This window comes from Streptosporangium sp. NPDC023825, assembly GCF_040639575.1.
Taxonomy (GTDB): Bacteria; Actinomycetota; Actinomycetes; order Streptosporangiales; family Streptosporangiaceae; genus Streptosporangium.
This window is the reverse complement of sequence record NZ_JBFAAE010000005.1, coordinates 56,775-170,246: the sequence shown is the minus strand read 5'-3', so window position 1 is coordinate 170,246 and position 113,472 is coordinate 56,775. Positions and strand designations below refer to the sequence as shown.

General features: G+C 71.3%; 99 protein-coding genes (2 of these 99 running past the window's edge). 40 read left to right on the top strand and 59 right to left on the bottom strand.

From position 1 onward, the window contains the following. Nucleotides 1-148, bottom strand: partial view of an NADPH-dependent F420 reductase gene (gene npdG, locus AB0G15_RS07050; protein WP_362676786.1) — the beginning only. 518 nt of this gene lie to the left of the window's left edge; 148 of the gene's 666 nt are visible here — the first part of the coding sequence; its start codon is at nt 146-148; its stop codon lies beyond the left edge, outside the window. Nucleotides 149-270: 122 nt separating this feature from the next. On the opposite strand from npdG, the gene AB0G15_RS07045 reads away from it, so the two are divergent. Further along, nucleotides 271-849, top strand: a complete 579-nt coding sequence (locus AB0G15_RS07045; RefSeq protein WP_362676788.1) for a hypothetical protein — start codon at nt 271-273, stop codon at nt 847-849. A 130-nt stretch (nt 850-979) separates the two neighbouring features. On the opposite strand, the gene AB0G15_RS07040 is transcribed toward AB0G15_RS07045, so the two are convergent. Further along, complete coding sequence (locus AB0G15_RS07040) at nt 980-1,930, bottom strand: LysR family transcriptional regulator (protein ID WP_362836201.1); 951 nt, start codon at nt 1,928-1,930, stop codon at nt 980-982. A gap of 102 nt (nt 1,931-2,032) precedes the next feature. Here AB0G15_RS07040 and AB0G15_RS07035 point away from each other — a divergent pair, with 102 nt between their 5' ends. Beyond that, complete coding sequence (locus tag AB0G15_RS07035; RefSeq protein WP_362836199.1) at nt 2,033-2,302, top strand: hypothetical protein; 270 nt, start codon at nt 2,033-2,035, stop codon at nt 2,300-2,302. Continuing rightward, nucleotides 2,299-2,958, top strand: a complete 660-nt coding sequence (locus tag AB0G15_RS07030; RefSeq protein WP_362836197.1) for a cyclase family protein — start codon at nt 2,299-2,301, stop codon at nt 2,956-2,958. The genes AB0G15_RS07035 and AB0G15_RS07030 overlap by 4 nt, the downstream gene beginning before the upstream one ends. 12 nt (nt 2,959-2,970) lie before the next feature. Here AB0G15_RS07030 and AB0G15_RS07025 read toward each other — a convergent pair whose 3' ends face one another. After that, the gene (locus tag AB0G15_RS07025; RefSeq protein ID WP_362836195.1) at nt 2,971-3,153 is read right to left on the bottom strand and encodes a hypothetical protein; all 183 of its coding nucleotides are present in this window, start codon (nt 3,151-3,153) and stop codon (nt 2,971-2,973) included. Nucleotides 3,154-3,197: 44 nt separating this feature from the next. On the opposite strand from AB0G15_RS07025, the gene map reads away from it, so the two are divergent. Further along, nucleotides 3,198-4,046, top strand: a complete 849-nt coding sequence (map, locus tag AB0G15_RS07020) for a type I methionyl aminopeptidase (RefSeq protein ID WP_362676798.1) — start codon at nt 3,198-3,200, stop codon at nt 4,044-4,046. Between the two features lie 68 nt (nt 4,047-4,114). On the opposite strand, the gene AB0G15_RS07015 is transcribed toward map, so the two are convergent. The 4 genes from AB0G15_RS07015 to AB0G15_RS07000 all read right to left on the bottom strand — a co-directional run bounded on the left by AB0G15_RS07015 (nt 4,115) and on the right by AB0G15_RS07000 (nt 8,757). Next, a complete protein-coding gene (locus AB0G15_RS07015; RefSeq protein ID WP_362836193.1) occupies nt 4,115-4,555 on the bottom strand; it encodes an ATP-binding protein in 441 nt (146 codons plus the stop codon). A gap of 178 nt (nt 4,556-4,733) precedes the next feature. Next, the gene (locus AB0G15_RS07010; RefSeq protein WP_362836191.1) at nt 4,734-6,776 is read right to left on the bottom strand and encodes a cytochrome c oxidase assembly protein; all 2,043 of its coding nucleotides are present in this window, start codon (nt 6,774-6,776) and stop codon (nt 4,734-4,736) included. Next, on the bottom strand, nt 6,773-7,393 hold the full coding sequence (locus AB0G15_RS07005; RefSeq protein ID WP_362836189.1) for a copper resistance CopC family protein: 621 nt from the start codon (nt 7,391-7,393) through the stop codon (nt 6,773-6,775). Before AB0G15_RS07005 ends, AB0G15_RS07010 begins: the two co-directional genes overlap by 4 nt. A gap of 89 nt (nt 7,394-7,482) precedes the next feature. Continuing rightward, entirely contained in the window at nt 7,483-8,757 is a 1,275-nt protein-coding gene (locus tag AB0G15_RS07000) for a helix-turn-helix transcriptional regulator (RefSeq protein WP_362836350.1), read from the bottom strand. 73 nt (nt 8,758-8,830) lie between these two features. Here AB0G15_RS07000 and AB0G15_RS06995 point away from each other — a divergent pair, with 73 nt between their 5' ends. The 4 genes from AB0G15_RS06995 (at nt 8,831) to AB0G15_RS06980 (ending at nt 16,316) form a co-directional block, all read left to right on the top strand. After that, complete coding sequence (locus AB0G15_RS06995; RefSeq protein WP_362836187.1) at nt 8,831-9,007, top strand: hypothetical protein; 177 nt, start codon at nt 8,831-8,833, stop codon at nt 9,005-9,007. Nucleotides 9,008-10,190: 1,183 nt separating this feature from the next. Continuing rightward, entirely contained in the window at nt 10,191-10,796 is a 606-nt protein-coding gene (locus AB0G15_RS06990; protein WP_362836185.1) for a helix-turn-helix transcriptional regulator, read from the top strand. Between the two features lie 90 nt (nt 10,797-10,886). Then, nucleotides 10,887-13,925 (top strand): BTAD domain-containing putative transcriptional regulator, encoded by a 3,039-nt coding sequence (locus tag AB0G15_RS06985; RefSeq protein WP_362836183.1) that lies wholly within the window; start codon nt 10,887-10,889, stop codon nt 13,923-13,925. Nucleotides 13,926-14,084: 159 nt separating this feature from the next. Further along, a complete protein-coding gene (locus AB0G15_RS06980) occupies nt 14,085-16,316 on the top strand; it encodes a molybdopterin cofactor-binding domain-containing protein (protein WP_362836181.1) in 2,232 nt (743 codons plus the stop codon). Between the two features lie 46 nt (nt 16,317-16,362). Here AB0G15_RS06980 and AB0G15_RS06975 read toward each other — a convergent pair whose 3' ends face one another. Beyond that, nucleotides 16,363-18,066 carry an excalibur calcium-binding domain-containing protein gene (locus AB0G15_RS06975; protein WP_362836179.1) on the bottom strand — a complete coding sequence of 568 codons (1,704 nt, stop codon included), beginning with the start codon at nt 18,064-18,066 and terminating at the stop codon, nt 16,363-16,365. Between the two features lie 218 nt (nt 18,067-18,284). On the opposite strand from AB0G15_RS06975, the gene ald reads away from it, so the two are divergent. Next, the gene (gene ald / locus AB0G15_RS06970; protein ID WP_362836177.1) at nt 18,285-19,403 is read left to right on the top strand and encodes an alanine dehydrogenase; all 1,119 of its coding nucleotides are present in this window, start codon (nt 18,285-18,287) and stop codon (nt 19,401-19,403) included. A gap of 80 nt (nt 19,404-19,483) precedes the next feature. Here the strand turns inward: ald and AB0G15_RS06965 are convergent, their stop codons facing one another. Continuing rightward, nucleotides 19,484-20,242 (bottom strand): DUF3105 domain-containing protein, encoded by a 759-nt coding sequence (locus AB0G15_RS06965; protein WP_362836174.1) that lies wholly within the window; start codon nt 20,240-20,242, stop codon nt 19,484-19,486. A 66-nt stretch (nt 20,243-20,308) separates the two neighbouring features. On the opposite strand from AB0G15_RS06965, the gene AB0G15_RS06960 reads away from it, so the two are divergent. Together AB0G15_RS06960 and AB0G15_RS06955 are read left to right on the top strand one after the other, a co-directional pair. After that, the gene (locus AB0G15_RS06960; RefSeq protein ID WP_362836172.1) at nt 20,309-21,016 is read left to right on the top strand and encodes a DUF305 domain-containing protein; all 708 of its coding nucleotides are present in this window, start codon (nt 20,309-20,311) and stop codon (nt 21,014-21,016) included. A gap of 74 nt (nt 21,017-21,090) precedes the next feature. Next, nucleotides 21,091-21,390, top strand: a complete 300-nt coding sequence (locus AB0G15_RS06955) for a DUF3467 domain-containing protein (protein ID WP_329092600.1) — start codon at nt 21,091-21,093, stop codon at nt 21,388-21,390. Between the two features lie 69 nt (nt 21,391-21,459). Here the strand turns inward: AB0G15_RS06955 and trpS are convergent, their stop codons facing one another. The 5 genes from trpS to AB0G15_RS06930 form a co-directional block, all read right to left on the bottom strand. Then, nucleotides 21,460-22,425: a tryptophan--tRNA ligase gene (gene trpS / locus AB0G15_RS06950; protein ID WP_362676822.1), complete on the bottom strand. Its 966-nt coding sequence runs from the start codon at nt 22,423-22,425 to the stop codon at nt 21,460-21,462. A 163-nt stretch (nt 22,426-22,588) separates the two neighbouring features. Next, a complete protein-coding gene (locus tag AB0G15_RS06945) occupies nt 22,589-23,653 on the bottom strand; it encodes a low specificity L-threonine aldolase (protein WP_362836170.1) in 1,065 nt (354 codons plus the stop codon). Beyond that, nucleotides 23,650-24,309 (bottom strand): SDR family oxidoreductase, encoded by a 660-nt coding sequence (locus tag AB0G15_RS06940; protein WP_362836168.1) that lies wholly within the window; start codon nt 24,307-24,309, stop codon nt 23,650-23,652. The genes AB0G15_RS06945 and AB0G15_RS06940 overlap by 4 nt, the downstream gene beginning before the upstream one ends. Continuing rightward, nucleotides 24,306-26,399, bottom strand: coding sequence for a DUF6421 family protein (locus AB0G15_RS06935; protein WP_362836166.1), 2,094 nt, complete (start codon nt 26,397-26,399; stop codon nt 24,306-24,308). Before AB0G15_RS06935 ends, AB0G15_RS06940 begins: the two co-directional genes overlap by 4 nt. Nucleotides 26,400-26,690: 291 nt before the next feature. Next, on the bottom strand, nt 26,691-26,909 hold the full coding sequence (locus tag AB0G15_RS06930) for a hypothetical protein (protein WP_362836164.1): 219 nt from the start codon (nt 26,907-26,909) through the stop codon (nt 26,691-26,693). Nucleotides 26,910-27,014: 105 nt separating this feature from the next. On the opposite strand from AB0G15_RS06930, the gene AB0G15_RS06925 reads away from it, so the two are divergent. Genes AB0G15_RS06925 through AB0G15_RS06915 form a run of 3 tightly spaced genes read left to right on the top strand, consistent with a single transcriptional unit; the run spans nt 27,015 to nt 31,727 of the window. Beyond that, nucleotides 27,015-27,593 (top strand): toll/interleukin-1 receptor domain-containing protein, encoded by a 579-nt coding sequence (locus AB0G15_RS06925; protein WP_362836161.1) that lies wholly within the window; start codon nt 27,015-27,017, stop codon nt 27,591-27,593. Beyond that, complete coding sequence (locus AB0G15_RS06920; protein ID WP_362836159.1) at nt 27,590-30,721, top strand: TIR domain-containing protein; 3,132 nt, start codon at nt 27,590-27,592, stop codon at nt 30,719-30,721. Before AB0G15_RS06925 ends, AB0G15_RS06920 begins: the two co-directional genes overlap by 4 nt. Nucleotides 30,722-30,740: 19 nt before the next feature. Further along, entirely contained in the window at nt 30,741-31,727 is a 987-nt protein-coding gene (locus AB0G15_RS06915) for a tetratricopeptide repeat protein (protein WP_362836157.1), read from the top strand. A gap of 142 nt (nt 31,728-31,869) precedes the next feature. Here the strand turns inward: AB0G15_RS06915 and AB0G15_RS06910 are convergent, their stop codons facing one another. Further along, nucleotides 31,870-32,619 carry a carbonic anhydrase family protein gene (locus AB0G15_RS06910; RefSeq protein ID WP_362836155.1) on the bottom strand — a complete coding sequence of 250 codons (750 nt, stop codon included), beginning with the start codon at nt 32,617-32,619 and terminating at the stop codon, nt 31,870-31,872. A 486-nt stretch (nt 32,620-33,105) separates the two neighbouring features. Between AB0G15_RS06910 and AB0G15_RS06905 the strand changes: the two genes are divergently transcribed. Next, complete coding sequence (locus tag AB0G15_RS06905; RefSeq protein ID WP_362836153.1) at nt 33,106-33,666, top strand: hypothetical protein; 561 nt, start codon at nt 33,106-33,108, stop codon at nt 33,664-33,666. An 81-nt stretch (nt 33,667-33,747) separates the two neighbouring features. Here the strand turns inward: AB0G15_RS06905 and AB0G15_RS06900 are convergent, their stop codons facing one another. Continuing rightward, a complete protein-coding gene (locus AB0G15_RS06900) occupies nt 33,748-34,551 on the bottom strand; it encodes an SDR family NAD(P)-dependent oxidoreductase (RefSeq protein ID WP_362836151.1) in 804 nt (267 codons plus the stop codon). 56 nt (nt 34,552-34,607) lie between these two features. Here AB0G15_RS06900 and AB0G15_RS06895 point away from each other — a divergent pair, with 56 nt between their 5' ends. Then, entirely contained in the window at nt 34,608-35,204 is a 597-nt protein-coding gene (locus AB0G15_RS06895; protein ID WP_362836149.1) for a helix-turn-helix domain-containing protein, read from the top strand. Between the two features lie 821 nt (nt 35,205-36,025). Further along, nucleotides 36,026-37,408, top strand: a complete 1,383-nt coding sequence (locus AB0G15_RS06890) for a hypothetical protein (RefSeq protein ID WP_362836147.1) — start codon at nt 36,026-36,028, stop codon at nt 37,406-37,408. Nucleotides 37,409-37,582: 174 nt separating this feature from the next. On the opposite strand, the gene gdhA is transcribed toward AB0G15_RS06890, so the two are convergent. Beyond that, complete coding sequence (gene gdhA, locus AB0G15_RS06885; protein ID WP_362836145.1) at nt 37,583-38,926, bottom strand: NADP-specific glutamate dehydrogenase; 1,344 nt, start codon at nt 38,924-38,926, stop codon at nt 37,583-37,585. A 205-nt stretch (nt 38,927-39,131) separates the two neighbouring features. Here gdhA and AB0G15_RS06880 point away from each other — a divergent pair, with 205 nt between their 5' ends. Beyond that, nucleotides 39,132-39,836: a hypothetical protein gene (locus tag AB0G15_RS06880; RefSeq protein WP_362836143.1), complete on the top strand. Its 705-nt coding sequence runs from the start codon at nt 39,132-39,134 to the stop codon at nt 39,834-39,836. On the opposite strand, the gene AB0G15_RS06875 is transcribed toward AB0G15_RS06880, so the two are convergent. The 9 genes from AB0G15_RS06875 to AB0G15_RS06835 all read right to left on the bottom strand — a co-directional run bounded on the left by AB0G15_RS06875 (nt 39,776) and on the right by AB0G15_RS06835 (nt 50,533). After that, the gene (locus AB0G15_RS06875; RefSeq protein WP_362836141.1) at nt 39,776-40,438 is read right to left on the bottom strand and encodes a response regulator transcription factor; all 663 of its coding nucleotides are present in this window, start codon (nt 40,436-40,438) and stop codon (nt 39,776-39,778) included. The genes AB0G15_RS06880 and AB0G15_RS06875 overlap by 61 nt on opposite strands. Before the next feature lie 186 nt (nt 40,439-40,624). Continuing rightward, nucleotides 40,625-42,208: a serine/threonine-protein kinase gene (locus tag AB0G15_RS06870; protein WP_362836139.1), complete on the bottom strand. Its 1,584-nt coding sequence runs from the start codon at nt 42,206-42,208 to the stop codon at nt 40,625-40,627. Then, a complete protein-coding gene (locus AB0G15_RS06865; RefSeq protein ID WP_362836137.1) occupies nt 42,208-43,821 on the bottom strand; it encodes a hypothetical protein in 1,614 nt (537 codons plus the stop codon). The genes AB0G15_RS06870 and AB0G15_RS06865 overlap by 1 nt, the downstream gene beginning before the upstream one ends. A gap of 282 nt (nt 43,822-44,103) precedes the next feature. Continuing rightward, the gene (locus AB0G15_RS06860) at nt 44,104-44,760 is read right to left on the bottom strand and encodes an adenosylcobinamide amidohydrolase (protein ID WP_362836348.1); all 657 of its coding nucleotides are present in this window, start codon (nt 44,758-44,760) and stop codon (nt 44,104-44,106) included. 91 nt (nt 44,761-44,851) lie between these two features. Then, entirely contained in the window at nt 44,852-45,625 is a 774-nt protein-coding gene (locus tag AB0G15_RS06855; protein WP_362836135.1) for an ABC transporter ATP-binding protein, read from the bottom strand. 133 nt (nt 45,626-45,758) lie between these two features. Continuing rightward, nucleotides 45,759-46,955: an iron ABC transporter permease gene (locus AB0G15_RS06850; protein WP_362836133.1), complete on the bottom strand. Its 1,197-nt coding sequence runs from the start codon at nt 46,953-46,955 to the stop codon at nt 45,759-45,761. 23 nt (nt 46,956-46,978) lie between these two features. Then, nucleotides 46,979-47,956: an ABC transporter substrate-binding protein gene (locus AB0G15_RS06845; RefSeq protein WP_362836131.1), complete on the bottom strand. Its 978-nt coding sequence runs from the start codon at nt 47,954-47,956 to the stop codon at nt 46,979-46,981. A gap of 334 nt (nt 47,957-48,290) precedes the next feature. Further along, nucleotides 48,291-49,145, bottom strand: a complete 855-nt coding sequence (locus tag AB0G15_RS06840) for a Gfo/Idh/MocA family oxidoreductase (RefSeq protein WP_362676871.1) — start codon at nt 49,143-49,145, stop codon at nt 48,291-48,293. 281 nt (nt 49,146-49,426) lie between these two features. After that, nucleotides 49,427-50,533 (bottom strand): RNA-guided endonuclease TnpB family protein, encoded by a 1,107-nt coding sequence (locus AB0G15_RS06835; protein WP_362836129.1) that lies wholly within the window; start codon nt 50,531-50,533, stop codon nt 49,427-49,429. A 140-nt stretch (nt 50,534-50,673) separates the two neighbouring features. On the opposite strand from AB0G15_RS06835, the gene AB0G15_RS06830 reads away from it, so the two are divergent. Continuing rightward, complete coding sequence (locus AB0G15_RS06830; RefSeq protein ID WP_362836127.1) at nt 50,674-51,255, top strand: histidine phosphatase family protein; 582 nt, start codon at nt 50,674-50,676, stop codon at nt 51,253-51,255. Between the two features lie 157 nt (nt 51,256-51,412). On the opposite strand, the gene AB0G15_RS06825 is transcribed toward AB0G15_RS06830, so the two are convergent. The 3 genes from AB0G15_RS06825 to AB0G15_RS06815 form a co-directional block, all read right to left on the bottom strand. Next, a complete protein-coding gene (locus AB0G15_RS06825; RefSeq protein WP_350970701.1) occupies nt 51,413-51,616 on the bottom strand; it encodes a hypothetical protein in 204 nt (67 codons plus the stop codon). A gap of 177 nt (nt 51,617-51,793) precedes the next feature. Then, nucleotides 51,794-52,030, bottom strand: coding sequence for a DUF397 domain-containing protein (locus AB0G15_RS06820; RefSeq protein WP_329092568.1), 237 nt, complete (start codon nt 52,028-52,030; stop codon nt 51,794-51,796). Next, nucleotides 52,031-52,891: a helix-turn-helix transcriptional regulator gene (locus AB0G15_RS06815; protein ID WP_362677934.1), complete on the bottom strand. Its 861-nt coding sequence runs from the start codon at nt 52,889-52,891 to the stop codon at nt 52,031-52,033. 316 nt (nt 52,892-53,207) lie between these two features. Here AB0G15_RS06815 and AB0G15_RS06810 point away from each other — a divergent pair, with 316 nt between their 5' ends. Continuing rightward, nucleotides 53,208-53,639, top strand: coding sequence for an ATP-binding protein (locus AB0G15_RS06810; protein WP_362836125.1), 432 nt, complete (start codon nt 53,208-53,210; stop codon nt 53,637-53,639). 408 nt (nt 53,640-54,047) lie between these two features. Beyond that, nucleotides 54,048-56,444 carry a helicase-associated domain-containing protein gene (locus AB0G15_RS06805; protein ID WP_362836123.1) on the top strand — a complete coding sequence of 799 codons (2,397 nt, stop codon included), beginning with the start codon at nt 54,048-54,050 and terminating at the stop codon, nt 56,442-56,444. A gap of 5 nt (nt 56,445-56,449) precedes the next feature. Here the strand turns inward: AB0G15_RS06805 and AB0G15_RS06800 are convergent, their stop codons facing one another. Continuing rightward, nucleotides 56,450-57,466 (bottom strand): ABC transporter substrate-binding protein, encoded by a 1,017-nt coding sequence (locus AB0G15_RS06800; RefSeq protein WP_362836121.1) that lies wholly within the window; start codon nt 57,464-57,466, stop codon nt 56,450-56,452. An 86-nt stretch (nt 57,467-57,552) separates the two neighbouring features. On the opposite strand from AB0G15_RS06800, the gene AB0G15_RS06795 reads away from it, so the two are divergent. The 3 genes from AB0G15_RS06795 to AB0G15_RS06785 are packed head-to-tail and all read left to right on the top strand — an operon-like array spanning nt 57,553 to nt 60,478. Continuing rightward, complete coding sequence (locus tag AB0G15_RS06795; RefSeq protein ID WP_362836119.1) at nt 57,553-58,638, top strand: iron chelate uptake ABC transporter family permease subunit; 1,086 nt, start codon at nt 57,553-57,555, stop codon at nt 58,636-58,638. Beyond that, nucleotides 58,635-59,687 (top strand): iron chelate uptake ABC transporter family permease subunit, encoded by a 1,053-nt coding sequence (locus AB0G15_RS06790; RefSeq protein ID WP_362836117.1) that lies wholly within the window; start codon nt 58,635-58,637, stop codon nt 59,685-59,687. The genes AB0G15_RS06795 and AB0G15_RS06790 overlap by 4 nt, the downstream gene beginning before the upstream one ends. After that, complete coding sequence (locus tag AB0G15_RS06785; protein ID WP_362836115.1) at nt 59,684-60,478, top strand: ABC transporter ATP-binding protein; 795 nt, start codon at nt 59,684-59,686, stop codon at nt 60,476-60,478. Before AB0G15_RS06790 ends, AB0G15_RS06785 begins: the two co-directional genes overlap by 4 nt. 13 nt (nt 60,479-60,491) lie before the next feature. Here the strand turns inward: AB0G15_RS06785 and AB0G15_RS06780 are convergent, their stop codons facing one another. Next, entirely contained in the window at nt 60,492-62,171 is a 1,680-nt protein-coding gene (locus AB0G15_RS06780; protein WP_362836113.1) for a DUF885 domain-containing protein, read from the bottom strand. A gap of 194 nt (nt 62,172-62,365) precedes the next feature. Here AB0G15_RS06780 and AB0G15_RS06775 point away from each other — a divergent pair, with 194 nt between their 5' ends. Then, nucleotides 62,366-62,686 carry a co-chaperone GroES gene (locus AB0G15_RS06775; RefSeq protein WP_329092552.1) on the top strand — a complete coding sequence of 107 codons (321 nt, stop codon included), beginning with the start codon at nt 62,366-62,368 and terminating at the stop codon, nt 62,684-62,686. 28 nt (nt 62,687-62,714) lie between these two features. Here the strand turns inward: AB0G15_RS06775 and AB0G15_RS06770 are convergent, their stop codons facing one another. Next, a complete protein-coding gene (locus AB0G15_RS06770; protein WP_362836111.1) occupies nt 62,715-63,692 on the bottom strand; it encodes a hypothetical protein in 978 nt (325 codons plus the stop codon). 280 nt (nt 63,693-63,972) lie between these two features. On the opposite strand from AB0G15_RS06770, the gene AB0G15_RS06765 reads away from it, so the two are divergent. Then, nucleotides 63,973-65,781 (top strand): phosphatidylglycerol lysyltransferase domain-containing protein, encoded by a 1,809-nt coding sequence (locus AB0G15_RS06765; protein WP_362836109.1) that lies wholly within the window; start codon nt 63,973-63,975, stop codon nt 65,779-65,781. Here AB0G15_RS06765 and AB0G15_RS06760 read toward each other — a convergent pair. The 3 genes from AB0G15_RS06760 to AB0G15_RS06750 all read right to left on the bottom strand — a co-directional run bounded on the left by AB0G15_RS06760 (nt 65,735) and on the right by AB0G15_RS06750 (nt 68,194). Next, nucleotides 65,735-66,007, bottom strand: a complete 273-nt coding sequence (locus AB0G15_RS06760; protein WP_362836107.1) for a hypothetical protein — start codon at nt 66,005-66,007, stop codon at nt 65,735-65,737. The genes AB0G15_RS06765 and AB0G15_RS06760 overlap by 47 nt on opposite strands. A gap of 152 nt (nt 66,008-66,159) precedes the next feature. Then, a complete protein-coding gene (locus tag AB0G15_RS06755) occupies nt 66,160-66,948 on the bottom strand; it encodes an ABC transporter permease (protein ID WP_362836346.1) in 789 nt (262 codons plus the stop codon). Between the two features lie 220 nt (nt 66,949-67,168). Continuing rightward, nucleotides 67,169-68,194 carry an ATP-binding cassette domain-containing protein gene (locus AB0G15_RS06750; protein WP_362836105.1) on the bottom strand — a complete coding sequence of 342 codons (1,026 nt, stop codon included), beginning with the start codon at nt 68,192-68,194 and terminating at the stop codon, nt 67,169-67,171. 148 nt (nt 68,195-68,342) lie between these two features. On the opposite strand from AB0G15_RS06750, the gene AB0G15_RS06745 reads away from it, so the two are divergent. After that, a complete protein-coding gene (locus AB0G15_RS06745) occupies nt 68,343-69,113 on the top strand; it encodes a TetR/AcrR family transcriptional regulator (RefSeq protein ID WP_362836103.1) in 771 nt (256 codons plus the stop codon). Nucleotides 69,114-69,336: 223 nt separating this feature from the next. Here AB0G15_RS06745 and AB0G15_RS06740 read toward each other — a convergent pair whose 3' ends face one another. The 4 genes from AB0G15_RS06740 to soxR all read right to left on the bottom strand — a co-directional run bounded on the left by AB0G15_RS06740 (nt 69,337) and on the right by soxR (nt 74,448). Further along, entirely contained in the window at nt 69,337-69,711 is a 375-nt protein-coding gene (locus AB0G15_RS06740; RefSeq protein ID WP_362836100.1) for a hypothetical protein, read from the bottom strand. A gap of 255 nt (nt 69,712-69,966) precedes the next feature. Next, nucleotides 69,967-70,530, bottom strand: a complete 564-nt coding sequence (locus AB0G15_RS06735) for a TIGR02611 family protein (RefSeq protein ID WP_362836098.1) — start codon at nt 70,528-70,530, stop codon at nt 69,967-69,969. Between the two features lie 194 nt (nt 70,531-70,724). Then, the gene (locus tag AB0G15_RS06730) at nt 70,725-73,706 is read right to left on the bottom strand and encodes a cellulose binding domain-containing protein (RefSeq protein WP_362836096.1); all 2,982 of its coding nucleotides are present in this window, start codon (nt 73,704-73,706) and stop codon (nt 70,725-70,727) included. Between the two features lie 226 nt (nt 73,707-73,932). Next, nucleotides 73,933-74,448: a redox-sensitive transcriptional activator SoxR gene (gene soxR, locus AB0G15_RS06725; protein WP_362836094.1), complete on the bottom strand. Its 516-nt coding sequence runs from the start codon at nt 74,446-74,448 to the stop codon at nt 73,933-73,935. Between the two features lie 82 nt (nt 74,449-74,530). On the opposite strand from soxR, the gene AB0G15_RS06720 reads away from it, so the two are divergent. The 3 genes from AB0G15_RS06720 to AB0G15_RS06710 are packed head-to-tail and all read left to right on the top strand — an operon-like array spanning nt 74,531 to nt 76,402. Next, a complete protein-coding gene (locus AB0G15_RS06720; RefSeq protein WP_362836092.1) occupies nt 74,531-74,929 on the top strand; it encodes a PPOX class F420-dependent oxidoreductase in 399 nt (132 codons plus the stop codon). Nucleotides 74,930-74,988: 59 nt separating this feature from the next. Then, nucleotides 74,989-75,807, top strand: coding sequence for a patatin-like phospholipase family protein (locus AB0G15_RS06715; protein ID WP_362836090.1), 819 nt, complete (start codon nt 74,989-74,991; stop codon nt 75,805-75,807). A gap of 16 nt (nt 75,808-75,823) precedes the next feature. Then, the gene (locus tag AB0G15_RS06710) at nt 75,824-76,402 is read left to right on the top strand and encodes an AAA family ATPase (RefSeq protein ID WP_362836344.1); all 579 of its coding nucleotides are present in this window, start codon (nt 75,824-75,826) and stop codon (nt 76,400-76,402) included. A gap of 145 nt (nt 76,403-76,547) precedes the next feature. Here AB0G15_RS06710 and AB0G15_RS06705 read toward each other — a convergent pair whose 3' ends face one another. Next, a complete protein-coding gene (locus tag AB0G15_RS06705) occupies nt 76,548-77,327 on the bottom strand; it encodes a putative hydro-lyase (protein WP_362676915.1) in 780 nt (259 codons plus the stop codon). Between the two features lie 525 nt (nt 77,328-77,852). Between AB0G15_RS06705 and AB0G15_RS06700 the strand changes: the two genes are divergently transcribed. From AB0G15_RS06700 to AB0G15_RS06690, 3 genes are all read left to right on the top strand, one after another. Further along, nucleotides 77,853-78,812 carry a LysR family transcriptional regulator gene (locus tag AB0G15_RS06700; RefSeq protein WP_362676917.1) on the top strand — a complete coding sequence of 320 codons (960 nt, stop codon included), beginning with the start codon at nt 77,853-77,855 and terminating at the stop codon, nt 78,810-78,812. Between the two features lie 85 nt (nt 78,813-78,897). Next, complete coding sequence (locus AB0G15_RS06695) at nt 78,898-80,403, top strand: S1 family peptidase (RefSeq protein ID WP_362836088.1); 1,506 nt, start codon at nt 78,898-78,900, stop codon at nt 80,401-80,403. Nucleotides 80,404-80,491: 88 nt separating this feature from the next. Next, complete coding sequence (locus AB0G15_RS06690) at nt 80,492-81,976, top strand: hypothetical protein (RefSeq protein ID WP_362836086.1); 1,485 nt, start codon at nt 80,492-80,494, stop codon at nt 81,974-81,976. A 28-nt stretch (nt 81,977-82,004) separates the two neighbouring features. On the opposite strand, the gene AB0G15_RS06685 is transcribed toward AB0G15_RS06690, so the two are convergent. From AB0G15_RS06685 to AB0G15_RS06665, 5 genes are all read right to left on the bottom strand, one after another. Then, nucleotides 82,005-82,844 carry a sugar phosphate isomerase/epimerase family protein gene (locus tag AB0G15_RS06685; RefSeq protein ID WP_362836083.1) on the bottom strand — a complete coding sequence of 280 codons (840 nt, stop codon included), beginning with the start codon at nt 82,842-82,844 and terminating at the stop codon, nt 82,005-82,007. 108 nt (nt 82,845-82,952) lie between these two features. Next, a complete protein-coding gene (locus tag AB0G15_RS06680) occupies nt 82,953-84,170 on the bottom strand; it encodes a substrate-binding domain-containing protein (RefSeq protein WP_362836081.1) in 1,218 nt (405 codons plus the stop codon). Between the two features lie 33 nt (nt 84,171-84,203). Then, nucleotides 84,204-85,142, bottom strand: a complete 939-nt coding sequence (locus AB0G15_RS06675) for an ABC transporter permease (RefSeq protein WP_362836079.1) — start codon at nt 85,140-85,142, stop codon at nt 84,204-84,206. Continuing rightward, complete coding sequence (locus AB0G15_RS06670; RefSeq protein ID WP_362836077.1) at nt 85,139-86,182, bottom strand: ABC transporter permease; 1,044 nt, start codon at nt 86,180-86,182, stop codon at nt 85,139-85,141. Before AB0G15_RS06670 ends, AB0G15_RS06675 begins: the two co-directional genes overlap by 4 nt. Further along, on the bottom strand, nt 86,179-87,651 hold the full coding sequence (locus tag AB0G15_RS06665) for a sugar ABC transporter ATP-binding protein (protein WP_362836075.1): 1,473 nt from the start codon (nt 87,649-87,651) through the stop codon (nt 86,179-86,181). The genes AB0G15_RS06670 and AB0G15_RS06665 overlap by 4 nt, the downstream gene beginning before the upstream one ends. 268 nt (nt 87,652-87,919) lie before the next feature. On the opposite strand from AB0G15_RS06665, the gene AB0G15_RS06660 reads away from it, so the two are divergent. From AB0G15_RS06660 to AB0G15_RS06650, 3 genes are all read left to right on the top strand, one after another. Continuing rightward, a complete protein-coding gene (locus AB0G15_RS06660) occupies nt 87,920-89,107 on the top strand; it encodes an ROK family protein (RefSeq protein ID WP_362836073.1) in 1,188 nt (395 codons plus the stop codon). A 280-nt stretch (nt 89,108-89,387) separates the two neighbouring features. Then, nucleotides 89,388-89,936 carry a GNAT family N-acetyltransferase gene (locus AB0G15_RS06655; RefSeq protein ID WP_362836071.1) on the top strand — a complete coding sequence of 183 codons (549 nt, stop codon included), beginning with the start codon at nt 89,388-89,390 and terminating at the stop codon, nt 89,934-89,936. Between the two features lie 313 nt (nt 89,937-90,249). Further along, nucleotides 90,250-90,990, top strand: coding sequence for a hypothetical protein (locus AB0G15_RS06650; protein WP_362836069.1), 741 nt, complete (start codon nt 90,250-90,252; stop codon nt 90,988-90,990). Nucleotides 90,991-91,048: 58 nt separating this feature from the next. Here AB0G15_RS06650 and AB0G15_RS06645 read toward each other — a convergent pair whose 3' ends face one another. The 5 genes from AB0G15_RS06645 to AB0G15_RS06625 form a co-directional block, all read right to left on the bottom strand. Then, the gene (locus AB0G15_RS06645; protein ID WP_362836067.1) at nt 91,049-92,014 is read right to left on the bottom strand and encodes a UDP-glucuronic acid decarboxylase family protein; all 966 of its coding nucleotides are present in this window, start codon (nt 92,012-92,014) and stop codon (nt 91,049-91,051) included. Then, entirely contained in the window at nt 92,011-93,045 is a 1,035-nt protein-coding gene (locus tag AB0G15_RS06640) for a glycosyltransferase family 9 protein (protein ID WP_362836065.1), read from the bottom strand. Before AB0G15_RS06640 ends, AB0G15_RS06645 begins: the two co-directional genes overlap by 4 nt. Nucleotides 93,046-93,079: 34 nt before the next feature. Continuing rightward, the gene (locus AB0G15_RS06635) at nt 93,080-94,318 is read right to left on the bottom strand and encodes a glycosyltransferase family 9 protein (RefSeq protein WP_362836063.1); all 1,239 of its coding nucleotides are present in this window, start codon (nt 94,316-94,318) and stop codon (nt 93,080-93,082) included. Nucleotides 94,319-94,853: 535 nt separating this feature from the next. After that, on the bottom strand, nt 94,854-95,300 hold the full coding sequence (locus AB0G15_RS06630; RefSeq protein ID WP_362836061.1) for a dCMP deaminase: 447 nt from the start codon (nt 95,298-95,300) through the stop codon (nt 94,854-94,856). A 25-nt stretch (nt 95,301-95,325) separates the two neighbouring features. Further along, a complete protein-coding gene (locus AB0G15_RS06625; RefSeq protein ID WP_362836059.1) occupies nt 95,326-96,027 on the bottom strand; it encodes a dihydrofolate reductase family protein in 702 nt (233 codons plus the stop codon). A gap of 457 nt (nt 96,028-96,484) precedes the next feature. Between AB0G15_RS06625 and AB0G15_RS06620 the strand changes: the two genes are divergently transcribed. From AB0G15_RS06620 to AB0G15_RS06610, 3 genes are all read left to right on the top strand, one after another. Beyond that, nucleotides 96,485-97,465: an inorganic phosphate transporter gene (locus AB0G15_RS06620; RefSeq protein WP_362836057.1), complete on the top strand. Its 981-nt coding sequence runs from the start codon at nt 96,485-96,487 to the stop codon at nt 97,463-97,465. Next, complete coding sequence (locus AB0G15_RS06615) at nt 97,462-98,121, top strand: DUF47 family protein (RefSeq protein ID WP_362836055.1); 660 nt, start codon at nt 97,462-97,464, stop codon at nt 98,119-98,121. The genes AB0G15_RS06620 and AB0G15_RS06615 overlap by 4 nt, the downstream gene beginning before the upstream one ends. A gap of 102 nt (nt 98,122-98,223) precedes the next feature. Beyond that, nucleotides 98,224-98,892: an AIM24 family protein gene (locus tag AB0G15_RS06610; RefSeq protein ID WP_362836053.1), complete on the top strand. Its 669-nt coding sequence runs from the start codon at nt 98,224-98,226 to the stop codon at nt 98,890-98,892. Between the two features lie 41 nt (nt 98,893-98,933). On the opposite strand, the gene AB0G15_RS06605 is transcribed toward AB0G15_RS06610, so the two are convergent. Then, nucleotides 98,934-100,253, bottom strand: coding sequence for a damage-control phosphatase ARMT1 family protein (locus tag AB0G15_RS06605; RefSeq protein ID WP_362836051.1), 1,320 nt, complete (start codon nt 100,251-100,253; stop codon nt 98,934-98,936). Nucleotides 100,254-100,349: 96 nt separating this feature from the next. On the opposite strand from AB0G15_RS06605, the gene AB0G15_RS06600 reads away from it, so the two are divergent. After that, nucleotides 100,350-100,976 (top strand): cupin domain-containing protein, encoded by a 627-nt coding sequence (locus AB0G15_RS06600; protein WP_362836049.1) that lies wholly within the window; start codon nt 100,350-100,352, stop codon nt 100,974-100,976. A 158-nt stretch (nt 100,977-101,134) separates the two neighbouring features. Here the strand turns inward: AB0G15_RS06600 and AB0G15_RS06595 are convergent, their stop codons facing one another. The 8 genes from AB0G15_RS06595 to AB0G15_RS06560 form a co-directional block, all read right to left on the bottom strand. Then, nucleotides 101,135-102,469, bottom strand: coding sequence for an NAD(P)/FAD-dependent oxidoreductase (locus AB0G15_RS06595; RefSeq protein ID WP_362836047.1), 1,335 nt, complete (start codon nt 102,467-102,469; stop codon nt 101,135-101,137). Continuing rightward, entirely contained in the window at nt 102,466-103,944 is a 1,479-nt protein-coding gene (gene kynU, locus AB0G15_RS06590) for a kynureninase (protein ID WP_362836045.1), read from the bottom strand. Before kynU ends, AB0G15_RS06595 begins: the two co-directional genes overlap by 4 nt. A gap of 274 nt (nt 103,945-104,218) precedes the next feature. Beyond that, nucleotides 104,219-105,565, bottom strand: a complete 1,347-nt coding sequence (locus AB0G15_RS06585; RefSeq protein ID WP_362836043.1) for an amidohydrolase family protein — start codon at nt 105,563-105,565, stop codon at nt 104,219-104,221. Between the two features lie 8 nt (nt 105,566-105,573). Beyond that, nucleotides 105,574-107,391, bottom strand: a complete 1,818-nt coding sequence (locus tag AB0G15_RS06580; RefSeq protein WP_362836041.1) for a hydantoinase B/oxoprolinase family protein — start codon at nt 107,389-107,391, stop codon at nt 105,574-105,576. Next, on the bottom strand, nt 107,388-109,445 hold the full coding sequence (locus AB0G15_RS06575) for a hydantoinase/oxoprolinase family protein (RefSeq protein WP_362836039.1): 2,058 nt from the start codon (nt 109,443-109,445) through the stop codon (nt 107,388-107,390). The genes AB0G15_RS06580 and AB0G15_RS06575 overlap by 4 nt, the downstream gene beginning before the upstream one ends. Nucleotides 109,446-109,453: 8 nt before the next feature. Next, on the bottom strand, nt 109,454-111,478 hold the full coding sequence (locus tag AB0G15_RS06570; protein WP_362836037.1) for an ABC transporter ATP-binding protein: 2,025 nt from the start codon (nt 111,476-111,478) through the stop codon (nt 109,454-109,456). Nucleotides 111,479-111,484: 6 nt separating this feature from the next. Next, nucleotides 111,485-112,540 (bottom strand): ABC transporter permease, encoded by a 1,056-nt coding sequence (locus tag AB0G15_RS06565; RefSeq protein ID WP_362836035.1) that lies wholly within the window; start codon nt 112,538-112,540, stop codon nt 111,485-111,487. Next, nucleotides 112,540-113,472, bottom strand: partial view of an ABC transporter permease gene (locus AB0G15_RS06560; protein ID WP_362836033.1) — the 3' portion only. It continues 78 nt past the right edge of the window; 933 of the gene's 1,011 nt are visible here — the last part of the coding sequence; its start codon lies beyond the right edge, outside the window; it ends in the stop codon at nt 112,540-112,542. The genes AB0G15_RS06565 and AB0G15_RS06560 overlap by 1 nt, the downstream gene beginning before the upstream one ends.

Below are 113,472 nucleotides of genomic sequence, written 5' to 3'. Positions count from 1 at the left end.
CCGCCTGAGCCCGTTCCGCGCTTCGTGAACCGATCAGCACGGTGTGCCCGGCGAGGGCGAACCGCCGGGCCAGGCCCTTGCCCTGGTCGCCGGTCCCGCCCAGGATCCCGATCGAGATCTTGCTCACGTCCGGAATGTCACTGCTCACTCGCCGCTCCTCATCGTCCCCGGTCGCTCAGGGCCGGACTCCGTCGACCATATCGCCTGTCCAGATCATCTCAGGGTCGCGTTTCCGGGATCGGCGCGGGGTGTCTGGGGCACGATGGTGCGATGGACGCTGGGTCGGTGACGCTGCTGCGTGAAATCCTGGCCTCGACCGGCTGGGTCGAGCGGACCCGCGAGCTGGGCCTCGCCCTGCGCGCGACGCGCTCCCCCGGCGGGCTGCTGGTGGTCGGCACGCCTCAGGAGGAACCCTGGCACCTGACCGCGCACCTGAGCGACGAGGCCAGGTTCTCCGGGATGCCCCAGCTCGCCCCGACGCTGGTCCGCTGGGCGCCCGCCCCCGGAGCGCCCGCGCACCTGCGGGTGGGGCTGGAGCGGATCGAGCGGGCCGGGCGGGGCGAGACGCTGTTCGTGGTGGCCGAGGAACGCGCCCCCGAGGCCCTGCTGGAACGGGTGAGCGACGCCCGCAGGACCGGTACGACGATCCTGGCCCTGGACGGTGGCGACCCGGATCTGACGGGTCTGGCCCACGACGCGCTGACGGTCCCCGAGCGGGCGCCGTTCTCCTTCGACGGGGCCCAGCATCTGGTGAGCATGGCCGCGGGCGAGGTCGACCGCCGTCCCGGCCTGCGCGACCGCCTGGCCAGGATGCTGGAGCGGATCAGCGGCCCGCGGGTCGCCGACTAGCCCCCCTTAGCCCCCCTCCCGAGCGCCCGGCCCGCGAGTCGCCGACCGGCCCCCTCCCGGAGCGCCCGGCCCGCGGGTCGCCGATTAGGCCACCGGAACCGCACGACCGGCCCCGCCGGCCGGGACGCGGCTAGGACGGGCTCCAGCGCGCTCCGAGCCGTCCCGACAGCTCCTCGGCCGCGTCCCTGAGCGCCGCGATGACCACGGCCTGCACCGGGTCGGGCTCACCCGAGCGGGTACGGCCGAGGCGGGTCACCGCGTCCAGCTTCCTGGCGCCCACGTTGGTGATGCCGGTGACGACGACCTCGCCGTCCGGGACGTCGAGCAGGGCCAGCGACGGCACGATCGCCACCCCGTGCCCCGCCGCGACCAGGGCGAGTGTGGGCGGGAACTCCTGGATCAGGTGCACCCGGTGCGGGGTGAACCCGTGCAGGGCGGCGAGCCGCTCCAGGGCGTGGCCGCAGGCCTGGTCGGGCGGCCCGGCGATCCACGGCACCCCCGCCAGGTCCGCGACCTCTCGCGGGACCTCCGCCCAGCCCGGCGGGGCCACGATCCGGTACTCGTCCACGTAGAGGGGGTGGGAGACGACGGACTGCCGCGCCGCGACGGTCTTGTCGGTCTTGTCGGCGTCCTCCTCGGTGAGGGCGAGGTCGACCCCGCCGAGGCGGAGCTCCTGCAGCGCGGGCGGCCCGTACAGTTCCCGGATGCGCGGCGCGATCTGGGGGTGGCGCTCGGCCAGCCTGCCCAGCGCGGGCACCAGCAGGTGCCGGATGACCGTGGGGAACGCGGCGATCGCCACCGGCCCGGCCAGCCGCTCGGTGAAGCGGATCAGCTCCCGCCTGGCCTCCCCCAGCTCCTCCTCGACGCGCTCGGCGTATCCGGCGAGGACCCTGCCCGCCGGAGTGAGGGCGACCCGGCGCTGCGACCTGTCGATGAGGGAGAGCCCGACCTCCCGCTCCAGGAGCGCGAGCTGCTGCGAGACCGCCGAGGCCGTCAGGTGGAGCGCCTCCGCCGCGCGCATGACGCCGCCGCGACGGGCGACCTCGTGGAGCACCCGCAGCCGCCGGGGATCGATATCCATACAGCTCAGCTTACGTGGATATTAAGAAAACTTTATTTGCCCTTTAATGAAGGAAGTGGAAATCATGGGGGCATGAGCTTCTCACCGTCGGGCGCGTGACCCGTGTCCCTCTTCGTCAACCTGCTCGGCTGGGCCGGCGCCGCCGTCATGCTGTACGGGTACGCCATGGTGTCGGCGTCCAGGATGGCCGGCGACGGCGTGCCCTACCAGGCGATCAACCTGACCGGGGCGGCCGCCCTGATGGTCAACACGGCCTACCACGCGGCCTGGCCCTCGGCGATCCTCAACATCGTGTGGGGCGTGATCGGCCTCGTCGCGGTCGCCAGGACGGCCGGGGCCCGCGCGCGGCGGAAGGAGATGAGCGCCTCGTGACCCGGCTGATCGAGCTGAGCCACCGCATCACCGAGGGGATGATCACCTACCCCGGCGTCCCCGGCCCCCGCCTGGGCGTGCACCTGAGCAGGGAGGCCTCACGGGAGCTCTACGCCCCGGGCACGGAGTTCCACATCGGCAGCGTCGAGCTGGTCGCCAACACCGGCACCTACCTCGACACCCCCTACCACCGCTACCCGCAGGGGCCCGACCTGTCACAGATGCCGCTGGAGTCGCTCGCCGACCTGCCGGGCCTGGTCGTACGGGCCGAGGGGGCGTCCTCCGTGGGGCTCGACCGGCTCGCGGGGCTGGACGTGCGCGGCAGGGCCGTACTCCTGCACACCGGCTGGGACCGGCACTTCGGCACCGAGACGTACTTCCACGGCCACCCCTACCTCGAGCCGGAGGCGGCCCGCTGGCTCGCGGAGCGGGGGCCCGCGCTCGTCGGCATCGACAGCCTCAACATCGACGACACCCCGCCCCGCGGTGAACGTCCAGCGCACACGCTGCTGCTCGGAGCGGGCATCCCGATCGTGGAGCACATGACGGGGCTGGCCGCGCTGCCCGGCAGCGGGTTCCGTCTCCACGCCGCGCCACCGCTGCTGGCCGGTCTGGGGACCTTCCCCGTCCGCGCGTACGCCGTCGTGGACGGCTGAGCAGCCGGCGGCTCAGTCGTCCCCGTCCCAGGCGCGGTCGTTCTTCCTCCACTCCTCGTTCCTGTCGACCGCGGTCTTCAGCGCGGCCGCCGCCGCATCGCGTGTCGGGTACGGTCCCATCCGGTCCTTGTTCGGGCATCCGTCGTCGGGCTCGACGGCCATGTGCGTCAGGCAGAACCACCATTGATCACTCATGCGGCAATACTGCCCAGTGAGAAGCACAACTAGACTGGGGGACCATGACGACACTGCTCCAGCCCGGGCGGATCTCTCCCATCCGCAAGGTGCCCTCCCACATCCAGCGGCCGGAGTACGTCGGGAAGAAGTCCCCGAAGACCGGGGAGTCCGACGTCAAGACCCCCGAGATCATCGAACGGATGCGGGTCGCGGGCAAACTGGCGGCCCAGGCGCTCGAAGAGGTCGGCAGGCACGTGGCACCCGGCGTCACCACCGACGAGCTCGACCGGATCGGCCACGAGTTCCTCTGCGACCGCGGCGCGTATCCCAGCACGCTCGGCTACCGCGGGTATCCCAAGTCGCTGTGCACCTCGATCAACGAGGTGATCTGTCACGGCATCCCGGACGACACCGTGCTGCGCGACGGCGACATCGTCAACATCGACATCACCGCCTTCATCGGCGGCGTGCACGGCGACACCGACGCCACCTTCCTGGTCGGCGACGTGGACGAGGAGTCGCGCCTGCTGGTCGAGCGCACCCGCGAGGCCACCGACCGGGCCATCAAGGCCATCGCCCCCGGCCGCCAGCTCAACGTGGCCGGCCGCGTGATCGAGGCCTACGCCAGGCGGTTCGGCTACGGGGTGGTCCGCGACTTCACCGGCCACGGCATCGGCACCACGTTCCACTCGGGCCTGATCGTGCCCCACTACGACGACCCGTCACTGGCGGTCACGCTGGAGCCGGGCATGACGTTCACGATCGAGCCCATGCTGACGCTCGGCACCATCGACTACGACATCTGGCCCGACGGCTGGACCGCCGTCACCAAGGACCGCATGCGGACCGCCCAGTTCGAGCACACCATCCTGGTGACCGAGACCGGCCACGAGATCCTGACACTCCCCTGAGTCCCCGGTCCGTCCCGTGGCCACACCACCGGCCGAAGATACCGCCTCCGAGCTGGGGAACGGCGGAGTCATCGGCCTTGGGGCCCCGATCCCGGCTGCTCCTGGCAGGACACCACGCCGGTGACGGTGGTTCCCTCGCCGGGAACGCCGTTGACACTGCACGAACCGCCGAGCTGTTCGAAGTGGGTGCGCATGGCGGCGACACCCCGGCCCTTCGCCTCCCCGAAGAAGCCGATGCCGTTGTCACTCACCGTCATGCGCAGGCCGCCGCGCCCGAAGGTGACGGCGACGGAGACGACACGGGCACCGCTGTGCCGCTCGACGTTGGACAGCGCCTCCCCGAGCGCGGCCAGCACGGCTCTGGCGACCCCGGGCGGGACGTCCTGGGCGGGCAGTGCCCAGATCTCGACGGCGACCCCGGTGCGCTCGGCCCACTCGGTGAGATGCTCTTCGAGGGCCTGGGCCAGGCTCCGGCTGCGGCCCTCACGTACGCGCACTTCGTCGGACACAGCTCAACCTTCCTGATGCACATTGCAGCCACCGGCCCCCCGACCGGATGTGTGACTGGGCGTGGCGCGCGGTGAAAAAAGCGCTGCACCCGCTGCGGTGAGCACGAGCCCCCTGGAATACAGGCTACCGGGAGGTGTCCAGGAGAGAGCTCGAAGATAGAAGGGCGTAGCCGTCCGGCTACTCCGCGCCGTCGCGCCTGTTGAGTTTGGCCAGGTATTCATTGTAGGCGTCGAGCTGGGCGTCGCCGCTGCCGCCGTCGCGTGCCGCGGCGGCGTCGGCGCGACGGTCGGCGCGGCGGGCCCCGCGGTCGTCGTGGCGCCACCACTGGAAGGCCAGCGCGAGGAGCACGATGAGGGTCGGGATCTCACCGAACCCCCAGGCGATGGCGCCGCCGGTCTGCTGGTCCTCGATCGCGGACGCGCCCCAGGTACGGCCGAGCTGGTCGTACCACTCGGAGGCCAGCACGGTGGTCATGCTCATCAGCGCGATGCCGAAGAACGCGTGGAACGGCATGGTCACGAACAGCAGGATGAGCCGGGCCACGTGCGGCAGCCGGTAGGGGGCGGGATCGACACCGATGATCACCCAGAAGAACAGGCACCCGCTGAGCAGGAAGTGCATCGTCATCACGATGTGGCCGAGGTGCTCCTCCATCGCGGCGGCGAACAGCGGCGTGAAGTACAGCGCATAGGTGGAGACGATGAAGATCGCGGTGGCGATCGCCGGATGGGCGATGACGCGGACGAACCTGCTGTGCAGGATCGTCGTCAGCCACTCCCTGGGGCCCCGGTCGCCCCTGCGGGCGGCGGGGCGCAGGGCGCGCAGCGCCAGGGTGACGGGCGCGCCGAGCACGAGGAAGATCGGCACCATCATCGACAGCGTCATGTGCTCGGCCATGTGCGCGCTGAACAGCACCTTGGCGTAGCGGGCGACACCACTCTGGGTGGCGATCAGCAGGATCAGCACACCGGTGAACCAGGCGGCCGTGCGGCCCTTGGACCAGGAGTCGCCGCGCCGGGCGAGCCGTACGACACCGGCGAGGTAGAGACCGGCCAGCAGGGCGACGAGCGTGCCGGAGAACAGGTCGAACCACCACAGCGAGGCCAGGTTGGCCAGTGAGATCTCCGGCGGCATGGTGTAGCCGAGCACCTCGAAGGCCCTGTCGACGGGCAGGACCGCCGGGGGCGGCGCGGTGCGGGACAGCGCGACGGCCAGCCCGACGGCCGCGAACATGACGACGATCTCGCCGGCGGCGAAGCGGAGGAACGTGCCGGATCCGCCCGCCGCGAGCAGCGGCAGGGTCCGCTTGCGGTGCCACCAGCCGACGGCGCCGAGCAGCGCGAACGCGACGGTCTTGGCCACCAGCAGCAGGCCGTAGGCGGAGGTGAACAGCTCGGAGACCGCGCTGAGCCTGGCCAGGACGCTGAAGAGGCCGGACAGCCCCACCCCGATGAAGCACCACAGCGCCAGCGCCGAGAAGCGGGCGGCGGCGATCTCCAGATGCGGCTGGCGGCGCAGCGCGTGCGCGCAGAGCACGCCGAGGCCGCCCACCCAGAGCGCGAGGACGACCAGGTGGACGGCGACGCCGGTGGTCGCCAGGTCGTGGTTGGGTGAGGAGGAGGAGTGGCCGGTCAGCGCGGGCGGGAGCATGGTCGCCAGGGCGAGGACCAGCAGGCCGCCGGCCGTGCCGGCGGTGATCGCCCCCCGGGCAAAGAGCGCGATCGCGACCGAGAACAGCACGACCAGGGTCAGCGAGATGCCTTGGGAGACCTGGCTGGCGAAGCTGGTGAGCTCGTCGCCGCCGAGCACGTCGGCCACCGGCATCCCGAGCGCCTCCGAGAGGCTGAACACCATCGTGGCGGCGGCGGCCCCGGCCCAGACGAGGGCGATCCAGGAGGCGGCCTTGACGTAGCCGAGAGCGGACTTGCCCAGCAGGCCCTTGTCGTTGGGGAGCAGGACCGCGGCGGCCAGGAGCGCGCCGACGGTGAGCACGCCCGCCGCGTCCATCGCCAGCTTCGCCAGCGGCAGTCCCCAGCGGGTGAACGCTCCCTGGTCGGGCAGACCGGGGATGATGCGCGGGCTCGCGGCACCTCCGGCGATCATGGCGATCACCAGGGCGACGACGGCCGCCCCCGCGCCGACCAGGGCGAGCTTCACGACCCGGCCGTTCTGCGGCGCCTCGACCTGTGCCGCCTGCGCGGCCCGCGCGGTCTTGCTCATGGCTGCTTCCTGCCGCGCATGCTGAAGAACAGGCCGATGCCGATGCCGGTCAGGCCGCCGACGACGATCCACATCCAGCCGGGCACGCCTCCCGAGGAACCGGGCTCCTCGGACTCCCCGGCCGCGGCGGCCGGGCTGAGCGTGCCCACCGGCGTGCTCGCGGCGGGGTCGCTCCCGGCGGCCGTGCTCTCGGCGGTCCCCGGCGACGGCGAGGTCTCCGAAGGCGCCGAGGACGGCGACGGGGAGGGGTCGGCGGAGCCGAGCAGGGTGAAGGGGATCTCCCCCTCGATCGGGTGGCCGTCGGAGGAGACGACGCGGTAGGCGATGACGTACTCGCCGGGAGGGAGATCTCCCTTGACCTTCTGGGTCACCACGGGGCCGTCGACGGCGGCCTTGCCGTCCTGGTGGGTCTCGTCGCCGGAGCGGACGACGACGTTCGGGAAGCGCACCGTGGCGCTGAACGTCAGCTTCACCTCCTCCAGGTTCTCGACCTTCGCGCCCTTGGCCGGGTCGCTGCTCTTGAGCCGGTCATGGGCGAGGGCGGGCGAGGCGAAAGCCGTGCCGAGGACGAGGGCGGCGAGAAGCGCGAGGGCGACCGCGACAGGGGAAGTCTTCATGGCAACCCCAAGGCTACCGACGCGACCACGCGGTCTCGACCCCCCTGCCCGGTCCACGGCCTCGCGCGGGTCGCCCTCGCCGTCCCGATCTACAGCCCCACGCAGGCCATCGCCCGCTTGTAGGCGTCGACGCTCCGGTCCTGCTTGTCGACCCGCTCCAGGACCCGGGCCGCGGTGAGCCAGGCCTGGGCGGTGAAGCGGGTCTCCGGCGCCTGCTCCAGGCATTCGGCCCCGGCGAACAGCTCCCGCGAGGCCTCCGCCTGCAGGCCCAGCGCCGCGAGGGTCTCGCCGTGCAGCAGGCGGGCCTCCGCCTGCAGGGCCTTGGGCATGCCGTCGAGCAGGTCACAGACGAAGCGCATGCGCTCCTCGGCTCGCTCGGGCTGGGCGAGCAGCAACTCCGCTCGGACGAGGTTCATCGCACAGCGCATCTTGTTCATCGTGCTGGCGGAGCTCTCAACCAGCTCCTTCTCCACCTTCAGCAGCACGTCGCGCCAGGTCTTGGCCTCCATGGGCCGGGCGATCAGCATGACCTGGGCGTAGTCGTTGCGCAGCCGGGCCAGCCGCCACGGGTCGCCGTACTCGGACTGGATGGCCAGGGCGCGCTCGGCGTGCATGACCGCCTCGTCGGGGTGACCGGTCTCGATGGCGGCGATCGCGGCTTCCCAGTGTGCCAGGGTGAGCGCCAGCGGGGTACCGAGGAGCTCGGCGGCGGCGATCAGCTCGGCGGCGAACTGGCGGGCCCTGAGCAGGTCGCCGCGGTCGATGTAGGCGGCGAGAAGCTGGATGCCCAACCTCATGAGGCCGTCGTTCCAGACGGGCTGGGCCGCGCCGGTGAGGATCTGCTCGGGGACCTGCATCGCCCGGGTCAGGTCTCCCGCCTCGCGGTAGCAGCGCGAGAGCGCGACGGCGACCGCGATGTGACGCTCAGGGTTCGCGGCCGCCGTGTCGTTCTCGCGCAGCCCGTTGAGCAGGACGATCGCCTGGTCCAGATCGCCGCAGGCCTCGGTCGCGAGGGCGAGGCCGTATTCGGCGTCCTGCCGCAGCTGGGGCAGGCCCGCCAGGCCGCTGTCGGCGAGGAGCTCGGCGTAGCGGGTGCGGGCCTCGACGACCTCGCCGTTGTCGAGGGCCATCTGCGCGTAGCCCAGCGCGAGCTCGATCTCCTGCATTTGCTCGGCCGTGACACCGTTGATCAGATAGGTCAGGGAACAGTCGAGTTTTTCGGCGAGAAGCTCCAGCACCGCGGGTGTCGGAGTACGCTTGCCACTCTCGATGAGAGAGACGTAACTGTCCGACAGTTCTGGATGAGCGAGCTGCGCCTGGGAAAGACCACGTTGCCGACGGACGGTTTTGATGCGCTGCCCCACCAAGTCTTGACCAGTCACGTTACCCCTTGAAAGATATCATTTGAGCAGCAGAACCTACGACAGGAGTCTCCCCGTGCGCCGACGTCTTGCCTTGTCTGCCCTCGCCATGCTGTTTACGGCCGCTTTTGCCGTCACTGGCAATGTTACGACCGCGAGCGTTGATCCGTCTGCCCCCCCGAAGGACACCGGCAAGTATTCTTCGCAGACGATCAGCGCCTATGGCAGCCTGGGCTGGGACCACGCGGGCTGAGCGAAGGCTCAGTCCACCCGAAAGACAAGGAACGAAACGACCCCCGCCCTCGTGGAGAGCTTTCAGCCAGCGAGCCGCTCCATACGGCGGAACCGGTGTCCTCGCACCGGAGTGAGCGTGCAGGCGTTCGTCATGCACGCTCGAGCGAGAACGGGACCCATTTGGGAATCGGGGCGTCCGCGCCCCGGAATTCGGTGCCACCGATCGCGGCCGAGCCGGGATCCGAACCCTTCCGCGAAGATCGTTGTTTTTCGCGGGGGATCCCGGCCGGCGGAACACCCGCGTATGGTTCGCATTACATACGTACGGCTTCATCGCAGGTCACGGCTCACGGGCCACCCGGCCCGGGTCGAGGGTGCCGGTGACGGTCCCCCGGCCCTTCTCGTCAGCGTCATACCGTTTCCATCCACCCCGTCGCCGACCGGTCCGCAGGCCGGTCGGCGCGGCGGGTCCCGTGTCACCGGCCGCCCCCGGGCGGCTTCACTTTTCGAACCAGCTATTACCCTGAAAATATATTGAAATAATCCATCATCAAGTCAATGTCCTAAAGCGGTCAGCCGGATTTCCAGAAGGCGGGCGGCCGGCTCACCATGGGCGCGTAGAAAGCATTCGGCCATTCGGGCTCGAGAAAAACCGGGAAAACGGCCTGCCCTCCAGGACAGGAAACATGATCCATCCTCCGGGGAAACCGTGAACACGCCCCGCCCGTATCCCCGCGGCCGCCTCGCCCTCCCTGGGTTCCGGCCTCCCGCGCACGCGCCCAACGCCCGCGGGCGTCTCTAGGTGATCTCTAGGATCACCTGCGACAGTAGAACGGCGAGAACTCCGGAAAGATCCGGCGGAGAACGGTGACGGGGGCCCGTTTCTCCGGGCCCGGCCCGAGAGGGTCTTTTCCTGGCGCCTCCCCTGCCACCACCGGCCCGGACGACAGGATGGAGGGACCATCGATGGGCGACTCCCCCTCACGCGCGTACGACGGTGACGGCCGCTCCCCCGCGCGGGCGCTTCTCCCCCGCCTCCCCCGCGTGGAACGCCGCCTCCCCGGTTTCTCCCGTCTCCCCCGCGTGGAACGCCGCCTCCCCGGTGCGGAACGCCTCGGAGACCCGTCGCGGCGCGGTCCGGCGGCGACGCCCGCCGGGAGGAACACGGACGCGTCCGGTCCGGCATGGTTCGCGAGCCGCACATGACCCACTCCTTGCCCGCCTCCCCCTCCGCGGGAGAGCGGTCCCAGGTCCGGCACGACGCCAAGACCCTCTGCTCGTCCGCGCGGCGGACGATCGTCATGTTCCTTCCTGAGCCGGCGAGGAACACCGCGTTTCTCCAGATTTTCGATTCCGCCGCCATCCCGCCGGGGGTGCGGGCGAGGATCGTGGTCGATGCGCCGTACGAGACGGCCGGTCTTCCCGCGTTCGTGGAGCTGAGGGTCGACCCGCTGATCTCCGAGAGGTTCCTGGTGATCGACGATCACATCGCCCTGACGGGCCACGCGTCCCGGATGGCCGTGGTGCGCGCCCCCGTGCTGGTCTCGTTGCTGGGAGACCTGTTCGAACACGTCTGGTCACGCGCCGAGCGGCGGCCCCGGGGGTGGAAGCCGCCGTTCTCGCTGACGGAGCAGGAGAAGACCGTTCTGAGAATGGCCGCGGAGGGCTTGACGGACGAGGTGATCGGCCGCCAGCTCGGGCTCACCTCCCGCACCGTGCGCCGTCACATGGCCAACGCGATGGAGCGGATCGGGGCGCAGAGCAGGCTCCAGGCGGGGGTCCGCATCGCCAAAGCGGGGATCGTCTAGGTGGTTCGCGGGAAATCCTGCGTCGCGAACTCGTCGGATAGTGTCTTTCTCACGACTTCGCTGCGCCATGCCCGACCGCGTGGAGGTCTGATGGACGAGACGCGCACCACCGCTCCCGTCGGGGAGAACCTCCCGGTGGAAAGACTCGGCATTGACATTCTCGGCCCCGTGACCGGCCGGAGAGGCTCACAGCGGCTCCAGCTGGGAGAGCCCAGGCGACAGGCCGTCCTCTGCGTCCTGGCGATCAACGCCGGGCAGGTCGTCACCAAGGAGAAGCTGATCGACGGGGTGTGGGGGGAGAGTCCGCCGAAGACCGCGGAACAGAGCGTCTACACCTACGTGTCCGGACTGCGCAGGACCCTGGACCCGGACCGGGATCCGCGCAGGCCTTCGAGGGTGCTGGTCTCCGTCGCGGGCGGATACTCGTTGCGGCTCACCCCCGGGCAGGTGGACGCCCTGGTGTTCGAACGGTGTCTCGACCTGGCGCGGAAGGCGTACGCGGACAACGCGTACGAGACCGCCCTGCAGTCTCTGAACAGGGCCGTGGGACTGTGGCGGGGCACCTGCCTGAGCGGGATTCCCGGCCCGTCCGCCGAGTTCGAGCGGCACAGGCTGGGCGAGCTGCGCCTGACCGCGCTGGAGCTGCACACGGACCTGCTGCTCCTGCTCGGGCGTCCCGAGGAGGCCGCCGCCCGGCTGGTGCTCCTGATCTCCGAACACCCGCTGCGTGAGCGGCTCCGTGAGCTGTACATGATCGCGCTCTACCGCTGCGGCCGGCAGGTGGAGGCCCTGAGGGTCTATCAGGAGACCCGGCGCCTGCTCGCGGAGGAGTTCGGCATCCAGCCGCACGAGAGCCTCCGCAGGTGTCACGAGCTGATCCTGCGCGCCGACCCGCTGCTCGACCTGCCCTCGGCGCCTCCCACCGCCCCGGAACCGGTCGCCGCCTCCGTCTCCTCTCCCGAGGGCTCAGGGAACCCCAAAAGCCCCGAGGGCTCCGCGGAACCGGATGCCGGTGAGCGGGAATCCTCGAGTTCGCGGCGCCGCACCGCCCCGAGGACGAAGACGGCTCGCCAGTTGCCACGTGACCCCGTCGACTTCGTCGGGCGGGCGGAGGAACTCGTACGGCTGAGAGGACTGCTCTCCCCCTGGGACGGTGGCCCGCCGCACCACGTCGTCGCGATCACCGGAGCGCCCGGGTCCGGCAAGTCGACCCTGGCCATCCGGACCGCGCACCTGGTACGCGACCGTTTTCCCGACGGGCAGCTGTACGTGAACCTGCGTGGGGCGACACCGGGCATGAAGCGGCTCGAACCGGTCGAGGTGATCAACAGGTTCCTGCGCGACCTCGGCATGCCCCCGCACGCCATCCCCGCGGACGTCGACGAGGCCGCGGCGCTGTGGCGCGGCGAGCTCGACGGCCGCGAGATGCTCATCGTGCTGGACGACGCCGCCGACCTGGCCCAGATCCGCCCGCTGCTGTCCGTGCCGATGGGCAACGCGATCCTGACGACCAGCCGGGAGAGCTTCACCCTGCTCGACGACTGCGCCCGCGTGCCGATCTCCGGGATGCGGCGGACCGAGTCCTCCGCGATGCTCGCGAAGCTTATCGGGGCGGAGCGGGTCGCCGAGGACGCCCGGGCCACGAGGCGCCTGATCGATCTCTGCGGAGGCCTGCCGCTGGCTGTCGGCATCGCGGGAGCCCGGCTGGCGAACCGGCCGCGCTGGACCGTGACCGATCTGGTGGTCCGGCTGGACGACGAGCACGGGCGGCTGCGGGAACTGGCGGCGGGTGATCTCGCGGTGAGGTCCAGCCTGGCGGTCAGCTACGACATGCTCGCCGGCAGCGATCACCTCCTCGACCGGACGGCCGCCCGCGCGCTGCGCGCGCTCGGCGTGCTGCAGACGGCCGACGTGACGGCGCACGTCGTCGGCGCCCTGCTGGACGTTCCGGTGGAGACGGCGGAGGACGCCATGGAACGGCTGGTCGACGCGCATCTCTCGGAGATGGACGAGCCGGGAAGATACCGGCTGCACGACCTGGTGCGGCTGTTCGCCAAGGAGCGGGCCGCGCAGGAGGAATCGGAGGCCGACCGCGACGTCGCGCTGGACCGGGCGCTGAGCTCGTACGTCGGGACCACCCGCCTGGCCATGAAACTGGGCCGCTACCCCCGCCCGGCCTCGACCGACGTCGATCTCAGCGCCGCCCCCCTCCCGCTCACCTCCGACGAGGAGGCCCGCGAGTGGCTGGACCGGGAGCAGGCCAATCTCCTGTCCGCCGTCTCCCAGGCGATATCCGCTCCCCGGGAGCGGACCGCCCGTCTCGGTGTCGCCCTGGTCCTCGCGCTGTTCTGGCACCTCCACCACGCCGCTCTCCTCCCCTGGCTTCTCGCGATCAGCCCGCAGATCCTCGCGATCGGGCGGCGGCTGGACGATCGCGGCCTCGAGGCGAACGCGCACCACGTGGAGGGCATCCTGAGGAACACGGTCAACCGTCCGGAGGAGGCCGTGCCCCACTTCCAGCGGCAGCTGATCCTGTGCCGCCGGCTCTCCGACTCCCACGGGGAGCAGAAGGCGCTGGGCAGCCTCGCCATGAACTATCTCGAACTCGACCGCTACCAGAAGGCCATCGACTGCGCCAGGAAGCAACGGGAGATCGCGAACGCGATCGGGCACGGGTCGGGCGAGGCCTACGCGCTCACCATGATCGGCGCGGGGTACAACGGCCTGCGCCGGTTCGAGCAGGCGCGGGCGGCACTGGAGGAGGCCCTGCTCAAGTGCCGTGTGAGCGGCAACGTCTACCAGGAGTCCTCCGTGCACAACAGGTTCGGAGACCTCTATCTCAACCTTGGGGACGCCGAGTCCGCCAGAGCGTCCTTCGAGGCCGCCCTCGACTGCGCGCGCGTCGTGCGGCTGAACGTCGCCGAACCGTACCTGTTCCTCGGCATGGCCCGCTCCCTCCGGCTCCTCGGTGAGACGGAACACGCCTCGACCTACCTGGCGCGTTCCCTCGCGCTGGCCAGGGAGGTGGGAAACGAGGAGGTGGAGAAGCAGGCGCTGGTGGAGGAGGCGGCCATCCTGGGCTCCCGGGAAAAGCCGATCACGCTCCTGGGCCAGGCGGCGCTTCTCTGACCGCGTAGCCGGGGCACGCGTGCGCGGCTCGGCACGCCCGCCGGGCACGCGCGTCCCGGCACGGCGGCCGGCACAACCGCAAGAGTCGCCAACGGTCACCCCCCGCGTTCCGTCGTGCCTGCCATGTCCTCCCCCGGGCCCGGCTGATGTACTGCTGTGATGAGCGGCATCGAAACACGGCGGCAGCGCGGCGTCGGCGAGAGCGTCCTGCGTCCCGACGGGACGCTGAAGGTGACGGGCGAGTTCGCCTACTCCTCCGACCTGTACCTGGCGGACATGATCTGGGGGGTCACCCTCCGCAGCCCGCACCCGTCGGCGTGGATCCGCTCGATCGACGTCGGCCCCGCGCTGGCCATGCCCGGCGTGTACGCGGTCCTCACCCACGAGGACGTGCCGGGTGCGAAGTTCTACGGCCTGGACCACAGGGACCAGCCGGTGCTCGCCGTCGACCAGGTCCGATACCAGGGCGAGCCGGTCGCGCTGGTCGCGGCCGACCATCCCGAGCGCGCCAGGCGGGCGGCCGAGGCCATCGTGGTGGAGTACGAGGTCCGCGAGGCCGTCACCGATCCGCGCCGGGCCGCCTTCGACGCCTCCTGCCCCTCGGTCCACGAGAGCGGCAACGTGCTGCGCCACCAGCCGGTCCGGGTCGGCTCCGCGTTCGAGGCCCCCGTGGTCGTCACCGGCGAGTACGAGGTCGGCATGCAGGACCAGGCCTTCCTCGGCCCCGAGTCCGGGCTGGCCGTACCGGCCGAGGACGGCGGGGTGGACCTGTACATCGCCACCCAGTGGCTGCACGCCGACCGGGAGCAGATCGCGCCGTGCCTGGGGCTGCCCGAGGAGAAGGTACGGCTCTCGCTGGCCGGGGTGGGCGGGGCGTTCGGCGCCCGCGAGGATCTGTCCATGCAGGTCCACGCGTGCATGCTGGCCCTGCGTACCGGCCGTCCCGTGAAGATCGTCTACAACCGCGAGGAGTCCTTCTACGGCCATGTCCACCGCCACCCGGCCCGGATGCGCTACGAGCACGGCGCCACCCGCGACGGCAGGCTGCTCTACGTCAGGGCGGAGATCCTGCTGGACGGCGGCGCCTACTGTTCCACCTCTCCCGCCGTGGTCGGCAACGCGGCCTCCCTGGGGGTGGGCCCGTACGAGGTGGACAACGTGTGGATCGACGCCTACGGCGTCTACACCAACAACCCGCCCTGCGGCGCGATGCGCGGCTTCGGCGCGGTCCAGGCCTGCTACGCGTACGAGTCACAGATGGACAGGCTGGCCGAGGCGTGCGGGATCTCCCCGGTCGAGGTCAGGGTCCGCAACGCCGTCTCCCAGGGGTCGACGCTGGCCACCGGGCAGGTGATCGACTCGCCCGCGCCGCTGGCCGAGATGCTCAGGGAACTCGCCGCGATGCCGCTGCCCGCCCTGCCGGACGCCTCGGGCGCCTCGGGCGCCTCGGATCTGCTGGACATGCCCGGCGGCGTCTCGCAGACCACCCACGGCGAGGGGGTACGGCGCGGTGTCGGGTACGGCGTGGGCATCAAGAACATCTGCTTCTCCGAGGGCTTCGACGACCACTCGACCGCCAGGGTGAGGGTGGAGCTGATCGGCGGCGAGCCGCACGTCCTGGTGCACACCGCGGCGGCCGAGGTGGGGCAGGGCCTGCTGATGATCCAGGAGCAGATCGCCAGGACCGAGCTGGGGATCGACGCGGTCACGGTCGCGCAGGCGGACACGTCGGTCGGCTCTGCCGGGTCGTCGTCGGCGTCGCGCCAGTCCTACGTCACCGGCGGCGCGGTGAGGGAGGCCTGCGAGGCCGTGCGGGAACGGCTGGCGAAGCTGACGGGCGACGGGTCGTCGCTGGTGGAGGCGCTGGAGCGGGCCGGGGCGGTGGAGGAGACGAGGGAGTACCGGCACCGGCCCACCTTCCCCCTGGACCCGGTCACCGGGCAGGGCGACTCGCACACCCAGCTCGCCCTGTGCGTCCACCGGGCCGTGGTGGACGTGGACGTGGAGCTGGGCCTGGTCAAGGTGGTGGAGCTGGCGGCCGTCCAGGACGTGGGCAAGATCATGAATCCGCTGGCGCTGGAGGGGCAGATCCACGGCGGTTCGGCCCAGGGGCTGGGGCTGGCGCTGATGGAGGAGATCCAGGTCCGCGACGGGCTGGTGCTCAACCCGTCGTTCACCGACTACCTGATCCCCACCATCCTCGACATGCCGCCCATGCGACTGTCGATCATGGAGAATCCCGACCCGAACGCCCCCTACGGCCTGCGCGGCGCGGGCGAGCCGCCCACGCTCTCCTCCACCCCCGCGGTGGCCGCCGCCGTACGGGCCGCCACCGGCCTGCGGCTGCCCCGGGTGCCCATCCGCCCCCATGACATCGCCCTGGAGGGGTGACCCCCTCCGCGAAGGAGGGGATCCGGAGGCATCGCGCCGGCCCGGGTCAGCCGACGTCGTCCGGCTCGCAGGCGACGCCGTCGTTGTCCCCGTCGACGTACCACTGGTACTCCTCGTGGGTGCCCCGGGTGTAGGGGCCGTCTCCGTTCTCCCTCGCGGCCTTGCAGTTGGGGAACCTGCGGTCGGTGCCCTCGCCGGACGCGTTCTGCGGGGTGTCCCCGGTGGTGTTCGTGGTGGCGGGGCCGGTGGCCGGCGGGGCCACGGGCTGCTGGTTGGCCGGAGGGCTCGTGGCCGGGCTCGCCGGGGGGCTCACGGGCTGCTGGTCGGCCGGAGGATTCGCGGCCGGGCCGTCCGACGGGGTGAAGACCGACGCGCTCGGCTGCGTACCGTCCGTCGGCTGCGGGACGACGGCCCCGGAGCCGAGCAGCCTGACGACCATCGCGTCCGCCTGCTCCTTGGTGAAGGAACCGGCGATGCTCAGGCTGTCGTCGGTGATCGCCTGGGCGACCCGGGGGGCCGCCACCACCTTCTGTCCCACGACGATCGCGATCTGCTGCCTGACCGGATCGTCCTCGTTGACCGCCTCCGTGGTCAGGTCGTTGATCTGCTCGCGGAAGGCGGGCGCGAACGCGATCCTGACCGAGTAGGCGCCGCTCTTCTCCTGGATCGCCTCGATCTTCCGTACGGCGTTCACGTTGACCCCGGCGGCGACCGAGTAGCAGGTCTGTCCAAGGTCGTCGGGATAGGTGTCCGGGACCGTGCAGGGGCCGGTCTTGGCCTCGATCACCGGGGCGAAATGGAGGGGGGTCGCGAGCCGCCTGGGCGGCGTGCCACCGAGCGGCATGTCGGGATTGCGGGTCATGAGCACCGCGACGGTGCCGAGCACACCGGTGATCAGCACGACGAGGACCAGTACGGTCACCAGGATCGCGGTGGTGACCCGGCTCGCCCTGGGCTCCCCGGGCGCCCCGTCCGGCGACTCTCCGGCCCGCCGCTCGCCGCCCCCGGGATCCCCCGCCCCGGGCCCGGCCGCCATCGGCCCGCCCGGTCCCCGACCGGTGGGCGCCTGCCCCTCGGCGAGGGCCAGGGTGTCGGCATCGGGGCCTCCCGGGCCCCCGGGCACCGGGCCCACCGGACCGCCGGCTCCCTGCCCGCCGGGGGCGGTCCCCCCGAAGACCGGATCGCCGGCCCTCGCACCTCCGGGGCCCAGGGGGTCGGGGCCGGGATCGCCGAGCCCCGCACCGCCGGCGCCGAAAGTGCCGGAGCCAGAACTTCTGGCGCCGAAGGCGTCGAAGTCAGACCCGCCGGACCCGGCACCGGAACCGCCGAAGGCGTCGAAGGAAGAGCCGCCAGGGCCGGAGCCGGGCCCGCCGAAGGCGTCGAAATCAGACCCGCCGGGACCGGGAGCGCCGAAGGCGTGGAGGTCGGAACCGCCGGGACCGGGAACGGAGCCGCCGAAGGCGTCGAAGGAGGAGCCGCCAGGGCCGGGAACGGGGCCGCCGAGACCCCGATCGCCGCGACCCGGTTCGTCGAAGCCGGCCGGCCCGCCGGGGCCGGCGGGAAGGCCGTCGTCCGAGCTCCCCTCACCGCGGGCGTGGCGCCCGGGGGAGGCGCCAGGGCGGCCGGGCGGGGTGAAGGCGTCATAGGAGCCGGACGAGGACCACGGCTCGTCAGAGGGGTCGTCAGGCCCGGCTGGAGGTCCCTGCGGTACGGGCGGCCCACCCCGCCCCGCGTGCATCCCCATCGTCATATCCCCGTATTCCTCGCACCTGTTCGCGGCGAGCCTACCGATCGGCGCGGGGAGCCGGTAACCCCGCACGTCACGGCGACTCCCGGGAGACCGGAGGCCGACGACCGCCGGCGGAATGTCGTCGGCTCCGGCCCCATTCCCGCCACCCCGCGCGTGACCGTCCCCTTTCGGGGAACGCACAGTGAAGAAGAGGACACGCGCCCACCATTGGAGGAGCCGTGAAGATCTCCGTTCCCCGTGAGGTCAAGAACCACGAATACCGCGTGGCGCTGACCCCCGCCGGGGCCCACGAGTTCGTCCGGCACGGCCATCAGGTCTTCGTCGAGAAAGACGCCGGGACGGGATCTTCCATTCCCGACGCCGACTTCCAGAGCGCCGGCGCGACGATCCTCGACTCGGCCGACGACGTGTGGGCCGCGGGAGACCTGGTCCTGAAGGTCAAGGAGCCGGTCGCCGAGGAGTACCACCGGATGCGCAAGGGCCAGGTGCTCTTCACCTACCTGCACCTGGCCGCCTCGCCCGCGTGCACCCGCGCCCTGCTCGACGCCGGGGTCACCGGCATCGCCTACGAGACCGTGCAGAACGCGAACGGCTTCCTACCCCTGCTGGCTCCCATGTCGGAGGTGGCCGGGCGGCTCGCCCCCCAGGTGGGGGCGTACCACCTGATGCGCCAGGGCGGCGGGCGCGGCGTGCTGATGGGCGGGGTGTCGGGCGTGCACGCGGCCAGCGTGGTCGTGATCGGCGCCGGGGTCTCCGGCATGAACGCCGCGGTCATCGCGCTGGGCATGCAGGCGGAGGTGCTGCTGCTGGACCGCGACATCGACAGGCTCCGCCAGGCGGACGTGATCTACAAGGGCCACTGCAAGACCATCGCCTCCACCACGTACGAGATCGAGCGGGCGGTGCTGAACGCGGACCTGGTCATCGGCGCGGTGCTGATACCGGGCGCGAGGGCGCCCAAGCTGATCGACAACCAGCTGGTCTCGCGGATGAGGCCGGGGTCGGTCCTGGTGGACATCTCCATCGACCAGGGCGGCTGCTTCGAGGACTCCCGGCCCACCACCCACGCCGAACCGACGTACCGGGTGCACGACTCGGTGTTCTACTGCGTGGCCAACATGCCGGGCGCGGTGCCGCACACCTCGACGTACGCGCTGACCAACGTGACCGTCCCCTACGCGCTCGCGATCGCCCACCTGGGCTGGCGGGAGGCCCTGCGGAGCGACCCGGCGCTGGCGCTGGGCCTGAACACGCACGAGGGGCACCTGACCAACCGGCCCGTGGCCGAGGCTCACGGGCTGGAGGCGGTGCCCCTGGAACGGATCCTGCGGGCCTAGCGGCCGGGACGCCTCGTCAGGACGGCGTCACCGGCGTCCGTCCGTAACGGCGTGCCGGCGGATCGGCCGGATCGGCCGGATCAGGGCGCCGGGGTGCCACTGGGAGCCGGGGCGTCCGTGGCCGGGGCGTCCGTGGCGGGAGCGTCGGTGGCCGGGGCGTCGCTGGGGGCCGCGGACGCGTCGGGGGCGGCCGACGGGTTCTGGCTGGGCGCGACGTCCGGGATGGGCGCCTCGGCGGTGGTGGTGCCCACGCCGCCGCTGCAGGACGCGCCGAGCTCGGGGGTGTCCGGGCCGTTCTTGTACTTCTGGATGTACTTGGGCAGGCGCCCGTCGTTCGCGCTGTCCAGCTTGAGCTGGTGGTTCCAGGAGCTGGCCACGATCTTGGAGGGCAGGCCCGGGTACGGGCTCAGGAGCATGTACTCCTTGGAGGCCAGTTCCTTCAGCGTGTCCAGCTCCGCCTTGGGGAGGTCCGGCCGGTAGGTGATCCACACGGCGCCGTGCTCCATGGCGTGGACGGCGTTCTCGTTGTTGATGGGCTGGTCGTAGATGCCGCAGTTCTGCCAGGCCGGGTGATGCTCACCGCCCATCGGCGGGGTCTCCTTGTACGTCACCTTGGTCTGGGTGTGCTGGCTACCCGCGTACTTCGCGGTGACGACGCTGTCCAGTGAGTTCGTGGCCCGCTCGTTGACCATGTAGAAGGCGACGACCGCTACGAGCAGGACGACGACGGCACCTCCGGCACCCCACATCAGGAGCGCGGCCCTGCGCTCCTTGCGCTTCTGCTCGTCACGCATACGGGTGAGGTGCTCACGCCTCGCCTGCGCCTTTTCCTTGGTCATCAACCCTCCAGCCGCAAACAACTTCGGGTCACCCTATGCCCTACCGGCGTATGTGGAGAATAAGGGATGACAACGTCTGATACAGCGACGATTCTCGACAGTGGGTACTCTGGGCAGGTAATGGAAACCCCCGGTAAAGACGGCACGAAGTCCAGGCGTGGCGCGACGGTCGGCGTGCTGCTCGGCTGCCTGGTCGCGGCGGTCGCGTTGCTGCTGGTGGTGGGGAGGACGGCCACCCCGACCGACGCCTCGCCGGAGGCCGGCTTCGCGCGTGACATGTCCGTCCATCATGCCCAGGCCGTCGAGATGGCCTTCATCGCCAGGGACGGGAGCGCGGACGACGCGCTCCGGCGGCTGGCCTACGACATCATCGTCACGCAGACCGCCCAGCGCGGCATGTTCATCGGCTGGTTGCAGCAGTGGGGCCTCAACCAGTCGAGCGAGCGCCCCTCCATGGCGTGGATGGCCGGCCACGGCGGCGGTCACGCTGTAACACCGGACGCTCCCGCCGCGATGCCCGGTATGGCGAGTGAGGACGAGCTCAAAAAGCTCCGCGAGGCCACAGGCAAGGACAAGGAGATCCTCTTCCTGCAACTCATGATCCGTCATCACGAGGGCGGCGTGCAGATGGGTAGAGGTCTGCTGAAACTGTCCGACCGCGAAGAGGTGGCCACCATGGCACAGCACATCGTCGACGGTCAGACGGGCGAGATCGAGTTGATGACCGACATGTTGCGGCAGCGCGGTGCCCAGCGGCTGCCTTCCATCCTTTAATGGCGTCGGCGCGTCCCTGTGCGGCCGGTTTCCGGCCAGGGCAGCATGGAGCCAACCTGGCCGGAGGAAAGAGAATGGTGAACGACGAGCCGGAGAACCGCCTGGAGGTGAGCATCTCCGCCGAGGTGGAAATGGGGCAGTACGCCAACTTTGCCTCTGTATGGCATACCCAAGATGGGTTTGTCCTGGATTTTGCGGTGATCACCAGGCCGCCCCAGCTGGCCAACGACCCCTCCTCCGGGCAGCACTTCGTGAGCGTGCCGACCCGGATCGTCAGCCGGATCCGCATTCCCCCGAGCCAGGTGTTCGAGCTGATGAAGGCCCTCGAACAGCAGCTGACCGCGTACGAGCACGAGACGGGTCACAAGAACTGAGGCCCGGTGCGGGCGTCCCCCGCGCCGGGACCTCACTCCGGGCCTCCACGACAGGCCTCAGGCCAGACCTCACGCCAGGCCGATGGCCTCACGCGCCTCGGCCAGCAGCCCGCCGGTGCGCTCGGCGGCCAGCGCCGCCCCGCCCTCCAGGAGCCGCGACAGCTCGGCCTGGTCGGCCGACAGCTCGGCGTAGCGCTCCTGGACGGGCCGCAGCGTCTCCGCCACCGCCTCGGCCGTGTCCCGTTTGAGCGCGCCGTACGACCCGTACGAGAGCGACTCGACCGGCCGGTCCGAGCAGGCCGCGAGGACGGTGAGCAGGTTGGAGACGCCGGGCTTTCCCGCGGGGTCGTACGCGACCTCGGTGCCGGAGTCGGTCACCGCGCGCATGACCTTGCGCCGCAGGTCGTCGGGCGGGTCGAGCAGATAGATCGTCCCGGCGGGCGAACCGTCCGACTTGCCCATCTTCGAGGTGGGCGCGCTCAGGTCCATCACCCTGGCGGCGACCTGCGGGCGCACGGCCTCGGGCACGGTGAAGACCTCGCCGTACAGCCGGTTGAACCGCAGGGCCAGGTCCCGGGTCAGCTCCACGTGCTGGCGCTGGTCCTCCCCCACGGGCACGGCGTCCGCCCGGTGCAGCAGGATGTCGGCGGCCATCAGCGCGGGGTAGGTGAGCAGCGAGAGCCGTACCTCCTCCTGCCGGGCCGACTTCTCCCTGAACTGGATCATGCGCCGCATCTCGCCGAAGTACGCCGTGCTCTCCAGCAGGTAGGCCAGCTCGGTGTGCGCGGGCACCCGCGACTGCACGTAGACGAGGGAGCGGTCCAGGCCGCAGGCGAGCAGCAGGGTCGCCGCCTCGCGGGTGCGGGCGCGCAGCCGCTCCGGGTCGTGCTTGATCGTCAGGGCGTGCAGGTCCGCGACGGCGTAGACGCAGTCGGCCTCGTCCTGGAGCCGCACGGCGGGCATGATCGCGCCGAGGAGGTTGCCCAGCGTGAGGCGGCCGGTGGGTTTGAAGGCAGAGAAGACGCGCTTTGTCATGGTCACTCCTGGTGAGAAGAGGACCGCCGCATACCGGTCGTACGGCAACGCGCCCGGAGAAGCGAAAACGACCGCCGGTGAACGGCGGCCGTTTGGTGCGCAGTCGGGACTGGCTAGCGGATCCGCCTCTCGACGGCCCGCCACAGACCCAGACTGTGCTTGCTCATGCCGGTGAGTGTAACTCCTGCGCCACCGCGGCGGCAAAGGCGTCCACGTCGGCCTCGGTGGTGTCGAACGCGGTCATCCAGCGGACCTCGCCGGTGGCCTCGTTCCAGGTGTAGAACCGGAAACGCTTCTGCAGGCGCTCGGTCACGTCCGCGGGCAGGATCGCGAAGACCGCGTTGGCCTGCACGGGACGCGGGATCTCCACCCCGGGCACGTCCCGCACGGCGTCGGCGAGCCGCAGGGCCATCGCGTTGGCGTTGCGGGCGTTGCGCAGCCACAGGTCGCCCGCGAGCAGCGCCTCGAACTGCACCGAGACGAACCGCATCTTGGAGGCGAGCTGCATGGCGCTCTTGCGCAGGTAGCGCAGGCCGCGCACGGCGTCGGGGTTGAGCACCACGACGGCCTCGCCGAACATCAGGCCGGCCTTGGTGCCGCCGAAGGACAGCACGTCCACGCCCACGTCGGTGGTGAACGCGCGCAGCGGCACGTCCAGCGCGGCGGCGGCGTTCGTCGCGCGGGCGCCGTCGAGGTGGACGACCATGCCGAGGTCGTGGGCGTGGTCGCAGATCGCCCCGATCTCCTCCGGCGTGTAGAGCGTGCCCAGCTCGGTGGTCTGGGTGATCGACACCACCCTGGGCTGTGCCCGGTGCTCGTCGCCGAAGCCCCACGCCTGCCTGTCGATCAGCTCGGGCGTGAGCTTGCCGTCCGGGGTGGCGACCGGCAGCAGCTTGAGCCCGGCCGACCGCTCGGGGGCGCCGCCCTCGTCGGTGTGGATGTGCGCCGACTCCGCGCAGACCACCGCCTCCCAGTGGGCGGTCATCGAGCGGAGCGCGACCACGTTGGCGCCGGTGCCGTTGAACATCGGCCACGCCTGCGCGGCGGGGCCGAAGTGCTTCTTGAAGACCTCCTGCAGCGCGGCGGTGTAGACGTCGTCGCCGTACGCGGTCTGGTGGCCCCCGTTGGCGAGCGCGATCGCCTGGAGGATCTCCGGGTGGACCCCGGCGTAGTTGTCGCTGGCGAAACCCTTCACCAGCGGGTCGTGCCTGCGGATGGCGTCCGTCACGCGGTCCTCCCCTCCTGGGTGGCGGTGAGGTCGATCCGGGTGCCGTTGGCGTCGGTGCCCCACAGGCCCTCGACCGCCTCGGCGAGGTCGTCGACGTCGGTGAAGCCGGGGAAGGTCCGCTCGGGGCTCGCCGCGCGCATGCCCTCGTGCACGAGGGCCTTCACGACCAGGATGTTCGCGGTGGAGCCGGTGCCCTCCAGGGCGTCGGCGAAGGCCAGGGTCCACGCCTCGGAGGCGGCCTTGGCCGTGCCGTACGCCGCGTTGCCCTGGGTGGGACGCTCGGCCGCCTTCGCGGAGACGATGGCGAACCGGCCGCGCTCGCTCGCCTTGAGCAGCGGCTCGAAGGCGAGGGTGACGTGCTGGAGGGTACGGACCAGCAGGTCGTGCAGGAGCGCCCAGTCCTCCAGCGACGTCTCGGCGAAGGTCTTGGACCCGCGCCAGCCGCCGACCAGGTGCACGATCCCGTCCACCCTGCCGTGCTCGGCCCGCACCTCCGCCGCGAGCCTCGCGACGGCGTCGGCGTCGAGCAGGTCGACCGGCAGGGACCCCTCGGCGCCGCTCTTGTCGACGCCGATCACCGTGTGGCCCTCGCCGGTGAACCTGCGGACGACGGCCCGGCCCGCGGGGCCGCCCGCACCGGTGACAAGGATGATCATGCTCGGATGCCCTTCGTGGAGTCGACGACATCGCCGAGCTTACGGCGCAGGGCCTCGTAGAACATGCTCAGGGGGAACTCGTCGGGCAGCACCGCGTCCACCACGGCCTTCGGGAATCCTTCCACGGGCAGGGCGTCGACCCCCCGGGCCCAGACCGAGGCGGGGTTCGGCTCGACGTAGGCGGCGACCAGCTGGTGGGCGGCGAGCCAGTGGGCGAGCTTGGAGCGGTCGATGCCGTCCCGGTAGAGCTTCTCGACCTCGCCCCGCAGGTCCGCGACGCCCCCGGCGAGCCGGTCCCAGTCGACGCTCAGCCGGTTGTCGGTCCACCGGACGACGTCGTTGCGGTGCAGGTACGAGAAGAGCAGCTGCCCGCCCAGGCCGTCGTAGTTGCGGACCCGGTCACCGGTGATCGGGAAGCGGAACAGCCGGTCGAACAGGATCGCCAGCTGGACGTAGCGGGCGTGCGGCACGCCCTCCCTCTCCAGCTTCACGGCCTCGCCGAACGCGGTCAGGTCGCAGCGCAGCTCCTCCAGGGAGTAGAGCCAGTACGGCATCCGCTGCTTGATCATGAAGGGGTCGAACGGCAGGTCGCCGTGGCTGTGGGTGCGGTCGTGGATCAGGTCCCAGAGCACGAAGGTGTCCTGGGCCAGCTCCTGCGAGGCGATCAGCCTGGCCGCGTCCGGCGGCAGCGCGAGCTTCAGCGTGGCCGCGGCGGCCCCGCTCACCGCGCGGAACCTCGCGGCCTCCCGGTCGGCGAAGATCCCGCCCCAGGTGAAGCGGGCCGGGGTCTCGCGGACCGCGACGGTCTCGGGGAAGAGCACCGCGGAGTTGGTGTCGTAGCCGGAGGTGAAGTCCTCGAAGGCGATCGGCACGAACATCGGGTTGTCGTAGCCGTTCCGCTCCAGCTCGGCCAGCCACTCGGGCCAGATCGTGCGGATCCACACGGCCTCGAGGTGGCGGAAGGTGGTGCCGTTCTGGGTGTACATCGGGAAGACGACCAGGTGCTCCAGCCCGTCCACCCGCTGGGTGTCGGGGTGGAAGGCGTCGAGCGCGTCGAGGAAGTCGGGGACGCCCAGCCCCTGGTCGGCCCACTTGCGGAGGTCGGCGACGACGGCGGCCAGGTAGGCGGCGTCGTGCGGGAAGCGCGGCGCGAGCCGCTCGACGTGCCGGGCGATCGCGGAGACCAGCTCCGCGGCCCGCGGCCTGTCGCTCTCCTCCGGGACCGAGCCGTCCTTGACCTGCAGCGGCTTGAGGGCCTCGACGGCGTCCTTGAGCTTCTGGAACTCGGCGCGGGCCTCGGAGTCCTCGTTCACAGAGGACTTGGCGGCCGCCGGCGTAGGGACGCGGGCGGCCCAGGTGACGAGGTTGCCCCAGAGCGCGGCGTGGTCGTAGTCGCCGATCGAGTCGTCGCCGAACAGGTCGGAGTCGGCGACCACCACGACGCGGCCCTCGCCGTGCCGCACGGCCACCGCCAGCGGGCGGTTCGCGGGGGTCGCGGTGGGCGAGGTGGTGAACAGGACGGTCGCGTGGTCGGGGGCGGTGAGCACGCCCGACCGGTAGAAGCAGGCGCGACGGGCCCCGGCGAGCAGGTCCTGCCCGTTTTCCGGGGCGTCCCGGGGGGTGCCCAGGACCCAGGAGGCCACGCCGTTGTGGGCGCTCCCGGGGTCCCGGACGAGGGTGTGCTCGACGTCCACGCCGAAGCGCGCGAGCAGCTCTGTGAGGTTGCTTCCGTACTTCTCCTGCTCGTACTCGGCCAGCACGACCAGCCCGCCGCCGTCGCGGACGTACTCCTCGATCGCGTCGAGCTCCTCGACGGGGAGGACAGGGCTGCCGAGCCCGGTGGTGTGCTCCCACCGGTCACCGGAGGGGTGCGCGATCACCAGCACGTCCCGCGCGCTCAGCAGGCCCGGGGTGAGCGGGCCCTCGACGTGCGCGTCCACGGAGTGCCCCAGCCCGCGCAGCAGCCCGGCCGCGCGGGCATAGCTGCTGTCGTCGGGATGGCCGGGATTCATCGTCTCGGCCACATCCCGCCGGATGGTCCACGACTCGCTGTGTGCCTCGTCGAACAGTACGCGCGGGAAAGCTGACACGATAAATCCTCCTTCAGATGAGAGTGGGTAACGGAAAATATACACAACTTATGCCCGTTTTGACGCATCCCTTATGAGGCGAGGAGGGTAAAGGATCGAGGCCTCGCGGGCGGGGGCCGGCCGGCGACGGCGTCGAAGGCCTGGGCGCTCGGGTGTTCGGTGAGGAGGCGCCGAATCCCGGTCTCGCCGAGAGTCTCGCGCTGCTGTCCGAGCCGGATCGGGTCAACGGTGATCTCGGATGTCCGAGGTCCGACGCGAGCGGGCAGGCCGCGCGTGACGAAGACCACAGCCTCAGCGGCCCCGCCCGTCTCGGTGCGCGCCGCACCGATCCGGCTGTGGCCACGAACCGCGCCCGGCCCGGTCGCCGAGTTCCTCGTCGAGGGTCAGGGATCGGCGGTGGCGCTCCAGCCCTCGCTCGCCCTCCCCCGCGTCCAGGCCGGCCCGGACGTGCACGACGAAGCGGGCGTGCACGACGAAGACGTCGTACGCCTCCGCCGCCGGTTCGCTCACGAGCCCCCTACGGACTTGATGCCAGTGTGTTCCTCCGTTTACGGATAGTTGACCATTTACCGCGACTCCCGGCCATGGAAACGTTTCGCGCCATAGCCTGATCGCATGGACATCGCGGACCTGGCGGTCGCCGTGATCGGCACTGTGGCGGGCATCGCGGGCGCCTACTTCGCCTGGGTTTCCGCAAGGAAAGAACTCTCCAGGAGGCACGCCTCCCGCACCCCGATCTCCCCGGTCTCCTCTCCCGGAAGCGGTGGCACGAGGACGACGACCTACGACGTGTTCGTCTCCTACTCGCACGACGACGCCGCCATCGTCACCGACCTGGCCGGGCGGCTGGAGCGGCGCGGCATCCGGGTGGTCTACGACAAGCTGGTCGTCGGGCCCGGTTCGATCATCTTCCACGAGGTGGAGGAGGCGATCAGGAACTCGGCGCACGGGCTGCTCGTCTTCAGTCCCGCGTCGATGGCGAGCGGCCCGGTGATGAACGAGTACTACGTGTTGCTCCAGCGGTCCATGCACGACGGGCAGTTGCTCATCCCGGTCCTCGTCGAGGACGTGAAGACCCGGGATCTGCCGGAGTTCGTCAAGATCCGCTTCTACAGCGACCTGCGCGGCGTCTCCGACGCGGTCTTCGACCGGCGGGTGGACGAGATCGCGAAAGCCGTCCGGAGGGCGTCGTGAGCGACGCGTACGTCTCCCACGCCCCGCAGGACGCCGAGTGGGTCCGCTGGCTCGCCGGCCGGCTGCGCGCGGAGGGCCTGGAGGTCACCTACGGGGAGGTGCTCAGGTCGCCCGGCGCGATCGTCGTCGAGGTGGTCGAGCAGGCGATCCGGGACGCGGCCCACGGGATCCTGGTCTTCAGCCGGGCCTCCCTGACCGACCCCTGGGTGCGCCTGGCGTACGCCTCGCTGATCCGGCGCTCGGTCGAGGGCGGGCGGCGGTTCATCCCGGTGCTGATCGAGGACGTCGAGCTGCCGGAGTTCGCGGCCGACCGGTTTCACGTGGACCTGTCCTCGGCGGACGGGCACGACCACGACCGGCGGCTGGACGAGCTGGTCCGGGCACTGCGCGGGCAGGTGCCGGAGGCGGTGCCGGGTCCCGCCGCCAGGCCGGGCAGCGGGGTGCGCCCGGAGAAGCCCCGGCGCTGCACGCTCCGGATCTCCCCGGACGAGGTCACACTCCGGACCTCGTCGCACGAGCCCGGAAAGCAGGACGCGCCGGATGAGACGCCGCGCCGGGCGCCGGGCGCCGAGAGCCCGGCGCGGGCGGCCCACTCCCCGGCCCGGAGTCCGAGGCTGGACGAGCTGGTCTGGCGGCTGGGGTCCGCCCGCGAGCGCGGCGACCACATCACGCGGGGTCCTGACGGCTCCGGCGGGGTCGGGGCGCTGCTGGCCGAGTGCGGCCGGGAGCTCGGGCACGCCTACCTCACCGGAGCCGCCGGAGAGGCGCTGGCCGCCGAGCTGGCCGGGGCGCACGCGCTGGGAGCGACGCTCCGGCTCGGCCTGGAGGTCGCCGAGGAGCTGGCGGACCTGCCGTGGGAGACGCTGACGGCACCGGGGATGATCGAGCCGCTGGCGCTGCATCCCCGGGTACAGCTCTACCGGCGCGTTCCGGCCGACACGACTCCCTCCATCGCGATCTCCGGCCCGCTGCGGATTCTGGTCGTGATGGCCGCCCCCGAAGGGCCCGGCGGCGGGGCGGTGCTGGACCTGGAGGCAGAGCTCGCCAAGATCCTCGACTCGGTGGAACGTGCCCGCAGGGGTGGCCGGGGCCGTCCCGGGGCGTACGTGCGCATCCTCAACCGGGGAACGCTCGCGGGCATCAGGGAGGCGCTGCTCCAGGAGCGCTTCCACGTGCTGCACATCTCCTGCCACGCCGAACCCGGGGTGCTGCTGCTGGAGGACGCGGCAGGACGCGCCGACCGGGTGTCCACGGACCGCTTCGTCCGGGACGGGCTTCCGGCCGAACGCGGGGTGCCGCTGCTGGTCCTGTCCGGCTGCTCCACCGCCCTGGACGCTCCGGCGGGCCGTGCGTCCACGGTCACGGCCACCGAGACGCAACAGGAGGAGACCGCGCTGGGCGGGCTGGCGCGCGGGCTGACGGCGGCCGGGGTGCCCGGCGTGCTGGCGATGACCGCCTTGGTCACCGACCCGTACGCCACGGCCCTGGCCGGGCGGCTCTACTACGAGCTGGCGGTCCGGGACGTCCCCGAGGTGCTGCCCGCGTTCTGCGGCGCGCGGCGGCGGCTGGAGGAGGAACGCCGGCGGCTCCCGCCGGGCAGTCCGGGGGCCTCGCTCGTGGAGTGGGCCACCCCCGCGCTGTTCCTGCGCGGCCCCTCGGTGTCGCTGTACGACTCCGCCGGAGGGTTCGAGACGATCTCCGCCCCGGCCGAGCCTCAGTTCGCCGACGGGGTGCCGTTGCGCAAGGTCGGCGAGTTCGTCGGCCGCCGCTCGGAGATCCGCACGGCCCTGGACGCCCTGCGCGGCGACGGTCCGGGGGTGCTGCTGCACGGCATCGGCGGGGTCGGCAAGAGCAGCCTGGCCGCCGAGCTGCTGCGCGACCTGGGGTCCGACGCGGGCCTGGTGGTCTCGGCGGTCAGCCAGACCAGCCCCGACCAGCTCCTTGAGGAGATCGGCAGCACCCTGCTGGCAGCCTTCGCCGACGAGCGGACCCGCCATCTCGCGGGCCTGGTACGGCAGCCGCAGCACGAATGGGGCGAGCGGCTTCAGGCACTCGGGCAGCTGCCGGCCGGGGTGCCGGTGACCCTGCTGCTGGACAACTTCGAGGACAACCTGGCACACGACGGCACCGGGTGGACGGTCGTCAACGAGGAGCTGGCCGGATTCCTGACCGCCTGGATCCGCCTGCGCGGCAGGCACAAGCTGCTGATCACCAGCCGCTACCCCTTCCCCCTCCCCAAACGCGCCGAACGCCGCCTGCACACCCACCACCTCGGCCCGCTGTCCTGGGCCAAGGCTCGCAAGCTGATATGGCGCCTGCCGGGACTGGACGCGCTGTCGGTCGCCGACCAGCAACTGGCCTGGGCCAGTGTGGGCGGTCACCCTCGGACACTGGAATATTTGGACGCTCTGCTCCGAGGCGGGGAAGCCCGCTTCGACGACGTCCGCGAACGCCTGGAGGACCTCCTCGACCGGCGCGGCATCCCCGACCCTGCGGCGTGGTTGCGTTCCGCCGGTTCCGATCTGGACGCGGCGTTGGCTGAGGCGGTGACGTTGGCGGTGGACGACACGGTGCTGGGTGAGCTGGTGGGGTTGCTGGACGACTTCTCGCGCGAGGTCCTGGTGGGGGCGTCGGTGTTCCGGGTGGCGGTGGACCGGGTGGGGGTGGCCTGGCCGGTCTCGACCCCGGTGGCGGAGGATCCGGAGCTGCGGGAACGACTGGATCGGCTGGGTGAACTGATACGGCGGGCGCGGGAGAGGAATCCTGGGGCGGCGTTGGAGGATCTGGGGTTGCCGGAGGGGGAGATGGAACAGGCGCGGCAGGACGTGGCGCGCTCCCAGGTCCCACCGGTGATCGAGCCCGCGGGGGTGGAGGAGGCGTTGGGGGTGTTGGCGGGGTTGGGGTTGCTGGCGCCGGGTGAAGGGACGACCGGCTCAGATGGGGGGCGGTCGTTCGTGGTACACCGGTGGACGGCGACCACGCTGGCCGGGTTGGTGGCCGGGGGTAGAGCAGGCGCACACGGCGGCGGCGCGGTTCTGGCACTGGCGGACGCAGATCCGGCCGCAGGGGCCGCAGCAGGATCTGGAGGACATGCTGGAAGCGCGCTTCCATTGGCATGCCGCGGGTGATCTGGACAGCGCCGCGGTAGTGACGGACTGGGTGTGTAAGCGGTTGCATACCTGGGGGGCGTGGAGTTGGGAGGAGCAGCTCCATCACGAGACCCTGTCGTGGTTCGCGGTCGAGAGCCGACAGCAGGCCGTCGGCTTGCACCAGCTCGGCATCATCGCCCACAAGCGAGGGGATTACGAGCGGGCACTGGAGCACTACCGCCGTTCCTTCGCCATCAACGAGAAGCTCGGCAACCGCGCGGGCATGGCCCGTGGCTATCACCAGCTCGGCATCGTCGCCCAGGAGCGAGGAGAGCACGAGCGGGCACTGGAGCTCCACCGCCGCTCCCTGTCCATCGACGAAGAGCTCGGCGACCGCGCGGGCATGGCGGGCGGCTACCACCAGCTCGGCATGATCGCCCAGGAACGGGGGGATTACGAGCGGGCACTGGAGCACTACCACCGCTCCCTCACCATCAAAGAGGAACTCGGCGACGAGGCAGGCATGGCCAGCGGCTACCACCACCTCGGCATGATCGCCCAGGAGCGAGGGGATTACGAGCGGGCGCTGGAGCACTACCACCGCTCCCTCACCATCGGCGAGAAACTCGGCAACCGCGCGGGCATGGCCCGTGGCTATCACCAGCTCGGCATCGTCGCCCAGGAGCGAGGAGAGCATGAGCGGGCGCTGGAGTACTACCGCCGATCCCTCACCATCCACGAGGAGCTCGGCAACCGCGCGGGCATGGCCCGCCAATACAGCCAGATCGGTGCGCTGTACACCGAAACGGGCAGAGCCTCCGAAGCAGTGGCCCTTACCGTGCACAGCCTGCTCATCCGTGCCGAACTTCAGATACCCGAAATCAACATCAGCCTGCTCTGGCTCAGGCAGCAGCGCGAAGCCCTCGGCGAGGTCGAGTTCCGGCGCCTCCTCGCCGAACACCTGAGCGCCGAGGACGTCGACACCGTCACCGGCTGGCTCGGCCAGGACATCGTCATCGGCTGGTCCGGCCAGTTCGACGAGTGATCCCCCACCGGGCGGCATACGAGCCGGCGCCCTCGCGGACGTGACCTCTCCCCTTCCCCAAACGGCCACGCCGGCCGAGGCGTACCTCGGCCGGCGTGGCCGTCACGGTCACCGAACCGGGCGGACCCGGAACGGCGTGACGTCAGTGGTACGAGTAGATGTTCGGCTCCGGGTCGTTCTCCTGGAGTTCCCGGTGGTTGCCCTCCGGGCCCCACAGTGACCGGTACGACTGGATGTTGTTCTGGTGCGCCTTCGCGTGCTGGTTGAAGACGACCCAGTTGACCGGCTGGAAGTAGGTGCCGGTCTCGTCCGGCGTGGTGAGGGAGCCGGTGTAGCGGTAGGTGGCGTGGCTCTCGGGCAGCATGGCCCTGAGGTCGACGCCGTGGACGCTCCTGGACTCGCCGATGGCGGGGGGCGACGCGATCAGGCGGTCGTGCTGGGACAGGCCCTGGAAGGACTTGGCGTCGACGAGGACCGAGAAGACCACGTAGCCCTTCGGCCCGGTCGCCCGCTCGTGGACGAAGTGGGCCTCGAGGGGGGCGAAGGGCTGGCCGGCGAACTTGTGCTCGGCGTGGCCGTGGAAGTGCACGTTGTTCAGGTTGTAGCGCTGGCCGCCGTAGGTGATGTACGGCTGGGAACCGCCGGTGCCGATGACGAACCTGACGTCGTCGTGCTCGCTCGCCTCCTCCAGCGGGGGCTTGTCCTGGAACAGGAGCGTCCCGTCGACGCTGTGCGGGTAGTGGACGGCGAGCGCGGGCTGGGTACCCGGGCACGCCGCCGAACGGTCGATCTCGACAGGACTCTGGACCGCGCCGTCCGTGCCGCGGCCGTGGCACGGCTTGACCTGAGCCTGTACGGGAGTGGAAAGGGAAATGAACGGGAGGGAAAACACAGCAGCCACCACAATGGGGGCAAGACGGTAACGCACCAGTCGCCTTTCGTACAAGGGGATGCCAGCTACGCCGCCTACGGAGTGCCAAAGAGGGCGATGTCCGCATTAAGGGCGACGTAAGAGCATTGGCGAGGCTAGTCGAAGAAAATGAATTTGCACCCTGTTTTTTCACGTCCAAAACGACCATAAGTAAACAAGTGATTACTTGACATCAAGACACCGCACCCCCGGCGAGGACACGACGCGGTGGACGGATCGGCTCGACACCGCCGGGTGGCCACGCCCGCCGGACGAACACCCGGGGACCGGTCCCGCGGGACACGCCATGGATCTCCCGCAGGAGCCGCCCGGCTTCACGGAGCGTGTCGAAGGAGCTACAAAGGGTACAAAGAGGGCGAAAGGCGACGCCGTAACCATCATCCAGGGGGGAAGATGCCTGTACGGAGTGCCCGATCCGTTGCCGTCCCGGCAGCGGCACTGCTGGCCGTGACACTGATCGGTGGCTGCGGCGGCGACAGGCCGGCCGCGGTGAGACCCGAGGCCGTCGTGGTCGCGACCTCGCCGCCCGCGGCCCTTCCGCCCGCCGCCGACCTCCCTGCGACGGACACCGCCCAGGAGTACACCGCGGACGAGTGCCCGGTCGGCGCCAACACCAAGAGGTTCGCCAAGACCCGCTTCGCGCTGCACGCGGGTCTCGCGCTGGGAGCCTTCTATCGCTACATCTACAAACCGTTGCGGAGCGGTGGGTTCAAGGCCGGAGCGGAGAAGCGGAAGCGGACCTTCGCGAAGGCCGCCCTGGCCGGGCTCTTCACCGTTCACGAGCTGAAGGTCGCCAGGCGCTTCGCCCTGGCCAACCCGACAATGTGCAAGGGCGTCAAAGCGGTCACCGACAGCTTCAGCAACCTGACCGACAAGCTGAAGAACGGCACCGCCACCGAGGCCGACCTCGAGGCCGGCAAGAAATCCTTCGACAGCCTGCGGCAGAACGCCGTGAAGAACGGCTACGACTTCAAGGAGAAGACCGCCGTCGTCCCCGGCGCGGGCTGAGCGCACGTCCGACCGGCAGGCCCCGGAGCGCGGGGCCTGCCGGGACCGTCCGGGCCGCCCGGCCCGGCGGCGCACCGGCGATCATCCGGAGAACGGTGCCACCATCGCGCGTACGGCCTTCTCGAACCTCAGCGCCTGGTCGCGGTCGGCGGTGAACGCGATGGGCCTGCCCCTGCGGTAGGCGGTGAGCGGTCCGGCCGGGGGCCGGTCGATGAGCGCGGCGATCGGCGGCACGGCCCTGGCCACCGGCTGGGCGAACAGCGCCGACATCACCCATACGAAACCGCGTACCGGCTGCCGGAAGGGTTCGAACAGCCCGGTCGCCACGAACAGCGGGTTGTAGAGCACGTAGCTCGTCCGCTCGCCGCTGTAGGTCGAGGCCAGCAGCTCTCCGGCCCTGGTGCCCTGCATCGTCGCCGTGAAGGGCCGGTAGTCCCTGGTGAACTGCAGGTCGTCCCAGTGGATCCGTCCCGCACGGATGCCCCCGACGCCGCACAGGTTGACGATCACGGGTGCCGGTGCCCTCTCCAGGGGTTCGCGCAGGCCTTCGGCCATCAGCCAGCGATTGATTACGGAGAGGGCGAAGGTGTGCTCGAACCCCTCCTCGGTCTCGACCCTCGCCAGGTTGTACCTGAAGGCGCCGAGCACCAGCGCGTCGATCACCGGGTGCTCGTCGCGGAGCCGCTCGACCAGGTCGCGGGTCTGCCGGACGGAGCTGAGGTCGGCCCGGACGAAGCGCGCCGAGGGCACGTCCCGGCGCAGGCGCTCGCCGCCCGCCTCACGGCTGCCCACGGCGACGACCAGATCGCCCCGCTCGGCGTAGTGCCGGGCGAGCTCCTTCCCGATGCCGCTCGTGCCGCCGGTGATCACGATGGTCCGTCGCATAAGTTGAGACCTTCCTCAAGTTGAGATTAGCCTCAACTTAAGCGAGGATTCCCGGTATGCGCAAGGACGCCGTCCACAACCGCGAGCGCCTCCTCCTGGCGGCCAGGCGCCTCTTCGCCGACCGGGGGCTCGACGTGCCGCTCGAGGAGATCTCGCGCGCCGCGGGGGTGAGCATCGGCACGCTGTACAACCGCTTCCCCACCCGCGCCGAGCTGGTGGCGGCGGTGTTCGAGGACCGGGTGGCGACGGTCGCCGGCCTGGCCACGAGCTCACTCGCGATGGACGACGCCTGGGAGGGGTTCGTCGCGTTCATCACCGGCGTGTGCGAGCTGCAGGCCGCCGACCTCGGCTACAACGACCTCGCCGTACGCGGCGCCACGGCCGACACCGGCACGGGGTACGCGCTGATGCAACGGATCGTCGAACGCGCCCAGGAGTCCGGCGACCTGCGGGACGACGTCGCGCTCGACGACATGGCGTTCGTGATCTGGGGGGTCGCGGCGACCGTGCGCGCGACGTTCCGCGTCGCTCCCGGCGTCTGGCGGCGGCATCTCGCCCTCACCCTCGACGGCCTGCGTGCCGGCGCGGCCCATCCCCTGCCCGTCCCGCCCATGTCGCCGTCGCAGACGCGTGCCGCGATGGGCGAGTGCTGAGGGAGGTCTCTCCCGCGACAGCGGCGAGCAGGACCGTCCGGCGCGGAGACGAGCCGGATGTCGCCACCGCGAACTCCACGGTCACCGTGTCCACGTTCGTCGCTACAAACGATCGTGATGCCGGTGGCCGTTCCCGTGTCCACGAGGGCCCCACAGGTCATGACCGTCAGAAATCCTGACCCACAATCTCCGTATTAAAGTTCCACTTTCCCGATATTTCATGCCTCCGGCCTGGCGAACGGCACTCAGCCGTCGGCAGTCGTATCCCTTCGTGGCATCCGCCCTTCAACTTCGGATGCCTACACTTTGCCGGTGACCAGTAACAAAAGGGGGACTCGTCGCGACACCGGACCGAAACAGATGTCGTATATGTTTGCATAGACCGATGATTCCCAGACAAAGACGTGAGGCGGTCATCGCCCGAATATATTCAGGACACGTCTCTTCGGAATGAGATTCGAGGCCCGTAAAGGCCGGCGGCGCCCAGCCATCGGTTTCCGGCCCGACCCATCCGAACCCCGTTGACCTGGGCCGGGGTTCGGCGGTCGGACCAGCGGTTACCGGCCTCGTTCACCCTGTCGTCGCCGCCGCCCACAGAGCCGGCCGAACACAGGGCGCGACCCGAACTCATCCGAACTTCATTCCTGGCCGAATTTCACGACTCAGTGACAAGGATCACATTCAGAGCCGGTACGGCCCGTCAAATCACGCTCACCGGTATACCGCCGAAGATCACTCCTGAAGTGGTGCCCGGAATTCCCGGAAACCCGTCATGGGAATCCAAGGGTTCACGGCACGGTAAAATACTGGAGGAAAACCCCTTGTTTGCACGGTTCAAGAAATTAACGTCCGCGCTGGTCGCGGTGCTGTTCGTCCTCCTGATGACAGGTACGGCGCACGCCGATTTCAATCCCATCGGCACCGAGCCCGATGTCCCTTACGTCCAACCGGCGGACGCGAACATTCCCAAGCGAGGCTGCGCCACCACACTGTCCGACCCCAAGAACGCCGCGGGGAGTGTCCCGGCGGTCCAGGTGATCTATGCCTGGCACGAGGAGTCCGGGAACCACTACGAGGACTTCGTCGAGAAGATCGCCAAGATCGTCGACCGGGTGGACTGGTCGCTGGACACGTCCACGAACTACGACCAGCACGTCAATCTGAGCTGCCGGACCGGCTACGACACCAGCGGCTACGGGGGCTACGCACGCGCCCTCGTGGTGCCGGAGAAGATCGAGAACGGGGTGATAGGCGGCGAGACCGCCGCGGACGTCGTCGAGGACGATCTGGTGGCGGCGGGCTACGACCCCACCAACCGTACCTACATGGTGTTCGAGGACTTCAACGGAACGGCGCAGGCCTTCTGCGAACTCCTCTGCGTGGCGGCGACCGACGACTGGGACAGCGCGACCATGCTGCACGAGTTCATCCACCTGTTCGACGTCGACCACGCCAAGGTCACCGAGGTGATCCGCTTCGAGGAAGCCGACGTGATGTCCAGCCAGTGGAACACCTGGGGGGTGGACCAGGAGTTCAACAACTACTACGACCCGAGCGAGACCACGGCCGTGTTCTACACGAGCGCCTATCCGCACCCTCGCAGGGCCAACCTGGCCACCTGGTCGATGCTCACCCCGCCGGTCTGTTGCGACGTGGGATACAGCAACGACCTGCTGACCGCGCAGGAACGCACGGTCGAGGCGGACGCGCCCTATGGGTACCCCACGGGCTTCACCGTCTCCGGCGGCGGATGGATGCAGGTCACCCCGCCTGGAACGGACAGCCAGGTGTCGGCCCGCTACTACGACGGCCGACGGTCCCTGACCGTGAACGTCCAGTCGTGGGCCGAGGGGATCCTGTCGGTCACGCGCAAGCCCCAGGTGACGCCGGGGCAACGGTACAAGTTCTTCGCCCGACTGACGACCGCCACCTCCGGCGACGTCAAGCTGCGGCTCTCCTGGTACAACGCGTCGAACGCACTGATCTCGAACGGTGACGGCTCGCTCCACGCCCTGACCTCCGATTGGGCGGAGCACGACGTCTCGGCGATCGCACCGGCCGGCGCGGCAACCGTGCAGCTGTCGGTGGTGAGCCCGAACGGCCAGTCCTTCGCCTACGTGGCGGACAGTCTCCAGCTCAACCGTTGCGACAACACGCGGACCACCGACGGATGCCGGCTGGACAGCGGCCTGCCCACCCCCTGACAAGGGCCACGGCGTTGATTCGCTCTCCCGGCGCCGTGGCTGTTCTGCGCGATCTCCGGCCCGCCGGTCCCGCTGATCGGGTCCGGCGGGCCGGGTTCGCGCTCCGGGCGGCACCGCTCGTCGCCGTCCTCTCCTCCGCCGGCTCAACGGTGACCGGGTACGGGCGCCTCAACCTCAGATCAGGCCGAGGGCGAGCATCGCGTCGGCGACGCGCTTGAAGCCGTCGATGTTGGCACCGGCCACGTAGTTGCCCGGCATGCCGTACTCGGCGGCGCTCTGCAGGCAGCGGCCGTGGATGTCCTTCATGATCTCCTGAAGTCGGCGCTCGGAGAACTCGAAGGTCCAGGAGTCGCGGCTGGCGTTCTGCTGCATCTCCAGCGCGCTGGTGGCCACGCCGCCCGCGTTGGCGGCCTTGCCCGGGCCGAAGGCGACGCCCGCCTCCTGGAAGATCCGGATGCCCTCCGGCGTGGTGGGCATGTTGGCGCCCTCGCCGACCGCGACGCACCCGCCGCGCACCAGGGATTCGGCGTCCCTGCCGGTGATCTCGTTCTGGGTGGCCGACGGTATCGCCACCCCGCACGGCACCTCCCAGATGCTCCGCCCCGGCACGAAGGACACGTCACTGCCGCGACGCTCGGCGTAGACGCCCATCCGGAGGCGCTCGACCTGCTTGACCTGCTTGAGCAGGTCGAGGTCGATGCCCTTCTCGTCGACCACGTACCCCGAGGAGTCGGAGCAGGCGACCACGGTGCCGCCGAGCTGCTGCATCTTCTCGATCGCGTGGACGGCGACGTTGCCCGAGCCGGAGACGACGACGCGCTTGCCCTCGAAGGAGGTGCCGCGCGCCCTCAGCATCTCGTCGACGAAGAACGCGCAGCCGTACCCGGTCGCCTCGGTGCGGACCTGGGCACCGCCGTAGCCGATCCCCTTACCGGTGATCACCGCGGACTCGTACCGGTTGGTGATGCGCTTGTACTGGCCGAACAGGTAGCCGACCTCGCGCTGGCCGACGCCGATGTCCCCGGCGGGGACGTCGGTATACTCGCCGATGTGCCGGTAGAGCTCGGTCATGAAGCTCTGGCAGAAACGCATGACCTCGCGCTGGGAGCGGCCCTTGGGGTCGAAGTCCGAGCCGCCCTTGCCCCCGCCGATCGGCAGGCCGGTCAGGCCGTTCTTGAAGATCTGCTCGAAGCCGAGGAACTTGACGATGCCCAGGTAGACCGAGGGATGGAAACGCAGTCCGCCCTTGTAGGGCCCGAGCGCGCTGTTGAACTCGACCCGGAAGCCGCGGTTGATGTGCACCTCGCCCTGGTCGTCCTCCCACGGCACCCGGAAGATGATCTGCCGCTCCGGCTCGCAGATCCGTTCGATGATCTTCGATTCGGCGTACTCGGGGTGCTTGCCGAGGACCGGGCCGATGCTCTCCAGCACCTCGCGGACGGCCTGGTGGAACTCGACCTCCCCCGGATTGCGGCGCAGGACGCTGTCGTAGATCGAATTCAGTTTCTCGTGCAACATCACGCGTCTTTCCGGTCGTGGGCTCACGAACTGCGATCGGGGCCTTCGAGGCGCGCAACTCACATCCTTGATCGACCCATGTTGAGACCTTCTTACCCCAGCAGGGGGATCCCGGATCAACCCCGCGGTTGACGACCGCGCGGGGGCCCTACCCCTACCTTCCTGGCTGACAGACCGTCACAGTCCCGCACAGGCAGGGAGAACCATGTTCAAGGACTCAGCCGACTTCCGGCGCGTCGCCTCCGGCGTGTTACTGATCGCCGCCCCGCTGCTCCAGCTCGTCGCCCTCCTCGTCGACCCCGGAACCTGGGGCGACGAACGCGAGGCGGTCAGCTACGGCGCCGACCCCGTGCTGTCCCAGGTGCAGTCGGTGCTCTACCACTGGTCCTACCTGCTGGCGGGCCTGTCGGTCTTCGGCCTGCTGCACGTGATGCGCCGCCGTACCGTGGTCTTCGGGCACCTCGCGGGCACCCTGACCATCCTCGGCTACGTCAACGGGTCGGCCCTGCTGATGACCGACCCGGTGGAGTGGTGGCTCGGGCGGCACCACACCCCCGCGGAGAGCGAGAGGATCCTCGGCGAGATGCTGGACCTGCCCGGCGTCGTCTTCGGCTTCCAGATGCCGTGGCTGTTCTTCGCGATCTTCGGCCTGCCGGTCCTGCTGATCGGGGTCTGGCGGGCCGGGTTCGCGCACTGGGCGGTGCCGCTCGTCGCCGTGCTGTCCTCCGCCGGCTCGATGGTGACCGAGTACGGTCCCTTGACGGTGCCGTTCTGGGCCGCGACGGCGGGCGCGGTCGGCTGGGTCGGAGTGAGGATGCTCCGGATGAGCCGCGAGGAGTGGATCTCGTACTACCCGACGGCCGCTCCCGGCCGGACCACACCCGACTCGTACGCGAACACCACCGCCTGAGCCCGGTCGCGCAGGTGGAGCTTCATCAGCACCCGCGCCACGTGGGTCTTGACCGTGGCCTCACCGACGAAGAGCTTCCCGGCGATCTCGGCGTTGGTCAGGCCGCGCGCCAGGGAGCGCAGCACCTCCAGCTCGCGCGGGGTGAGGTCAGCCAGCTGCGGCGGGGGCGCGGGGTCGTGGCGTCCGGCGAAGGAGGCGATGACGCGGGTGGTGACGGCCGGGTCGAGCAGGGCGTCCCCGGCCACGACGACCCGGATGGCCTCCACGAGTTGCTCGGGCGGCGAGACCTTGAGCAGGAACCCGCTGGTCCCGGCGCGGAGCGCGGCGTAGAGGTTCTCGTCGGTGTCGAAGGTCGTCAGCATCACGACCTTCGGCGGGTCCGGCCGGCCCAGCAGCTGCCTGGCGGCGGTGAGGCCGTCCATCCGCGGCATCGAGATGTCCATCAGCACGATGTCGGGCCTGGTGCGGCGGACCACGGCGAGAGCCTCGACCCCGTCGGGGGCCTCACCGACCACCTCCAGCCCTGGCTCGCTCTCCACGACGAGTTTCAGCCCGGCGCGGACCATCGCCTGGTCGTCGGCGATCACGACGCGGATGTTCACTGCTCCTCCTTGTCAGGCGGCTGGACACCTCGTTCCGGGGCCGGGCGACCGGCGACCCGCACCCGCGGGGGCCGGAGAAGGGGGAAGGAGAACCGCCATGCGGGGAGACTAAAGCCTGGTGACCGTCTTGCCCATAGGACAAAACGCCCGGACAAGCCGCTCACAAGTGGGACACAAGTCAGCGGGTCAGGACGCCGGGAACGAGACACTCCGCACGAACCGGTTGGCGACCGCGTCGTCACACCTGCCGGAGGAGCAGAAGTAGATCAGGAGAGCGGGCTCGTCCTGCCGTTCGACGACCCAGCCGGTGAACTCGAGCTGGCCGCCGCGCTGGGGGTCGGCGATCGTCCCCTGCAGGCGCGAGGCGTTTCGCCCGCCCACGCTCACCTGGACGACCTGGGAGAAGACGCTGACCGTCCCGGGAAGCGAGGACTGCAGCGTCTCCTGCAGCTGCTTGGCGCCGCCGAGCGGGTCGAGGGTGTCGAGCGTCTGCGCGTAGAAGCCGGTGGCGTCCTGGGGGGCGTCCTTGATGATCTCGTTCGCCGCGGCCCAGTCGGCGGTGACGGGCGTGGCGAACAGCGCGCGGAACTGCTCCACCTTCGGCGAGGCCGCCACGAACACGTCGGCGTGCGGCTCGAGGGTCCAGGTCCCGGGGTACTGGAAGGCGACCGGCACCGCGGACGAACCCTCGTACGCCACCCAGGTGTCGTCGCCGCGCAGGAACGTCGCGAGCACCGCCACCAGCGCGACGATCGCCGTGATCGCCACGGCCGCGCCGATGAGGATGCCCTTCCCGCCGGACGCGGGCTTCTTCTTCGGCGCCTTCCGCGCGCCGGACGCCTCGGTCGTCTCGGACGTCCTGGACGCCGTCTGTGCCGTCGGCGCGTAGGGAGCCTGCACGAGCTGGTACGGCTGGCCGGCGCCGCTGATCGCGTCGCGCAGTTCGGCGATGAACTGGCCGCAGGTGTCGTAACGCTGCTCGGGCGACTTGGCCAGGGCCCGCATCATGACGCCGTCGACCTCGAGCGGCAGCTCGGGACGGAGCGTGGTGAGCGGCGTGGGGGTCTCGGCGAGATGTGCCCAGAGCAGGGCGATCTCGTTGTCACGCTGGAAGGGCAGCCGCCCGGACAGCGCCTCGTAGACCACGCAGGCCAGGCCGTACTGGTCGCAGCGGCCGTCGATGTGCTCCTTGTTGATCTGCTCGGGCGACATGTATCGGGGGGTGCCGATGAACTGGTTGGTCTGGGTCAGCCCGGAGATCGAGGTGCGGTGCTTGGTGATGCCGAAGTCGGTGAGATAGGCGTGGTCGCCCTCGGTGTGGGCGGCGATCAGGATGTTGGCGGGCTTGACGTCGCGGTGGACCAGGTCGTGGGCGTGCGCGGTGTCGAGCGCGGCGGCCACCTGGGCGAAGATCCGGCTGACCTGGCTGACCGGCATCAGGCCCCGGTCGTAGAAGAGCTTGCGCAGGTCGGGGCCGTCGACGTAACGCATCGCGATGTAGAGGGTGCCGTCGTCCGCGCTGTCGGCCTCGTAGATCGGGATGATGTTGGGGTGGTCGATGCTCGCGACCGTGCGCGACTCCAGCACGAAGCGCTGGCGGAACCGGTCGTCCTCGCCGAGCAGCGGATTGAGGATCTTCAGTGCCACCCGGCGGTTGAGCCTGGAGTCGATCGCGAGATAGACGACGGCCATGCCGCCCTTGCCGATGATGTCCTCGATCTGGTAGCCGGCCACTTCCCGGCCGATCAGCGCCCTGTCGTTCACGGACATCACGTCTTGGCCGGCTGGCCGCAGTAGGCGCAGAAGCTGTGGGCGGGGCCCAGCCGCATCCCGCAACCCGTGCAGTATCTCTGCACCACCGTGTCACCGGGTTTCGTTCCCGGCCCCGTGGCGGCACCCGGCCCCGTGTTGTGGCCGGGGGCCGTGTTGTGGCCCGGGTCGCGTGCCACCAGCACCGGCTGGCCGGGCGCGGTGGAGGAGACCTTGGGCAGCGCCGGGAAGGAGCGGCCGACGACGACCGTGGAGTCGGCCTGCTCGTCGAAGGCCGGTCGCGGTGGTGCCGGTACCGGTATCGGTGGCGAGGTCGGGGCCGGGGGCCGGGTCTCCGCGGTCGGACCCGGCTCGGGGTCGGGGTCCTGCGACCCGCGACGCCAGAGCAGGATCGCGGTGGTCAGCACGGCCAGCACCAGCAGTCCTCCGCCGACGAGGAACGGCCACAGGGGCGGGCCCCCCTGGGACGGGCCGGTGGAGGCGGCGGCCCTCTTGGTGCCCTCGTCCTCGGCGGTGCCGCGCTTGGCCTGCGACGTCTTCAGGTGCGCGGCCGCCACGGTGTGGCCCGGGTAGAGCTCGAGCACGCGCTGGAAGGCGGGAACGGCGTCACCGTAGTAGTGGGTGTGGAAGCGGGTCAGCGCCTGCTCGAAGGCGGCGTCGATCGGGCCTCTGGCGGGCGCGACGTCCGCCTCGGCCAGGGCCTTGGTGACCTCGCGGACGCCGATCATCCGGGCGTCCTTGCCGCCGCCGAGCAGCAGGCCGACGACCTCGCCCTTCTTGTCCTCGATCACCGGGCCGCCGAGCAGGCCCTTGTCGACCAGGGCGCCCAGCTTCTCCGGCTCGTTGACCTTGTTCTCCGGGTCCTTGAACTCCCGGCCGCCCTCTCCGGCACCGCCCGCCCGCAGGTGGGCGATGTCGACGGTCTCCGGCAGGTTCGCGGCGGGCCGCCCGGTGAACCCCGCGACCGCCACCGGCGACCCCTCCTTGGCGGGCACCGCGCCGGCGAGCGGGGCGGTGGGCAGGCCCGCGCTCCCGTCGGCGCGGCCGACGGGCCTCAGCACCGCGGGGCTGTCGGGCCTGTCACCGGTACGGGCGATCTCGGCCTTGAACCCCTCCTTGTCGGCGGAGGAGATGTTGGGGAAGACCGTGATCTCGGTGGTGACGTCGATGATGCAGGTGGCGGTGGGCTGCTTGGGCGGGTAACACTCCTGCAGGTGGTGGTTGAGCTGGTCGTCCTTGAGCTTGTGCCGCTCGAAGTCCTCGGGGATCTTGACCTTGTGGTGCGCGGCGAAGATCTTGTTGGCGGCGTAGATCCGGACGTCGCGGTCGGACTTGACCACCCGGGTGAGGGTGACCATGCCGCCCTCGGGATTGATCACGGTGCCGGTGCCGCTGCCGATCGGCACCTCGTAGGAACGCTCCACGTGAACCAGCTCGCCGATGTGGTCGAGCAACGTGATGTCGACCTTCGCCGTCGCCTCGATCCTGACCACCGCGGGGGTCACCAGGTCGGTGATACCGCTGGGGTGCTCGTGAGCCAGGGCGGGGGTCACCCCGGCGATCACCAAGGAGAGCCCGCCGAACACCACCAGCGCCGAACCGAACCGCCGCATCGCCACTCCCTACAGGGGATAGGACCAGGGTCGCAAACGAGGGTGAATAAGTGAACCGTCCAGCCCCGAGGGCTTGACTTTCTTTTCCGCCATCACCAGTGAAAGGCCATGAGCAGGGCATCGCCACCCCGTCTTGACCATCCCGTTTTACGGCCTATCGTCACGCCCACGCCCCGTCGCGGACAGTTACGCAAAGTCTAATCCTGAGCGGCCCCCCGGCGCGACAACGTATGCCGTACGAAGATCGGTCCGCCGGGAAAAGCCCGCCCCCCGGCTGAGAGATCAGGCGGTCGGCACGTCACGGTCCGCCCATCGCCGGGCGCCCTGGAGGACGGCGGTGTGGACGGCGCGGGCGATGCGGGCGCCCCAGGTGGAGCGGGGGCCGCCGAAGAGTTCCTCGGGGCCTCCGGGAACACGGTCGGGGGCGGCCACGCAGACGGCGTCGGAGGCGGTGCCGGTGCAGGGGAAACCGGCCTCCAGCAGTGCCTGGGTCTTGGCCTCGGTCACCGTCATGACCGCGTTGACCAGGGCGGCGTCGCTCATGGCGACCGGTACGGCGACCGCGATGTTGACCGTTCCCGGCAGGAACACGGGGGCCAGCTCGGGGTCGGCGGCGCCTTCCGGGGCGGCGGCCCAGGTGGGGACGCGCAGGCCGACGGTCGCCACGACCTCCGCTCCCCCGTCGCGGGCCCGGGTGAAGTGGTCGACCGAGGCCGCGGTGAGCATGCCGACCCCCGGGCCCGGCGGGGCCAGCTCCAGCAGGTGGTCCACCGGGTCCATCCGCGAGTATCCGGCGACCACCTGCGCGTTGAGCATCCAGGCGGCCGGGCCGATGCCGCCGCCGACCATGGCCGAGGAGATCGCCCGCCAGCCGGGGCCGAACTCCCACAGCAGCGCGGCCAGCCGGGCGCCGTCCTCCTCGCGGTGGCTCAGCCTCAGGGACGCTCCGTGCGGCCCCCGGCTCCGCCCGGTGGCGTCCGGGCGGTCCTCGAACCCGCTCACGAACGCCTCCGGGGCGTCACGGTCCCGCTCAAGGGCGCTCCAGGTGGACCTCGGGCCTGCCGCCGGGACCGGCCGCGACGCGGACGCGGGCGTCGAAGTGCTCACCGATCAGCTCCCCGGTGAGCACCTCGGCAGGGGTGCCGGAGGCGGCCACCCGGCCGCCCGAGAGCAGCATCATCGAGTCGGCGTACTGACCCGCGAGGCTCAGGTCGTGCAGGGTCGTGACGACGGTCAGCCCGTCGGCCAGCCGGAGCCGGTCCACGAGCTCCAGCACCTGTTGCTGGTGCCCCAGGTCGAGGGCCGTGGTGGGCTCGTCGAGCAGGAGCACCGGGGCCTGCTGGGTCAGCGCCCTGGCGAGCACGACGCGCTGGCGCTCGCCGCCGGACAGGTGGGCGAGCGGCCGCGCGGCGAGGGAGGACAGGTCCAGCCGCTCCAGCACCGAGGCGGTCACCTCGCGGTCGTGGCGGCTCTCGCGGCCCAGGTAGGAGATGTACGGGGTACGGCCGAGCAACGCGTAGTCGAACACGGTCATGTCGGCCGGCAGCGCCGGGGACTGCGGGGCGCAGGCCAGCAGCCTGGCCCGCTCCCTGGGCTTGAGCCGCCTGAGCGGCACGTCGTCGACGAGCACCTCGCCCTCGAAGGACAGCACTCCCGCCAGGGCGCGCAGCAGCGTGGACTTGCCCGCGCCGTTGGCGCCGATGACGGCGAGCCAGCCGCCGTCCCGTATGTCGAGGCCGACGCCGGACAGCACCGCGCGCCGGTCCATCACGACCGACAGGTCCCTCACCACGAGGTGGCTCACCGGTCTCCCCTCCGTTTCTCCCCTTCGCGCGGCTTCTGCCCGCGCGACTTCTCCCCGCGCGGCGCACGGGCCCCGGCGGCGCGCTCACCGTACGGGCGGGCCGGCGCCCTCCCTTCGCCGCTCGCGCGCGGCGTCACGTCTCCACCCGGCGGGTCACGCGCAGCACGGCCACGAAGAACGGCGCGCCGACGAAGGCGGTCACCACCCCGATGGGCAGCTCGGCGGGGGCGAGCACGGTCCTGGCGACCAGGTCGGCGAGGATCAGGAAGGCGGCCCCGCCGATCAGCGAGATCGGCAGCACGATCCGGTACGACGCCCCGGCCAGGCGGCGGACCACGTGCGGCACGACGAGGCCGACGAAGCCGATCAGCCCGCTGACCGCGACGGCCGCCGCGGTGGCCAGCGAGGCGGCGAGCAGGACGACGAGGCGGACGCGGGCGGCGTTCAGGCCGAGGGTGACCGCCTCGTCGTCGCCGACCGAGAGCACGTCGAGGAGCCTGCCGTGCAGCAGCATGACCACCACCGAGACGGCGGCGTACGGGGCGACGAGCGTGACCTGGGCCCAGCCGCCGCCGACGTCGCCGAGGATCCAGGCGTAGATGCGCTGGAGTTCCTCCACCCTGAGCTGCTGCAGGAACGTCTGGATCGCGGTGAGGAAGGACGTGACCGCGACGCCCGCGAGGACCAGCGTGGCGGTGCCGCCGCCCCGGCCAGCCGCGCTGCCCAGCGCGTAGGCGAGCAGCACGCCGCCGACGGCCCCGGCGAAGGCCGCGGCGGGAATGCCGATCGCCTCGATGTCGCCGCCGGTGAAGACGATCGCCGCCGTGGTCGTCAGACCCGCGCCCGCGGCGGCTCCCAGCAGGTAGGGGTCCGCGAGCGGGTTGCGGAAGACGCCCTGGTAGCCGGCTCCGGCGACGGCCAGCAGGCCGCCGACGATCGCGGCGAGCAGGACCCGGGGCAGCCGCAGCTCGGTCAGCAGGCCCAGCTCGACCGGGGCCAGCCCCGAGTCCACCGAGACGAACGGCAGCCAGTCGAGCATCTGGAGCATCACGCCGCGCGGCGCGATGCCCGCCGCGCCGGCCAGCAGCCCGGCGAACATGCTCGCCAGGAGCACGCCCACGGCCGAGAGCGTCACCAGCGGGTTCAGCCGTGCCGCCTGCCTTCCCTGGCCGCCGGCCTCCCAGGTCACACCGGTGCCGGTGCCGGTGTCCGTGCCGGCGCCTTCACCCGTACCGGTGTCCGTACCGGGGGACGACTCCGAGGCCGCGTCGCCGGGACTCACCGGGTGCCCGGGGCGGATGCCTCGTCCTTCGGGGCGGGGAGAGAGCATTTCTCGTTTCTTCTTGACGCCGGTCAGCCTGCCGCCACCTTCTGGACGGCGTCACCGATCTGCCTGGCGAGGTCGACGACGCGCGGGCCCCAGCGGGAGGCGACGTCGTCGTCGAGGAGGACGACCTGGTCGTTCTTGACGGCGGAGAGCTTGGACCAGCCGGGACGCTTGGCGAGGGTGTCCCTGGACTGGCCGCAGCACTTGGTGTCGGCCAGGAAGACGAGGTCGGGGTCGGCCTTGGCGACGAACTCGGCGGAGAGCTTGGGGTAGCCCCCGGCCGCGTCGGGAGCCTCGTCGGCGATGTTGCTCATGCCGAACAGCCCGTAGATCTGTCCGATGAAGGTGGTGGAGGTGGCCGAATAAGGAGTGGTGTCCAGCTCGTGGTAGTAGGTGAGTTTCGCGTCCTTCGGCGCGGCAGCGGTGATCTCGTCGAGCTGCTTCCTCATCCCGGCGACGAGCTCGGCGGCCCTGTCGCCGTTGCCGGTGGCGGCGCCGAGGTCGGTGATCTGGTCGTAGGCCTCGTCGAGCTTGGTGGCGGCGGGCTCCAGCAGCACGGGGACGCCGACCTTGCCCAGCGCCGCCACGACGCTGTCGGCGTCGTTGGCGACCACGACCAGGTCGGGTTTCCTGGCGATGATCGCCTCCACGTTCGGCTTGAAGCCGGACAGGTCGCTCTTCGGCGCGTCGGCGGGATGGTTGGACTGGTCGTCCACCGCCACGACCTGCGGTCCGGCGCCGATCGCGAACAGGCTCTCGGTGGCACTCGGCGACAGCGAGACGATCCGCTCGGGCCGCTTGGCGACGGCGACGGGGCCGTTGCCCGCCTCGACGGTGACGGGGAATCCCGCCGCCGAGGGGGTGGCCACCGCGGTCGCGGAGCTCGCAGAGGTGGCGGGGGGCGAGGCGGAGGTGCTCTGGCCGCATCCGGCGAGGGTCAGCGCGGCGAGCAGGGCACCGGCGAGGGCGGCGGGGGCAGCGAGGGCGCTGCGTACGGGCCTCACACGAGGTCCTTTCAGTTGCCGGAACCGAGGGACCCAGGAAAGACGGGTCACCCTTTTCCACGAGGGTCGGCGTCGACGCGGCGGAGGCGACCTGGCTCGACCCCTGAGGGCCATGACAGTTGCGGGACAGCGCCGGGCTCACACCGGACTTCGCTCACGCCACGCGTCAGAGGAACGGTATCAATCCCCCCGAAGGTCCTCCCAGGGTCCCCGGGGTCAGGGGGTTTTCGGCCCGTCCCCTCCGGCGAACCGTCCTCGGCCCGGGCCGCTCCTCAGCCCGTTGCCCCTCGGCTGAGCCGCTCCTCAGCCGAGTCGCTCCTCGGCCGGTTCCTCCTCAGCCGAGCTGCTCCTCGGCGGCGGCGATGATCTCCTGCAGGCGCAGGCCGTGCGCGGCGTCCAGCGGGTGGCCGCCACCGCGCCGTACGGTCAGCGCGAACTCGGCGAGCATGAGGGAGAAGACGTCGGAGCCCAGCCGGGTGCCGTCCAGGGACTCCCTGCCGAGACGCCCGTAGATCTCGACGTCGGAGGGCGGGTTCTCCCCCGGCACGCTCATGCACAGCGACGCCTCGCTGACCGCGCCGGTCTCGTGCTCCAGCAGCAGGCCGACCCAGCCCAGCGGGTTACCGTGCGCCCGGACCCCGACGACCCTGCCGAGCGCCACGTCCAGCATGTCGATCATGTGCGGGCCGACGTCGAGGATCGCGCCGCGCTCCAGCCGCCAGGAGGTGGCGAAGGCTCCGCCGAGCATCGCCCCGGAGATGTTGGCCGCCCTCCCGCCGAACGGCTCGATGGCCGAGACCCTGGCCAGGAAGGCACGGGTGGCGGGCGAGTAACGCCAGGTGAGGACCATCTGCGAGGCCACGCCCGCCTCGGCGACCGCCTCGGCCAGCCGCCTGGCTCCGTCCAGGTCGGCGGCGAGCGGTTTCTCCAGCAGCAGCGCCTTGCCCGCCTTGGCGGCACGCACCCCCAGCTCGGCCTGGACCGCGGGCGGCACCGAGAACGCGACCGCCTCGCAGTTGTCGAAGAGTTCCTCGATCCGCTCGAAGACCGGGGCGCCGAACCTGGCCGCGGCCTCGGGGCGACGAGCCCACACACCCGCCAGACGCGTGTTCGGACCAGCCGCCAGCATCGGCGCGTGCACCATCTCGGCCCACGGTCCGGCGCCTACCAGACCCACAGATAACGTCACCGATCCAGTTTCGCACGCTCTCCCACCGTGATCGCGTGCCCCGGAGGGTGTTCCGCGCCCCGCCGCCGGCGCGCCACCGGCACGCCACCGCCAGGCCACCGATATGCCACCGGCGGGTCACCGGCGAGCGACCCGTACCGGCATGATGGGAACCACGTTGACATCCTCCTCGCCCTGAAGGGCGGGGATTCCCACGGTCGCCCGTGAGGGTTCCTGCTTCACCGCCAACTGCCCGCCAGAGAGGACTCTCTGTGAGGTCTTACGTCAGCTCCACAGGCGTTTCACCTCTCCGCCAGCCCGGCGGCGAGGATGTTCTTCGCGGCGTTCACGTCCCGATCATGGGACGCGCCGCAGGTGCATACCCAATCGCGGACGCCCAGCGGCATGGACCGCTGGATGGTGCCGCACGCCGAACACAGCTTCGAGGAGGGGAACCAGCGATCCACGACCAGCAGTTCCCGCCCGTACCACTGCGTTTTGTACTCCAGCATGGACCGCATCTGGCGCCACGAGGCGTCCGAGATCGCGCGGGCCAGTTTGTGGTTCTTCACCAGGTTGCGCACGGTGAGGTCTTCGATCGCGACCGTTTGGTTTTCACGGACGAGACGTGTGGTGACCTTGTGCAGGTGATCGCGGCGGCGGTCGGTGATGCGGGCGTGGATGCGGGCGACTTTGAGTTTGGCCTTGGCCCGGTTGGCCGACCCCTTCTCCTTGCGGGCGAGGGTGCGCTGAGCCTTGGCGAGTTTGCGGCGGTCGGCTCGCTCATGCTTCGGATTGACGATCTTCTGTCCGGTGGAGAGCGTCGCCAACGCCGTGATACCCGCATCCACCCCGACCACGTTCGCGGTCGGGGGGAGCGGGGTGATGCGGTCTTCACACAGGATCGCCACGAACCAGCGCCCGGCGGCGTCCTTGGTCACGGTTACCGTGGACGGCTGTGCACCCTCGGGCAGCGGACGCGACCATACGACGTTCAAAGGCGCGTTCATCTTCGCGAGGGTGATCTGACCGTCTCGGTAGGTGAACGCCGAGCGGGTGTACTCGGCGCTGAGCCGCGACTTCTTCTTGGATTTGAACGTCGGGTACTTCGCGCGCTTGGCGAAGAAGTTCGCGAACGCCGCCTGCAGGTGGCGGAGCGCCTGCTGAAGCGGGACCGACGACACCTCGTTCAGGAACGACAGATCTTCGGTCTTCTTCCACTCTGTCAGCGCGGCCGACGACTGCACGTAGGTAACCTTGCGGCCTTCCAGGGTGTAGGCGCGGCTGCGGTGTTCGAGGGCTTTGTTGTAGACGAGGCGGGCGCAGCCGAACGTGCGAGACAGCTCCGCCGCCTGCTCGTTCGTCGGGTAGAGGCGGAACTTGTAGGCCCGCTTCACGATCTGCGCCACGCCTCACACAATACTGCAAGATCAGTTAGGCTGCGGTTGGAACGGGTCATCAGGGTCCAGGCACGCCAGGGCGCCAGGGCGCTTTCCCGCTCCCGTTTCCTCCCCGGCCTGAAGGCCGGAATATCCACGGGAGTTATTCGATGAACCAGATGACTCTGCTGCGGCACGGCGAGACCGAGTGGAGCCGGGACGGCCGGCACACCGGGCTCACCGACCTGCCGCTGACCGCCAAGGGCGAGGACCAGGCGCGGGCGCTGGCCCCGCTGATCGCGGGCCGGACGTTCGACCTGGCCCTGGTGAGCCCGGCCAGGCGCGCGAGGGACACCGCCGAGCTGGCCGGGATCGGCGCCCCCGAGATCGAGCCCGACCTGTGGGAATGGGACTACGGCGGCTACGAGGGCGTCACCACCGCCACGATCCGCGAGAGCCGTCCCGGCTGGTACCTGTGGCGCGACGGCGTCGTCCCCGGTGACTCCGGCCATCCCGGCGAGAGCGCGGAGCAGGTCGGCGCCCGCGCCGACCGGGTGATCGCCCGCGCCAGGGCGGTGGAGGGGGACGTGGTCGTGGTCGCCCACGGGCACTACCTGCGGGTGCTGTGCGCCCGCTGGCTCGGACTGCCCCCGCGGGACGGGCGTCTGTTCCGCCTGGACACGGGGACCTACTCCCGGCTCGGCTTCGAGCACGGCGAGCCGGTGGTCCTCGCCTGGAACGCCCCTGTCTGACCCCGCAAGGGCCGGGGCCGGAGAACGGCCGGGGGCGGGGAGGGCGCCGCGAGGAGAGCCCCGCGCCCCGGGCCCGCGGGAAACCTCCCGGCCCTCGCGTCCCGGCCGGGCGCGATCACGCCGGCCGGCGAGGAGATCTCGTTCAGGGAGATCTCGTTCAGGCGGCGAGCTCGACGGGCTGGGGACCCCTGCCCGTCAGCCATTCGAGGACCTTGCGATGCCCGTGGCAGGCGTCCTCGAAGTGACCCCAACGCCAGTAACGCGGCTGGTCGCGCACTCCGGTGACCCATGTGCGGTAGGACACCGGAGTGGGCGTACCCTCCCCGGTCGCCGCCGAGGCGACGCCGTAAGTGCGGATCACGACGCGCCCGCCTGGTGCGAACAACACGTCGTCGGCAACCGGATACAAGGTCATCTGGTCGAGCACGGTTTGAGCCCCCAATCACTGTGATCTCAAACTCTTCCGTGCCGATCCACTCCCCCGGTTACGTCACAGGCGCGCCACGGTTAACCTGGCGGCCCTGATGTAAAAACGGTGTTACACCGTTAAACCGTCGAACTCCCCATCCTTCACCCCGAGTACCAGGGCGCGAATCTCATCCCGCGTGTAGATCAGGGCAGGCCCCTCGGGGAAACGCGAATTACGGACCGCGATGCTGCCGTCCGACAGCTCGGCCAGTTCGACGCAGTTACCCGTCGAGTTGCTGTGGCGGCTCTTGCGCCAGCTGGCCCCGGCAAGGTCAGTGGCGGGCATGCCGTTGTAGGTCTGCTTCATTTACATCTCTCTGAGAAGGTCGCCGAGGATCTCGGCGGTGCCCCCGGGCGTGGTGCTTTCCACGCACAACTGCTCCATGGCCGTGAGATATGGATCGATATCCTCACGTTTATCCAGGTAGAGGGCACCCCAGAGCTGCTCGACATAGACGACGTCCGACAGGTCGGACTCGGGAAACCGCAAGATGCTGAACGCACCACCCTCGGCCGCGTGCATGCCGAATCGAAAGGGCATCACCTGAAGGGTGATGTTGGGAAGCGAGGACACCTCCAGCAGGTGCTGGAGTTGTTCACGCATGATCTCCTTGCCTCCGATGGGACGCCTCAGGGCCGCCTCGTCGATAACCGCCCACAACCGGGGGCCGTCTTTCTTCGTCAGGCGATCCTGCCGCTGCATGCGCATATGCACACGACGCTCGATCTCCGCCTCCGGCACGTCCGGGTAGCCCAACCGGATCACGGTGTGCGCGTAGGCGGACGTCTGCAGCAGGCCGGGAATGAACTGCACCTCGTAGGTGCGGATCATGTTCGTCGCCTCCTCCAGCCCCACGTAGGTGGTGAACCAGTGCGGCAACAGGTCGCCGTACTTGTGCCACCAGCCCGGGGTGTTCGCCTCGCGGACCATCTCCAGCAGGCCGCGCCGTTCTGCGTCGTCGAGCACGCCGTACAGGGTGAGCAGGTCTTCCACGTCACGTGTCTTGAAGCCGACGCGGCCGAGTTCCATGCGGCTGATCTTGGACTCGGAGGCGCGGATGTGAAATCCCGCGGCCTCACGGGCGAGTCCCTTCTCCTCACGCAGCCGGCGCAGGCTCGCTCCGAGCATGATTCGCCGAACAGTGGAACCGGTACCGGGCGGATCCATGGACACGTGGTGCTCCTCGCTCGCTTTCCTGATCGACAGTCTGTCACTTCGTGACCTAAGAATCCTCGGCCACGACCAAGATCCCCTTTCGTCCGTAATCACCCAATCATGGGTAACGGTAGCGGTTGCACACACCTTATGCACGTGCATTCGCTCTTGCACCTGCACGGGAGTTTGCAGCATGATGGCGGCTGTGCAGTCCGCCCAAACCGCGCCCCCCCGAGCGTCAACGTCATGGACGGCGCTCGACTGGTGGCCCCCCGCCGGCTGGTGGCCCGATTCCGCGCGCGATCTCCTTTCCGGATCCCCGGCAGCCATGGCCAGCGCCACCTTCGTGCTCCCGCCCCACGCCGAGTCCGTCCACTCCGCCCGCAGCTTCGCGACGGGCACCCTCACCGGATGGAGCCTCGGTGAACTGAGCGAGAACATGGAGCTGGTGGTCTCGGAGCTCGCGACCAACGCCTTCAGACACGGCCTGAGACTGGCCGAGTCACGGGCCAGGGAGCCGATCCGTCTCTCCCTGCTCCGGCGCGGCGGGCTGGTCGCCTGCACGCTCAACGACCCGGGAGCCGGCTTCCCCGCGCTCCGCGATCCCTCTCCCCTCGACATCGGCGGTCTCGGGCTGCACATCGTCGAGTCGCTGAGCCTCCGCTGGGGCTGGGCACCGCTGGCCCCGTACGGCAAGATCGTGTGGGCCGTCCTCAGAACGGGCCTCCCCGAGGAGCCCGGCCCCCTCGACCGCCCGTAGCAGCCGCCCGCAGTTCCCGCCCGTGGTTCCCTCACCGCCCGCAGTCCCTCCGGGCGATCCGCCGAACCGGCCCCCTTCCCCCGGCCGGCCCGCGGAACGCCCTCCGGTCCGCCCGTGCCCCCCGGCCCCAGGGTCCTCTCCGGGCCCGACGACCTTCCCCGCCTTTCCAGGACCTCCACCGAACCCCTTCCGGACGGCGCCGCCCCTTCCCCTTTCAGAGGCGCCGATCGGTCCCGGGGCCGCCACCCCTCCCGCCTCGCGGCCCCGGGACCGATCAGAACCGGACGGAGAGCTCTATAACGCATCGCATTCTGCGCGGTAGATGCCGTCAGAGATGCCCTCTGCATTACCGTGGATGTTTATGGCTCACGGAGAGTCCCCGCGCGAGATTCCTGAGAGAGCTGCGAGATGGACGATCACCTGCTCGGCTGGTTGAAAACCCTCGACGAAGAACGGCTCGCCCGAGTTCTGGCCAACCGGCTGGACGCCATCGCCCCACCGTGGCCGCGCCGCCTGGACACCCTGGCGCAGCGGCTGGGCAACGGGTTCGCGGTGATGGAGGTCATGCGCGGGCTGCCGCTGCCCTCGCTGGAGGTGGCGCAGGCGTCACTCGCCCTCGGCGAGCAGGCCGGGCCGGAGACGGTCGCCCGGTTCATGGGCGTGCCCGAGGCCGAGGTGTCGCCCTGGCTCGACCTGCTGTTCGACCACGCGCTGGCGTGGCCGGACGGCGAGGGCCGCATCCGGGTGGCGGAGGGGGTCGCCCGGTGGTGGGCGGCGCCCTGCGGTCTCGGTGAGCCGCTCCCCCACTATCTGAACTCCTGGACGGTCAGCGCCGACGCGCTGCGCGGGCTGGCCAGGACGCTCGGCCTGCCGCACGGCCCCAAGCGGCGCACGGTCACCAGGGTCACCGAGATCCTCTCCGACCCGGCGCGGGTGACCGCGCTGCTGGAGAGGGCACCTGAGGGCGCGAGGCGGCTGCTGGACGAGTTCGCCTGGGACGGCCCGGTCCGCGACGTGGACGGCGGCAGGTTCGTGGTGCCCGGCGCCCCCGAGAAGTGGGCGGCCGACCACGGGCTGCTCTTCCGCCCCAGCTGGAACGTGGCCGAGATGCCCCGCGAGGTGGCGCTCGCGCTGCGCGGCCCCGACTACCACCCGCCCTTCACCCCCGCCCCGCCCGACCTCGCCACCATCCCCGTCGACCCCGAGGCCGTCGACCACCTGATGACGCTGGCCGCCCCGCACGTGGTGGAGCGCTGCGCCGCCATGCTGGAGAACACCGCGAAGTTCCCGCTGCCGCTGCTCAAGGCGGGCGGGGTCGGGGTGCGCGAGGTCCGGCGGGTGGCCAAGGACACCGGCTGCGACGAGGACGAGACCCGGCTGCTGCTCGAGGTCTGCGCGGTGGCCCGCCTGCTGGCCTGGGACGAGTCCGCCGGCGGGCTGGTGCCCACCGAGAAGTTCGACCGCTGGCGGCTGGACGACGCCGCCGCCAGGCTCAGGGTGCTGCTGTCGGCGTGGTGGCGGATGGAGCGCTCGTCGCTGCGGAAGGTCGACGGCAAGTACGGCACGGTGCTCGGCGACGACCCGGCCGGAGCCATGGTCGCCCGCGCCCGGCGGGCGCTGCTCGGCGTGCTGGCCCGGCTGCCCGCCAGCACGGCGTGCACCGACCGGGCGGGGCTGGTCAGGTCCGCGCACTGGCACGCCCCGCTGCTGGACCAGTCGCTGCTGGCCGAGTGCGCCCCCGCCGTGCTGGAGGAGGCCCGCGTGCTCGGGCTTGTCGCCCTCGACACGATCACCGACCTCGGCCGGGCGATGGCCGGGCTGGACGCCTTCCCCGGCGACGAGATCGACGACTCGTCGCCCATCGTGGAGAACGACCCCGTGCTGGTCGAGTGCTCCACCAGGGCGCTGGCCAGCGTGCGGCGGAGCGCGCTCTTCGGTGCCGACCTCACCGCCGTGGTGACCGGCCCGCCCGCCGGGGAGCTCGCCGAGCTGCTCGACCGGGCCGCGGAACGCGAGTCACGGGGCGCGGCCTCGGTGTGGCGGTTCACCCCGGCCAGCGTGCGCCGGGCCATGGACTCCGGCTACACCGCCGAGGGCCTGCTGGCCGACCTCGCGGAGGTGGGCACGGTGCCGCAGCCCCTCGACTACCTGATACACGACGTGGCCAGGCGGCACGGCGAGGTCACGGTGACCACGGTCGCCTGCATCGTGCAGGCCTCCGACCCGGCACTGCTCGCCGAGATCGCCGGGCACCGGCGGCTGGGCAGGCTGGGCCTGCGGCTGCTCGCCCCGACCGTGCTGGCCAGCTCGGTGCCCGCCGACAAGACCCTGGCGGCGCTGCGGGAGAACGGCTACGCGCCGGTGCCGATCGAGGACACCGGTGAGATCACCATCCGCAGGGCCCGCGTCGAGGAGCCGCAGAACGGGCGGCTGATCCTGCTTCCCGGGGGCCGGGTGGCCGAGTTCGAGCAGCCTTCGTACCCGCTGGTGGAACCGCCTCCCGACCCGCACGAGCACGCCCAGCGCCTGCTCGTCGCCGAGGGCGAGGCCTCCCAGTCCGTCGGCAGGACGTGGGCGGTCATCGGCCGGATGGCCTCCCGCCTGCCGACCGCCCAGCAGTCGCTGCTCGGCTTCGTCGTCGACCGCGGCGTACGGGCGGCGATCACGCTGACCGACGGCCTGACCGCCACCATCAGCCACGGCGAGCTGCGCAGCGGCGTGCTCGACGCGTGGTGCGAGGAGGCGGGCGACTACCTGGAGTTCCCGCTGGCCGACATCGTCGAGGTCCGCGGCACCTACGCCTGACCCGGTCAGAGCTTCTTGGCCTTGGCGAGATCGGTGTGGAGTCGCTCCAGCACGTCGGCGTAGCCCTGGTAGCTGTAGCGCTCCTCGGCGTGCCACTGGTAGACCTGCCCCGCCTTGACCGCGGGCAGCGCGGCGAAGGTCGGCTTCTTCTTCATCTCCTCGGGTTGCATCGACTGGGTGCGCGCGTCCACCAGGATCACGTCCGCCTCGTAGGTGTCGGCGTTCTCCCAGCTCAGGGTCTGCCAGAAGCCGCCGTCGTCGACCTTCTCCGGCACCACCGGGTCCAGGCCGAGCTCCTTGAAGTAGCGCACGTCCGCGTGGTCGTCGGGGTTGGCCACCCACATCGCCTCCGGCCCGCCCGCCATGACCAGCACCTTCAGGCCCTTGGCCTCGGGGGTGGCGAGCGCGGCGGAGGCGGCCTCGAACCTGGCCTTGGCCCCGGTCACCCCGGGGGCGTCGAGATCGGCGCCGAGGGCGGCCGCGACCTGCCCGTACCTCTCGATGAGCTTGGGCACCGACGCCCCGGTCAGGCTGACGCCGAGGGTGGGCGCGACCTGCTCGATGGTGGAGGCGGACTTCTGCGGCACGTACCAGAGGGCGTCCTTGGCGTACATACCGCTGATCAGCAGGTCCGGCTGGAGCGAGATGTACTTCTCGACGTTGAACTCGTCCCACACGTTGCCGATGGACTCGACCTTGGTGATGTCGACGTCGCCGACCTGGGGGTCCTTCGTGCCGTCCTTGAGCCTGTGCGGCCCGAAGACCGCGACGGGGCGGACCCCGAAGTCCCAGAGCGCCGCGGCGGCGCCGACCTGGGCGACGACCCGGGCCGGGCGCTTGGGCACCTCGATCTTCTTTCCACGGTCGTCGGTGAAAGTCCACGGACCCGCCGCGGGGGCGGCGGCCGGGGAGCCGACCGGCGCCGCGGCCGTCTCCGCACCGCTGCCGCACGCGGCCAGGACGAACACGAGACCGAGGCCCGTGGCCATGAATCCCCGCCGCGGCAGGACAGGTAGGGACATTTCCGACTCCAAAGGCTAGGCTTACCTAAATGACTCGTGCGTTAGATTAGCCTTACCTAATCATTACCGACGAAGAGGGGTACCCGGTGAGCAGGGCCGCTGTGGCCACGGCCGCGTCCGGCACGGCCGCGGAACCGGACGTGACGCGTCCGGAGCGAGCGGGGGGGACGAGACGGCGCTCGGCGGTGCTGGCGACAGGGCTGCTGGCCGGGCTGGTGGCGCTGGTGCTGCTGGCGATGGTCAGCGTCGCGGTGGGCTCCCGCTCGGTCCCGCTGTCCACGGCGCTGGACGCGCTGCTCGCCCCCGACGGGTCCGCGGACCACACGGTCATCAGGGACCTGCGCGTACCGAGGACCTTGATCGGCATCGGTGTGGGCGCGGCGCTCGGACTGGCCGGCGCGCTGATGCAGAGCCTCACCCGCAACCCGCTCGCCGACCCCGGGCTGCTGGGCGTCAACCAGGGCGCCATGTTCGGTGTGACGGTCGCGATCGGGCTGCTCGGGGTGGGCGACCCCGCCCTCTACGTCTGGTTCGCGTTCGCCGGTGCGGCCGCCGCCGCCGCGCTGGCCTACGCGCTCGGCTCCGCCGGCCGGTCGGGCGGCGGGCCGGTACGGCTCACGCTCGCCGGCGTCGCGCTGGGCATGGTCTTCAACGCCGCCGCCTCGGCGATCCTGCGGACCGACAGCACGACCTTCGATCGGATGCGGTTCTGGCTCACCGGCTCGCTCGCCGGGATCAGCGCCGACGTCGCGGTACGGCTCGCCCCGTTCCTCGCGACCGGGCTGGTGCTCGGGCTGCTGCTCGCCAAGCCTCTCAACGCCCTCGCGCTCGGCGACGAGGCGGGGCGCGCGCTCGGCGTGAGCGTGGCCCGCACGCGCGGGCTGACCGCGATCGCCGTCACCCTGTTGTGCGGGGCCGCCACCGCCGCCGCCGGGCCCCTGTGGTTCGTGGGGCTGGCCGTGCCGCACGCGGTGCGTGCCCTCACGGGGCCCGACCAGCGCTGGGTCCTGCCTTACACCGTCGTGCTCGCCCCCGTGGTGCTGCTCGGCTCGGACATCCTCGGCCGGGTGGTCGCCGCCCCAGCCGAGGTGCAGGTGGGCATCATGTGCGCCGTCGTCGGCGCCCCGGTGTTCATCCTGCTCGCCCGCCGCCGGAGGCTCGCCGCCCTATGAGAACCATCCCGTCACCGGCGACCGCCTCGAAGGCCCTTCCCACCGCGCTGCGGCTGGGTTCCTGGTCGCTGCGGCTCTCTCCGCGCGGCCTCGCCGCCGGGACCGCCGTCACCGCCCTGGGAGTGCTCGTCAGCCTGGTCGCGCTGTCCGTCGGCGAGTTCACCGTTCCCATCCCCGACATCGTGGCCGCGCTGTTCGGCCAGGGGCCTCCTGCCGCCGAACTCATCGTGGGCCGCCTGCGAGCGCCGCGTGTCGTGACCGGCCTGCTGGTCGGCGCCGCGTTCGGGCTGAGCGGGGCCGTCTTCCAGAGCCTGACCCGCAACCCGCTCGGCAGCCCCGACTTCATCGGCTTCACCGCCGGAGCCTCCACCGGGGGCATCGCCGCCGTCGTGCTGGGCGGCACCGCCTGGCAGATCGCCGGAGCCTCGCTCGCCGGATGCGTCGTCTCCGCGCTGGTGGTGTACGCCCTGGCCTTCCGGCGCGGGGTGCAGGGCTACCGGCTGATCCTGGTCGGCATCGGGATCAGCGCGCTGCTGGTCTCCGCCGACTGGTACATGCTGACCCGCGCCAACATCAACGACGCCGCCACCGCCGGGGCGTGGATCACCGGCAGCCTCAGCGGGCGCGGCTGGGAGCACGCGGTCCCGGTCGCGTACGCGCTGGTCCTGCTCCTGCCCCTCTGCGCCTGGCTGTCGCGCCCGCTGCGGATGATGGAGATGGGCGACGACGCGGCCAAGGCCGCGGGCATCCGCGTCGAGCCGGTGCGCGCGATGGCCATCGTCGTCGGCGTGCTGCTGTGCGGAGTCGCCACCGCCGCCGCCGGACCCGTGATCTTCGTGGCGATGGCCGCGCCCCAGCTGGCCCGCCGGATCGCCCGCTCCCCCGGAGTCACCCTGGTCACCTCGGCGCTGACGGGCGCCACCCTGCTGGTGGGCGCCGACCTGGCCGCCCAGCGTGTCTTCGCGCCGGTGCAGTTGCCGGTGGGAATCATGACCGCCGCGATCGGTGGCATATACCTGGTGTTTCTACTGCGAAGGGAACGACGTTGAGACTCTACGGCACCGGACTCACGCTCTCCTACGACAAGCGCGTGGTGGCGAGCGACCTGAACGTCACGATCCCCGACGGATCGTTCACCGTGATCATCGGCCCCAACGCGTGCGGCAAGTCCACCATGCTGCGCGCCCTGGCCCGCATGCTCAAACCCCGCACGGGGGCCGTCCACCTGGACGACGCCGTGATCACTTCGCTGCCGTCCAAGGAGGTGGCGCGCAGGCTGGGCCTGCTGCCGCAGAGCTCGATCGTGCCCGACGGCATCACGGTCGCCGACCTGGTGGGCCGGGGCCGCTACCCGCACCAGCGGCTGATGCGGCAGTGGTCCCGCGAGGACGAGGTCGCGGTGGCGGCGGCCATGAGGTCGACCGACGTGACCGGTCTGGCGGACCGCTGCGTGGACGAGCTCTCCGGCGGCCAGCGCCAGCGTGTCTGGCTGGCCATGGCGCTGGCCCAGGAGACCCCGATCCTGCTGCTCGACGAGCCGACGACCTTCCTGGACATCGCCCACCAGATCGAGGTGCTCGACCTCTGCGCCGACCTGCACGAGCAGGGCAGGACCCTGGTCGCCGTGCTGCACGACCTGAACCAGGCCTGCCGCTACGCCACCCACCTGATCGTGATGCGCGACGGCCGGATCGTCGCCGAGGGCGATCCCGCCTCGATCATCACGGCCACGCTGGTGGAGGAGGTCTTCGAGCTGCGCTGCGAGATCATCGAGGACCCGCAGAGCGGCACCCCGCTGATCGTCCCCGAGACCCGCCGCCGCACCCCCGTCCACACGTAGGCGCGGCCGCGGCTCAGCCCTCCAGCGCGACCCGGCGGGCCAGTCCCAGGGGGAGCCCGCCGGAGCCGGCCAGCGTGTCGTGGAAGGCCCGCAGGTCGCCCCGGCCCGCGGCCAGGTAGTCGTCGCGGATGCGGTCGATCTCCAGAGCGCCGGTCAGGTAGGAGGGCGCCTGGGTGGGCCACGCGCAGTAGCGGTCGACCTCGCCCCTGGCCGTGCCGGGGGTGAGCGACGATTTCGTGGTCATGTACTCCTCGGCCTGCTCGATCGTCATGTCGCCGCAGTGCAGCGAGGTGTCGACGACGATGCGGGCCGCCCGGAAGAGCCGGAAGTCGAGGTGGGCGAGCTCCTGGGCCGGGGTGGTGAAGTAGCCCTGCTCGTGCATGAGCTTCTCGACGTACAGGCCCCAGCCCTCGGTGAGGTACGGGGTGCGGAACAGCTTGCGGGCGGGCCGGGGGTTGTCCGCCATCCACGACAGGTGCCAGTGGTGGCCGGGGTAGGCCTCGTGGACGGCGATGGAGGGCATCTGCGCCCTGGCGTTGGTACGCAGCCGCTGACGGACCTGCTCCCCGGTGAACGAGGACGGGGTGAACGGGACGAAGAAGTGCCCGATCCTGGAGGTCGACAGGGGCGGGGGCGACATGTAGGAGGCGACGGCGACGATGGGCCGCTGGAACTCCGGCGACGGGACGACCCTGCACTCCTCCCCCTCCGCGAAGGTCACCAGGCCGCGCTCGCGGACGAACCTCCTGGCCCGTTCCGTCTCGGCCTCGTACTCGGCGCGCATGTCCTCCAGCGTCGGCGCGTGGTCGTCCTGGAGCTCGGTGACGGCCGCGTGCCAGTCGCCTGAGCCGCCGTCCAGCCTGGCGGCGACCTCGCGCATCCGCGCGTCCAGCTCGTCGTAGGCGGCCTGCCCTCGCTTGAGCAGCTCGTCGGCGCCGTAGCCGAGCATCTCCCTCTCGCGCAGCAGGGTGGAGTAGAGCTCCTCCCCCATCCGCCAGGTGCCGGTCGCCCGGAACCCCTCGAGGAATCCCACCAGCTCGTCGAAGGCCGCCGCCGCGGGCTCGGCCGCCGCGGCCAGCCTGGCGCGCAGGGCCTCGTCGGCGACCTGGCCGGGGACCGTCTCGGTGAGGAAGCGCCGGGCGGTCCGTGACTGGCCCAGCCCTCGCGCGACCAGCAGCGGGGCCGCCAGGGCGGGATCGAGGTTGGCCCGGCAGGCGGCGATGACGTCCGGCACCTCGGCCAGCCGCGCGACGGCCGCGTCCACCAGCTCGTCCTCGGTGGACAGCCGCTGCAGGAACGGCCCGAACATCGAGGAGAAGATCGGCCCCACGTAGGCGGCCGGGTCACGCCGCCAGACGGGCCACGCCTCGTACGCGAGCCCGCCGCGCAGCGTGGACATGACCAGCTCCCGGTCGATCTCGTCCTCGAAGCCCTCGGACTCCTCGGAACCCCCGGCGGGACCGGCTCTCCCGGCGCCCCCGGGACCCTCGGCGCTCCCGGGCCTCCCGGGCGCCCGGACCCCCTGGAGCCGCTCCAGCCAGCGGCGCGCCTCCCGCTCCCTGGCGAGGATGCCGGACTCGGTGAAGTCACCGAGGGTTCTGTCGTACCCCTGTGCGCCCGCGAGGTTGGCGTAGGCGGGATTCTCCGCCAGATACCAGTCGAGGAAGCCGCTTACGAGCTCGGGAGACGTCATGACGCCGGATCCTACTCGGCGGGCGAATCCCCATCGCCGATGTTTCCGCCCGCCGATCTCCCGGTGCCCGGGCCCGCCAGGACACCCCCGGGTCCCGCCGCACACCCCCCGCGGCGACCCGCTCGGTACCCCCGGACATACCCGAGTCCGCGGACGAGCGGGCTCGGCTCCGCGGTTCCCATAAACTTCATGCTGTGGGTGACCCGAAGTTCGAGATCCAGATGCTCCACGACCGTGTCATGGTCAAGATCGAGCAGGAGTCCGAGGAACGGCGCAGCACGGCCGGCATCGTCATCCCTGCGACGGTGAAGATGGCCAACCGCCTCGTCTGGGGTGAGGTCTGCGGCGCGGGCCAGAACGCCCGCGCGGTCAAGGTCGGCGACAAGGTCCTGTTCAACCCCGAGGAGCAGTACGAGGTCGAGGTCCACGGCCAGCTCTACCTGGTCATGCGCGAGCGCGACCTGCACGCCATCGCCACCCCGCAGACCGACAACGGCACCGGCCTGTATCTGTGAGGTCCGTCAGGTCCGCGGACCGCGCGGGTCATTTCCGGGTGTAGCCGAGATAGAGCTTGCCGGACCAGTCGGCGGCCGAGAAGGCGGCCAGGACCCGGGTGGTCTTGCCCTTGAGGGTGGACAGGACCACCTGGTAGTGGCCGGAGGCCGGGATGACCGCGATGAAGTGCTTCTCGTCCCACCAGCCCCACAGGGCCTTCGGCTTGATGCCGGGCACCTTGGCCGCGAGCTTGCCCGAGGTGCGGTCCCAGACGCAGACGTGCTCGGTGTGGCTGGACGGGCACCAGGTCATCAGGCCCCGCCCCGAGGGGGTGAAGGCGTCCTCCCCACCGGCGGGCCTGCCGGTCTTGGCCAGGGTGCGGCGGATCGCGCCGTCCTGCCCGTAGAAGCGGGTGCCTCCCGAGTGCTCGGCCACGACGTCGACGCCGTCGGAGCTCCACCGGAACCTCGCGGCCTTGTCGACGTTGGCCACGGTCACCGTCCTGGCGGTCTTCGCGACCGCGTCGACGACCACGAACCCGGAGGTCACCCACGCGGATCCGCTCTTCCTCTCGACGGTCAGCACCGCCTTGCCGCCGTTGCGGTTCCAGTGGGCGTAGTGCGCGACGAGCGGCTTCCTCACCGTACGGATCCTGGTGCCCTTGGAGGTCGCCAGGTCGAGCAGGACGACCGAGTCGTAGCCGCTCTGGTAGGAGGTGGGCACCGCGAGGGCCTTCTTCCCCTTCGGCGCGACCGTGATCTCCTGGTAGGCGTTCTGCCGGGTGAACCCGGCCCCCCTGCGCAGGTAGGTCATCTTGCCGAAGGAGTAAGAGGTCACCCTGAGCGCGTCCTTGGAGTCCTCCCGGACGGTGACCCGGGTACCGGGCAGCACGATGTCGACGGGCGCGGCGGCGGATTCGACGATTGCCGGCCCGGCGGCGTGTGCGGCGGCCGGAACCGGCACGATCACCAGGGCCAGGACGGCGAGGCAACCGAACAACCGATGGATCCCAGGAGTCACGGGCACGGCGGAATCCTAAGCCGGAAAGCCCTCAAGATCCTGATCTAGAACGAATCGGTTAGAACAGGTGTGAGAGAGACCGGCCGTGGTGAAGGGACGGGCGGTGCGGCGGGCAGACCGAAAACGAACGGCGATTTCACGGCGGCGGGCTCCGTCCCGTACCCCGCCGTTCTCGCGGAGGGTCCGCGGCTCGCAAGGCAAAGTCACCGGCACCGGACGGGGTGGATTGAGCCTCGGTGAGCCGTGTGGCCACGTTACGGCCTCTATCACCGATTAATGTCCTCCCATGAGGGATCGGTCATGGGCACCCCGTTCCCGGGTGTCCACCGCGGCCGGTTACGCGGCGATGGCGATCGGCATCCTGGACATCGTCAGGGCCGTGCTGCCCGCGTTCAGGAGGAGCCGGGTAGGCGAGATCGCCGGGTTCCTGCCCGGGACGTTCACCTCGCTCGCCCAGGCGGTCTCGCTCGTCCTGGGCGTCCTGACCGTCATGCTCGCCCACGGTCTGCGGCGCAGGAAGAAACGGGCCTGGCGGGCGGTGGTGGTGCTCCTGCCGCTGAGCGTCCTGGTGGAGCTCCTGCACTCGCACCGCCCCTTCACCGCCATCCTCAGCACGCTGGTCCTCGTCCTGCTCGTGATCAACCGGCGCGAGTTCGACGCCCTCTCCGATCCCCGGACCCGCTGGCGGGCGCTGTGGAACCTCCTCGTCCTGGGCGTCCTGGACATCGTCATCGGCTGGGCCGTGGTCAACGCCCACCCCCTGATGATCGTCGGCGACCCCGGTGCCGGAGAACGGCTCCAGCACGTGCTGCTCGGCCTCGTCGGGATGGAGGGCCCGGTCAGCTACTCCTTGGAGCGAACCGCCGACCTGGTCTACTACTCCCTCCTCGGTCTCGGCACGCTCACCGCGGTGACGACCCTCTACCTCGTCCTGCGTCCGGAACGGCCCGTCGCCGAACTGGACCCCGAGCAGGAGGAGGCGGTCCGCGAGCTGCTCGCCCGGCACGGCGCCCGTGACTCGCTCGGCTACTTCGCGCTGCGCCGCGACAAGAGCGTCGTGTTCTCCCCGACGGGCAAAGCGGTGATCGCCTACCGCGTGGTCTCGGGGGTCATGCTCGCCAGCGGCGACCCCATAGGGGACGTCGAGGCGTGGCCGGGCGCGATCAGGCGGTTCATGGAGGAGGCGGAGCGGCACGCCTGGGTGCCCGCCGTGATCGGCTGCAGCGAGACGGGCGGCGAGGTGTGGACCAGGGAGGGCCGCCTGTCCGCCCTGGAGATCGGCGACGAGGCCGTCATCGACGTCGCCGCCTTCACCCTCGAGGGCAGGACCATGCGCAACGTCCGGCAGATGGTGAACCGGGTGGAGCGCGCGGGCTACACCTGTCTCGTACGGCGGGTCGGAGACCTCACCGAGGCGGAGAAGGACCGGATCCGGCACGCAGCCGACTCCTGGCGCGGCACGGACACCGAGCGGGGCTTCTCCATGGCGCTCGGCCGTTTCGGCGACCCCGCCGACGCCGGATGCGTCGTCGTCACGGCGCACGGTCACGCCGGGGTCGCCTCGGACGGCCGGAGCGGCGAAGGCGAGGACGCCGTGGGCGGCGGGCCCGGGCCGGGCGAGGACATCCGCGCCGTCCTGCACTTCGTCCCCTGGGGAACGGACGGCATGTCCCTCGACCTGATGCGCCGCGACCACGCGGCCGACCCGGGCCTCAACGACCTGCTGATCGTCAAGGCCCTGCAGGCGGCCCCGGCCCTCGGCGTGAGCACGGTCTCGCTCAATTTCGCCATGTTCCGCGCCGCGCTCGCCAGGGGCGAGCGGCTGGGCGCCGGCCCGATCCTCCGCCTCTGGTACGGCGTCCTGGTCTTCCTGTCCAGGTGGTTCCAGATCGAGTCGCTGTACAGGTTCAACGCGAAGTTCCAGCCGCTGTGGAAACCCCGCTTCCTGGTCTATCCCGCGGCGCGGGACCTTCCGCGAATCGGCATGTCGGCGCTCCAGGCGGAGGCCTTCATCTCCCTCCGTCTTCCCGGGACCGTCTCGCGCCGCGTCAGGAGCCTCCTCCCGGCGTACTCCCGCACCTCACGCATTCCATGATCATGGGGCCGCGGTACCGCCGGTGTTCGTAGAACCGGTGGCCGAGCGCCGTCACGACGAGCACCCCGCCGAGCAGCAGAAGCATGAACGGCCCGTACTTCTCGTGTCCTATCAGGCCCATGACGAGATGGGCCATACCAGCGGCGACGATGATCGCGCCGACGTTGAGCAGTTCCCTGTTGAGCGTCCACCCCGAGGCGGATCGTTCCCGTTCCGTCTCACTCATGCGTCCAGGCTCGCCACCGTCGGTTACGGTCCACCTCGGATCCCGTCACCACGATGTAAAACACCGGGCGTCCTCCCGCGCCGGCGAACGTGTGAACCCCGTGATCCGGCGGGAACACACCCGCCGAGGTAAGCCGCCGGCGAGGGCGCCCGTCAGCCACCGAGCCTGCGGAACGTACGCGTCGACAGGGGCAGGAAGACGGCGATCAGCAGCAGCGGCCAGACCACGGCCATGAGCGTGGCGTTCTGCGCGACCCAGGACTCACCACCCCAGCCGGGGTTGTCGAAGAGCCGCCTGGCGGCCGTGGCGGTGGCCGAGAGCGGGTTCCACTCCGCGATCGCGCCGAGCCAGCCGGGCATGGTGCCGGGATCGACGAACACGCTCGACAGGAAGCCGACGGGCCAGACCAGGATCTGCACGGACGTCACCGCCTCCGGCCCTCCCGCGACGAGGCCGATGAAGATGCCCACCCAGATCAGGGCGAAGCGCAGCAGCAGGAGCAGGCCCACGGCGGTCAGCGCCGCGGACGATCCTCCCCCGGCGCGCCATCCGAGCAGCAGCCCGGTCCCGATCATCACGGCCAGCCCGACGACCGAGTTGAGCATGTCGGCGATCCCCCGGCCCATGACGACCGCGGAGGCGCTCATCGGCATCGACCGGAACCGGTCGGTCACCCCCTTGGCCGCGTCGGTGGTGACCGCCATCATCGTGCTCTCCAGGCCGAAGAGCATCGTCATGGCGAACATGCCGGGGATCAGGAAGTCGAAGTAGTCCCCGCCGGGGACGCCGATGGCGCCGCCGAACAGCCCCCCGAACATCAGCACCATCATGATCGGGAAGAACCATCCGAGGATGACCGGGCCCGGCCGGCGGACCCAGTGGTTCAGGTCCCGCAGGGTGATGGTCCAGGAGTCGGCCAGCGCCCAGCCGAACCGGGACATCGGGGATCCGGCGGGCGGGGTCGAGGTCGTCGTGCTCACGGGAATGCCTCCGTACCGGGGGTCGAGGTCGTCGTGCTCACCGGGATGCCTCCGTACCGGGGGTCGAGGTCGTCGTGCTCACCGGGATGCCTCCGTACCGGGGGTCGAGGTCGTCGTGCTCACGGGAATGCCTCCGTACCGGGGATCGAGGTCGTCGTGCTCACGCGGGAGAGGGCGACGCTCAAGCGGACGCCTCCGCGCGGGCGGCCGGGACGTCGGCCGGGAGCCGCCGGGCCCCCTCCCCGCCGCCCGTCAGGTGCAGGAACACCTCGTCGAGCGTGGGGCGGCGCAGCGTGACGTCGAGCGGTTCGATCCCGGCGTCACCGAGGGCGGTGACCATCGCGACGAGCGCCCGGGTGCGCTCGGCGACCGGGACGCTGACCCGGCGCGCCCCGGCGTCCACGTGGACCTCTCCGGACGCGACCCGCGCCGCGAGCGCCTCCGTCGCGGCCACGTCCGCCTGGCCGGCGAGGACGAGGTCGAGCCAGTCGCCGCCGATGGCGGACTTCAGCTCCTCGGGGGTGCCCTCGGTGACGACCCGGCCCGCCCCCAGCATGGCGATCCGGTCGGCCAGCCGATCCGCCTCCTCCAGGTACTGGGTGGTGAGCAGCACGGTCGTGCCGGAGCCGACCAGGTCACGGACGGCCGCCCACACCTCCTGGCGGGCGGCCGGGTCGAGGCCGGTCGTGGGCTCGTCCACGAAGAGCACCGGGGGCGCCACGATGAGGCTCGCCGCCAGGTCGAGCCGCCTGCGCATGCCGCCGGAGTACTTGCCGACCGGCCTGCCCCCGGTGTCGGCCAGCGAGAAGCGCTCCAGCAGCTCGTCGGCCCGCCTGCGCGCCCCGGCGGCGGAGAAGTGGTTCAGCCTGCCGAACATCACCAGGTTCTGCCGCCCGCTGAGGATCTCGTCGACCGCGGCGTACTGGCCGACCAGCCCGATCCGCTCGCGTACCTGCCGCGCCTGTGTCCGGACGTCGAATCCGGCGACGCTCGCCCGGCCCGAGTCGGGGCGCAGGAGAGTGGACAGGATCCGGATCGCCGTCGTCTTGCCCGCGCCGTTGGGCCCGAGCAGGCCGCAGACCGTTCCGGCCGCCACCCGCAGGTCGAACCCGTTGAGACCCGTCCCCTCGACGGCACCGGCGTAGTTCTTGCGCAGGCCGTGCGCGGCGATCGCCACCGCGTCCTGCCCCGCCGCCTTCTCATCCATCCGTTTCACCCTTCGCACCCGTCTTCCCGCCCGGCGCCATGACGGACGATTCGCCCGACATCGACGCGCCAGCAAAGCGTAGACCGTACCGTACATCGTACGGCTCAGCTACGGTGGTCCCAACGCCGAGAATCTGGAGACTGTTCCCGTGAGTGCGAAGAAATCTTCCGACGCCGATCCGGCACGCAGCCTGGCGCTCCTGTGGGGATCACACAGCAAGCCGGGACGCTCGGGGCTGACGGTGCGCTCGATCGTCCTGGCGGCCATCGAACTGGCCAACGACGAGGGGCTCGACGCGGTCTCCATGCGGCACGTCGCCGAGCGGCTGGGGGTCGGGACCATGTCCCTCTACACCCACGTCCCCGGCAAGGGCGAGCTGGTGGACCTCATGATCGACACCGCGTACGGGGAGCTCTACGACGACGTGGACGCCCCCTCCCGGCAGCCGGGCGGGTGGCGGGGCGGGCTGGAGTTCGTCGCCGCCCGCAACTGGGACCTCTACCGGCGCAACCCGTGGTTGCTGCAGATCATCGACGTCCGCTCCACGCTGGGGCCGAACGCGTCACTCAAGTACGAGGCCGAGCTGCGCCCGCTGGAGGGCACCGGCCTGTCGGACGTCGAGATGGACTCCGTGCTGGCCCTGGTGCTCAGTCACGTGGAGAGCACCGCCAGGGCCAAGGCCAACCAGGCCCGCGTCCAGGAGGAGAGCGGGATCACCGACGTCGAGTGGTGGCTGTCCAACGCCCCGATCCTCGAAAAGATCATGGACTCCTCCCGGTTCCCCCTCGCCTCCCGCGTGGGCCGGGCGGCCGGAGAGGCCCACCAGTCCGTCGCCGACCCCGTCCACGCCCTCACCTTCGGCCTGGAACGCATCCTGGACGGGATCGCCGGCCTGATCGCGAGCCGGAATCGCTCGTGACACCGAAGAACCGCCGGAGGGTGCGACGCGGCGCGGGGGCGGCGCGCCCGGCGACGGACGAGGCGGGCACGGACACCGCTCCCCCGGAGAACGAACACCGCTCTCCCCGGAAGACGCCGCTCCCCTGGAAGACGCCACTCCCCCGGAAACAGGAAAACCGGGGTGCGCGGGACGGGAACGCCCTCGGTAGCCGTTCCCGTCCCGCACACCCCGGCGGGCCGGTTTAGTAGTAACCGGTGCCCGTGATGGCGGCGGTCTGGTTGCCCATGTTCTTCACCCGGTAACGGATGCACGGGGCGGGCGGGGAGGTGCTGGCGGCGACGTAGGCGGCGTGGTCGTTGGCGGCGATCGGGACCGTCCCGATGTACTTGCCGCGGCAGTTAGCGATCTTGACCTTGACGGGCACGCTGTTGGTGTCGAGCTTGACCAGCACGTTTCCGTTGTACTGGGCCGCGGGAACGAGCTCGGGCGTGAGGAACACCTCCTCGCCGGGCTGGACCCTCGCGGCCAGGTTGACGTCGTCGGCGTGGGCGGGGGTGCCGGTCAGTGCGACGGCTCCGGCGGCCGCCAGGACCAACATCGAGGACAGGGCGCGCATAGAACGTCACTCTCCTTATTCGTCTCTGCCGATCCGTCCCTGCGGATCGGACGTGGAGACACTACGGAGAGTCACATCCGGGAAAGATAACGAGGTGGGCGGAGCTGGGTAAAACTCCGGGGAGCGCCGGTTTCCCTCCCGGACACACGGCGACATCAGCGGCCGAAGTATCGCCATCGCCATCGCCGATGGGCAATCACCCCGAAAATCACCCTGGATCAGGTACGCGGCGAAGCCGTCGGGACCGTAACCGGCCTACCGGGTGAGGAGTTTCTGTGCCTCGACGACCAGGTCGAAGTCGAAGCTGAGCTTGAGGCCGTAGTAGACGATGGCGGTGGCGGTCACCGCGGCGGCGAGGACGACCAAAATCTTGACCGTCCAGCCCCGGCGGCCCAGCCAGGCCGTCCAGGCCGACAGGGTCCGCTTGCCGAACTCCAGCAGCCGGTGGGCCCAGTGGAACTCGGTGGCCAGCACCGCCAGTCCCGCGAAGACGACGAGCCAGCCGGGACCGGGGAAGGGCACCATGATCAGACCGCCGATGACCAGCACGGCGCCGATGGCACCGATGACGATCTTCAGGGTGAGGCGGCCCGCACGGGTGGACCTGATCCCGTCGAGCCGGCCGTGGATGCCGGACCGCCCGGCCGCCACGCCTTTCAGCGCGTCGGCGTCGCCCGTCTCGATCCCGCCGTCACCTCGGCCGCCCGTCTCGCCTCGCACGCCGGTGGTGCCGTCCTCGCCTCGCACGCCGGTGGTGCCGGTCTCAGACAGCCGCCCGGCTGAGCCGTGAGGCTCGCGCACCCCATCTGAGATGGTCATGTTCTCCCCAGGACAGTCGTTTCTTCCACAATAGGCTCTGCTGGGGGGACCGGACCCGTTGACGTACTCAGATCATCCTCAAGGGGGAGAGCAGGGGGTCCCTCGGGTGGAGAGACAGCGAGATCATCGCGACGGCCCCGCCGCGCCCGTTCGGGGCGTGGCGGGGCCGTGCGGGCCGGGGTGTCCGGTCGCCGTCAGGAAGCCGTGCAGGTGACGGCGGACGGAACGGCGTTGGTGCCGGCCCAGGAGGCGTTGAAGCCGAACACCGTGGAGGCACTGGCGGCCAGGTTGCCGTTCCAGTTCACGTTCCGCACGGTGACGTCGGCACCGGTCTGGGTGCGGGCGCCGCTCCAGAGCTGGCTGATCGTCTGGCCGTTCGGGAACGACCACTTGACCGTCCAGCCGGTGATCGCCGAGGTTCCGGTGTTCCGCACCGTCACCTCACCCTGGAAGCCGGTCGGCCAGGAGTTGGCCACCCGGTAGGTCGCGGTGCAACCGCCGGTGACGGGTCCGGTGAGGGTCTTGAAGGTCACCGGGACCGAGGCGGTGGAGCTGTTGCCCGCCGCGTCCCGGGCGATCACGTAGAAGGTGTAGGAGGTGTCGGCGGTCAGCCCGGTCAGCGCGAACGACGCCGAGGTGGGCGAACCGACCTTGACATCCGTCGCCCCCGCCTCGCGGTAGACGTCGTAGCCGCTCACCCCGACGACGTCCGTCGAGGCCGTCCAGGTCAGCGTCGCCCCCGACGAGGTGATCGCCGAGGCCACCGGGGTACCGGGCCTGGTCGGCGGCACGGTGTCGACGGGCGGGACGGTCCCGCCGTTGTCGGCGTACACGATGCCGCGGCCGTTGGTGCCGAGGTAGACGCGGCCGTAGACGCGCGGGTCACCGGTGAGCGCCTCGCCCGCGTTGCCGTACTGGTGCTCGTCGTCGTTGATCCTCACCCAGCTCGCGCCGGTGTCGTCGGAACGGAAGACGCCTGTCACGCCGCCGATCGTGGCGACGGTGTACAGGGCCTGGTAGCCCCCGGCGGAGGCGGACTTGCCGAAGCCGATGTTGACGGCGCTCGTGACGCCGGACAGCTTGGTGAACGAAGCGCCGCCGTTGGTGGAGCGCCACAGGCCCGAGGCGGCGCCGGTGTCGCTGGGGGGCCCGGCCAGCCAGATGTCGCCCTCACGGCCGGGTACGGCCTTGAACTTAACGTTGCCCTCGGCGGGCAGCCCGGTCGCGGCGGTGGCCGTGAAGGAGGCGCCGCCGTTGGTGCTGACGTAGAACTTTCCGCCGCTGAAGCCGTAGAACCTGTTGGAGTTCACCCGGTCGGACTCGACCACGGCTCCCGTCGGCAGTCCGGTGGAGGCGGTCCAGGTGTTGCCGTAGCCGACCGAGTGGTGCACGCCCACGCCCTTGGGCGCCCAGACGAACCGGGAGCCGTCGGCCGCCGCGGCGATCGTGCCGCCCTCGTTGATCCCGCCGGGCTCGGTGCCCTGGAACCAGGTGGCGCCGCCGTCGGTGGAGAACGCGGCGTGGCTGTCGTTCGGCCGGTCGGCGTCGGTGAAGTTGCCCGCCCTGACCATGACGGACGGGTTGGTCTCGGCGTAGTCGAGGCTGGTCGTCGAGGTGAAGACCGGCGAGGTGAACAGCATGGGCGGCACGGCGTCGAGGTCGGTGTGCCGGAAGCCGCCGAGGTCGCCCAGGGCGCTGACCAGCGGGGCGCCGGACGGCGGGCTGATCAGGTCGAGGACGGCGGTCTCCTCGAGCCCCTTGACCATGGGCTTGATGGTGAGCTTGCCGCCGGTGTCCCACTTCTTGAGATCCTCGGTGCCGTAGATGGTGGCGCCGGTGCCGTACATCATCCGGTTGCCGTCGAACGGGTCGATCTCCAGCGACTCCGTCATCCAGCCGAGCTTGGGCGTCACCTCAGGCGGCTGGGGGTTTGTCCCGAAGGTCAGCCACGGCGAGGAGGAGATGTCCATCGTGTAGCGGAAGCTGCGCTCCGGATAGGAGGTGAAGTCCCAGATGCGGGTCCAGGTCGCGCCGGAGTCGGTGGACCTGAAGAAGATCACGTCCGGCCACCAGGAGATCTGGGTGGCGACCATGATCGTGCCGGGGTTCTGCCGGTCGATCGTGAGGCCGCTGTAGCCGAAGTAGTCGTCGGCCGAGCTGGAGGGGACCGGGCTGATCCGGGTCCAGGCCCCGGTGACGGTGTCGAGCTTCCACACGTCACCCTTGGCGCCGTCGTAGGGGCCCGCGGTGTCGCTGGTCGCGATGTAGAGCGTGTGGTTGACGTGGTCGAGCACACCCTTGTGCGCGATGTAGCCGGTGGGCTGCCCGGCGACCCGGCTCCAGGTGGTCCCGCCGTCGGAGGAGCTGTAGACGGTGTTCTGCTTGTCGGCGACGCCGACGTAGATCTTCTGCGTGGTGTTGCCGGCGGTCGCCGAGCCGGGGTCGAAGGTCACCCAGACCACGCCCGGACGGTGGCTGGTGTAGCCGTTGGGGTCGGAGGGGTTGTCGGCGTAGTTTCCCGCGTTGGGGAAGCTCGCGACCTTGGCCCAGGTCACGCCCTTGTCGGTGCTGCGCCACAGGCCGTTGCCCTCGGGCGCGCCGAAGTAGACGACGCTGTTCCTGTTGGGGTCGACGGCGAGCCGCTCGCCCATCCCCCGGCCGGGCATGTTGCCGCCGAGCTTGAAAGGCAGCGGGGTGGCCTGCCAGGTCGCGCCCTTGTCCGCGGAACGCAGGATGGCCCCGTTGTTGGGGTCCCAGCTGTTGGTATACATCCCGGCGGCGACGTAGACCCGGTTGGTCTCCACCGGGTCGGTGGCCAGGCTGACCACGCCGTTGTATCCCCACTTGTCCCAGCCCACCCAGTCGAGCAGCGGGGTCCAGCTCTTGCTCGACTGCTCCCATCGATACGCGCCGCCGATGTCGGTGCGGGCGTAGATCAGGTTCTGTTCCTTCTGGTTGAAAATGATCCCCGGCACGAACCCGCCGCCGTCGATCCTGACGTTCTTCCACTCGTACGGTTCGGCGGCGGCCACCGAACCGGCCCCGGTCGCCACGGTCCCCGTCCCGGCCACGGCACCGGACGCGGACGCCTGGGCGCTCCCGCCCCCGGCGGCCACGCCGACCGACGCGCACGCCACCGCCACGGCGGCGAGCATGCTGAACAGCCTTCTTCGCATGTACGGCTTCCCTTCGCAATGCAACAGACAAACCGCCATGCACGATCAGGTGACGGGACCCTGACCTTCGACCGCCCACGATGTGCGTGCATGAACGCCCAGAGGTTCACATGCCGGGCCCCGGGCCGTCAATAGTTTGAATAGACAACTAACAAACCTTTCGCGAATCCCGGCGAAACACCCGGACACCGAAGCGCAAGGACCCGGATCCCCGGCCTGCCGCGCCCTACGTCCCGGCCTGCCGCGCCCCGCAGGAAGCGCCGCTTTCCCGAGGACCGTTTTCCCGGGGGCCGTTTTCCCGGGCGGGGAGCATCAACCGCGAGCCGGGCCCCCGCGCGGCGGCCACGTCGCCGGGGTTGGCCAGCGCGCAGCGGTCCAGCGAGAGGCAGCCGCAGGCGATGCAGTCGGTCAGGCCGTGCCGGAGCCGTTCGAGCTGCTTGATGCGGTCGTCGAGCTCGTACTGCCACATCGTCGAGAGTCTCGCCCAGTCGTCCCTGGTGGGGGTGCGCTCGTCGGGAAGGGCGGACAGCGCCTCCTGGATCGTCTTGAGCGGGATCCCGACCCGCTGGGAGACCCTGATGAAGGCGATCCTGCGGAGCGTGTCGCGAGGGAAACGACGCTGGTTGCCCGCGGTGCGGCGGCTGCGGATCAGGCCCTTCGCCTCGTAGAAGTGGAGGGCGGAGACCGCGACCCCGCTGCGCGAGGAGAGCTGGCCGACGGTCATCTCCGGGTTGTTGGGCATGCGCCAGTCTAACTTGACCTCAATCAATATTGAGGTTGCAGAGTGAGGGCATGACATTCGCGGAGACGGAAAGAGGGGGAGCATGACATTCACGAAGGCGGAACTCGCCTACCTCGCGGAGCAGCGCCTGGGCCGTCTGGCCACGACGGGCCCCGGCGGCTCCCTGCAGAACAGCCCGACCGGGTTCCGCGTCGACATCGAGACCGGTGTCGTCGACATCTACGGCCGCGCGATGGGCACCACCAGGAAGTTCCACAACGTCAGGACGAACCCGCAGGTGGCCTTCGTGGTGGACGACGTCGCCTCGACCGACCCCTGGCGGGTCAGGGGCGTGGAGATCCGCGGCGAGGCCGAGGCCGTCGAGGACCACGAGCCGCCCTCCCCGTACTTCAGCCGGGAGATCATCCGCATCCACCCCAGGCGGATCATCTCCTGGGGCGTCGACCCCGCCCAGGAGGGCATGAAGGGCCGCGACGTCTGAATCCCGGTCCCCCGGGGGCGCTTCTCCTGTGAGACGGGCGGATCAGGTAAGAATGGCGCATGACGAGAGCACTGGTGCTGGGTGGCGGGGGCGTGGCGGGCATCGCCTGGGAGGCCGGGATCATCACCGGTCTGCGCCGGGCGGGCATAGAGCTGGGAGGGGCGGACCTGATCGTCGGCACCTCCGCCGGGTCGGTGGTCGGGACGCTCGTCGCCACCGAGGCCGACCTGGAGAGCTCGGTCGGCGTCCAGGCGGACACGGAGGTCGCGACCGTCTCCGCCGTCGACATGGAGGCGGTCATGACCGCCTTCAGCCTGCTCTACGACCCGTCCCTGGAGCCTCAGGAGGCCCGGCGCCGGGTCGGTGAGATGGCCCTCGCGGTGAACACCGGCGCCAAGATCGAGACGATCGGCAACCGGCTGCCCGTCAAGGAGTGGCCGCAGCGCCGCCTGCTGATCACCGCCGTCGACGCGGGGACCGGCGAGTTCGTGGTCTGGGAGCGCGACTCGGGGGCGCCGCTGGTGTCGGCGGTCGCCTCCAGCTGCGCGGTCCCGTGCGTGTTCCCGCCGGTGGAGATCGGCGGGCGCCGCTACATGGACGGCGGGGTCCGCTCGGCCACGAACGCCGATCTGGCGGCGGGCAGTTCCGCCGTGGTCCTCCTGGAACCGCTGGCGCACACCTCGCCGAAGGCGCGGCTCAAGGCCGAGCTCGCCGAACTGGGTGACGCCGCGATCGCCCACGTCGTCCCCGACGAGGCGTCGGTCACCGTGTTCGGCGCCAACGTCCTCGACCCGGGTCTGTGGCGCCCCGCCTTCGAGGCCGGTCTCGCCCAGGCGCCCGCCGTCGAGGAGAGCGTGGCCAGGGTCTGGAAGGACTGAGATCGGCGTGAGCGGGGTGGCGCCGTTGTGGGTGGTGAGCGGGCCGCCGGGAAGCGGGAAGTCGACCGTCGCGGCGACGCTGCTGGCGCTGCTGGACCCGGTTCCCGCGCTGCTCGACAAGGACACCGTCTACGGCGGCTTCGTCGCGGCCACCCTTCGCGCCCACGGCCGCGACGACGGGGAACGCGAGGGCCCCTGGTACGACGAGCACGTCAAGCGTCACGAGTACGAGGGGCTGACCGAGGTCGCCCGGCAGATCCGTTCGCACGGCTGCCCGGTGATGCTGGAAGGCCCCTTCACCACCCAGGTGCACGACGCGGCGGCGTGGGAACGCTGGGCCGGACGGCTGGGCGGGCCGCCCATACGTCTCCTCTGGATCCGCTCGGACGGTCCGACACTGCGATCCCGGTTGGAGGCCAGAGGTCTCGCCAGGGACGCGGGCAAGCTCGGCCGCTTCGACGACTACCTGCGGGCCATCAGGGTCGACGAACCGCCCGCCGTGCCCCACGACGAGATCGACAACCGGCCCGGCGCCCCCGCGCTCACGTCACAGCTGGACAGGCTCGTCACCTCCTGGGCCACCGCCCGCCCTTAGTCCCCCGCCCCGGACTTCGCGCCCCGGACTTCGCGCGGCCTCACGGCCGGCCGCCGCGCGGGTACGCCCCGCCGAAGCGTCCGGCCCCGCGCACGGTGTCACGGGTGGCCGCGCGACGACGGGGGACGGGCACAGTGGAGCGGGATCACGGAACCTGGAAGCGGTCGTCCCTGGCGTCGGTGATCGCCATGTGGCCGGGCAGGTGACCGATGGCGAAGGACACCCCGCTCGCCATGACGGCCGCCTGCGGCGTCACCCCGCAGGCCCAGAAGAGCGGGGTCTCCCCCGCCCGCACCTCGACGGGGTCGCCGAAGTCGGGCACGCCCAGGTCGGCGATCCCGATCTCGCCGGGGTCGCCGACGTGGATCGGCGCCCCGTGCACGGCCGGATACCTCGCGGTCACCCGTACGGCGGCCGAGACCAGGGAGGCGGGGACCGGGCGCATCGAGACGACCAGCGGGCCGCTCAACGATCCCGCGGGACGGCAGGCGATCGAGGTGAGGTACATGGGCACGTTCGTCCCCGCCTCGATGTGCCGTACCGGCACCCCGGCCCTCAGCAGGGCGTCCTCGAAGGTGAAGCTGCAGCCCAGCAGGAAGGCGACCAGGTCGTCCCGCCAGACGTCGCGAGCGTCGTCGACGTCGGCCACGGCCCTGCCGTCCTCGTAGACGCGGTAGGCGGGCAGGTCGGTGCGGAGGTCCCCGCCGAACAGGCCGGTGCTCACCGCGCCGGGGTCGCCGACGTCCAGGACGGGGCAGGCGACGGGGTTGCGCTGGGCGAACAGGAGCAGGTCGTAGGCGAGCTCGCGAGGCACGGCGAGGAGGTTGGCCTGGGTCCAGCCCCGGCACCACCCCGCGGTGGGCGCCCGCAGTCCCTCCCTGAAGTGCTTACGGGCCTGCGCGGGGGTGAGGGCCGCTACGTCCATCAGCGGATCATAGCCTCGGCCCCGCCGCCCGGCCAGCGTCCCTCACCCGCACGGGAAACGCGCGAGCGACCTCCGCCGGTACGCGGGCCGGGCGACGATTCCCTCACCCAAGAGGGAAGTGCGCGAGCGGCCTCCGCCGGTACATGATCAGGCGGCGTCCCCGCCCGCACGGGGAACACGGGTGCAGGACACCGGCGGCTCAGGCGGCTCAAGCAGCTCGATCGGCTCAGGCAGCTCAGGCAGCTCAGGCGACTCGATCGGCTCAGGCGGCTCGGTCGGCTCGGTCGGCCGGAATATCGGTGAAGCCCGAATCCCGGGAATCTCGGATATCGGACACCGTTGTCAGGCTGAGGCCGGGTGGCGTGGGAGTTCTCCAGACGAGACGGCCGGGAAGGCACTAACGGATGTCCATAAATATCACGTCTAATAATCCAAAATCCCTTTTGGAACGATTCGACAAAATTGAGTTACATTTCATGACAAGTTTGCATTGCAGCTATAACGTCCCGGCCTTACGTTCCCGGTATGGATCTCGAGCTCCGACACCTCAAGATCGTGCGCGCGGTGGCACAGGCCGGCAGCGTCACCAAGGCCGCCACCCACCTCGGACTGGCCCAACCCGCACTGACTGCGCAGCTCAAACGGATAGAGCGGGTTCTCGGGGGAGCTCTTTTCGAACGCGACCACAACGGCGCCAGGCCCACGCCCCTGGGGCAGCTGGTCCTGTCACGTGCGATGGTGCTGCTGCCCGCGGCCCGCGAACTCCAGGAGGAGGCACTTCGATTCGCCAACGCGAACGCCGACATCCCCAGCTACCGGCTGGGCGCCACCCACGGACCGATACTCGGCGGTCTTATGGACCGCCTCGCCACCGCCTGGCCGTCCACCCCGGTGAGCACCCACACCTCCTGGTCCGCGAGGGAGCTCACCGCCATGGTGATGCTGGGCCGGATCGACTTCGCGTTCATCGGCGCCTGCGGGGAGAGCCCTCCGCCGGTGGAGGGGCCGGTGGTGTGGTCGACCGTGGGGACCGACCCGGTCTTCGTGCTGCTCAACGAGGACCATCCGCTGGTGGACAGGGAGGAGGTGGAGCTCGCGGAACTGGCCGACGAGCAGTGGACGGTCACCCCCGGCGACAGCTGCTTCGGCGACTGTTTCGCCACGGCCTGCGCGCGCGCAGGCTTCACTCCCAAGACCATCTACGAGACCGACGTGGCCACCTGCATGCACCTGGCCAAGGTCGGCCGCGCCGCCGCGCTGTGCCAGGCGACCTTCCAGCCCGCCGAGGGGCTGAAGCTGGTACCGCTCGCGGGAGCTCCGCTGCGCTGGCGGCAGCTGCTCGGCTGGCACCCGGAGGCGTCCAGCGCCGCGGTCGCGACGTCGATCCTCGAACACGCGAAGGCCGCGCATTCCGACGCGATCGGGCGGAGCAGACGGTACGCCGCGTGGCTCGCCGGGAACCCCGGACTGGGCACCTCTCCATAACGTGACGATAGGAGACATCTGATAGAGGCGCGCCTCATGTGCACACCGTTACTTTGACGGCACCCCCCACATGAGGAGAGAACCCATGCTCCGCAGAAGTGCCGTGACAGCGGGCTTCGCGCTCGCTGTCGCGATGGTGGCCACCCCCGCCACCGCCGCTCACCAGGGACCCGGCGAGTCCGCCGCCCCGTACACCCTCGCCGAGGCCCGGACCCTGGTGCAGGCCACCGCCAAGCCGTCCCCGGGCCTGGTCGACGCCATCCGGCGCGACCTCGGAGGCACCGGCGAGCAGGCCACGGCCAGGCTGATCAACGAGGCGGCCGCCGCCAAGATCGAGCCCGCCCTCCGCGGGCAGCTCGGCGCCTCCTTCGCCGGCTCCTGGGTGACCGGTCCCACCTCCAACCTGGTGATCGCCACCAGCGACTCCACCAAGGTCGCCTCACTCGCGAAGTCGGGCGTGGAGGTCAAGCTCGTCAAGAACTCCCTGGCCACGCTCGACACGGCCAAGGAGCGGCTCGACCGGCTCGTGGCCACCGCGCCGAAGTCGATCCCGTCCTGGTACGTCGACCTGCCGAGCAACAGCGTCGTCGTGCTGGCCGGTGACGTCGCCGAGGCGCAGGCGTTCGTGGACGGCAGCGGCGTGGACAGGGCGCTGGTCCGCGTCGAGGCCTCGCAGGAGAGGCCCAGGCCCCTCTACGACGTCCGCGGCGGCGACGCCTTCTACATGGGCGGCCGCTGCTCGGTCGGCTTCTCGGTCACCCGCGGCAGCCAGGGCGGCTTCGCCACCGCCGGCCACTGCGGCACGCCCGGCACCGCCACCCAGGGCTTCAACCGGGTCGCCCAGGGCACCTTCCAGGGCTCGTCCTTCCCCGGCAACGACTACGCGTGGGTCGCGGTCAACGCCAACTGGACCCCGACCGGCGTGGTGAACGGCTACAGCGCGGGCATCCTTCCGGTGACCGGCTCCACCCAGCAGGTCGTGGGCAGCTCCATCTGCCGCTCCGGCTCCACCACCCAGTACCGCTGCGGCACCATCAGCCAGCACAACACGAGCGTCACCTACCCCGAGGGCACCATCACCGGCCTGACCCGCACCACCGTGTGCGCCGAGCCCGGCGACTCCGGCGGCTCCTACATCTCCGGCAGCCAGGCCCAGGGCGTCACCTCCGGCGGCTCGGGCAACTGCAGCGTCGGCGGCACGACCTACCACCAGCCGATCAACGAGATCCTCTCGGTGTACGGGCTCACCCTGGTGACCGACGGGACCCCGCCGCCGCCCACCGGCTGCAGCGGCTACCAGAACTCCTACACCGGCTCGCTGACCTCCAACGCCAACGCCTACCAGCCCGGCACCTCCGGCTACAGCGCCGGCGCGGGCGTCCACCGCGTCTGCCTGGACGGCCCCAGCGGCACCGACTACGACGCCTACCTGCAGAAGCTGAGCGGCTCCACCTGGACGACCGTGGCCAGCGGGACCACCTCCAACCCGGATGAGGCCTTCACCTACAGCGGCACCGCGGGCACCTACCGCGTACGGGTGCACGCCTACAGCGGCTCCGGCTCCTACACCCTCGGCCTGACCAGGCCGTAGGGTTTCCCGCCGCCCTCCCCCGCGAGCCCGTGCGACCTCGTGGGGGAGGGCGGCGTCGCCATGCCCGGACGTCGAGAACAATGGAGAGATGAGCGACCTTCTGACGCTGAGCGAGGGCGCGGTGCTGACGCATCTCGCCACCCGGGCCGAGCTGGCGAGCGGGGTGCTGCCCGCCTCCGACGACCTGCGGCTGTGGGCCCGGCTGGCCGACGGCGAGGGGGTGCCGCTGGCGGGCGGTGGCCGGATACGCACCTCGCTCGACACCGGCGAGCCCGTCCTGACCGGGCCGGACGGCTGGCTCGACGGGGTGGAGCCCGAGCAGGTGGTCGCGCTGCGCCTGCGCGGCGGCACCCTGGAGCTGTCGGTCACCGAACTGGACGACGTCCCCGCCGAGAGGGCGGTGCGGGTCGTCCAGGAGTTCGGGGAGCAGGCGCTCGACGCGCTGCGCGCCTTCGCCGAGGGGCTGGAGCCCAGTCCCGGCGTGCCGGTCGACGTCGTGGTCCTGGAGCTGCTGATGAAGGCCCCCGAGACCTTCGCCGACCCGCTGCCCCCGCTGTCGCCGCTGCTGCGCAACGCCTCGCTGGAGCTGCGCGACGGCCGGGTGGGCATCGTGGGCGCGCCGTGGGACACCGCGTCGGTCGCCGACCTGGCGCCGCTGGACATCATCAGGCTGGCCCTGGTGCGCAGCGCGCTGCGGACGTACGGCGAGGGCGCCGACCTCTCCAAGGCCGTCACCTACCTGTCGCGGTCGGAGGTGGTGCTCGCGAGGATCGCCGACGAGGTGGAACGCGAGCCGCTCGGCCCGGCGCTGGTCGAGGCCCTGCCCCGCACCGAGCCGGCCGCGCTGCTGCTGATCGCGAGGTCGGCCGAGGGCGAGGGCCGCTCGTTCGAGGCGTCGGGGCTGATCTCCGAGGTGCTCTCCCTCTCCCCCGGCATGGCACCGGCCGTGCGCGACGCCGCCGAGTACGCCGCGTGCCGCACCGACCCCGGCGCCCCGCTGCCCGAACGGGCCGCGCACCTGTTCCGGCAGCTGCTCACGTACGCCTACCGCCCGGCCCGCCACCGGCTGATCGAGGATCTGATCGCGCTGAGCGTCCGGGTGGCCGAGCCCGCCCTGGCCGATCTGGCGCTGTTCGAGAACGACGTCGTCGGCGAGTTCCTGGACGCGCGGGCCGAGTGGCTGCGCGACGACGAGGTGGCGCTGCTGGAGTCCTGGCGGCGGACGCCGCTGCGCCTGTGGAAGGTCCTCGACGTGTCCGGGGACGAGATCACCGTGGCCGACGCCGGCGACGAGGGCGGGGAGCGGGTGACGCTCGCCGACGAGCTGCTCCCCGGGCAGGCGCTGCCCGGGGACCTGATGCTGACCAGGGTGCTGAGCGACGGGACGGGGCCGCACGTGTTCGGCCACCCGTTCAAGGTCGATCCGGAGCGCGGGGAGGAGATGCTCGCCCTGCTCGCCGATCCCGTCGACCCCTACGCGGTGGCCGCCTTCTTCAGGCGTCCCCGCCGGGCGCCGGGCGCCACGGGCGCGCCCGGCGGGGTGGACGGGACGGGCGGGGACGCCGGTCGTTGAACGACTCCGGCGACGGGGCCCGAGCCCGTCAGAGGGTGCGCAGGAAGGCCAGGCCCGACGTGGCGAGGGCGTCCTGGGTCTCGGCGAGGGGACGCCAGATCGAGGCGGCGACGGCGATCGTCTGGTTGTGCGCGGTGAACGACTCGATGTAGAGCGGGCCCCGGTAGTCCACGGCGCGCAGGGCGTCGACGAGGGCGGGCCAGTCCATGTGGTCGGCGCCGGGCGCGCCCCGGTCGTTGGCGCAGACCTGCACGTGCGCGACCAGGTCACCGGCCCGCCGTACGGCCGCCGCCGGGTCCCGCTCCTCGATGTTCATGTGGTAGACGTCCAGCGCGAGGCCGACGCCCGGGATCCCGCCGACCGCCTCGACGGCCTGCTCGACGGTGTTGATCACACTGGTCTCGTAGCGGTTGAGCGGTTCGACGGCGACCGTCACCCCGCGCTCGGCCGCGTACTCGCCGACCGGGGTCAGGTTCCGCCGCAGCTCGGCGTAGCAGGTCTCGCGCTCCTCGTCCGACATCCGCCAGGTCCGTCCCACCGAGGCGTAGGCGGGTCCGGCGATCACCGGGCTGCCCACGGCCACGGCGGCGTCCACGCACCCGCGCAGGTAGTCCTGGGTGGCGGCGACCGTCGCCGCGTCGGCCCCGACCAGCTCCCTGCCCGGCCCCATGGCGAGCACCACCGAGGACTTCAGCCCGAGGTCCGCCAGCAGGTCGGCCGCCCGCGCGGGATCCCAGTCGCCGGCCTGCTCCATGGGCAGTTCGATCGCGTCGAACCCCCAGGCGGCCACCTGCGGCGCCAGCCGGGCGAGATCCTCGTCCGTCAGCGGTGAGACCCATATCCACGTGTTGACCCCGATGGGGAACATCGGCAACCTCTTCCCTGAGTTCGGCGCGGGCTCGTCGTGAGCCCGCGAACGTGGCGGCGGGTTCCGGGCACCGCCGCCCGGCGGTGCCCGGAACCCGGTGGATCGGCCCTACTTGCCGCCCCAGTTGGCGGGGAAGTCCGGCAGCTTCTCGCAACCGCACAGCGCGTAGTGCAGCGGCGGCATGTTGGGCTGCAGGTAGCTGTCCAGGTTCTCGGAAGTGATCTTGGGCTGGGGCAGCTTCCAGGTCTTGGGCACCTCCTCGCCCTTGAGGATCTTCAGGGCGGCGATGATCGGGGTGCGCCACTGGTAGGTGGGGTAGGTCGGCGCGACGGCCGTGAGGTTGCCGCTCTTCCACTTCTGCAGGAAGTCCTGCTGGTCCTCGCCGACGATCGCCGGCACCGGGACACCGGCGTCCTCGAACGCCTCGACGGCCGCCACGGCGGTGGCGCCCGCGTCCATCCACACCCCGTCGATCTTGCCGTGCCGCTGGATGTAGTCGCTCACGATGCTCTTGGTCTTGGCGGCGTCGCCGTCGGTGAACTCCACCCCGACCACGTCGAGCTGGCTCTTGTCGAAGGTGACCTTCGCCGCCGACCAGCGGGTCTCCAGCACGTCGACGCCCGGCAGGATCCGCAACGCGAGGACCTTGCCGCCGGCGGGCACCTTCTCCACCAGGAACTCGGCGCCGTCGGCGCCGAAGGCGTAGCCGCCGATGGGGTTGATGAACGTCACCGGGCAGTCGGTGTCGACGCCGCGGTCGAAGACGATCACCGGGACCTTGGGGCAGGCGCCTTCGACGGCCGGGGTCAAGGTGGCGGTGGTGTTGGGCGAGACGATCAGCGCGTCACAGCCCTTGCCGACCAGCTCGGCGATGTCGGAGATCTGCTTGTCGTCCTTGCCCTCCGCGTCGAGGGCGGTGAACTTCTTGATCTCCTTGTGCAGCGCCACCTCGGCCTGCATGGTCTTCCAGCCCACCTGCCGCCACGGGTTGTTCACGGCGGCGTTGGAGAAGCACAGGTTGTAGGGCCCGTCCTTCTTGTACTTGGCCGTGTCCACCATCTCCGGGGCGATGGCCTGCTCCCACGGCTTGTCCGCGGGCCCCTCGGCGGTCTGGGTCCGCATGGCCAGCTGGGCGTCGTAGTCGGCCTGGACGAAGAACTTCGACTGCTCGCCGGTGTTGGGGGACGCGGCGGCCGTGGCGGCGGACGAGGCCGCCGCGGACGTCTCGGGGGCGGCACTGGAGGTCACCGGCTTGTCGCTGGCACATCCCGCGGCGAGCAACATCGCGGAGACACCCGCGACGAGCACCGATATAGGCCTGTTCAATGAAGGTCTCCTTCTTTTTTTCTGGGGGTGCGTTCAGACGCGTACTGCGCGCCTGAACGGAAGCCGTACGGCGCTCGCCGCGACCGCGGCGATGATGATCACGCCCTGGACGGCGAACTCCAGGGCCCCCGAGATCCCGTACAGGTTGAGCAGGGTGAACAGCGCCTCGAGGGTGAAGGCGCCGGCCATCGCGGCGATCACGGAGCCTCGCCCGCCGCCGAGCGCCACGCCGCCGAGGACGACGGCCGTGATGGCGGAGAACTCCAGGCCCTGTCCGACCTGGGCCGAGACCCCGGCGAAGCCGCCGAGCAGGATGCCCGCGACGGCCGCGGCCAGGCCGGAGAGGACGAAGGCGGCGATCCGGGTCCGGTTGACCCGGACCCCGGACAGTCCGGCCGCGCGCTCGTTGTCGCCGGTGGCGATGAGCCGCTTGCCGAAGTCGGAGCGCATGAGGAGGATCGCCGTGGCGCCCGCGGCGACGAGGATGAGCACCGACCAGGGCACCGGGCCGAGGTCCTTGCGGCCGAACATCCTGAACGTCTCCGACAGCGCGCCGCGCGGGGCGCCGCCGGTCCACAGGAACACGGCGCCGGACAGCACGAGCATCATGCCGAGCGTGGTGATGAACGACGGCACCCGCAGCCCGGTGGTGATGACCCCGTTGGCCAGCCCGACCAGCAGCCCGATCACGATCAGCAGGGCCAGTACCGGCCAGGTCGCCTGCTCCTGACCGTCGATCAGCCGGGCGGCCACCACGACCTGCACGGTGACCAGCGACCCGACCGACAGGTCGAACTCCCCGGAGACGATCACGAAGTACTGCCCGGCCGCCAGGATGACCAGCGGCGCGGCCCGCTTGAGGAAGGCGAGGAACCCGGCGGGCTCCAGGAAGAACGGGTTGACCATCGCGATCAGCACCAGCAGCACCGCGAGCACGGCCAGGATCGGCCCCATGGACCTGAGGGCTCTCATCGGGATCGCCTCCGGGCGGTACGGCGGGCGTAGACGGCCACGGCGGCGACGATGACCACGCCGCGGACCACGTCCTTGAAGAACGCGTTGACCTCCAGCTGGTTGAAGACGCTGTCGAGCACGGCGAGCAGCAGCACCCCGCCGACCGTCCCGACGACCCCGCCCCTGCCTCCGGCCAGGGCCGTGCCGCCGAGGACCACCGCGGCGATCGACTCCAGGTCGTAGCCGCCGTCGGTGCCGACCGTGGGCGCGCCCGCGCCGAGCCGGCTCGCCAGCAGCAACCCGGCGACGCCCGCGCAGACCGAGCACAGGACGTGCGCGGCGACGACGATCCTGCCGGTCCGGACCCCGGACAGCCGGGCCACCTCCTCGTCCCCGCCGACCGCGTAGATCCGGTACCCGAGCCTCGTGCGGCGCAGCAGGAACCAGACGGCGACCGCGACGGCGGCCCAGAGCAGCGCCGAGACCGGGACCGGCCCGATCCTGTCGTAGCCGAGCCGCTGGAAGGACTCGGGCACGCTGCCCGCGGGCCCGTCGTAGAGGTGGTCCACGATCCCCTTGACGATCAGCGCCGTGCCGAGGGTCGCGATGAAGGCGTGGACGTGCAGCCGGGTGATGACCAGCCCGTTGACCAGCCCGATCAGCGCGCTCACCGCGAGCACCGCCGCGACGCCGGGGACGATCCCGCCGTCCTGCCCGGCCATGATCTCGGCCGCGACGAGCGAGGTGAGGCTGATCAGGTACGCGACCGACAGGTCCAGCGACCCGACCAGGATCGCCAGCGTCTGTCCCACCGCGACGATGCCCAGCGCGGCCGAGCGCTGCTGGATGCCGACGACGGTCTCCAGCGTGAGGAAGTTCCCCCCGTCGAAGGCCACCAGCACCCACCCGACGAGCATCACCCCGACCAGGGCCAGGTAGATGACCTGGGTCGAGCCGATGCGGCCCGCCAGGGCGCGCCGTCCGCCGCCTTCCGGCGGGACGGGGGCGGCGGGACCGGCGGTGCCGGTCGCCGCCGCGGGCGTGATCCGGCCGGTCATGCCGTCACCTCACCGGCGGCGAGGCGCATGACCGCCTCCTCGGAGGAGCCCGCCGGGAGCGCGCCGGCGACGCGGCCGTCGCGCATCACCATGACGCGGTCGCTCATGCCGATCAGCTCGGGAAGCTCGGACGAGATCATCATGATCGCCATGCCGTCCTCCGCCAGGCCGCGCATCAGGTCGTGAATGGCGGCCTTGGCTCCCACGTCGACCCCGCGCGTGGGCTCGTCGAAGATCAGTACCTTCGGCGCCACGGTCATCCACTTGGCCAGCACGACCTTCTGCTGGTTGCCGCCCGACAGGTAGCGGACCTCCTGGTCGGGGCGGGGTGGATGGAGCCGTACCGCCTCCAGGAGTTCGAGGACGCCGGTCCCGCCGGTCCCGCCGATCCGGTCTCCGCCGCCGATCCTGCGCACCGAGCGGGAGACCAGCAGGGCGTTGTCCCGTACGGACTGGCGCAGCGCGAGCCCCTCGGCCTTGCGGTCCTCGTTCACCAGGCCGATCCCGGCGGCCACGGCCTGCCGTACCGACACCGGCCGCAGCGGGCTCATCGTGCCGCGCGTGAACGGCTCGGCGCCGAAGAGGGCCTTGGCCAGCTCGGTGCGGCCCGACCCCTGCAGGCCGGCCACCCCGAGGATCTCGCGTTCACGCAGTTCGAGGTCGATCCCGTCGAGCACGGCGTTGCCGCCGCCGCGCACGCTGAGCCGTACCTCGCCCGGCTCCGCGCCCCTGGCGGGGAAGTAGGTGCCGAGGTCGCGGCCGACCATCAGCCTGACCAGCTCGTCGGAGGTGATCCCGGCGGTGTCGGCGGTCCTGACCAGCGCGCCGTCCTTCAGCACCGTCACCCGGGTGGACAGGTCGAAGACCTCTCGCAGGCGGTGGGAGATGTAGAGGACGGCGATCTCCCGCTCCCGCAGGCGGGCCACCAGCCGGTAGAGCAGTTCCACCTCGTGTTCGGCCAGCGCCGCGGTGGGCTCGTCCATCACGATGATCCGGGCGTCCTGGGAGAGCGCCTTGACGATCTCCACGACCTGCTGCTGGGCGATGGAGAGATGGCGGACCAGGTCGCGGGAGGTGAAGGAGGTCTCGCCGAGTTCCTGGAGCAGCCGGGTGGTGGCGCTCTCCATCGCCTCCCTGTCGACCAGCCCCCGCCGGACGGGCTCGCGGCCCAGGAAGACGTTCTCGGCGACGCTGCGCTCGGGCAGCAGGTTGAACTCCTGGTAGATGATCGCGACCCCGGCGCGCTGGGCCTCGACCGGGTGGGCGAAGGAGACCTGGGCGCCGTCGATCTCGACGGTGCCCTCGTCCGGGGCGTGCACTCCGGCGAGAACCTTCATCAGCGTGGACTTGCCGGCACCGTTCTCCCCGACGACCGCGTGCACCTCTCCGGCGGCGACGTCCAGATCGACCCCGCTCAGTACGCGAACCCCGAGAAAACTCTTGGCGATGCCACGCATCCTCAGGATCATGGGGTGACCGTCCCGGCGTGCGGTCCGGGGGCGGGAAAGCTTGTCAGCGGTCTCAAGGTTAGGGCTAACACATCCGAAAAGCCGGTTTCGACGGCACCGGATGGTAATTGATTCGTCGGTAACGGCCCGATTTCCTCCATGTTCCCGGATGCTAAAGCGCTCTTATGCCGATGGTCAAGCAAAAGCATGTCACCATTTGGCATAATGAGGCAGGTGGAGGACCTAAGTTGCTTTGACTCGGTGGAAACAAGGAGTGTTGACTGTGCGCATGCTTAGCGAAGCGAACGGTTCGATCGCCGGCGCGGGGGCGCTTCTGAACATCCTGCGCGACGGTCAGGCCAGGACGAGGGCCGAGTTGGTCCAGCTCACCGGGCTGGCCAGATCCACCCTGGCCCAGCGTCTCGACGCGCTGCTGAGCCAGCAGTGGATAATCCCGACCGAGGAGGCCATCTCCTCGGGGGGCCGCCCGGCCATCGCCTTCACGTTCAACCGCACCGCCCGCGTCGTCCTCTCCGCCGACCTCGGCGCCACCCACGCCCGGGTGGCGGTCACCGACCTCGGCACCACGGTCCTCGCCGAGCGCGCGGCCGAGGTGCCGATCGACCGCGGCCCCGAGGAGACCCTCGGCTGGCTCCAGCGCACCTTCGAGGAGATGCTCGCCGAGACCGGCCACCGCACGGACGAGATCTGCGGCATCGGCGTCGGCCTGCCCGGCCCGGTCGAGCACAGCTCGGGACGACCGGTCAATCCCCCGATAATGCCCGGCTGGGACGGTTTCCCCGTCCCCGAGTGGCTCGGCTCGCGCCTCGGCGCCCCCGTCCTCGTCGACAACGACGTGAACATCATGGCGCTGGGCGAGCACTGGGCCGCCCGCCCCGAGGCCGACCACCTCATCTTCGTCAAGATCGGCACCGGCATCGGCTGCGGCATCATCAGCGACCGCCGCCTGCACCGGGGCGCGCAGGGCGCGGCCGGCGACATCGGGCACATCCGGGTGGCCTCGGCCCTGGACACCGTCTGCCGCTGCGGCAACGTCGGCTGCCTGGAGGCCGTCGCCAGTGGCGCCGCCATGGCCGCCAAGCTTTCCGCGGACGGGGTGCGGGCCGAGGACAGCCGCGACGTGGTCCGCCTCGTACGCGGCGGCAACACCCACGCCGTCCAGCTCATCCGGCAGGCGGGCCGCGAGGTCGGCGATGTGCTCGCCTCGATCGTCAACTTCTTCAACCCCTCGGTGATAGTCGTCGGCGGCGACATCTCCGAGGCCGGAGAGCAGGTGCTCGCCGGTCTCCGCGAGGTCATCTACAGCCGGTCGCTGCCCCTCGCCACCCAGCACCTGACGATCACCGCCAGCGAGCTGGGCGACCGCGCGGGCGTGATCGGCGCCGCCGTCATGGTCATCGAGCACGTGCTCGCCCCCGGCAGCGTCGACCGGTCCGTGTCCCTCCCCACCGCCTGACCGATCCGTATCTTTTCCCGCTGCCTGACCGTTCCATGCCCGTCCCCGCCATCTGACCGACCCGTTCCCTTTCCTGCCGCCTGACTGGTCCGTACTCTCCCCCGCTGCCTGACCGATCCATGGCCGTCCCCGCTATCTGACCGATCCGTTCCCTTTCCCGCCGCATGACTGGTCCATACCCTCCCCCCGCTGCCTGACCGGTCCTTACCCGTTCGCACCCTTCGACCGCGCCGGTGAGCGAACGGCGGGCGAGCGGCGCTCGTGGGACACTCGTTCGACCATGAACGCCGAACCCGTAAGAACCGCCCGGCTCACGTTGGAGCCGCTGGCGGTGCACCACGCGCCCGAGATGGCCGAGGTGCTCGGCGATCCGGCCCTGCACGCCTTCATCGGCGGTGCGCCCGAGACCCCCGAGCAGCTCCGCGACCGCTACACCCGCCTGGTCGCCTCCCCGCCGCCCGGCCGGGACGAGTCGTGGCTCAACTGGGTGATCCGCCTCGACGGCTCGGACGGCTACTCGGACAACGACTCGAACCGACCTGTCGACGGCTCGGACGGCGGCTCGAACCGGCTGGTCGGTTACGTCCAGGCGACCGTCACCCGTGACCGCGCGGCCGTGGCCTGGGTCGTGGGGACCCCCTGGCAGGGCCGCGGCATCGCCGGGGAGGCCGCGGTCGCACTCGTCGCGTGGCTCAGGGAGCACGGCACGGCCACCATCGTCGCCACCATCCATCCCGACCACTCCGCCTCGTCGGCGGTGGCCCGCCGCGCGGGCCTGGTGCCGACCGGCGACAGGGTGGACGGTGAGGTCGTCTGGAGCTCCGTCTAGATCCCTGGAGCTCCGTCCAGATCCGGGACCGACTGTCGCCGACGGGACATGAACGGCATGAACGGCATGGAACCCGTGGGTCGCACGGACCATGGAACGCGTGAGCCACGGAAGTGTGAAACGCGGAACGCGTGGACCGTGCAGCGTGGACGCGTGGGATGCAGAGCGCCTGGATCGCGGGACAGGTGAACCCGGGGCGGATTCGAGCAACCGCGGGACTCGCGGAACCGGAACTCGTCTGAGTAGGAACGCTCAGGGATGGCTGAGTGCCCGCGCCCTCCCCGACCTTCTCGGTCTTCGAAATGCTCAGATCATGAAATGGTGGATTTTCCTGGTCGGGCTCGTCGCCACGGTGGTCGCGGCGTGGCTGCTCGTGTACGCCCACGTCCCGCTCTCCACGTTCCTGTCGCTCGGGCTCGGCGCGATCAGCCTCATCTGGCTGATCGTGCTCCTCACCCTGCCGTGGAACCTCTACTTCGGGGCACGCCAGGTGGTCCACGAGATCCACGTGTCGAGAGAGCGCGGCATCGAGGTGCCCGAGGGGCACGAGGCCGAGGCTCTGGAGATCGCCCGGCGGATGCGCCGGTTCGCCATCGGCGGCCACGTCGTCTCGGCGGCGCTCCTGGCGGTCATCACCTACTTCTCCGGCGCCTCGGTGGGTTACTACTTCGCCGGGTTCTACCTGCTGAGCACCGGTTTCCGCCCGGCGGGAGCCTACCTGTCCCACCTTCGCGAGCGGGTCACCACGCTGATGAGCGAGGCTCGCCACCCTCGCGAGGACATCGTCTCCCTTGTCGCCCGGGTGGACGGCCTGGCCGCCGAGGTGACCGCGCTGACCCAGTCGGCCGAGCGGCTCCGGGGCGTCACCGAGACGCTCGGCGCCGACCTGCGGAACGGCGACGAGGCCCTGGAACGGCGGATCACCGGTCTCGCCCGGCGTTTCGAGGACACGGTGGACGGCCTCACCGACAACCACGAGGTCATCACCGGCCTCAAGGCCTTCCTGCGCCTCGTCCGCGCCGACGCCCACGGTCACGGTCACGGTCACGCCTGACCGTCGCTCCACGTACGCCCGTGAGCGGAAGGTCCGCGTACGGCGGGGAGGGGGACTCTCAGCGGGGGATCAGCTCCTGTGACTCGCTGAGCTCCCGGGTGAACCAGGTGATGGTACGGCGCAACCCCTCGATGACATCGATCTTCGGTCGCCAGCCCAGTGCGGAGGCGGCCAGGGAGATGTCGGGGCGGCGGATCTCGGGGTCGTCGTCGGGGCGGCCGACGAAACGGATCGGTGATCCCGAGCCGGTCAGGTGGCGGACCGTCTCGGCCAGGGCCAGCACGGTCAGCTCGGTGGGGTTGCCGATGTTGACCGGGCCGGTGAGCTCACCGCGGGCCAGGGCCACGATCCCCTCCACGGTGTCGTCGACGTAGCACACCGACCTGGTCTGCCCGCCGTCGCCGGCCACCGTGATCGGCTCACCGCGCAGCGCCTGACGCACGAAGGTGGGAATGGCCCGGCCGTCGTAGGGCCGCATCCTGGGCCCGTAGGTGTTGAAGATCCGCACGATCGCGGTGTCGGTGCCGTGACAGGTGCGGTACGCGGTGGTCAGGGCCTCGGCGAACCGCTTGGCCTCGTCGTAGACACTGCGCGGCCCGACCGGGTTGACGTTGCCCCAGTAGCTCTCGCGCTGCGGATGCTCCAGCGGATCCCCGTAGACCTCGCTGGTGGAGGCCAGCACCAGCCGGGCCTCCTTCTGCCTGGCCAGCCCCAGAACGTGCAACGTGCCCAGGCTGCCCGCCTTCAACGTCTCGATCGGATGACGCAGGTAGTCCACCGGCGAGGCCGCCGAGGCGAAGTGCAAAACCAGGTCCACCGCCCCCGGCACATGCACGAAACCGGTCACGTCACACTCCACCAGCCGGAAGGCCGGCAACCCCACCAGATGCTCGACGTTACGCGGCGAACCGGTCAGGAAGTTGTCCAGGCAGACCACCTCCGCCCCCTCGGCCACCAGACGCTCGCACAGATGGGACCCCACGAACCCGGCCCCACCGGTCACCACGACCCGCCGCCCGTTCACCGCACACCCACCTCCGTCAACCGCGCCACGGCATCCAGGACATCCCAGACACCGATCTCCAGCAACCCCGGATCGGGCTGGTACCCGTAGGGGTCGCCGAGACCTCCGGCCCACAGGACGGTGTGCGGTCCCGTCTTCGGAGGCCCCCACCGGGCGGGCGAGACAGGCCCGAACAGCACCACGGAGGGAGTGACGAAGGCCGCCGCCAGATGGGCCACCCCGGTGTCCCCGCAGATCAGCAGCCGGGCCCTCGCCATCAGCCCGGCCAGTTCGAGCGGCCCGGTGCGCCCGGCGAGCACGGACGTGGACGGCAACCCGGCGAGCAGCGCCACCCGCTCGGCGAGGCCCCGCTCCTTCTCGCTCCCGGTGATCACGACCTCGTGCCCGTTGTCCCGCAGTTCCGCGGCCACGAGCGCGAACCGCTCCGGCGGCCAGCGCCTGGCCGGGTACGCGGCTCCCGGGTGGACGACGACCGGCCGCGACCCCTCGTCACCGAGCCGGGGGCGCTCCAGTTCCAGATCGGCGGGATCGGCCTCGATGCCGTACCAGCCGAGCAGGTCGCACCAGCGCCGCACCTCGTGCACGTCGTCCGGCCAGTCCGGTCCGTACGCGTCGGGGAAGGCCGGGTGCGTGTGGGTGAGCAGCCGCGCCGGGCCGGTGCGGTGGAGCGCGGCGATGCCGTGCGGGCCTCCCCCGTGCAGGTTGACGGCGACGTCGACGCGACAGCCGAGCGGCGGTACGTGACCGGGTCCCGACACGTCGCACACCTCGTCCACCCCGCCGATCAGCGGCACCAGGGGCGCCAGCACGGAGGGTGCGGCCAGCACGATCCGGTGGCCGGGATGGGAGCGCCGCAGGGCGCGCAACGCCGGGACCGCGGTGAGCAGGTCTCCCAGCCCCAGCCCGCGCAGCACCACCATGAGCGGCCGGTCCTCCGCGGATCCCGCGACATCGACGTCCCGCCCTCCGGCCTCGGTGTCGGTGTCGGTCTCAAGAGGACTCGCGCGCTCCGGCACCGGGGGGACTCTCATGTGACCGCCTCTTTCGCGAACGCCGGGGCGCTCCTCATGTGACGGCCTCTTTCACGAACGTCAGGTGGTCGACCGCCTCGACGACCCGCGTGCTCGGCACCGACGACAGGCACGGGTGACCGGGAACCGGGCATTCGCCGGCCCGGGTCGCCCTGCAGGGAGCCCGCTGGTCGCCGAGGACCACGGTCGGCACCCCGTACGGCGCCCAGCGCCCGGCGGGGACCACGGGGGCGAACAGGCTGACGACCGGCGTGCCGACCGCGGCCGCGAGGTGCGCGGGACCGGCGTCGGCGACGACCACCGCGCACGCTCCCCCGAGCACCGCGGCGAGCTCGGGAAAGGTCGTCCTGCCGCCCAGGTCGACGACAGACCTTCCCGGGTACCCGCCCGGCCGCGCGCCGCGTGGGGCCGAGGGGTCGTACGGGCCCCGGCCGCCCGTCGCGGCGGACTGCCCGTCGACCCAGCCCTCGGTGAAGGCGGGCTCGTCGGCCTCCTCCCAGCCGCGCAGGCGGACGGGACCACCGCCCATCCAGCCCCCCGCGAAGAGAGGGCCGGGCGACAGGCCGTGCTGCCCGACGCCGGAGGCGATCCGCGCGGTGAGCGCCCGCTCGTCCTGGCCACCGGTAACGACGACCCTGCGGCCCGAGCGGACCAGGTCGTGGACCGCGCGTGACCAGTTCTCCTCCGGCCACGCCCTGGCCGGGGCCGACACCCCGGGGTGCAGGACCACGTAGCCGGACGGCCCGGTGAGGTGGCCGACGTCGGGCAGCGGGCGTCGTACGGCGAGGTTGCCCGGGTCTCCCTTGGGGAGTTCGAACCCCGCGGCACCGGCCAGCCCGAGCATGCGCTCGGGCTCCGGAACGTCCACGTCCTCGTCGACGACGTATCGCACGTCGAGCAGCGAGCCCGGGTAGTCGGCGGAGATCGCGGCGATCCTCAACGCACCCGCGAGCCTGAACAGCAGAGCCAGCGGCAACGGCGACTGGTGGTGCGAGGTGAGGATCAGTGCCTGCTCGGGGGCCACGTCCCGGACGATCCGCAGCAGCCTCAGCACGTGCGGGCCCGTCATGGGCGGCGCGGCGGGGTCGATCCACGGCGTACGCCACTCCACCACCCGCGACACCCCGGGCAGCAGCTCGGCGGCGGCCCGGCCGTACGGCCCGGTCAGCAGCACGACCTCCCGCGCGCTCGCGGCCACCGCGCGGATCGCGGGACCCGCCAGCAGGACGTCACCCGCGTTGTCCGTGCGGGCGACGAGAACGGTGCCGGTCATCACCGCCCCCCGCGGCGGGCCACGGCGGTGGTCTCCCCGTGGACCACGAGGGCGGCCGACGGATCATGAAATATCGCGTTTTTCCCGAGAAATCTCATGGTGCTCGGCCTCTCGTTCGATATCTAATGACTACCGAGCGGAGCGGCCACACAAACCGAAAAATCGTATATAAGCGCAGTTGAGAGGGTTATGCGATTACTTTTATCACTATAAGTAATCGTTCCCAGGATTATTTGGCTCCTCGGCCGGGTAGCGGGGCGGTTCACCGCGACGGTGAACCGCCCCGCGGGACAGAGCGCCCTGAACGGGACCCGAAGCCCTCACGGAACATATCGTTCTCAAACGGAAAATGACCCACTAAAGGGACAGATCGCTCCCGAACGGAACCGCGCGCTCTCTGACGACCGGACGGCGGAGATGATCCGGACGGCCCCGATGACCGGACGGCCGGGAAGCCAGGGCTCGGAGGCCGGTACGGGATCGAAGGTCCGTACGGGATCGAGGGTCCGTGCGGGACGGGACGCCCGGGAGCCGGTCAGCCGGGGAGGAGGTGGACGTTGGGTTCGCGGGCACGGCCCGCCAGGTCGGGAATCTCCACCACGGTCACCCCGGCCGCCGCGAGTTCCTCGGCCCCGTGGCAGTCGACGAAGACCAGCGGCTCGCGCCAGGCCATCACCACGCGCCGGACGCCGCCGTCCAGGATCAGGCGGGTGCAGGTCCTGGGGCGCGACCTGCGCGCGCTGCACGGCTCCAGGCTGCTGTAGACCGTGGCACCGGCCAGCCGGGGGTCGCCCGGGGAGATCTTGCCGAGCGCCGACTCCTCCGCGTGGACGTGGGGATCGCCGCCCTCCCGCGAGTAGCCCCGGGAGATCTCCTCGCCGTCGGCGGAGACGACCACGGCGCCGACCGAGAAGGCCGTCTCCGAGGGCGGGCACGACCTCGCCAGGTCGCACGCCAGCTCCAGCCAGTCGTGGTCGCTCATCCCGGCCTCCCCCGTGAACGGCATGTCAGGCCAGCCTGTAGCGCAGGAGGGTGACGTCGCCCATCTTGCGGACCTCCGCCAGGTCCATCCTGCGGCGGCGGTCGCGGGGAAAGTCCCCGTCCAGCACGAAACGCGGGGCGGCGGGGTCGCCGACGAAGAACGGGGCGACGACGAGGTGGAGCTCGTCCACGAGGTCCTCCCGCAGGAATCGCGTGTGGACGGAGGTGCCGCCCTCGACCATCAGGCGGCGCACTCCCCGCCCGTGCAGGTCCGACAGGACGCGGCCGAGATCGACCGTACCGCCGCCGTCGCCGCCCTCACCCGGGGCGCCGGCGTCGACCACCTCGGCGGCCCCGCCGAGACGGCCGGCGAGCTTCGCCACGGCCGCCGGCGCGGCGTACACGATCTTCTCCGCGTCACCGGCGGTGAAGAAGGCGGCGTTCGGGTCGAGGTCCCCGGTGGCGGTCAGCGTCACCTTCGCCGGAGACGGCGGCAGGCCGCGCGCGGCCCGCTCCCGCCCGCGCTCCGGTGACCTGACCAGGAGCCGGGGGTCGTCGCGGCGGACGGTGCCCGCCCCGACCAGGATCGCGTCGCAGGTGGCGCGGACCGCGTCGACCCGGTCGAAGTCCTCGTCGTTGGAGAGCAGGAGCCGGTGCGGCGTGCCGTCGTCGATGTATCCGTCGACGGACATCGCGCAGCTCAGCAGCACGTACGGGCGCTCGCCCACCCTCCACCTCCCCGGTCGGGCACCGGCCGATCGTAACAACCTCCCTCCCGGCCGCTCGCGGCGAGGCCCGCCCCCGCGCGCCCCGCCCGTCGCTTCCGATCGGCGCTCCCGATCGGCCACGCGACGGCGAACACGGGATGTCATCTGTACGTCAGTGGCAATTCCCCGATTGTTTACCTTCTGTTAACCTAAAACTGAAGCTTTCCAAATGAAGGGTCATAAATGCGTGTGAGCTCCCCGAGCCGTGGTCACAGGCGCTTTCCCGGCCCCCTGCGCCGTCTCCGAGGACCGACCGGCCGTCGCCTCCGCGACACCGGTGTCCCGTGCGCCCGCGCCTCGTACGCCCACACCATCCACGCCGCCCGCGCCGCCCGGGGCGAGGGGGAGGCGTGACGGCGAGCCACCCGGCGCGCGAGTGCCGCGGGGGCGCGGGGCACGACCGGCGGTCCTCCCGCTGATGGGATGGACCCTGGCGTTCGCCGTCGTGGCGATCCTCTTCGTGCTGGCCAGCGGGGCCAACGACGGCGCCACCATCATCGGCCTCGGGCTCAGGTTCCCCCGCTCCCCCGGCTGGGCGGTCGCCGTGCTCCTGGTGTCCGTGCTCTTCGCCGTCCCGTACCTGCTGGGGGTCGCGGTCGCGCGCACGTTCACCGAGCGGCTGGCCGGGCTCGGGACGAGCGGTGGCGCGGCGGCGTTCCTGGTGGGAGTGGTGATCGCGGTGGCGGTGGTCGCGGTGCTGACCGGCAGGGGCCTGCCGACCAGCCTGACCCTCGCGGTGATCGGCGGCATCAGCGGCGCGGGACTCGGCGCCGGGCTCCCCGTGTCGTGGCGGGACCTGGGCACCGTCCTGGCGATCGGGGCCGGCGCGCCCCTGGCCGGGCTGGCCCTGGGCTACCTGCTGGGGGCCGTGTCGCACCGCGTGCCGTCCTGCCGCCGCATGCCGCGGCTGGTGTTCACCACCCACCTGCTCGCCTACTCGGCCCAGTGCGTGGCGTACGCGGTGAACGACGGCCAGAAGATGATCGCGGTGGTGAGCGTGGCGATCGGGGTGAGCCGCGACGGGCTCGGCGGGGTGGGGCCCGTCGAGGTCCCGCCGGTGTGGATGGCCGCCCTGGTGACGCTCTTCCTCGTCGGCGCCCTGGCGAGCCTGAGCCGCGTCGGAGGCCGGCTGGGCCGCGGGGTGGTCATCACCCGCCCGCTGCACATCGTCTCCGCCGAGACCGCGGCCACCGGCGCCGTCCTCGGCAGCTCGGCCCTGGGAAGCCCGGTGAGCATGACCCAGTCGATCACCGCGGGGGTGGTCGGCGCCGCGACGAGCGAGGGAGCGAGGAGAGTGCGATGGCAGGGTGTCGTGAACGTGGGTACGGCGTGGCTGGTCACGCTGCCGTCGTCGATGGCGGTGGGCTGTCTCGGCGGTCTCGCGCTGAGACTGATGTGAAACGCGCCAAGGGCCGGGCCCGGAGGTTCGCGCGCGCCTGGGACGACCTGCGCGGCCGGTCGGGGCGGCGGATCGTCGGGCTGGTACGGGACCAGGTCGCCATCGCGCGGGCGGGGGCCGAGCTGGCCCGCTCGGTCGCGTCCGGCGAGGTCGAGCGGTCGGCGGCGCGTGCCCGGATGGCCGAGGTGGAGCACGAGGGGGACGAGGCCCGGGCAGAGCTGGTACGGCTCCTGCGACGGGTGCTGGCGACCCCGATCGACAGGGAGGACCTGTTCAGGCTCTCCCGCTCGATCGACGACGTGCTGGACCAGTTGCGCGACCACGTGCGCGAGATCGACCTGTTCGGGCCGGAGGACCTGCGGTTCGCGGCCGAACCGCTGCAGGCGGTGATCGACGGCCTCGACGAGCTGGAGGGCGCCGTGCTGAAGGTGATCGACGCCCCGGCCTCGGTCACCGTGGCCGTGCTGGCCACGCGCAAGGCGTGCAGCCGCGTCCGCCAGCTCTACCAGGCCCGGCTGGCCGAGTTGTTCGCCGGGCCGCTGGACATGGACACCCTGCGCAGGCGCGAGCTGCTGTCGCGGCTCGACGCGGTGGGCCGCCGGCTCGGCGAGGCCGCCGACGCGCTCGCGGACGCGATGCTCAAGCGCAGTCACTGAGGGCACCCCGGAACGGCGGGCGGGAACTCCCCCGCGGCCGGATTCGTCATTCACCATGCGGCGCCCACCGTGTGACGTCCCCGACGCTGAGAGGCATCCCCCGTGCGTAGCTCATTCTTCGGAAACCTTGACCAGGACCGGCTTCCCGACCATTTCGCCCTGCAGAACGCCAAGATGCTGCGGGTGCGGCTGGGCGGGGAGGTGCTGGCCCGGCAGGGGGCGATGGTCGCCTTCCAGGGGCAGATGGACTTCGACTACGAGGGCGCGGGGAGCGTCGGCCGCTTCCTGAAGAAGATGGTCAGCGGGGAGGGCGCGCCGCTGATGCGGGTCCGCGGGCAGGGCGTGATCTTCTTCGCCGACAACGCCACCGACGTGCACCTGTTCTACCTGGAGAACGAGGCGCTCACCGTCAACGGCACCAACCTGCTGGCCTTCGACCCGCAGCTCACCTGGGACATCCAGCGCGTCCAGGGCGCGGGCGTCGCCGCCGGCGGCCTGTTCAACACCACGCTCAAGGGCACCGGCTGGGTGGCGGTCACCGCGCACGGCGCCCCCGTGCTCCTCGACGCGTCCCAGGCGCCGACCTTCGCCGACGGCCAGTCCGCGGTGTGCTGGAGCGCGGGGTTGCACGTGGGCGTCAACCGCACGATGAAGGCGGGGGCGCTGATCGGGCGAGGCAGCGGCGAGGCCCTGCAGCTCGCGTTCCAGGGAGAGGGCTTCGTCCTCGTCCAGGCGAGCGAGGGCCCGATCGTCCCCCAGTCCGGCGGCTGACCGCGGCGTTCACGGCCTCACCTGACGGCCGGCCGCGGCGGTCACGGCCTCACCTGGATGAGCCCGTGGGCGCCGGTGGTCAGCCAGGGGCGGCCGGTGGCCTCCAGGGCCTTGACCACCTCGCCGTCCAGACCGACCGCGACCTCCGACTTCAGGGTGCGCAGCGCCGCGACCGGGCCGGGGAAGTACGCGGTGGCCTCGGCGAACGGCGTGGTGTGCGGCCAGGCCCTGTCGCCGACCAGACGGCGGTAGTTCAGGTCACCCTTCATGATCGTCAGTGACGCGGACGCGAAGTCCTCCCGCATGCCGACCGGCATCTCGCGGTAGGGCAGGGGCGCGCAGGAGAAGGCGTGCGCCCGGACGAGCAGCCGCCCCGACCCGAGCGCCGCCCGCAACCGTCCCGCGGCCTCTCCCGCCTCGCCGCCCGCGGCCGACATGCGCCGCAGGCAGGCCAGGACGTCGGCCGGGGTGGCGTCGGACACGTAGTACGGCAGCGGCTTGACGTGCAGGACGACCTCGTCCGTTCCCCGGGCGTGCAGCAGGTGGTCGATCAGGACGAGGTCGGGCAGCAGCTCGCTCCCGGCGTTGTCGGCGACGAGGCAGATCCGCGCGACGCCCCCGTGGCCGGCCGCCGCGCGGCGGGCCTCGTCATCGGGGACGACGGAGACACCGAGGGCGCCGGGAACACCGGCGGGAACACCGGAGACACCGGAGACACCGGGAACGCCGGCCCCCTCGCCGTCGATCAGCGACCACAGGAGCGCGCTGTCGTCGGCCACCAGCCCGGATTCGCGCCCGGCGAGCTCGGGGCCGGCCGCGACCCGGAACACGAGGTCGGCCCGGTTGCCCCACAGTGCCCTCAGGGTCAGCGTCCCGGCCAGCTCGGCGGGGGGCAGGGCGGCCAGGGCGTCGAGCTCGCGCAACTCCTCGTCGACGGCCTCGCCGGACAGCTCGGCCTGCTTGAAGGGTTCGAACGGGTCGACGCCCTGCCACGCGCCGGGTCCGAAGTAGCCGACCGCGGACAGGAGCTTGCGGTAGAAGTAACTCTCCGCCCACAGGAACGGCGCGTCGTCCCACCGCCGCCCGATGTGGCCCCGGTCCCAGCTCTCCCACAGGTCGCGGTCGTGCGCGGAGCCCTCCAGCGGCTCGATGACCCCCTCGATCTCCTCGAGCAGCAGGTCGAGGGCCCGGTTCACCCGGATGTCGTACGGCGTGGCGGCACGGACCTTCTCGATCAGGGCGGGGTGCCGTTCATGGAGGACCCGCCACGGATAGGAACCGGGGACATCGCTCAGGAACTCCGGCGGATCGCAGGGCGCCGAGGGCACTCCGGACAGCTGCCGGGCATCACCGTCTGCCATTTCCGACTCCTTTTTTGACGCAGGACGACTCTTGTTATGAAATATGTTTAGCTAGAGCGAACAGGCGGTCACGCCGCTTGACGGAGGGAGCCGTAGGTGGGCACATCGGAGCGTCGCAGCGGTGAGGAGCTGGACCGCCACGACGCCGTCGGAGCCCGGATGCGGCAGTTCCGCAAGGAGCGCGGTCTGACACTACGCGGTCTCGCCACGCACTCCGGGCTCTCGATCGGGTTTCTGTCGCAGGTCGAGAGGGGTATCTCCTCCATCGGCCTGACCGCGCTCAACAGCGTGGCCACCGCTCTCGACCGCAGCGTGGCGGAGTTCTTCAACGACGCGCCGCCCGAGGAGACCGAGGAGGAGCACGCCCCGGTCTCCCAGTTGCCGAGCCACTTCACGCTCACCCGCTCGGCGACGGCCGCCACCGAGTACATCTCGGGCCAGCAGACCTACCGCATGCTCTCGGCCAGGGGCCCGAACCTGGTGCTCGAGCCGCTGCTGGTGCACATCGCGCCCGGCGGCAAGCGCGAGAACTCCTACGGCCACGCCGGGGAGGAGTTCGCCTTCGTGCTGGAGGGCGAGCTCCTGTACGAGGTCGACGGCGTCGAGCACCGGTTGCACCCGGGTGACAGCGTCCACCTGAGGTCGACCGTCCCGCACAGCATGTTCAACGACACCGACCGGGTCACCACGGTCGTGTCCGTGGTGACCCCCCGCCTGTTCTGACCTCCACCCGCCGGGGCGGCCGAGGCGGTCCCGGTGGCGGAGACGGCCCGATGGCGAAGACGGCCCCGGCGGCGCGGGGTGAGTCGGTGAGGGTGAGTCGGTGACGGCGCGGGACGGCCGATGACGGAGCAGGGGCGGTCACCGGCGGCGCGGGGCGATCAGCGACGGCGCAGGGCGCGGGCCGCCAGCGCGACCGCGGCCAGCGCGCCGAGCGCCCCGGCGGCGACCGCTGCGCGCCGGCGGGAGATGCGCCGCCGGATCTCGGCGTACGGCACCGTGCTGAACGACACGAGCTCGTAGCGGGAGACGTAGAAACCGGGCAGCAGCCGTTCCAGGCCGTGCTCGACGCGCTTGCGCAACAGGAACGACCGGGAGGCGACCTTGTCGCGCATCTCGACGAAGTTCTCCAGCGCGAGCTCGGCGATGGTGTCGGCGTGCTCCTTGCGGCGGGCCCCGTACATGGCGAGGGCCCGGGGGAAGTCGTCGCCGGTCTCCTCCAGGCAGCGGTCGAGCTCCACGCAGTCCTCGAAGCCGCAGTTGGCGCCCTGGCCGTAGAAGGGGACGATGGCGTGGGCCGCGTCGCCGAGCAGGCCGACCACCGCTCCGGCGGTGCCGCGCACGTGCCAGGGGCGGGCCCGCATGGTGACCAGGTGCCCGATCGGGTTGTGGGCGTAGTCCCCGGCGAGGTCGGGCATGAGGGCGCGGGCGTCGGCGTAGTTGGCGGCGAAGAACTCCTCGAACCGCTCGGCGGTGTCCAGCTCCGCGAAGCTGCCCGGACCCGACTTGGGCCAGAACAGCGTGCAGGTGAAGGACCGGTCCGGGTTGGGCAGGGCGATCATCATGGCCTTGCCGCGCGGCCAGATGTGCAGCGCGCCCGGGTCGAGGGCGAACCCGCCGTCGCGCGCCGGGATCGTCAGCTCCTTGTAGCCGTAGTCGAGATACTCCTGGCTGAAGTCGAAGCCGGGCAGGAACTGCAGCCGTCCCCGTACCGCGCTGTAGGCGCCGTCGGCGGCGAGCACGACCGGGGCGGCGCGGGTGACGGGTCCGCCGGGCGTGTCGAAGTCCATCCGGCCGGAGTCGACGTCGAGCCCGGTCAGCCGGTGCTCGAAGAGGGCGCGGACCCCGGGCATGCCGAGGGCCGCGTCCAGCAGGGTCCGGTTGAGCTCCGAGCGGCCGATGGAGTTGATCGCCCGCCGCCCTCCGGCGCTGTACGGCTGGAAGCCGAGCGTGCCGTCGGGGGCGTGCATCATCCGGCCGGGCATCGGCAGCGCGGCCTTCAGCACGGTCTCGTCCAGGCCGATCCTGCGCAGCGCGTCGATCCCCCGCTCGGAGATCGCCAGGTTGATCGAGCGGCCGCGCTCGGGGGCGGTCTCGCGCGGGTCGGGCCTGCGCTCGTACAGGGTGACCTCGTAGCCTCGGCGGGCCAGGTAGCAGGCCGTCAGGCAGCCGACCAGCCCGGCGCCGACCACGGCGACCTCGCCAGGTGAACTCATGTCGGTCTCACCTCCCCGGCGAGCGCGTCCGCCGCCCGCCAGCAGTCGTGGAACGTGGAGTACATGGGCACGGGGGCGAACCGGATGACGTCCGGGCGCCGCACGTCGGCGAGGACGCCGTGGACCTCGTGCAGCCGGGCGGCCAGCTCGGAGGCGTCGAGGCCCCCGGTCACCCGGAGGGAGAGCTGGGCTCCGCGCCTGGCCGGGTCGGCGGGCGTGACGATCTCCAGCGGGCGGTCGCGGGCCACCTCGGTGAGCAGCCGTTCCAGGTAGCCGGTGAGCGCCAGGCTCCGCTCCCGCAGCGCCGCCATCCCGGTCTCGGCGAACATCCGCAGCGAGACCCGGACCGGGGCCATGGCGAGGATCGGCGGGTTGGAGATCTGCCAGGCGTCGGCGGTGGGGACGGGGACGAGTTCGGGCCGCATCTCGAAGCGGGTCGCCTGCTCGGTGCTCCACCACCCGGCCAGCCGGGGCAGCTCCGGGTCGGTCACGTGGCGCCGGTGCACGAAGCAGCCGGCGATCGCGCCGGGACCTGCGTTGAGGTACTTGTACGAGCACCAGGCCGCGAAGTCCACGTCCCAGTCGTGCAGCGCGAGCGGCACGTTCCCGGCGGCGTGCGCGAGGTCCCAGCCGACGCGGCACCCGGCCGCGTGCCCGGCGGCGGTGACGGCCGGGATGTCGAGGAACTCGCCGGTCAGGTAGTTGACCCCGCCGAGGAGCACGAGCGCCACCCGGTGCCCCTCGCGGGCCAGGTGGTCCGTGATGTCCTCGGTGCGCAGGCAGTCCTCGCCCTCGCGGGGGCGCAGGCGGACCACCGTCTCGTCGGGGTCGAGGCCGTGGTGCACGGCCTGGCTGCGCACCGCGTAGCTGTCGGAGGAGAAGGCGTGGTCCTCGATGACGATGCGGGTGCGCTCCCCCGCCGGGCGGTAGAAGGTCGCCATCATCAGGTGCAGGTTGACCGTGAGGGAGTTCATCACCACGGTCTCGTCGGGGAACGCGCCCACCAGGGCGGCGGCGTCCTCGCGCAGCTCGGCGTGGTAGGGCAGCCAGGGGTGTGCCGCCCGGTGGTGCCCCTCGACCGCGTGCAGGGCCCAGTCGTCCAGCTCGGCGGAGATCGCGGCGCGGGCGGCACGGGGCTGGAGGCCGAGCGAGTTGCCCGCGAAGTAGGCGACCTCGGGGTAGCGGCAGGCGGCGGGGGCGGGCGGGAGGAGGAACTCCGCGCGGCGGCACACCGGCTTTCCCGCGGTCCTGGCGTGCTCGGCGTGCTCGGCGTCGGCGGCCAGCGCCTCCCGCTCACCGGAGCCGCCGGGACCGCCGGAGCCGTCATGTCCGCCCAGGTCGCGGCGCGGGTCGTCAGCCGGCTCGCGATCCGCGTCACGGCTCCGATCACCGGCCGGCTCGCGGTCCGGGCCACGGCTCCGGTCACCGCCCGGGTCACGGAGGTCGCCGGGGCCTCCCGTCCTCGCGGCCGTCACGCCGGCACCTCGATCGCCGGACCTCCGGCGCGCTCACTCGTCACGTCATCTCCTTCTCCCCTCTTATGTTCACCCATACTGAACTGAGGTGAAATTAGCGGCGCGCGAAGATTCCGGCCGCACGCTTTGCGGACGGAAGGTTCTCCGGACATCCGGTTTCGAGATGACGGAGCGTCACCCAGGAGTGCCGCCTCTCACGCTGGGTCACCGGGCGCGTCAGCCGCCGGAGCCGCACCGGGATGTCCTCGATCCCCGGATCCCGGGAAAACGGTGCTCAGGGTTTCTCCCATCCCGACCGGTCGTCGCGGACGACCCGCCCGCCCTTCATCACCCAGCGGACCCCGCGGAAGGCCGAGGTGTCCGCGAGCGGGTCCGCGTCCATCGCGATGAGGTCCGCGTACTTGCCGACCTCGACGGTGCCGAGGTCGGCGTCGGCGCCGAGCCAGCGCATCGGGCCGAGCGTGCCGGCGTGGAGCGCCGCCGCCGGGCCGAGGCCGCCCTCGGACATGCACTCCAGCTCGCGTACCGAGGCGTTGGTCCCCTCGAAGTCCCAGAACGGCGGCATGTCGCTGCCCAGCAGGACGTCCACCCCCGCGTCGAGGGCCATGGCGTAGCTCTCCAGGTGCCGGGGCCCGGCGCCGAGCGAGCGGCACTGCATCCACTCCGGCACCCCGAGCTCGTCGAAGAACTCCTTGCAGCGGGTGACGAGCAGCGTCGGCACCAGGGACGTACCGCGTTCGGCCATCCTCTTCGCGACCTCGGGGGTGAGCTGGTAGCCATGCTCCACGCAGTCGAGGCCCAGCTCGACGGCCTCGGCGATCACCGCCGCCGGACCCGCGTGCGCGGTGACCTTGCGGCCCCAGGCGTGCGCGGTCTGCAGCGCCGCCGCCATCTCGTCGGAGAACAGCTGCGGGGTGTCGATCCTCTCGTACTCCCCGGCGATCCCGCCCGAGATCATGATCTTGATGAGGTCGGCGCCCGCCTTGACCTGGCTGCGCACCCCGCGCCGGAACCCGTCGGCGCCGTCGCACTCCAGGGTCTCGCTCCCCTCGTGCCCGTGGCCGCCGGTGCAGACCAGGGCGCGACCGGCGGTGAAGATGCGCGGGCCGATCGCCCGTCCCGACTCGATCGCCCGGCGCAGCGCGAAGTCGGCGTGGTCCTTCTCGGCCACGCACCGCACCGTGGTGACCCCGCAGTGCAGGGTGCGCCGGGCGCCGTCGGCCATGTAGAGGGCGAGCTCGTGCGCCGTCATGTTCTTCACGCTGTCGCCTCCCTGCCCGGGGAGCGACAGGGACAGGTGGGTGTGCATGTTGACCAGGCCGGGGGTGACGTGCGCGCCGTCGAGGTCGATCGGGTGGGCGTCGCCCGTCAGCTCCAGGATCCGCTCGCGGGGACCCACGGCCGCGATCCGCTCGCCCCGGATCCACACCGCCGCGTCGGCGATCCGCCCCTCGCCGCCCGCCGCCCCGGCCTCCGGCGGCACGCCCGCGCCGCCGGAGGCCGCGACCTTCGCCGTACGGCTCCCCGGGACCGCACCGGGAACACCGCCGGCGCGGGCGTCGGTGACGGTGCAGTTGACGAGGACCACGTAGTTGGCCGCGTCGTTCATCGGGTCGTTCATCGGGCCGTTCATCGGGTCGTCCCGATCCCGTAGACGCGGCGGGCGGCTTCGGGTGAGACGTAGCCCTCGGCGACGTCGCGGCGGACGAGCTCCGGATCGCGCTCGCGCGGATCGCCGTGCCCGCCGCCCCCGGCCGTCAGCAACGTGACCCGGTCACCGGCCTCCACCCGGGTCCGCTTCGTGCTCACCCGCCGCTCGCGCTCGGTACCGGGAAAGACCACCACCTGGTTGGGCTCGGGCTCCAGCCCGCCCTCCAGCGCCCACGGCCGCGACCGCGTCTTCTTGATCACCGACAGGAACTCCCCCGGCACGACGAAACGGATGTCACGCCGCAACCCGACCCCGCCCCGGAACCGCCCCGCGCCCCCGGAGTCCTCCCGCATCTCCACCCGCTCGAAGAACATCCCCGTCCTGGCCTCCAGGACCTCGATCGGGGTGATGCGTCCCGTGCTGCCCGAGACGTGGGTGGCGGCGTTCATGCCGTCGTGGGAGGGGGTGGCGCCCCAGCCGACCGGGTCGTTGTTGCTGACCGCGAACATCTGCCCGGTCTCCGGATGGATCCCGACCATCATGAACCCCGGCACGTCACCCCCCGAGGAGGCCGGCAGCCGGTCCGGCATCCCCTGCGCCAGCGCCTTCAGGATGAGCTCGACCGCGACGATGCCGGTCCAGAGGGTGAAGGTCGGCTGCGGGTAGACGGCGTGGAAGAGCGTCCCGGGCTCGGCCCGCACCTCCAGGGGGACGGTCGTGCCGAAGTTGGACGGCTCGTCGGGCGAGGTGAGTGCCTTGAGGACGACCTTGCAGATCGCGATGGTCGCGCCGAACGGCATGTTGACGGGACCGGGCGTGGCGGGCGAGGAGCCGGCGAAGTCGACGGTGAAGGTGCCGTCGGCGATGGTGACGGTGACCTGCATGCGCACCGGGTCCTCGGTGATCCCGTCGTCGTCCAGCCAGTCGACCGCCGTCCACGAGCCCTGCGGCAGCTCGGCGAGGGCGGCACGGGTGCGCGCCTCGCCGTCCTCGACCATCCGCCGGACCGCGGCGTCCACGGTCGGCCGGCCGAACTTCTCCAGGATCTCCAGGAACCGGCGCTCGCCGGTGCGCAGCGCGGCGACCTGCGCGTTCAGATCACCGATCACCAGATCCGGCATCCGCGAGTTGAACCGGATCAACTCGATGATCTCCCGATTCGGCACACCCCCCGAGAACACCTTCGTCCCCGGAAAGATGATCCCCTCCTGATGCATGTCCGTGGAGTCCAGCACGTACCCCGGATCCTTCGCCCCCAGATCCATCCAGTGAGCCCGCACGCACAGGAAACCCACCAGGTCCGCACCCGCGAACACCGGGCAGAACAGCGTCGCGTCGTAGGAATGCGCCGCGTTCCAGTACGGGTAGTTCAGCAGCACCACATCACCCGGTCGCAGGTTCTCCCGCCCCACGTACTCCACGCCCTTGCGCAGTGAGAAGTCGTTGGCGCCGAGGAAGAAGGTGAGGCCGGTGGCCTCGGCGATCAGCCGCAGGTCCGCGTCGTACATCGACATCCCGAAGTCGTGGACCTCGTAGATGACCGGGTTGAACGACGTGCGGATCAGCGTGGCCCGCATCTCCTCCGCCGCCGCGAGCAGGTAGCTGCGCACCACCTCGGCGGTCGCGCCGTCCAGCCGAGCGCCGTCCGGCCGAGCGCCGTCCGCTCGCCCGCCGTCCAGCCGAGCGCCGTCCGGCCGAGCGCCGTCCGCTCGCCCGCCGTCCGGCCGAGCGCCGTCCGGCCGAGTGCCGCCCGCTCGCCCGCCGTCCGGGCGTCCTCCATCCAGCCGTTCCGTCATGACGCCGCCTCCACAAGCCGTACCAGCAGGTAGCCGTGCTCCTCGACCTCGACCCGCTGTCCCGAGGGGACCACGGTGGTCGAGGTGCCCTCGTCGATCAGGGCGGGCCCGTCGAACGCGTCGCCCGGCTCCAGCAGCGCGCGGTCGTAGACGGCGAACGAGGCCGTGGCGCGGGTGCCGAAGTCGTAGGCGTCCCTGCGGGCGAGCAGCGCCCGGCCCGCGTCGCCGTCGCCCGGCGGGCGCGTCACCAGCTCGGGCCTGTCGGTACGGCCGACGCCGCGCACCCTCAGGTTGAGGATCTGCACCCGGTTGTCCATCGTGTGCCCGTACCGCGCCGCGTGGGTCTCCTCGAACGCCCGCCTGATCGCGTCCCGGTCGAGGTCGCGGCCCGCGGTGACGACGAGCGAGTGCTCCTGTCCCAGGTAACGCAGCTCGAACCGGCGCTCGAGGACCATCCGGCCGGCCGGGACCCGCTGCGCCTCCAGGGAGGCGACCGCCTCGGCCTCGACGCCCTTGAACACCGCCTCCAGCTCGTCGAGGTCGGCGTCGTCCAGGGTGGCCGTCACCGTACGGGAGAAGTCGTCGACGACGTCGGCGCTGAGCATGCCCCAGGCGGAGAAGCCCGACGGGGCGAACGGCACGATGACCTCGCCGATGCCCATCTCCGCCGCGAGCAGCGGGGCGAGCAGCGGCCCGGCCCCGCCGAACGCGAGCAGCGAGAAGCCGCGGGGGTCGTGTCCCCGCTCGACCGTGATCTGCCGGACCGCGCCGACGGTCCTGGCCAGCAGCACGTCGAAGACGCCCGCCGCCGCGGCCTCCGGGCCGAGCCCGAGCGGCCCGGCCACCTGCTCGTCGAGCGCCGCGCGGGCGGCGTCGGCCCGCAGCTCCATCGCCCCGGCCAGGAAGCGGTCCGGGTCCACGTAGCCGAGGACGACCGCCGCGTCCGTGACGGTGGGGCGGGTGCCGCCCCGGCCGTAACACACCGGGCCGGGGTCGGCACCCGCGCTCTGCGGCCCCACCTTCAGCAATCCCCGCTCCAGCCACGCGATCGAGCCCCCTCCGGCGCCGATCGTGCGGATGTCGTAGGTGGGGATCAGCAGCGGGAAGTGCTCCAGCCGCGCCTCGTAGGCGGCCACCGGGGACCCGTGCTCGATGACGCACGCGTCCAGGGAGGTACCGCCGATGTCGAAGGTCAGAAGGTCCCGGCGACCGAGGGCGGCGGCGATGTGCGCCGCGCCCACGATGCCGCCCGCCGGGCCCGACAGCACGGTGTGCGTCGGAGAGGTCTTGGCCACGGCCGACGTCATGGAACCGCCGCCGGACCGCATGATCAGGAATCGTCCGCCGAACCCGCGCTCGGCCAGCCCGCGCTCCAGCCGGTCCACGTACCTCTCGAAGATCGGCCGGATGTAGGCGTCGAGGACGGTCGTGCTGGTCCGCTCGTACTCGCGGTACTCCCTGACGATGTCGGTGGAGATCGAGACCGTCACGTCCGGGTACGCCTCGCGGATGATCCGGGCGGCCTCCCGCTCGTGGGAGGGGTCGAGGAAGGAGTACAGGAAGCAGACGGCGATCGACACCACGCCCCGTTCCTCGACGAGGACCCGGGCGGCCTCCCTCACCCCGGCGGCGTCGAGCTCCTCGACCACCCGGCCCCGGTGGTCGAGGCGTCCCCGCACCCCGGCGGTGTGGCGGCGCCGCACGAGGCTCTCGGGTCGCTCGTACTGGAAGTCGTACATGTGGTCGGCGGGCACGTCGCCCCTGCCGATCAGGAAGATGTCGCGGAAGCCGTCGTTGGTGAGGATCCCGGTGGGCTCGCCGCGCCGCTCCAGGACGGCGTTGAGGCCGAGGGTGGTGCCGTGGATGAACAGCTCCACCTCCGACAGGTCGGTGCCGAGCGCGGCGACCGCGTCGAGCACGCCCTCCCAGGGACGGGACGGGGTGGTCGAGGCCTTCCTGAAGCGCACCTCGCGGGTGCGCGTGTCCAGCTCCATCGCGTCGACGAAGGTGCCGCCGATGTCGACGGCCAGCCGGAGGTGCTTGGGGTCGGGCATCGCGGGTGTCACCTTTCGATCAGCGCGGGGATCTCGGCGGCGCGGCGGCAGGCGACCAGGCTCGCGTCGTACGGGCGGAGTTCCTGCTCCCGCTCCCGGCACTCGCCGGTCGCGAAGGGACAGCGCGGCGCGAGGGCGCAGCCCGCGGCGGCGTCCGCCTCCTCCAGGTCCCTGGTCAGCTCGACCCGCGGGCCTCGGTACCCGGCGCCGAGGCTGGGGGCGCCGGCCAGCAGTGCCCGGGTGTAGGGGTGCAGCGGGTTGCCGAAGACCTCCTCCACCGGGCCCTCCTCGACGATCCGTCCCAGGTAGAGGACCGCGACGCGGTCGCAGAACCCCCGGACGACGGCCAGGTCGTGGGAGATGAGGACCGTGCCGCGCGAGCGGTCGCCGCTCACCTCGGCGATCACCTTCAGGATCTGCGCCTGCACGGTGACGTCGAGCGCCGAGGTCGGCTCGTCGAAGACGATCAGGTCGGGGTCGCCGACGAGCGCGCGGGCGATGCCGGCGCGCTGCGCCTGCCCGCCGGACAGCTCGTGAGGGCGACGCCCGAGGATCGACGGGTCCAGCTCCATGCGCTCCAGGACGCGGGCGACGCGCGACGCCCGCTCGGCGGCGGGCACCCCGGCGGCGCGCAGCGGCTCGCCGATCGCGTCCGCCACGGTCCGCCGGGGGCTGAGCGACCCGACGGGATCCTGGAAGACCAGCTGGACGCGGGCGCGCAGGCGGCGCAGCTCCCGGCCGCGCAGCTCGGACAGCACCCGCCCGGCGACCTCGACCCGCCCTCGGGAGGGCGGCACCAGCCCGAGCATCAGCCTGGCCAGCGTGCTCTTGCCGCAGCCGCTCTCCCCGACGATGCCCAGGGTCTCGCCCGCGGCGACGCGGAGGCTGACCCCGCGCAGGGCGTGGTGGCCCCCGCCGCCGAAGCGGGCACGGTAGAGGACGTGCGCGTCCTCGACGCGCAGCACCTCCGCGCCCGTCCCCCCTCCGGGGGAGGTCCCCGCTCCCGAGCCCGCCCGTGCTCCGGAAGCTCCCGAGCCCGCCCGCGCTCCGGAAAGCGTGTCGTCGGGCTCGGAGAGGGGCCCGGAGCGGGGGTGGAAGCAGGCGGCGCTCCAGTCGGAGGCCAGGGCCTCGGCGCGCGGAAGCTCCGTCGTGCACGTCTCCGTCACGTGCGCGCAGCGCGGCGCGAACGGGCAGGAGGACGGCGCCTCCGCCGGCAGCGGCATCGCGCCGGGGGTGGCCGTCACCGGGCGCCCGTCGATGTCGGGCACCGAGCGCAGCAGCGCCCGCGTGTAGGGGTGGGCGGGCTCGCCGAGCACCTGCGACCCGGGACCGCTCTCCACCACCGTCCCCGCGTAGAGCACCACGACGCGGTCGCAGACCTCCGCGATGGAGGCGAGGTCGTGGGAGATCAGCAGGACGCCGCGCCGCTCGGCGTTCGCGGCGAGCCGGAAGCGGTTGAGGATCTCCCTGGCGAGGGTCACGTCCAGCCCGGTGGTGGGCTCGTCGGCGATCAGCAGGCCGGGGGCGCACCCGGTGGCCAGCGAGATCATGACGCGCTGCGCCATGCCGCCGGAGAGCTCGTGCGGGTAGGCGTCCAGGCGGCGTCTCGGGCTGCGGATGCCGACCGACTCGAACAGCTCGGCGGCGACCTCCCGGGCGGGGGCGGGTGCCAGCGCCCGGTGGGTGACGAGCCGGTCGACGAGCTGGCGGCCGACGGTCCTGGTGGGGCTGAGCGCGCCGCGCGGGTTCTGGAAGCAGATCGCGGCGCCGTGCCCCCGGAAGGACTCCAGCTCGGCGGCGCCCATCGTCAGCACGTCGGCGCCGTCGAACAGGACCCGCCCGGCCGTACGGGAGCCGCCGGGCAGCAGGCCCACGATCGAGCGGGCCACCATGCTCTTGCCGCCGCCGCTCTCGCCGACCAGGCCGACCACCTCGCCGGGCTCGACGCTCAGGTTCACCCCGCTCAGCGCGGCGACCCGGCGTCCGGGGCGGTGTATCACGACGGAGAGGTCCTCGATCGACAGGAGGGTCATCGTCCGTCACCTCCTCGTGGAGTCGGCGCGTTCCTGCAGGCCCTCGCCGAGGAGGCTGAAGCCCAGGACGCAGATCAGCAGGAAGAGGCCGGGAGGTACCGAGGTCCACCACCGGCCGGCGACGACGTCCCCGGTGCCGAGGCTGATCATGGCGCCCCATTCGGCGGTGGGCACCGGCACGCCGAGCCCGAGAAAGGACAGCCCGGCCAGCGTGAGCATCGCCCAGCCGCAGTTCAGCGGGGCGATGACGCGCACCGGCGTGAGGCTGTTGGGCAGTACGTGCCGCCAGAGCACCCCCCAGAAGGAGGCCCCGGAGGTGCGGGACGCCTCCACGAAGGGCAGTTCCCTGACGGAGCGCACCTCGGCCCGCACCAGCCGGGCGTACGCGGGCGCGTTCACCAGCGCGATCACCGCCACCAGGTTGGCGGTCCCGCCGCCGAGCAGCGCGGCCACCGCCAGGGCCAGGATGAAGGTGGGGAACGCCTGGAGGACGTCGAGCACCCGCATCAGCGCGTCGTCCGGCCGGCCGCCCCGGTATCCGGCGACCAGGCCGACGAAACCGCCCGCGACCACTGCCAGGGCGACCGCGGCGACCGCGATGCCGACGTCGAGCCTGGCGGCGTGCAGGACCCGGCTCCAGACGTCCATGCCGTTGAGGTCGGTGCCCAGGAGGTGGGCGCCGCCCGGCGGGGCGAGGGAGGCGAGGGGGTCGATCTCCTCGGGGCCCCACGCGGCCAGCAGCGGCGCGAACACGACCGCCACGGCGACCAGGACCAGGATCGCGGAACCGGACGCGATCAGGGACGACGCGAAGCGCCGGTCCCCGCCGGCCTCCCGGACGCGCTCGGTCCTCGAAGCGTGTTCCGTCTTCCGAGCGCGCGCGTCACCGGGGTCCCGTACGCGTCCGGCTCCGGCTCCGGCTCCGGTTCCGGTTCCGGTTCCGGTTCCGGGAGCGCGTCCGGCGCCGCCCCCCGGAACGTGTCCTGCCGCGGCCTCCGGAACCCGTCCGGCGGCCTCGGGGCCGCGTCCGGCGGCTTCGGGGTCGTGTCCGGCGTCCGGCATCAGATCCTCACTCTCGGGTCGAGGACCGCGTGGACGACGTCTGCGACGAGGAACACCACCACGTAGAACAGCGCGATCACGAGCACCGACGCCTGCACCACCGGGTAGTCCCGGTAGAGCAGGCCGCGCAGCGCCCACTGCCCGAAGCCCTGCCAGGAGAAGACGTACTCCACGAGGACCGTCGAGCCGATGGAGAAGCCGAACACCAGGGCCGCCAGCGCGGGGAGGCGCACCAGCGTGGCCCGTACCAGGTAGCCGCGCAGCAGCAGCCGGTTCCCGAGGCCGTGCGCGGCGGCGGCCGCGTACGCCTCGGAGGCGAGCACCTCCAGCGCGGAGGCCCGGACGCTGCGCAGCAGCGGCGCGACGATGACGATCACCATCGTGGCCACCGGCAGCACGAGGTGCTCCAGCGCCGAGACGAACGCGGGGCCGTTGGCCGTCAGCGCCGCGTCGAGCAGGTCGGCGCCGGTGATGAGGCTGAGGTCGGTGTCGGGGTCCACCCGGCCGCTGGGCGCGGGGAACCAGCCCAGCACGCTGTAGCCGACGAGGACCAGCACCAGGCCGAGCCAGAACTCCGGCACCGAGTTGCCGACGAGCGCCGCGACGCGGACGGTGTGGTCGCCGAACCGGCCGGCGTTGCGCGCCGACCAGATGCCGAGCACCGTCGCCAGCACCAGCGCCACGACCAGCGCGATCACCACGAGCTCCATGGTCGGCCCGACGCGCACGGCCATCTCCGAGCCCACCGGGGCACCGCTCTGGATGGAGGTGCCGAAGTCACCGGTGAACAGTCCCCCGGCGTAGTCGAGGAACTGCCGCCACAGCGGCTGGTCCAGCCCGAACCTGGCCCGCGCGGCGGCGGCGTCGGCCTCCGTGGCGTTGGGGCCGAGGATGGTGCGGATCGGGTCGCCCGGCAGGACCCTGACGAGGAG

What these genes read in the sequence shown, in the direction of transcription:
- soxR (WP_362836094.1), bottom strand. Translation starts at nt 74,448, where the DNA reads ATGCCCAACAACCCGGAGATGACCGTCGGCCAGCTCTCCTCGCGCAGC.
- AB0G15_RS07025 (WP_362836195.1), bottom strand. Translation starts at nt 3,153, where the DNA reads ATGAGTGATCAATGGTGGTTCTGCCTGACGCACATGGCCGTCGAGCCC.
- AB0G15_RS06830 (WP_362836127.1), top strand. Translation starts at nt 50,674, where the DNA reads ATGAACCAGATGACTCTGCTGCGGCACGGCGAGACCGAGTGGAGCCGG.
- trpS (WP_362676822.1), bottom strand. Translation starts at nt 22,425, where the DNA reads ATGACAAAGCGCGTCTTCTCTGCCTTCAAACCCACCGGCCGCCTCACG.
- AB0G15_RS06720 (WP_362836092.1), top strand. Translation starts at nt 74,531, where the DNA reads ATGACATTCACGAAGGCGGAACTCGCCTACCTCGCGGAGCAGCGCCTG.
- AB0G15_RS06575 (WP_362836039.1), bottom strand. Translation starts at nt 109,445, where the DNA reads ATGCCCGACCCCAAGCACCTCCGGCTGGCCGTCGACATCGGCGGCACC.
- AB0G15_RS06750 (WP_362836105.1), bottom strand. Translation starts at nt 68,194, where the DNA reads ATGGATGAGAAGGCGGCGGGGCAGGACGCGGTGGCGATCGCCGCGCAC.
- AB0G15_RS06810 (WP_362836125.1), top strand. Translation starts at nt 53,208, where the DNA reads ATGGCCAGCGCCACCTTCGTGCTCCCGCCCCACGCCGAGTCCGTCCAC.
- map (WP_362676798.1), top strand. Translation starts at nt 3,198, where the DNA reads ATGACGACACTGCTCCAGCCCGGGCGGATCTCTCCCATCCGCAAGGTG.
- AB0G15_RS06755 (WP_362836346.1), bottom strand. Translation starts at nt 66,948, where the DNA reads ATGTCCCGGTTCGGCTGGGCGCTGGCCGACTCCTGGACCATCACCCTG.
- AB0G15_RS06715 (WP_362836090.1), top strand. Translation starts at nt 74,989, where the DNA reads ATGACGAGAGCACTGGTGCTGGGTGGCGGGGGCGTGGCGGGCATCGCC.
- AB0G15_RS06660 (WP_362836073.1), top strand. Translation starts at nt 87,920, where the DNA reads ATGCTTAGCGAAGCGAACGGTTCGATCGCCGGCGCGGGGGCGCTTCTG.
- AB0G15_RS06880 (WP_362836143.1), top strand. Translation starts at nt 39,132, where the DNA reads ATGTTCAAGGACTCAGCCGACTTCCGGCGCGTCGCCTCCGGCGTGTTA.
- AB0G15_RS06960 (WP_362836172.1), top strand. Translation starts at nt 20,309, where the DNA reads ATGACAACGTCTGATACAGCGACGATTCTCGACAGTGGGTACTCTGGG.
- AB0G15_RS06980 (WP_362836181.1), top strand. Translation starts at nt 14,085, where the DNA reads ATGAGCGGCATCGAAACACGGCGGCAGCGCGGCGTCGGCGAGAGCGTC.
- AB0G15_RS06790 (WP_362836117.1), top strand. Translation starts at nt 58,635, where the DNA reads ATGAGAACCATCCCGTCACCGGCGACCGCCTCGAAGGCCCTTCCCACC.
- AB0G15_RS06690 (WP_362836086.1), top strand. Translation starts at nt 80,492, where the DNA reads ATGAGCGACCTTCTGACGCTGAGCGAGGGCGCGGTGCTGACGCATCTC.
- AB0G15_RS06900 (WP_362836151.1), bottom strand. Translation starts at nt 34,551, where the DNA reads ATGCGACGGACCATCGTGATCACCGGCGGCACGAGCGGCATCGGGAAG.
- AB0G15_RS06730 (WP_362836096.1), bottom strand. Translation starts at nt 73,706, where the DNA reads ATGCGAAGAAGGCTGTTCAGCATGCTCGCCGCCGTGGCGGTGGCGTGC.
- AB0G15_RS06630 (WP_362836061.1), bottom strand. Translation starts at nt 95,300, where the DNA reads ATGAGCGACCACGACTGGCTGGAGCTGGCGTGCGACCTGGCGAGGTCG.
- AB0G15_RS06670 (WP_362836077.1), bottom strand. Translation starts at nt 86,182, where the DNA reads ATGACCGGCCGGATCACGCCCGCGGCGGCGACCGGCACCGCCGGTCCC.
- AB0G15_RS06865 (WP_362836137.1), bottom strand. Translation starts at nt 43,821, where the DNA reads ATGCGGCGGTTCGGTTCGGCGCTGGTGGTGTTCGGCGGGCTCTCCTTG.
- AB0G15_RS06705 (WP_362676915.1), bottom strand. Translation starts at nt 77,327, where the DNA reads ATGGACGTAGCGGCCCTCACCCCCGCGCAGGCCCGTAAGCACTTCAGG.
- AB0G15_RS06765 (WP_362836109.1), top strand. Translation starts at nt 63,973, where the DNA reads ATGAGGGATCGGTCATGGGCACCCCGTTCCCGGGTGTCCACCGCGGCC.
- AB0G15_RS06965 (WP_362836174.1), bottom strand. Translation starts at nt 20,242, where the DNA reads ATGACCAAGGAAAAGGCGCAGGCGAGGCGTGAGCACCTCACCCGTATG.
- AB0G15_RS06585 (WP_362836043.1), bottom strand. Translation starts at nt 105,565, where the DNA reads ATGAACGACCCGATGAACGACGCGGCCAACTACGTGGTCCTCGTCAAC.
- AB0G15_RS06695 (WP_362836088.1), top strand. Translation starts at nt 78,898, where the DNA reads ATGCTCCGCAGAAGTGCCGTGACAGCGGGCTTCGCGCTCGCTGTCGCG.
- AB0G15_RS07010 (WP_362836191.1), bottom strand. Translation starts at nt 6,776, where the DNA reads ATGAGCAAGACCGCGCGGGCCGCGCAGGCGGCACAGGTCGAGGCGCCG.
- AB0G15_RS06985 (WP_362836183.1), top strand. Translation starts at nt 10,887, where the DNA reads ATGGACGAGACGCGCACCACCGCTCCCGTCGGGGAGAACCTCCCGGTG.
- AB0G15_RS06620 (WP_362836057.1), top strand. Translation starts at nt 96,485, where the DNA reads ATGGGATGGACCCTGGCGTTCGCCGTCGTGGCGATCCTCTTCGTGCTG.
- AB0G15_RS06640 (WP_362836065.1), bottom strand. Translation starts at nt 93,045, where the DNA reads ATGAGAGTCCCCCCGGTGCCGGAGCGCGCGAGTCCTCTTGAGACCGAC.
- gdhA (WP_362836145.1), bottom strand. Translation starts at nt 38,926, where the DNA reads ATGTTGCACGAGAAACTGAATTCGATCTACGACAGCGTCCTGCGCCGC.
- AB0G15_RS06665 (WP_362836075.1), bottom strand. Translation starts at nt 87,651, where the DNA reads ATGATCCTGAGGATGCGTGGCATCGCCAAGAGTTTTCTCGGGGTTCGC.
- AB0G15_RS06850 (WP_362836133.1), bottom strand. Translation starts at nt 46,955, where the DNA reads ATGCTCTCTCCCCGCCCCGAAGGACGAGGCATCCGCCCCGGGCACCCG.
- AB0G15_RS06650 (WP_362836069.1), top strand. Translation starts at nt 90,250, where the DNA reads ATGAAATGGTGGATTTTCCTGGTCGGGCTCGTCGCCACGGTGGTCGCG.
- AB0G15_RS06565 (WP_362836035.1), bottom strand. Translation starts at nt 112,540, where the DNA reads ATGCCGGACGCCGGACACGACCCCGAAGCCGCCGGACGCGGCCCCGAG.
- AB0G15_RS06580 (WP_362836041.1), bottom strand. Translation starts at nt 107,391, where the DNA reads ATGACGGAACGGCTGGATGGAGGACGCCCGGACGGCGGGCGAGCGGGC.
- AB0G15_RS07040 (WP_362836201.1), bottom strand. Translation starts at nt 1,930, where the DNA reads ATGGATATCGATCCCCGGCGGCTGCGGGTGCTCCACGAGGTCGCCCGT.
- AB0G15_RS06780 (WP_362836113.1), bottom strand. Translation starts at nt 62,171, where the DNA reads ATGACGTCTCCCGAGCTCGTAAGCGGCTTCCTCGACTGGTATCTGGCG.
- AB0G15_RS06735 (WP_362836098.1), bottom strand. Translation starts at nt 70,530, where the DNA reads ATGACCATCTCAGATGGGGTGCGCGAGCCTCACGGCTCAGCCGGGCGG.
- AB0G15_RS06815 (WP_362677934.1), bottom strand. Translation starts at nt 52,891, where the DNA reads ATGGATCCGCCCGGTACCGGTTCCACTGTTCGGCGAATCATGCTCGGA.
- AB0G15_RS06570 (WP_362836037.1), bottom strand. Translation starts at nt 111,478, where the DNA reads ATGACCCTCCTGTCGATCGAGGACCTCTCCGTCGTGATACACCGCCCC.
- AB0G15_RS06895 (WP_362836149.1), top strand. Translation starts at nt 34,608, where the DNA reads ATGCGCAAGGACGCCGTCCACAACCGCGAGCGCCTCCTCCTGGCGGCC.
- AB0G15_RS06760 (WP_362836107.1), bottom strand. Translation starts at nt 66,007, where the DNA reads ATGAGTGAGACGGAACGGGAACGATCCGCCTCGGGGTGGACGCTCAAC.
- AB0G15_RS06955 (WP_329092600.1), top strand. Translation starts at nt 21,091, where the DNA reads ATGGTGAACGACGAGCCGGAGAACCGCCTGGAGGTGAGCATCTCCGCC.
- AB0G15_RS06870 (WP_362836139.1), bottom strand. Translation starts at nt 42,208, where the DNA reads ATGTCCGTGAACGACAGGGCGCTGATCGGCCGGGAAGTGGCCGGCTAC.
- AB0G15_RS06740 (WP_362836100.1), bottom strand. Translation starts at nt 69,711, where the DNA reads ATGCGCGCCCTGTCCTCGATGTTGGTCCTGGCGGCCGCCGGAGCCGTC.
- AB0G15_RS06940 (WP_362836168.1), bottom strand. Translation starts at nt 24,309, where the DNA reads ATGATCATCCTTGTCACCGGTGCGGGCGGCCCCGCGGGCCGGGCCGTC.
- AB0G15_RS06820 (WP_329092568.1), bottom strand. Translation starts at nt 52,030, where the DNA reads ATGAAGCAGACCTACAACGGCATGCCCGCCACTGACCTTGCCGGGGCC.
- AB0G15_RS06675 (WP_362836079.1), bottom strand. Translation starts at nt 85,142, where the DNA reads ATGAGAGCCCTCAGGTCCATGGGGCCGATCCTGGCCGTGCTCGCGGTG.
- AB0G15_RS06635 (WP_362836063.1), bottom strand. Translation starts at nt 94,318, where the DNA reads ATGACCGGCACCGTTCTCGTCGCCCGCACGGACAACGCGGGTGACGTC.
- AB0G15_RS07045 (WP_362676788.1), top strand. Translation starts at nt 271, where the DNA reads ATGGACGCTGGGTCGGTGACGCTGCTGCGTGAAATCCTGGCCTCGACC.
- AB0G15_RS06990 (WP_362836185.1), top strand. Translation starts at nt 10,191, where the DNA reads ATGACCCACTCCTTGCCCGCCTCCCCCTCCGCGGGAGAGCGGTCCCAG.
- AB0G15_RS07005 (WP_362836189.1), bottom strand. Translation starts at nt 7,393, where the DNA reads ATGAAGACTTCCCCTGTCGCGGTCGCCCTCGCGCTTCTCGCCGCCCTC.
- AB0G15_RS06605 (WP_362836051.1), bottom strand. Translation starts at nt 100,253, where the DNA reads ATGGCAGACGGTGATGCCCGGCAGCTGTCCGGAGTGCCCTCGGCGCCC.
- AB0G15_RS06700 (WP_362676917.1), top strand. Translation starts at nt 77,853, where the DNA reads ATGGATCTCGAGCTCCGACACCTCAAGATCGTGCGCGCGGTGGCACAG.
- AB0G15_RS06685 (WP_362836083.1), bottom strand. Translation starts at nt 82,844, where the DNA reads ATGTTCCCCATCGGGGTCAACACGTGGATATGGGTCTCACCGCTGACG.
- AB0G15_RS06975 (WP_362836179.1), bottom strand. Translation starts at nt 18,066, where the DNA reads ATGACGATGGGGATGCACGCGGGGCGGGGTGGGCCGCCCGTACCGCAG.
- AB0G15_RS06595 (WP_362836047.1), bottom strand. Translation starts at nt 102,469, where the DNA reads ATGAGTTCACCTGGCGAGGTCGCCGTGGTCGGCGCCGGGCTGGTCGGC.
- AB0G15_RS06655 (WP_362836071.1), top strand. Translation starts at nt 89,388, where the DNA reads ATGAACGCCGAACCCGTAAGAACCGCCCGGCTCACGTTGGAGCCGCTG.
- AB0G15_RS06800 (WP_362836121.1), bottom strand. Translation starts at nt 57,466, where the DNA reads ATGTCCCTACCTGTCCTGCCGCGGCGGGGATTCATGGCCACGGGCCTC.
- AB0G15_RS06925 (WP_362836161.1), top strand. Translation starts at nt 27,015, where the DNA reads ATGGACATCGCGGACCTGGCGGTCGCCGTGATCGGCACTGTGGCGGGC.
- AB0G15_RS06805 (WP_362836123.1), top strand. Translation starts at nt 54,048, where the DNA reads ATGGACGATCACCTGCTCGGCTGGTTGAAAACCCTCGACGAAGAACGG.